Genomic DNA, 81,104 nt, shown 5'->3' with positions numbered 1-81,104 from the left:
AGATGTGTATAAGAGACAGTCTCTGGCCCGCGCAGACGTTCTTTCCCCGTACGTGACTTCTCGACTGGCTTTCGCATGTCGCGGGAGCAAAGCCGTCCGGGTTACCGGATAAACTAAGACTGATGGGTAAAGGACTATCCCCATGGCCACCAAGGGCACCGTAAAATTCTTCAACCAGGACAAGGGTTTTGGTTTCATCACTCCTGACGGCGGCGCGAAGGACGTTTTCGTCCACATCTCCGCTCTTCAGGCTTCTGGCATCCAGTCGCTGCGCGAAGGCCAGCAGGTCACCTTCGACACCGAGCCGGATCGTATGGGCAAGGGCCCGAAGGCTGTCAACATCCAGGCTAACTAAGCCTTTTGTGATTGCCTGATCAAGGTTTTCGACGGCGCGGTGCAAACCGCGCCGTTTTTCGTTTACCGAAACCAGGCCTGCAGCTTCGGGGCCACCCTCGCCCTTCGAGGCTCCGGCTTCCAGCCTCCGCACCTCAGGGTGAGGTTGGAGTCAACCTTGCCCCGCTGTTAAAGGTCACTTTCTGGTCAAACCCGGTCGAGATCAATCAGTCCTCATGGTGAGGAGGCCTAAAAGGCCGTCTCGAACCACGAGGGCGGGTTGGGATCACTCCCCTCACGCACTCACGCGTTCGCCCTCGCCGGCAAAATCCACCGCAGCGAATGCAGCCGCGATCACCTCCGGCCCGGCCCCCGGCTTGTTGGCGTCGGTGGACAGGATCTGTCGGTAGCGGCGCGCGCCAGCCAGGCCGGTGAACAGGCCGACCATGTGGCGGGCGACATGATGCAGGCGGCCGCCATTGGCAATATGACGCTCCGCATAAGCCATCATACGGTCGCGCAAATCGTTCCAGTCGGCCACCGTGGCGGGATCGCCGTAGAAGCGGTGGTCGACGTCGGCAAGGATCGCAGCATTCTGATAGGCGGCGCGGCCGAGCATGACACCATCGACATGGGCAAGATGGGCCTCGGCCTGGTCCAGCGTCTGAATGCCGCCATTGATGCCGATGAAGACATCAGGCCAACGCTGCTTCATGCGGTAGACGATATCATAGTCGAGCGGCGGGATTTCGCGGTTTTCCTTCGGCGACAGGCCTTTCAGCCAGGCCTTGCGCGCATGGATCCAGATCGCGTCCGCGCCGGCAGCGAGCACGCGTGTGATCAGTTCCGGCAGCGCCTCTTCCGGCTCCTGCTCATCGACGCCGATGCGGCATTTCACCGTGACCGGCGCCTTCGATACCGCCTTCATGGCCGCAATGCAGGATGCTACCGTCTCCGGCGTCAGCATCAGGCAGGCGCCAAACGTACCCGATTGTACGCGATCCGACGGGCAACCGACATTGAGGTTGATCTCGTCATAATGATAGGCTTCGGCGATCCGCAGCGCCTCGGAAAGCTTCGCCGGGTCGGAACCGCCAAGCTGCAGCGCGACGGGAGGCTCGCTCACATCATGCCCCAGCAGCCTGTCGCGAGGACCATGGATGATCGCATCGGCCACAACCATCTCAGTATAGAGCAGCGCATGCCGGCTGATCTGCCGATGCAGATATCTGCAATGGCGATCAGTCCAATCGATCATCGGGGCTACCGCAAAGATCTTGCGGCCGTTTTTCAGCGCGTCACTATACATGGGATACCTTTCTGCCCCGCGCTCTACACCAAAAGCTTTCGAAAGGCCAGTTTTCCCGGCAGCGACAATGATGCTAGGTTCGCTAACGGAGTCGGGAGGCAACACGCCTTTCCGAGATAGATTGAGAGTTTCGAAAAGCCGCCATGAACGCCCCGCTCACCACAGTCATTCCAGTACCTGCCCCTGTCCTGCTGCCGATCGAGGGTGAAGCCAGCCTCTTTCCGGTCCGCCGTGTCTATTGCGTCGGCCGCAACTATGCCGACCACGCCATCGAAATGGGGCATGATCCGAGCCGCGAACCGCCCTTTTTCTTCCAGAAGAACCCGGACAATCTCGATACATCGGGCGACTTCCCCTACCCCTCGCTCTCTTCGGACGTGCATCACGAAGTGGAGCTTGTGGTCGCGCTGCGCAGCGGCGGCGCGGATATCCCGGTCGAGCAGGCGCTCGACTGCGTCTATGGCTACGGCGTCGGCATCGATTTCACCCGCCGCGACCTGCAGGGCGAAGCCAAGAAGCTCGGCCGCCCCTGGGAGATCGGCAAGGCTTTCGAACATTCCGCGCCGGTTTCCGCACTAGTACCGGCCACCCGCGTCGGCCATCCCGACAAGGGCGGCATCTGGCTGATGCGCAATGGCGAAGCGGCCCAGAGAGGCGATCTCTCCCAGATGATCTGGAAGGTGCCGGAAATCATCGCCGAACTGTCCAAGCTGTTCACGCTGGCGCCGGGCGATATCATCATGACGGGAACACCCGCCGGCGTCGGCCCCGTTGCGCGCGGCGACAAGATCAGCTGCGCCGTCGATGGCGTCGCGACGCTGGTACTGAACGTCGTCTGATCGAGGAGGATCGACCATGCCGCTCTACGCTCTTGCAGGCCATGCGCCGAAAACACCCGGTCCGGGCCGATACTGGATCGCGCCGGATGCAAGCGTGATCGGCAAGGTCGAGATCGGCGAGGATGTCGGCATCTGGTTCGGCGCGGTGCTGCGCGGCGACAATGAGCCGATCGTCGTCGGCAGGGAGACGAATATCCAGGAAGGCACGATGGTGCACACCGACCCTGCCTTCCCCACCACCATTGGCGAAGGCTGCACCATCGGCCACCACGCCATCATCCATGGCTGCACCATCGGCAACAATTCGCTTGTTGGGATGGGTGCGACGATCCTGAACGGCGCGAAGATCGGCAATAATTGCCTCGTCGGCGCCAATGCACTTGTCACCGAAGGCAAGGAATTTCCGGACGGATCATTGATCGTCGGCGCGCCGGCGAGAGCGATCCGCACGCTGGACGAGGCGGCGATCGAGGGCCTGCGCCGTTCCGCCCGCAACTACGTCACCAACTGGCAGCGCTTTGCGCGGGATCTTAAGAGGTTAGATTAGAAATATCTTATAAATAACTGACGAAACGCCATTGTTGCGAGTTCAAGCAGTGCAATTCGCGCAATGTCCGCGAATTTCGATGGTTGACTTCTCTGCCTTGAATTTCTGCGACTTCAGCCAATCCATCAGGCGGTGATCCACCTCATGGTCATGGAATTCCATCACCTGGCCGCAGCTCTCGCAGATGGCGAAGGCGACGAGGCCATGGCTATGGCAATCTTCATGCGGATGCGCGCATGCGACGAAGGAATTGATACTCTCAAGACGGTGCACAACGCCATATTCCAGCAGCTTGTCCAGCGCGCGATAGACCTGCAGCGGCGCGCGAAAACCCTGGTCGCGCAGCTTGTCGAGAATGGTGTAGGCGCTGAGCGGCGCTTCCGCCCTGGTCAGAATATCGAAGACGAGCGACTGGTTCTTGGTAAGCATCGGAGTGGTCATGATGACTGTCCTCTCTGTTGTGCCGCCGGCGCAACGCCCCTGCGAACCAGGGGCAGTAGACTGAAGATAAACAGAATGAGTGCCGCAACCACGATCGACGGACCGGACGGCGTGTCGTAGCGCAGCGAACCGAACAGCCCGCCGACGACGGCGACCGCACCGAGCAGCGAAGCAAAGATCGCCATCGTCTCAGGCGTCGCGGCGAACCGGCGCGCGGTGGCAGCGGGGATGATCAGCAGCGCGGTGATCAGCAGGATGCCGACGATCTTCATGGCGATGGCGATGACGACGGCCATCAGCAGCATGAAGATCAGCTTTGCGCGCTCGGGCCGCAATCCCTCGGCCTCGGCCAGCTCCGGATTGACGGTCGAGGCCAGCAGCGGCCGCCACAGCCAGGCGATTGCCGCCAGCACGAAGATGCCGCCGCCCCAGATCACCAGAATATCGGACTGGCTGACAGCGAGGATGTCGCCGAACAGGAAGGCGATAAGATCAATCCTCACCCAGCTCATGAAGGCGACGATGACGAGGCCGATTGCCAGGGTCGCATGCGAGAGGATGCCGAGCAGCGCATCGGCCGACAATGCTTGGCGCCGCTGCAGGAACAGCAGCAGGATCGAAACGAGCGCCGCGACCGCAAAGACGGAGAGCGTGAGGTTAAGCTGGAAAAGCAACGACAGCGCCACGCCGAGCAGCGCCGAATGCGAGATCGTATCACCGAAATAGGCCATGCGCCGCCAGATGATGAAGCAGCCGAGTGGTCCGGTGGTCAAAGCCAGCCCGACGCCGGCGAAAATGGCACGCAGGAAGAAATCGTCAAACATGGCGCTCTCCCTCGGCATGATCATGATGATGATCACCGTGGTCATGGTGATGGTCACCGTGATCATCGTGATGATGGCCGTCGCCTGCATGGCAATGATCGGTAATGGAGCCATCGGCGTGCTGCACGCGGCCATCGGGCAAATGCGTGTGGTCGTGATGGTGGCTGTAGATCGCCAGCGATTGAGCTGCCCTTGTGCCGAACAGCTTGACATATTCCGGGCTCTGGCTGACCGCCTGCGGCGTGCCGCGGCAGCAAACATGGCCATTCAGGCAGACGACGGTGTCTGTCTCAGCCATGACGACATGCAGATCATGCGAAATCAGCAGGATGCCGCACCCTTCAGAATTACGGATCGACTTGATAAGATCGTACAGCGCGATCTCACCATTGAAATCGACCCCTTGCACGGGTTCGTCGAGGACGAGCAGATCGGGTTTGCGGGCGATGGCGCGTGCCAAGAGAGCCCGCTGGAATTCACCGCCGGACAGATGCTGCACCTCGGCCTTGGCCAGATGCGCAATGCCGACTGCCTCCAGTGCCGCGCGCAATTCGCTGTCGGGCAATGGTCCCGTCAACGTCATCAGGCGCTGCACGCTGAGCGGCAAGGTCCAGTCGATCGCAAGCTTCTGCGGGACATAGCCGACCTTCAAGCCCGCGATCCGATCGACCCGGCCCTCATTCGGCTTCAGTACGCCGATCGCCGCCTTGGCACTGGTGGATTTGCCGGAGCCGTTCGGCCCGATGAGGGTGACGATTTCACCGCGGCTGACGGAAAAATCGACGCCGCGCACCAGCCAGCGGCCAGCGCGACGGACGCCGACATCATGGAGCGACACCAGGGGCCGGCTCTTGCTATCGATGGAAGAGAGCATGAAATTTCCAACTGCGCTATTGCGCCCTGCTATCGCACACGTTATAGCATAACGCAATTGATGTAATAACATAACAGACCCATTCAAGGGCATTTCTCGCATGAACGCAGCAAAAGCTTTCCTCCCTCTGGCTGTCTCCGCATTGTTTTCCGGCCTGCTTGCCTGCACCGCCGCGACCGCAGCAGATGCGCCAAAGGTTGTCGTCTCCATCAAGCCGATCCACTCGCTTGTCGCCGCCATCATGCAAGGCGTTGGCACACCGGATCTGATTGTCGACGGTGCCGCCTCGCCGCATACCTATGCGCTAAAGCCTTCCAATGCCCGCAGCCTCCAGCAGGCGCAGGTGATCTTCTGGGTCGGCCCCGGCATGGAAGCCTTTCTTGAGAAGCCGCTCACCTCTCTTGGCTCCAATGCCACCGTCGTCGAACTCGACAAGGCGCCCGGTATCACCAAGCTGAAGTTCCGCGAAGGCGGCGCCTTCGAGCCGCATGATGACGGCGACGAGCCAGCCGCCGGCGAAAATCACGCGCACGCCCATGGTGATCACGACCACGATCACGGCGAATTCGACACCCATCTCTGGCTCGATCCGCACAATGCCAAGGCGATGGTGACCGAGATCACCACCTCGCTTGTTGCCGCCGATCCCGCCAACGCCCTGACCTATGAAGCGAACCAGAAGACGCTGAATGACAAGCTGGATGCGCTCGACGCCGAAATCGCCTCGACGGTAGCGCCGGTGAAGGACAAGCCCTTTATCGTCTTCCACGATGCCTATCAGTATTTTGAGAATCGCTACGGCGTGCGTGTTTCGGGCTCCATCACGGTAAGCCCGGAAAGCATTCCCGGCGCGCAGCGCGTCTCCGAAATTCACAGCAAGGTTGCCGATCTTGGCGCCACCTGCGTTTTCGCCGAGCCGCAATTCGAGCCGAAGCTCATCAATGTGGTGCTGGAAGGCACATCCGCGAAATCGGGCGTTCTCGATCCCGAAGCAGCAACACTGCCGCAAGGGCCGGATCTCTATTTCGATTTGATGCGTGGCATCGCAAGTTCTCTGAAGTCCTGCCTCTCTGCGCAGGGCTGACTATCGCCGGAAGAAGCGAGCCAGATGCTCGCTTTTTTTCAAAACACTATATGTAATGATATTACATTACAAAGAGGTTGCCATGAACAAGAAGCTCCCGGTCACCGTCCTCTCCGGTTTCCTCGGCGCCGGCAAGACGACGCTGCTCAATCACATTCTCAACAATCGCCAGGGCCTGCGCGTTGCCGTCATCGTCAACGACATGAGCGAGGTGAATATTGACGCCGCACTGGTGCGCGATGGCGGCGCCAATCTCTCGCGCACGGAAGAACAGCTCGTTGAAATGACCAATGGCTGCATCTGTTGCACGCTGCGTGACGACCTGTTGAAAGAGGTTCGTCAACTCGCCGAGCAGGATCGCTTCGACTATCTGCTGATCGAATCGACTGGCATCGCCGAGCCCCTGCCCGTCGCCACAACCTTCGAATTCCGTGACGAGGATGGAAGCAGCCTCTCCGACATTGCCCGGCTCGACACCATGGTCACGGTGGTTGACGCCGCCAACCTGCTGGCGGACTATGGCTCGACAGATTTCCTCGCCGATCGTGGTGAAACCGCGGGCGACGGCGACAACAGGACCATCGTCGACCTTCTGGTCGAGCAGATCGAATTCGCCGATGTCGTCATCCTCAACAAGGTCGGCTCCGCCACCGCCGAACAGCGAGATGCCGCCCGCAAGATCATCGTCGGTCTCAATCCCGATGCACGTCTGATCGAAGCCGATTTCGGTGCGGTGAAGCCGGTCGAGCTTCTCGGAACGGGCCGTTTCGATATCGATCGCGCCGAAACGCATCCGCTCTGGTACAAGGAATTGCACGGCTTCAAGGATCACGTTCCCGAAACCGAGGAATATGGCATACGCTCCTTCGTCTATCGCGCGAAGAAACCGTTCGATCCTACGAAATTTCAAGCCTTTCTCAATCGCCCCTGGCCGGGTGTCGTTCGCGCCAAGGGTTTCTTCTGGCTTGCTACGCGCCCTTATTATGTCGGTGAAATGAGTCAGGCGGGAGCACTTGTCCGCACGAGCAAGATGGGCCTGTGGTGGGCTGCCGTGCCGCAAGACCAGTGGCCGCGCGATCCCTCATTCAAGCGTGCCCTCGCGCCGTATCTCGATACGATCTGGGGCGATCGCCGTCAGGAGCTGGTGTTTATCGGTGCCGATCCCATGAGCGAAGAGCAGATCGTCGCGGAACTCGACGCCTGCCTCGTCAAGGCGGACCGCTTTACGCCCGAACGCTGGCGAAACCTGCCCGATCCTTTCGTGAGCTGGAACGGCCCAACGGCATGAAAACGCCGAGAGTGATCAGATTTCGCTGCTATTGCATCGAATGCAGCGACGACGGCTCGGCAATGGAGCGTGTTCCGCAAGCTACCGTTGCGGAGCCCGATCGAGATCAAGTCGACAAGGAACAATCGAATCCGCACTCAACGGCGGATTCGATTGAAAAAATTCTGTTTGGGGCCTGAACGCGAGTTCAGGCCACCAGCATATTGGCTGGAACGACACTTACCTCGTGCACGACAAGCAACGCGCCGATGATTTCCGCCTTGGCGCGTAGCGGCGTCATGCTGCAATGGAAGACCTTGTCGGCCTCGACCGGACGATGGGACGGATAGAGGCATTCTACCTTTTCGCCCGCAAAGCAGGCATCAAGCTTCTTCTTCACACTGTCTTCGAATTGTTCGGAACCCACGAATTCCGATATATGTCGTCCGACCAGCTCTATCGGCTTCGACTTCAGAAACTCCGAATTCGCCGCATTGCTGTAGAGATACCGATAATCGCGCGTAACCACGGCGACCCGATCCGGCAGGCTGTTGAGAATGACGTCGTTCAGGACGCTGCCCTCATCAAAGCCGAACAGATCGTCACGGTCTTCTCTATTGGCCGAAAATGCCACCAGAACATCGGTCGCCGACTCACTTGCGCCGCCGAAATAGCGATCGATCAACACCGACAGCGATGCTGAATTGCGCATGACGCGCGAACGGTCATCCGATTCTTCCCGGATGAGATTGTTCAGAAATTGTAGCTGCATGTAAATTTCAAGCAGACTCATGGCTTTATAAGCCAAAATAGCCGCGATAAGTGGCTCTAATTCGCTATCGAGTGAAGCTACAAGCTCGTCGTCGCCAAGTTTTATCGCACGCTGAATCTGATTACATTTCATGGAGAAGGCATGAAAGAGTGCCAGCAAATTGCCCTCCTGTCCCTGACCATAGTCAAACACCGAGGCCTCGATTCCCGGCGTTACCATGCCCAAGGATATTCAGTCTGGTGTCCGCATTCTCACCAGACTTTCTGTCATGTGAATTAACATGACTTATAACCCGTTTCAATCGGGTTGAGTGGAAGTTCGCCGGAAAGGAGAACTTTCTGAAATGAAAGGCTTACCGGGAACAATGACTGCATGGAGACTGGATCGAGACGGCGCTTATGTCCTCAGGCTGCGGATCGCAAGCAAGACCTAGAAAACGGTCTTCTTGATATTCCACCGATCATGATACCAGAGCCACTGCTCCGGATGCTCCCTGACCCAGCTTTCAACCTTGTCGTTCAACATTTGCGCCGTTGCGGTCAAATCGAGACCGCCCAGCTCGTTGCGGGGCATTTCCAGCCTCGGTTCGATCTCGAGCCTGTAGCGATTGCCAGGCAAGCGGATGCAGCGAGCCGGATAGACCTCGCAGTTGAACTGGCGCACGAGCTTCGGCAGAAGCGGATTGGTCTTCACGTCCCGGCCGAAGAACAGGGTTTTCAATCCCTTGCGGAATTTCTGGTCGACCAGCACCCCGACACCACGCCCTGCCTCGAGCTCCCTGGCCAGCGCGAAAGACGACCCCGCATGCGATGGCACGAGATTGCCCATGCGCTTTGCGCGGAAGTCGAAGACCTTCTTGGCGACATAGGGATTGTTCGGCGGTCGAAAGAGCACCGTCACCGTCAGACCGAAGGCCGCGCCCGCCACAGGCAGCAGCTCGAAATTGCCGGTATGGCCGGTAAAGACAATGAATGGCCGCGGGTTGTCTCTCAGATCGAGAAAGATCGGTATGCCCGAAACCTCGACGCGGCCGGGCTTGCCACTATTCGGATCGAAGTCGAAAAGCCGATCGAGAAAGACATATTCCGCCGCCAGCCGCCCCATGTTTCCCCAGCTTGCGAGCGCAATCTCCTCGATCTCGGCCTCGCTCTTCTCGGGGAAGGCATTGCGCAGATTGGTCAGCATCAGCTGGTGCCGCCGCATGCGTGGGCCGATCTTGCGGGTCAGCCAATCGGCAAAATTGATCCCGCCGTCAGCGGGAAACAGTTTCAGAAAATTGAGAAAGCCGAAGATGACCTGCGCCACCAGCCACTGCCGGAAATTCCTAAGCCCAAGAACGATCCGGGTGATGAAAAGCTTCACGCGGCTCAATCCATCTTCAGGATGATCTTGCCGAAGATCTGGCGCGATTCCATGCGCTCCAATGCCCGGTCGATGTCACTGAAGCTCACCTCGGTGTCGATCACGGGATGAACGAGGCCACGTGCCATCTTCTGCATGGCGTTCGCCATGTTCTCCATGCGGCAGCCGAAGGAGCCGAACAGCTTCAACTGCTGCTGAAACAGCATCATCAGGTTCATTTCGGCCGAGACGCCCGATGTCGAACCACAGGTGACCAGACGGCCGCCGCGCTTCATGCACAGCATCGAACCGGCCCAGGTATCCTTGCCGACATGTTCGAAGACGACATCGACGCCCTTTTTCTTCGTCAGCTTGCGCACAACGCCTTCAAAGCGGTCGGTGCGATAATTGATGACGTGATCGGCGCCGAGAGCCTTGGCTTTCTCGATCTTGTCGTCCGAGCCGACCGTGGTGATGACCGTGCAGCCGATTTTCTTGGCGAGCTGGATGGCCGCCGTGCCGATGCCCGAGCCGCCGGCATGAACGAGGATCGTTTCGCCGGGCTCAAGCTTGGCATTGTCGAACAGCATGTGCTCGACGGTACCGAAGGTGACAGGCGCAAGCGCTGCGCCGATCGCATCGACGCCGGGAGGTGCCGGAACGAGCAAGCGAGCCGGCAGATTGACTTTCTCCTGCGCAAAGCCATCGAGGTGGAAGCCATGCACACCGCTGACATGTTCGCAGAGATTGTCGCGACCCTCGCGGCAATGGCGGCAAAGGCCGCAGGTCTGCGCGCCATAGATCGACACGAGCTGCCCCGGCAGGACGTTGGCGACACCCGGTCCGATCGCCTCGACCACGCCAGAGGCCTCCGCGCCGATCACCAGCGGCATCTTGCGCTTGGCAAAGGCCATGCCGCGCCAGCCCCAGACATCGATATGGTTGAGCGCGACGGCCTTGACGCGCAGCGTCACCTCGCCCGCGCCAGGCGCTTCAGGCTCCGGCAGATCGGTGATCTCAAGTTTGCGGTCGTCGATCAGTTGCAAAGCACGCATGGCAAAGTCCTTCGCCCCTCGGGCGCATTATTATTTATTCTTCGAACGTCCGATTAAGCCGGTTCAAGCGCCATGACAAGGCTGGCGTTCTGACCGCCGAACCCGAAGGAGTTCGAAAGGACGGCATTCACCTGCTTTTCACGCTTCTTGTTCGGCACCACGTCCAGAACGATCGACGGATCGGGGTTGTTGTAGTTGATCGTCGGCGGCAGCGTACCGGTCAGCATCGTCTGCAGCGAGAACACAGCCTCGACCGCGCCTGCCGCCGTCAGCGTATGGCCGATCATCGACTTGTTGGACGAGACGGGGATGGTCGGAAGCCGCTCGCCAAAGACGGCGGACATGGCGCCATATTCCATCTTGTCGTTTTCCGGCGTCGACGTGCCGTGAGCATTGATGTAGCCGATATCACTTTCGTCCATACCGGCATCCGCCAGTGCTGCACGAATGGTGGCGATCGCCGGGCCGCCATCGGGCGAAGAACGGGTGCGATGGAAGGAATCAGCCTTGTCGCCGGCGCCCTTCATGATGCCGAGAATCTTGGCGCCGCGAGCAATCGCTGATTCAAGCGATTCCAGCACCAGCGTCGCCGCACCTTCGGCGATGACGAAACCGTCGCGATCCTTGCTGAACGGCTTGGAAGCCTTGGTCGGCGGGTCGTTCTGGGTCGAGAGAGCCGACAGCAGCGAGAAGCGGATCAGCGCCTCGGCGCTGAGCGAACCATCGGTCGCCACCACCAGCGCCCGCGCCGTACGGCCCTGACGGATCGCCTCGATGCCGAGCTGGATGGCTGTCACGCCGGATGCACAGGCGGTCGACAATGTTACCGGCAGGCCGCGCGTGCCGAAACGATCGGCAAGACGCTCGGAAATGGCCCCGAACAGCGCCGCCTCGTGGAAAACCGGGTCCGGACGCTGGCGCATGGCGGCCAGGAAACGCTCATAGGCATCGCCCTCGTGATCCGCCGGCGGCGAACGATCGGCAAGCTCGAAGCGGGCATTCCACTCCGGCTCGATGGGCGGCGCAGCGAGAAACAGCGGCGCATCGAAATCACCCGATATGCCGGCCTGAGCCAGGGCCTCTATGGTCGTCTCGCGCGCAAAGGCGAAGGAGCGTTCGACGGCATTCGGCGAGGGAATATCGATGAAATCCACCGTGCCGGCGATGCGTGTGGAAAGCCCATCAGTCGGAAAGCGCGTGATATTGTGGATGCCGGACGTGCCGGATGAAAGCGCGTTCCAATTGTCCTGCAGGCCCTGGCCGAGCGAGGTGATGATACCCATCCCGGTAACGGCAACGATCGGACGTCCGAGATGATCCTTATAGGCGGATGCGGTCATGATCCTGTTCCCTACTACGCTTCAGCGGAAAGTACGGCGATGCCTTCGCCGCGTACATGGCCGACGGTCGTTACGACGGCATTACGCGCGCCTGCGGCCATCGGCTTTTCATAGGAGGCATCGAAGGGGGGCACCTTGGCCCCATTGGCCAGGGCAAGTGCTGCAAAAGCGATCCCGAGCGGAAACTGGCTTTCCAGCCCGTGGCCGGAAATGCCGGAATAGGCGCGAATAGCCGAGGCCGGAAGCTGGGCTTCCAGGACAGCCTTTTCACGCTCTGCAAGATCGTGGATCGCCGTCGTACCGGAAAAGACGACAGTCGTTGCATCCGGAACCTGCTTGGCGGGCGCAAGCATGCGCTCCAGCCGCGCTTTGAATTTACCATCGTCGCGCCGGCCGCGATCACCTTCGACCGAGTCGATGGTTGCATAGATTCGTGCTCCGCGGCCTTCCGCATGGGCGCGCGATTCAAGCACGATGAAAGCGCTCAGCGAGCCCATGATCATGCCGCCGCCGTCTTCCGGCTTGCGCGACCAGAGCGGATGCCAGTCGCCGATGGCATGCGCATTGATCGACTCGATCAACAGGATCATGTCCAGACGTTCGGCCGAAAACGCACCGCCGACCAGTGCATGGCTCGATTCACCCGACTTGATGCGATGGAAGGCGGTCTCGATGGCGGAAACGCCCGCGGCCTCCTCACCCATGAAGGTGCGCGAGGAGCCCGTGACCTTGTGGACGATCGAGATATTGCCGGCCAAAAGGTTCGAAAGCTGCGCCAGGAACAGCGTCGGCCGCAGCTCGGTCGTCAGCTTCTCGTTCAGCAGCAGTTCGCGATCGTTGCGCTTCAGCCCTTCATTGACGATCAACGTGTCGACATTCGTATCACGCTCACCACCACCGGCCGCGACGATCATGTCCATGCTGCCGCAGGCTTCCAGATCATCCTTGAAACCGGCATCGTCGAGCGCCAGACCGGCGGTGAAGACGCCGATGCGCTGCCAGTTTTCCATCTGGCGCTGGTCGCCACGCTTGGGGATCTGCTGCGACCAGTCGATCTCGGGCAGCGGATGGACCGGATATGGCTTGAACTTTTCGGTCTCGACGATGGTCGGCGGCGCCTTGTCCGCGGTCAGCAGTGCGACATGCGCATCCTTGCCGACACCCTGACAGGTGACGATGCCGACACCCGTGATCACCACATCATTCTGAGCCTTGCTCATTCATCAATCCTCTTCGAATGCGGCACCCGCAAGCCGGCGGCGTCAACCGTTGGCGGCGATGGCGTCGAGAAGCCCGACCTCGCCTGCCCGCTTACGCACGATATCGGCGAGCGGCACCTCATTAAACGGCATGGTGCGCAGCTTCAACTGCGCATCGCAGATCTTCTTTCCGGCAATGGTGATGCGTGCCTTGGTCACCGCGAAACCGGAACCATCGTGCTCCAGCTCGGCTTCGATATCCAGCTCCGCCTCCGGCTCGACGAAGGTGCGCATCTTCGCGCCATCGACCGACATCAGGAACGGCATATAGGTAAACTTCGTGGCGGCAAGCACCAGCATGCCCGAGGCCTGCGCCATGGTTTCGATGAGGAGAACACCGGGAACCAGTGGCATGCCGGGAAAATGGCCTTCGAAAACCGGGCTTTTCGCCGGAACGACGGAATGCGCCTTCAACAGACCCTTGGACAGATCAACCGACTCGACCTTGTCGATCATCTGGAAATATTCCAGCAGCATCAACGCCTCCGCTCCGACCCGACAGCGCACGATGCTACGGGCGGGATACGCTATTTAAGAATGAAACCGCCCGGCCGCCATATTCAGGGGCGGCTGGGCGGCAAAAAAATGCAAGGATGTTGCTCAGCCCTTGGCGGCGCGCAATTCATCGATCTTAGCGCAGAGATTCTTCAGCACGAAGTACTCTTCGGTCGAAACCTTGCCTTCGTTGACTTCCTGCGTCCACTGCTCGAGCGGGATCTTGATGCCGAATTCCTTGTCGATGGCGAACACGATGTCCAGGAAGTCGAGGCTGTCGATGCCGAGATCGTCGATCGTGTGGCTTTCCGGAGTGATCGTAGCCCGGTCGATTTCGCTGGTCTCAGCGATGATGTCGGCAACTTTGTCAAATGTAGCAGTCACTGCCCATACCTCTTGAAATAATAATTCAATCCCCCTCATAGGGAAATCCATTCCAAAAGCCAATGGTTTCCACCAGAAACCCCGGCAATTTGGCAGGTGACTGTTGCGCAAACAGCAAAACCGCGCTCACACCACAAGTAAGGAGATCGTAGCCGACATGCGTGCAAGCTGCGGCGGCATTGTGGCATGCCGGCATTTGCTGCGAAACTTGTGCGAGCGAGACCGTTACTCGCTGATGATGATGCGCGTGTTGTGAAGCCCTACATCCGACGCCATCGAGAAGAAGGTTGCGGCATTGCGCGTCTCCAGCCGCACGCAGCCATGCGACGCCGGCCTGCCAAGCTGCCTTACCTCGTAAGTGCCGTGGATCGCGTAGCCGCCATTGAAGAACACCGCATAGGGCATGGGCGCATCGTCATATTTCTTCGAACGATGATCCCTGGAAAGCCATTTCGCCGTATAGGCGCCGACCGGCGTCACATAACCTCTGCGCGCTGTCGATACTTTCCAACGATACTTGAAAACACCGTCTTCCGAGACCGTCATTGTTTGCGAACGAAGATCGACTGTGGCAAGAACGGTTCCTGCATTAGCCGATCCAGCGTGCAATTGCGTAGACAGACATGCAATGGCAGCCATCATTACATATTTCATCTTATCCCCTCCGACCGTTTGCTTCTTCCTGAAGCAATTCAGACGATGGGAGATCTTAGCACAATGTGAATTATACCACATTAATACATATAGTGATAAATCTGTTAATGATGCGGGCCGCTCAAAGCAGCAGCAGGAAGCCCAAAAACGCGAGAAACGTCAGCATCGAGCATGCCGAATAGAAGATCGAAATCCCCGCCTCTATATCGCTGACGGTGGCGGTGTCGCGACCGGCGCCATTGATCATCGGTTCGCGCACAAGCTCGCCGCCATAGATCCGCGGCCCTGCGAGTTGGATATCCAGGGCTCCCGCCATCGCCGCTTCCGGCCTGCCGGAATTCGGGGACCGATGCAGCCCGCCATCCCTCACCGCGACGCGGATGGCATTTCCAAGCGCCGAAATCCCGCGCTTGGCGAGCGCACCGACGGCGATCAGCAGGATCGACAGCCGCGCGGCCGGCCAGTTTGCGATATCGTCCAGCCGGGCGGCAGCGCGCCCGAAGTCGATATAGGTTTCGGATTTATGGCCGATCATCGAATCAGCCGTATTGAGCATCTTGTAGAAAAACAGGCCCGGAAGGCCGAAAATGCCGTACCAGAGCGCCGGCGCCACGACGCCATCGGAAAAGTTTTCGGCAAGGCTTTCGATCGCCGCGCGGCAGACGCCGGGTTCATCCAGCGTTTCGGGATCGCGACCGACGATGCGCGACACGGCAAGGCGACCGCCTTCAAGGCCATTGGTCCGCAGTGCCTGCGACACCTCGCCGACGTGATCTGCCAGGCTCTTCTGCGCCAGGAACACCGCGACAAGCGCCGCTTCGACCAGGATGCCGAGCCAGCCGAAGAAGGCGAGCAGCCCATGCACCGCCCAGCCGGCAATAGCAGCTCCCATCAGCAAGGCGACGATAGACATGATGCCGTTGCGACGGCGAAGCACGCCGGACAACTCCTTTGAATTGAACCGCCGATCGAAGGAAGAAATCGCCTTGCCGAACAGCACCACGGGATGCGGGAAGCGCTGCCACAGCCAGTCGGGATCGCCAACGATGCGATCCAGCAGCAGTGCAAGGACAAGAATAAGTAAATGTTCGTCGGCGCTCATGTCGAATAATCCTCAAGAGCATGATGCCGAAAAGTGTGAGCAGTTTTCGGACGACATCATGCTCTACTTATTTGTTTCTGGAGCGGATTCAGATTTTAGGTCGAACAGACCTAAAATCATCCGACTCCAGTGCCCCGGCGAGTCTGCGATCCGCCTCTTCATCCGGAGCAAGGCCGAAGCGCAGCCAATGAGGCGCATAATCGAACTTGCGGACCAGAATATGGTGGCGGCAGAGATGCGTATATATGCCCTCGGCACGCTCGTCCGCAACAAGCGCGAATAATGCCGTGCCTCCTGAAACAGGCAAATGTGATTGACGGAGAACCGTCTCCAGCCCGCGATGTCGTTGCAAAATGCGGGCACGGATGCCGCTGGTGTCGCGCTCCATCAGCGATGACGCGATCGACAGCGCCGGGCCTGACACCGCCCAGGGGCCGAGCCAATCCTCGAAACGAGCCATGATAGAGGGTCCGGCAATCACAAAGCCGAGCCGCAGGCCGGCCAGACCGAAGAACTTGCCGAAGGAGCGGAAGACGATGAGGCCAGGCATGGAGCCGGCATAAGGTGCGATGCTCGCCGCCGGCTCGACATCGCCGAAGGCCTCATCAACAAGCAGAATGCCGCCTTGCCTGTGTTGCCTGTCATGCAGATCCCGCAATTGATCGAGCGACAACATCCGCCCGTCCGGATTGTTGGGATTGACGACGACCACAAGCCCACCATCCGCAGTCAGATCGGCAACTCCGGAAACCTGACGCACCTTCAGGCCTGCGAGCGTGAAAGCCCGGGCATATTCGCCATAGGTCGGCGAGAAAATGGCGACGCTGCCGCCCGGCACCAGCCTGGGAAGCAACTGGATGACGGATTGCGTACCGGGAACCGGCAAGGGCGAAATATCGCCGCTGCGGTAATATCCCCTCGCCGCCTCGCGCGCCCGCTCCTGCAAATGCTGGTCCGGTAACCGATGCCAGGCCGAGACAGGCACTTCCGGCAAGGAAACCGGATTGGGATTGATGCCGGTCGACAAATCGAGCCAATCTTCCGGCCGTCCACCATATTGACGCGCCGCCGCAGTGATGCCGCCGCCATGGACGATCCTGTTGGTCATTCAGGCTCCCCGGCGAGATCGATCAGATGCATATAAGAACCCGCGACATTGGCGCGCTGCAGGCCTGCCGTGCCGAGATCCGCGCCGAGTGCATCCTTGACCGCAAACAGGCGGTCCGCCTCGCCTTCCGAAACGATCGTCGAATAGTGAAATTCATGGGCCGTCATCGGCTTGTCGAAAAAGGAGCCGGCAAGAGGCGTCAAGCGCCGGTAGCCCAGATGGCGCTGCCGCTTCTCGTAGCTCGTCACAACTGGCAGGAGGTCGAGCATCGCGTGGCGTGCGCCTGCGGCATCCACCAAGCCTTCGCCAAGCACCATATAGCCGCCGCACTCACCATAGATGCGCGCCCCGCGCGCTGCCGCGTCTCTCACTCCCGCAAGAAAATTATGGGCGCTCGCAAGTTTGCCTGCATGCAGCTCGGGATAGCCGCCAGGCAGATAGACGGCGTCCGCATCTGCTGCCGGCGCCTCGTCTGCCAAAGGGGAAAAGAAGGAAATCTCCGCGCCGCGCCGCCGCCAGCCGAGCAGCATATGCTCGTAGCAAAACGCAAACGCGATATCGCGCGCCACCGCGATACGCTGCCCGAGTGGCATCAGCCGCGCGATATTGGCGGCCGACGGGTGCACGACATTCTGCTGGGCCGCCCGCAGCAACAGCTCGAAATTGCATGCCTTCGACACGATGCCGGCCGCGGACTCGATAAATTGCTCCAGCGCGGCGTGCTCTCCGGCCTGCACAAGCCCGAGATGCCTTTCAGGCAATGTAAGGCTCTTGTCACTGCCCATGACGGCGAGAATGGGCATCCGCACGGCGTCGAGCGCTCGGCGCAGCATCGCCTCATGTCGCTCGCTCGCAACCCGATTCAGCACAACGCCGGCGATACGAATATCCGCGCGGAAATTGGCAAAACCGCTGACAACAGCCGCCACCGAATGTGACATGCGCGAGACATCGATAACCAGCACGACGGGAAGGCTCAGCAAGGCCGCAAGATCGGCCGGCGTGCCGGAACCGTCAGCAGCGCCATCGAACAGGCCCATCATGCCCTCTATGACGAGCATCCGGCCACCGGCGCGATGAAGCGCCGAGTTGGCGGATATAAGCTCCGGGCGCATCGCCCAGGGATCGAAATTGAGACAGGGCGAGCCAGCCGCTGCCGCGTGAAAGGCGGGATCGATGTAATCGGGACCGGCCTTGCCGGATGCAACGGCTATGCCTCTCTGTCGCAACGCCCTCAAGAGGCCAAGCGTAAACGTTGTCTTGCCGGAGCCCGATGCCGGTGCGGCAATCAAGAGGCCACTCATGCCGACTCCTTGCGCCCGGCTGCAGCCCGCCCCTCTGTTGCCGGCAGAAGCTTGCGCCCGGAAAGAGCGCCGAGCCAATCGAGCGACGGGCGCAGCTTTACGACGTCACCGACGACAACGATCGCAGGCGGCTCCAGGCCGGAGGTCTCGATATCAGCCGTCGCGCGCCCAAGCGTCGTTTCCAGCACCTGCTGCGAAGAGGTGGCGGCGTTGCAGACGAAAGCGACAGGCTCATCCGCAGAACGGCCAGCAGCAATGAGATTCGCGGTAATCTGGCCGATATGCTTCATCGCCATATACATGACGATGACGGGCGATCCCTTGCCGATCGCCTCCCAGTCGATGGCATCAGGCACAACGCCGGACGAATCATGGCCGGTCAGGAACGTAACAGCATGATTGACGTCGCGATGGGTGACCGGAATGCCGGCATAGGCAAGCCCGCCGATGCCGGCCGTGATGCCGGGTACGATTCGGAAGGGAATACCGTGCTCCACGAGCATCAGCGCTTCCTCGCCGCCCCGCCCGAAAACAAATGGGTCCCCGCCCTTCAGGCGCAGAACACGCTTGCCGGCGCGCGCCAGTTCCACCAGCCGCAGCGAAATATCCCGCTGCTTGGCTGAAGGCTTGCCGCCGCGCTTGCCGGCATATTCCAGCACGGCTCCCGGCCGCGCGAGCTTGAGGCAATCCTCGTTCACCAATGCGTCGTGTACGATGATATCCGCCTCGGCCAGTCCCTTAGCGGCCAGCAGAGTCAACAGGCCTGCATCTCCTGGCCCGGCGCCGACCAGCCAGACGGAGCCCGGCTCAAGCACCGGCAGATTGGAAAATGCAGTGTCATTCATCTCATTTGTCCTATGCCCGCATGGCCGAAATTGCAACGTTGAGAACGGGATAAGACGACGCGAACCTGGCATCCGTTCCCTCGCCAACACTACGCAATAGAAGCCTTCGGCATGAGCGATAGCACGCTATGGGCTTTTCCAACGGCGACAGGACATGGAAACCTATGCCAATCAAGCGAGCGGCTTTGCGGACTCAATATGTCCGAAAACTCAAATAACCATATGATAACTCGCCGGAATGGCTGTGCAATGGAGCCAGCGAAGGGGACGCGATCGCCCCCTCCTTATCTGCGTTAGTGCTTTACCTTGCCCAGGATCACATCACGGATAAGGTCGATGACCTGCTCCGAGCGAATGCCCGTGCAGGCGATCTGGCTCGGCAGATTGTCCCAATCACCCGGCGGAAAGTGGCGGCCGTCCTGCTTGATGATCGTCTGACCATCGGCGATGCCGCCGCAGACAACGCGGATTGAGCCGTTGATCGTGTCGAACAGCTCCGGCGCCACGACATAGACGCAGGCGCAGCTGTCGTGAACCATCATGCCGTCTTCGACCGCATGCTTGTAGAAATCGATGTAGGATTGCGACAGATCCGACAGCAGCTGCACGGACGGGCCGCCGGCCTTTGCCATATCGGCCAGATAGCTACGGCTCATGGTCGTGATCGACGTGACGTCGAGACCGACAACGACCACCTTCCACGGTGCCGTCATGACGAAATCGGCAGCTTCCGGATCGCCATGAATATTCGCCTCGGCCACGGGACTGACATTGCCCGGCACGTAGAAGTTGCCGCCCATGATCACGACATCTTTTACAAGCGAGGCGATTTCGGGATCGTGCTTCAGGGCCAAGGCAAGATTGGTCATGCGACCGACGGCGACCAGCGTCACCTCGCCCGGATTGGCGCGGACAGTATCGATAATGAACTGATAGGCAGGTCGCGGATCGGCCGGCAAGTCGATGGTGTCGGGCACTTCGATATCACCGAGGCCATTATGGCCATGAACCATCGTCGGCCATGCACGTTCCTGTCGCGAAGGATCGAACGTGACGCTGGCGCCGCGGGCGACCGGGCACGGAATATTCCACTCGCGCTTGAGGAATAGTGCGTTGCGGGTCGTCGTATCCACCGAGGCGTTGCCGAAAACCGTCGTTACGCCGAGAAGGTCGATATCCGGGTGACGGTGCAGAAAGAGAAGCGCCATGGCGTCGTCAACGCCCGGATCCGTATCGTAAATGACCTTATGCATGATTTTTCCTTACCAATATACTGATTAAGCTTGATCTTCCGGAAATCTCCTCCCGTCGCGGATCAGGCTTGAACTACCGGAATACACGAGAACCACGGCCGGCGAAATGCTGCCACTATGTCGCATAGGACAATTGTGCGGCGGGAACCGCGATTTCAGTCTTCACCCGATCCTGGCGATCGCAGCCGTGGCGAAATCCGACTTGATTTTGGGAAGAACAAGCTCCGCATCGGCACCGGCGGCCGCCAATGCAGCGGCCTCGGCGACGCCATGGCAGCCGACAAGGGAAAAGACGATCTCGGATGGATTCTTCAAGCGCGGCGTCTCCCGCTCCAGCGCGGCAGCCTTGAAAAAACGCACCGGCAAGCGAAAATGCGTGGCGACCTCAAGGATGGCAGGCTCATCCATCCGCGTATCAATGGATACGACAGCAAGCAGCTTGTTGCTCCCGATTCCCACCTCCTGCATGGCTCGCTCCGCCAGCAAGCGCACATCGTTCCAGTCCGTGCCGCTTTCACAGCCAAGGCCAAGAATATAGCGGCGGGTGGAATTGGCATATGTCGTCATATTCGCTCCCAGCTGCGATAACCGATATCGCAGATGTAGCCCACCCTTTCCCGAGCCGTCAATTTCGTCTGGTGTGTCCCGCAGGCAATTGCCTTAAAGCCATCGAAGTGCAAGAAGGCGCGCTAATCTCCCGCCTCAGAGTTCCCGCCTTGCAAGACATTACACTCCAGATCCTGCTTCTGCTCTTTGCTGCCGCCTTCTTTGCCGGTTTTGTCGATTCCATCGCAGGCGGCGGCGGGCTGGTCACGGTACCTGCCATGCTTTTGGCCGGTATTCCGCCGCTGCAGACGCTCGGCACCAACAAGGTGCAGTCGATCTGCGGCGCCGCCTCGGCGACTATCGCCTATGCCCGGCAGGGGCATGTGCAGCTTCGCGAACAGCTGCCGATGGCGCTGATGGCCGTGATCGGCGGCATGCTTGGAGCGATGCTGGCAACGATCATGCCAAGCTACGTTCTGCGTGTCATCCTCCCTTTCCTGCTGATCGCCATCGCGCTCTACTTCGCCATCAAGCCCAACCTCGGCGATGTTGAAAAACATCGGCGCATGAGCGCGGGGCTTTTCGGCGTAACGCTCGTGCCGCTGATCGGCTTTTACGACGGCGCATTCGGACCCGCAACCGGCTCGTTCCTGATGCTGGCCTTCGTCACGCTCGCCGGCTTCGGCCTGCTGAAGGCGACAGCGCATACGAAGCTGCTCAATTTCGGCTCGAATCTGGGCAGCCTTATCGTCTTCATCTTCTCCGGTGCCATTCTTTGGAAAGTCGGGCTGACGATGGGGCTCGGCCAGTTCCTCGGCGCCCAGGTCGGCTCGCGGCTCGCCATGCGCATCGGCGCGAAGCTGATTAAGCCGCTGCTGGTCGTCGTCTGCATCGCCTTTGCGGTGAAGCTGCTGGCCGATCCCACTCATCCCGTAAGAATCTGGCTCGGACTGTAAGATCAGAGCCTTTGATTACCTTCGACGTAATTGATAGTGCTTCGGTACGCGCCGATGATCGCCCTGCCTGAACGGTTCAGGCGATCCAAAGGAGTTGACCGATGACCGATGCTACCACCATTGCCGACCGCTATATCGCCATCTGGAACGAGGCGGACACGGACCGCCGGCGTGCCCTCATCGCTCAGGCATGGACCGAGAACTGCAGCTATGTCGATCCGATGATGCGGGCCGACGACCGCGAGCAAATCCATGCGCTGGTCACGGCGGCACATGAGCGCTTCCCCGGCTTCCGCTTCACCTTGATCACCGATGGCGACCGCCATGGCGACAATCTGCGCTTCTCCTGGGGCTTTGGCCCTGTTGATGCCGAGCCGCTGATCAAGGGTACGGATTTCGCCATACTCGAGGGTGACCGCCTGAAATCCGTTCACGGTTTCATCGACCAGCCGCCGGTGGCCGCATGATAGCGACAGCCCGCTCTCTCGGCGACCATCTGCGCGAATGGCGGCAACGCCGCCGTTTGAGCCAGCTGGAATTCGCCCTTGAAGCCGATATATCGCAACGACATCTCAGCTTCATCGAGAGCGGGCGCTCGCTTCCCAGTCGCGAGATGCTGATGCATCTCGCCGAACGGCTCGGCGTTCCCTTGCGCGAGCGCAATCCCATGCTTCTGGCGGCGGGATTTGCACCGGTCTTTCCCGAACGCAAGCTGGACGATCCTGCCCTTGCGCCGGCCAGACGTGCCATCGACATGATACTGAAAGGCCATGAGCCGTTCCCGGCTCTGGCGATCGACCGGCACTGGACGCTTATCGCTGCCAATGCCGCAGTCGCACCCCTGCTTGCCGGCATCGCCGATGTCTCGCTGACCACCGCGCCGATAAATGTCCTGCGGCTCAGCCTGCATCCGGATGGGCTTGCGCCTCAGATCGTCAATCTGCCGGAATGGCGCAACCATCTGCTGGAGCGCCTGCGCCAGCAGATATCAGCGACAGGCGACCCCGTCCTTGCAAGGTTGCTGCAAGAGCTTTCGGCCTATCCCGCGCCACCCATGCAGAAAGCGGGCTCCCTCGACCGGGATTTCGCCGGCATCGCGGTGCCGCTGGAACTCCTCACCGAAGCGGGCCGCCTCTCCTTCATCTCTACAACCACCATCTTCGGGACACCGGTCGATGTGACACTATCGGAGCTGGCGATCGAGTCCTTCTACCCTGCGGACACTGAGACCGCCGAACTGCTGAAGACGATGATCCCTGGCAGCTAGGGCAGCCTCGCAGTCAATCAGAATTCGACGCCCGGCTGCCCCTTGATGCCGGAGCGGAACGGATGCTTGATCAGCTCCATCTCGGTGACGAGATCGGCGATGTCGAACAGCTCTTCCTTGGCATTACGGCCCGTCAATACCACATGCGTCATGTAAGGCTTTTCGGCCTTCAGGAATTCGATCACCTCGTTGAGGTCGAGATAATCGTAGCGAAGCGCGATGTTGATCTCGTCGAGCAGCACCATGGAGTTGCGCTCGTCCCGGATCAGCTCCTTGGCCTTTTCCCAGGCGGCTCCTGCCGCCGCCACGTCGCGGGCGCGATCCTGCGTCTCCCAGGTAAAGCCCTCGCCCATCGTATGGAACTGGCAGACATCGGAGAAATGCTTTTCGATCAGGTCGCGCTCACCGGTCCACATGGCACCCTTGATGAACTGTACCACTGCGCAGGGTTTGCCATGGGCGATATGGCGGAAGATCATGCCGAAGGCGGCGGAGGATTTTCCCTTGCCCTTGCCTGTATGAACGATGATCAGGCCCTTTTCGTCCGTTTTCGACGCCATGATCTTGTCGCGCGCGGCCTTCTTCTTGGCCATCTTGTCGGCATGGCGAGCGTCGTCGTTCTTGGGTGCGTCAATGCCGGTTTCGGCCATTTCGTCGCTCATTGCGTTCTCCCTGATATAATGGATTTCTGTGCGAGCGGCCCGCCTCGCCAGAGGTAGAGCGCCACCAGCGGTGTCGCTTCCGTCTGCATGGCATGGGGGATGTTCGAAGGATGATGGATCACCTCGCCCGACCATCGCGGCAGGAAAGGCTGCCCATCCTTGCTCCACTGCGAACCATCCGTCAGCGGAATATAGATTTCCTCGGCCTGATGATGGTGGTCCGGATAATGCACATCAGGCCCAAGCAGCAGGAACCCGCCGGCCATGTCATCGCTCGCGAAATGCCCGCGCGTGCCGAAGAGCTCGACCCAGCCATATTTCTGCAGGAAGTCGCCACCGAAATCGGTGATGCTGTAGGTCTGGGCCCAGTGCAATCGGCCGGCGGCGTTGCGAAGCGCGTCGAACAAACTTGCTTCCGGCTCATTGCCCGGCTGATGATACTCACGAAGATAGCTGACGACAGGCAGATCGCGCGCCGCAAGCGGCCGCACCTCCATCGACCATTGAAAGCCTTCGATGAAATGCCCGAGCATCGGATCGCTGCGCGACAGGAGATAGTCGCGGAATACAGTCAAAAGGTCGTCGACCGCGCTCAAGCCGCAACCTCCTTGCCCGGTTTCAGGCTCTCCAGATCAAAATGCGCCGAGTTGCTTCTCGGCGTCCAGAGATTGCGATCGATCGCCTCCAGCAGACGTTCCTTCAAGTCGCGCAGCGCCGCCGGATTTTTCTCCGCCATGAAATCGCGCACCCGCTGATCGACGACGAAGGCCTGATAGACGGCCTCGAAATGATGATTGCGGACCGCACCCGTAGTCGCCGCGAAAGCAAAGAGATAGTCGACGGTCGCGGCAATCTCGAACGCGCCCTTGTAGCCATGGCGCATGACGCCATCGATCCATTTGGGATTGACGACGCGCCCGCGCACTACCCGGCCGATCTCCTCCTCGAGCGAACGAATGACAGGCTTTTCCGGGCGCGAATGGTCATTGTGATAGATCGACGGTCGCGTGCCTGCCAGCTGTTCGACAGCGGCGGCCATGCCGCCCTCGAATTGATAATAGTCGTCGCTGTCGAGCAGGTCGTGCTCGCGATTGTCCTGGTTCTGCACGACCGCCTGGATCGAGCGCAATCGCTCCTCGAACACCCCGCGCTCCGCCCTTCCTTCCTCGCCGGCGCCATAGGCATAGCTGCCCCAGACCAGATAGGCTTCGGCCAGATCCGCGCGCCGCTCCCAGCCCTTCTCGTCGATAAGCGCCTGCAGGCCAGCGCCGTAAGCGCCGGGCTTGGACCCGAAGATGCGGTAACCGGCGCGACGACTGGCGGAGGCCACATCCAGACCCGCCGCTTCCAGCCTCGCGATCTCGCCGCGCATACGCGCTGCGATCGGATTATCAGTCGCATCCTCCTCGAGCGCCCCGACCGCCCGGATCGCCTTGTCGAACAAAGCTATCTGCTCGGGAAATGCATCACGGAAGAAGCCGGAGATGCGCAGCGTGACGTCGACGCGCGGCCGCCTGAGCATCGCCGGCGTAATGATCTCGTAGCCGGTGACGCGCCGCGAGCTCATGTCCCAGATCGGCTTGACGCCGATCAGCGCCAGCGCCTGCGCGATATCGTCGCCACCGGTGCGCATGTTCGATGTGCCCCAGGCGGTGAGGCCAAACGAAACGGGCCACTCGCCATGGTCCTGAACATAGCGGCGTATCAGCAGTTCGGCGGATTTCTTGCCAAGCTCGTAGGCCGCCGGCGTCGGCACGGCGCGACTATCCACCGAATAGAAATTCCGCCCGGTCGGCAACACATCCGGCCTGCCTCGCGTCGGTGCGCCTGACGGGCCGGGGGGGACGAAACGGCCATCGAGACCCTTCATCAACGCGGCGATCTCCGCCTCGCCGCAGGCAAGGATGGATGGCTTCAGGCGGGTTTCGATTTCGGCGAGAACGACGCTTGCGTGGGGCCAGTTCTCCGGGCAGGCGATTTCGCCTGACACGAATTGAGCAGCCAGAAGTTCGACGCGCTCGACGGTATCGCCCTGGGTACGCCAGGGGGCGTCGGAAATATTGGCGAGGATATCTGGACGCTGGCCAGTCCAGTCCGCCGCCATATCGCAATCCAATGGATCGAATGGTGTTCGTGGAGGGATACCCCGCTCTGTCAGCTTTGCTGACATCTCCCCCACAAGGGGGGAGATCAGAGGGAGTATGCCGCTCCGCTCTCCTGATCTATCACCAATAGTATCAGCAGCCTCGACCTCAGTTTGGTCCGAGGAAGCACCGCGAGCTAACGATCTCCCCCCTTGGGGAGATGTCGCGAGAGCGACAGAGGGGGACGTCGCACTATCCTCAAACTCAGCTCCCACGAAAGCATCCCGCGCAATCGCCCGTTGCAGGCTCTGATCTCCACCCTCGCCCAAGCCACGCGGCACGCGCGCCAAAGCCACCGTCAAATCCGTCAACAACCGTCCGGAAGGCGAAACGCCGAAGATATGCAAACCATCGCGGATCTGCATTTCCTTTAGGTCGCAGAGATAGGCGTCGAGTTTCTTTAACGCCTCATCCTCGCCTTCGTCCTTGGCAATGCCGGCATCCTGATCGAGGCCGATATCGGCGACGAGGTGCAGGATCTGTTTGCGAAGCAGACGAATGCGGCGCGGATCGCCACCCGACGCCTCGTAATATTCGTCGACCAGTGCTTCCAGATCCTTCAGCGGGCCATAGCTTTCGGCCCGCGTCAGCGGCGGCGTCAAATGGTCGATGATCACAGCGCTGGTGCGGCGCTTGGCCTGCGTGCCCTCGCCGGGATCGTTGACGATGAACGGGTAAAGATTGGGCAGCGGCCCGAGGATAGCCTCGGGATAGCAGGTTTCGGAGAGCGCCAGCGCCTTGCCCGGCAGCCATTCGAGATTGCCATGCTTGCCCATGTGGATAACGGCATGGGCATCGAAGGACCGGCGCAGAAAAGCATAGAAGGCGAGATAGCCGTGCGGCGGCACAAGATCGGGAGAATGGTAGCTCTCCTTCGGATCGATATTGTAGCCGCGCGCCGGCTGAATGCCGACAAGCACATTGCCGAAGCGGGTGAACGGCAGGGCAAAGCAACCGTCCAGGGCATAAGGGTCTGCCTCGAGATCTCCCCAACGATCCGTGATTTCCTCTTGAATCAGCTTCGGAAGCGATGAGAAGAAATCTTTGTATTCACTGAAGGAAAGCTTTTCGCGAACAACGCGGCCGTCATGCCCTGAATTTGTAGGGCCATCCGCCAGATGCCGCATCAGCGCGTCACCATCTTCCGGCACGTCGGCTACACGATAACCTGCCGCCTGCATCGCTTTCAGAACTTCGATCGTGCCGGCAGGAGTGTCGAGCCCGACGCCATTGCCAAGGCGACCATCCCGGTTCGGATAATTCGCCAGAACAAGCGCGACACACCGGTCGGACGGCTGCGCATTGCGCAATCGAGCCCAGTTTGCGGCCAGCCGCGCCGTATAGCGCATGCGATCATCAAGCGGTTCGCTGGCAACAATGTTTGCCTCGACCCGCTCGTCGTAACGCGCTGCCGCCTTGAACGATACGGCACGGGCAAGCACGCGTCCGTCGACCTCTGGCAGCGCGACATTCATGCCGAGATCGCGCGCGGAAAGCCCCTGCGACGATGCCTCCCAGGCCTCTTTTGACGAAGCGGAGAAGATTGCCTGCAGGACGATCGCCTCGCTCGATTCCAGAACTGTCGGTTGGCGATCCGTTCCCGGTGCGGACACCGCAAAGCCTGTCGTATTGACGACAACATCCGGCTTCAACTCGGCAAAAACGCTCTCCAGAATGCCGACTGAAATCGCATCCTTCAGGCTATAGGCGAAGACCGGCAGCGGTCGCATGCCTTCGGCAATAAGCACTTCTATCATCGCGTCGACGGGCTTCGTCTCACCGCTCTGGACAAGCGCACGATAGAAGGAAATCGCGACGGTCGGTGGTTCGAGGTCCTCCGGGCCTGCCATTTCCGCCTTGGAGATGCTCCTCCACTCTTCGATCCCGATCGCACCCCTGCCCGGCCACCAGATGCCGGCCTTCATCAAGGGCGCAGCGGGCATCGGCTTCTCGTCACCCGAAATCATCGCCTCGGCATAGGCCAGAAACGCCCGGGAGTTCTCTTCTCCGCCCTCGATCAGATAGGACCAGAGCGCATTGAGATCATCGAGCGCGACATTGGAAAATGGCGTCAGCCCCGGATCTGGCTTTGAATCCCCCGGAAGCACGGCAATCGCCGCACCATAGCGCGCCGCACAAGCATGCAGTGCCTCCAGCGCATAATGGAAATAGCTTGCACCTCCCAGTGCCCGGACGATGATCAGCTTCGCATGCCGCGCGGTACGGTCGATATAGGTATCGACCGACATCGGATGCTTGAGGCTCATCAGGCTCGCAAGCCTCAGGGAACGGCCACCCTGCCCGTGCGCCGCAGCAATCGCCGCGAGCTCGGTATCGGCCGCCGACAGGAAAAGGATGTCGCCCGGCGACTGGCCGAGATCGATCGCCTCCTCACCGTCGCTGATCGTTCCCTTCTGGGCTAGCAGGAGATGCATGGCTTTGCCTTAGACCAGGGCCTCGATCGCCTTGCGCACGATCCCTTCGTCCATCTCATGCAGGCCGATGACGACCAGGCGCGTGGCGCGAGCCTCGCCGGGCGCCCAGGCACGATCGAAATAGGTATCGATGCGGCTGCCGACGGCCTGTAACTGCAGTCGCATCGGCTTGCCGGGCACGTCAACGAAGCCCTTTAGACGCAGTACGTCATGTTCCGAGATCACGCCCTTCAGCGCTTCGGTGAAAGCGGCCGGATCAGCAATGGGACCGAGCTCGACGACGAAGCTGTCGAACTCGTCGTGATCGTGCGGCGTTCCGTCTTCATGCTCCAGCTCATGGTGCGATTTGCGGTTGGCAATATCGCCTTCGGTGCCGATGCCAAGGCCGAGCAGGATTGCGGCTGGCACATCGCCATTCCTCGCCTCGATGATCGTCGGCTTGCGCACCGTGCGTGACGCGACTTCGGCGCGAACGCGGCCGAGGCCGGCGACATCGATCAGGTCGGTCTTGTTGAGCACGATGAGATCGGCGCAGGTCAGCTGATCCTCGAACAGTTCCTCGATCGGGCTTTCGTGATCGAGCGAATCGTCCTCGACGCGGCGGGCTTCGACAGCGTCGTGATCATCGGCAAAGCGGCCGGCTGCAACGGCGGCGCTATCGACCACGGTGATGACGCCATCGACGGTGACGTGGGTGCGGATATCAGGCCAGTTGAAGGCGGCGACCAGCGGCTGCGGCAGTGCCAGACCCGACGTCTCGATAACGATATGGTCTGGGCGGGATTCGCGCTCGAGCAGCTTCGTCATGGTCGGGATGAAATCGTCGGCGACGGTGCAGCAGATGCAGCCGTTGGTCAGCTCGATAATATCGTCTTCCGTGCAATTCTCCGCGCCGCAGCCCTTGAGCACATCGCCATCGACGCCGAGATCGCCGAACTCGTTGATGATGAGGGCGATCTTCTTGCCGCCGGCATTCTGCAGGAGATTGCGGATCATCGTCGTCTTGCCGGCTCCCAGAAAGCCTGTGATGACGGTTGCGGGAATCTTTTCCTGGTTCATATGGATCAACCCTTCATTTTCAGCGGCAATCCCGCTGCGATAAAATAAACCTCGGCACTCGCCGCCGCGACCATTTGGTGCAGTCGGCCGGCATGATCGCGAAATTCGCGCGCCATGCGGTTTTCGGGCACAATTCCGAGCCCGACCTCGTTGGAGACAAGAACGAGCCGCGATCGTGCCTTGGGTAAAAATTCGGTAAGAGCGGTAAACTCGGTTGCCATATCCCGCTCGGCCATCATCAGATTGGTGACCCAGAGCGTCAGGCAATCCACAAGCACGGCGCGCCCCGCGGTGTCGATCTCAGCCAGCTTCGCGACAAGCTCCGTCGGCTCCTCATGCGTCTGCCAGAGATCGCCGCGATCGGCCCGGTGTTGCGCGATCCGATCGCGCATCTCGTCATCCCAAGCCTGCCCGGTTGCCACGTAGTGGCGCTCCAGCCCGGTGTCCAAAACCCGCGTTTCAGCGAATCGCGATTTGCCGGAGCGCGCGCCGCCGAGGACGAATATGGCTTGGGAATTCAAAGCGGACATGCGTTATTCTCGCTCGCAGCAGCGGGCAAAGGCGGAATCCGGCCAAATCCGAAAAAGGGGCGACTGCACGCCCAAAACTCGTTTCTCGCCATGACAACCTCCGTGCTGGCAGCGGAACCAATGTCCCTGGAAAGGCTCTGCGCCCGGCACGTATGGCAGGTCTCCTGGCTCGCGGATAGTGGCGCGACGGGGGCAGACCGAAACCGGTCGGCCCCGATCGTACACCAGCGGATCTTTCTCGCCTTCCCGGCAAGACATCATGAAAAGGCGGACGATTCGTAGACAATAGAGGCGTCCAACCCCGGTAAATCATGATGCCACACCAGTGGCTTTTCCGGCTTGACGTTGCTCCGCCTGTTCGCACCATGCGAACCATCGGCGGAATGGCCATCAAACCGGACGAAAGACCCTGACCGCTCTACAGTCGCGGGGTCGGCTGTGATGAGAACGCCCGGCTTGGGTCCGTCCCGTCACATTCCCTTTTCATCCCATGCGGCAGATCGCCGCTCAGGAACCATTCGTTATGCCGGCAATGATTAGGCTTTCACTTAGTTCAAGTCAATCAACGACATGGATGCGACATTGCATGTTCCAGCCGCGAACTTGCCGCATAATCACTGAAAACGCCGGTCTTTTTGCCGCATTTCTTTGATGTTAGGAGTTTATAGAGGTTAAGCCCTCATCTTCTAGAAGAAACGTGTCGTCCGCTCCCAATGTTGCAGAAATTCCAACCCCGTCGCCTCGGCGTGTTCTCGGCCCTATTCGATCTTGGTCGATTTAGAGCATTACTGCGTCGTGGTGAGTTAGGACTCGTTTTCGCCGGCGCGCTCGTAGGCGTCGTATCCGGCTGCGCCGTGACGGCCATGAGCTTCGTCTCTCGCAAGCTGCATAGCCTCATCTACGGGATTACGGATTATGAGCGCCTAAGCTCGGCGGCAGTGGCCATTCCCGACAAGTCGGTGTTGCTGATAGCACCGGTGGCAGGCGGCATCATTCTCGGCATATTGCTCTACATTCTGTCCCGCACCCGCAAAAAACCGATGGTCGACCCGATCGAAGCCAATGCGCTGCATGGCGGGCGCATGTCGCTCACCGATAGCATCATCGTCGCCGTGCAGAACCTGATCTCGAATGGCTTCGGCGCCTCCGTCGGGCTTGAGGCCGGCTATACGCAGCTTGCCGCCGGCATCGCCTCGAAGTTCGGCTACAAGATGCAGATGCGCCGCGCGGACCTGCGCATGCTTGTCGGCTGCGGTGCGGCCGGCGCCATCGCCGCTGCCTTCAACGCCCCCTTGACCGGCGCCTTCTATGCCTTCGAACTGATCATCGGCACCTATTCCATCCTGACCCTGACGCCTGTCGTTGTCTCCGCCCTGATATCGACGATGATCGCAAGGCTGCTCGCCGGCGACGATTTTGCCATCGATATCGGCCATTTCGGCGCAATCGTGCCGGCGGATTACCTGCCTGCTGTCTTACTCGGCGCCTTCTGCGCCGGCATCGGCATCCTGATCATGCAGGGCGTTGCCTGGGTCGAGGAACTGGCGCGCAAGAGTTCCATCGCGCCGCCCTTCCGCCCGGCGCTTGGCGGCCTGTTCGTCGGCTTGCTCGCCCTGATATCGCCTCAGGTTCTGTCAGCCGGCCATGGCGCCTTGCATCTCAATCTCTCCAGCGACGTCACCCTCTGGGCGCTGGTCAGCCTTTTCGTCTTGAAGTCCCTCGCCTCGGCAGTGTCGATCGGTTCCGGCTTCAGAGGCGGCCTGTTCTTCGCGTCGCTGTTCATGGGCGCGCTGCTGGGCAAGATCTTTGCCTATTGCGCCCCCTATTTCGATCACGCCACGCTGACGCCGGTCGTCTATGCCGTGGTCGGCATGAGTGCGCTTGCCGTCTCGATCATCGGCGGTCCCTTGACGATGACCTTCCTGGCGCTGGAAATAACCGGCGACTTCCCGATCACCGCGCTGGTGCTGGCTGCCGTCATCACCTCTTCTCTCGTGGTGCGCACGACCTTCGGCTACTCTTTCGCCACATGGCGCTTCCATCTGCGCGGCGAAAGCATCCGCAGCGCCCACGACGTCGGCTGGATCCGCAACCTCACCGTGGCCCGCATGATGCGCCCCGATGTGCATACGGCTGACGTCGGAATGAGTATCGAGGAGTTCCGGAAAACCTTCCCGATCGGCTCGGCGCAACGCGTTATCCTGATCGACGAGAAGGAGAAATACTCCGGCATGGTGTTGGTGCCGGACGTGTATGCGAGCCCGGTCGAGAAGGATGACGAGGAACATGGCCTTTCCGATTTCATCCGCCTGCGCGCCGAATTCCTGCAGCCGCAGATGAACGCCAAGCAGGCCGCCGCCATGTTTGAGCAAACCAAGAGCGAAGCGCTCGTGGTCGTCAACGATCTGATTGAACGCAAGGTCGTGGGATTGCTGACAGAAAGCTATACGTTGCGCCGCTACAGCGAAGAACTCGACCGTCGGCGCCGTGAAGTCTCCGGCGAGCTCTAATTGACGAGACTATCGAGCCAGGCGGGATCAAGCACGCCTTCCAATTCCGCTGCGATCTCGTCGAGTGCTGCGTCGACGCCGGCGCGATAGTCGGTCCGCTCGCCGCTGAGACCGAAGCTTTCGAGCAACTTTGCACGATACGCATCGCTGCCGAAGAGCCCGTGCAGGTAAGTCCCCATGATGCGCCCATCTGGTGACAGCGCACCATCCGGCCGCCCATCGATGACGGTCGAGGGCCGCTCGCAGTCCGCGCCACTGGTCACGCCCAGATGGATCTCATAACCGGATAGAGGCACCTCGTATTCCCTGGAGAGGGCTAGGCTGTTGCGGACAGTTTTCTCCGGCGCCATTTCCGTCTCGATATCGAGCAGGCCTAGACCGGGCGTTTCGGTCACAGAACCCTCGATACCATGCGGATCGTAGACCATGCGGCCAAGCATCTGATAGCCGCCGCAGATGCCGATGACGCGGCCGCCGCGACGCGCATGCGCGGCAATGTCGCGATCCCATCCCTGCTCGCGCAGATCAAGAAGGTCACCGATGGTTGACTTCGATCCCGGCAGAACCACAAGCCCCGCATCGCCAGGCAGACGTTCACCGGGACGAACGAAGACTAGATCGACATCGGGCTCGGCCCGCAGCGGATCGAGATCGTCGAAATTGGCGATACGCGAGAGCATCGGCACGGCGATCTTCAAGGCGCCGGACGAACCGCGCGCCAGCCGTTCCAGCACGACAGAATCCTCGGCTGGAAGCCGGGCGGCCGCCTTCAGCCATGGCACGACGCCATGGCACTGCCAGCCGGTGAAGCCGCCGATCACGTCTATGCCCTCTGCAAACAGCGAGACGTCGCCGCGAAACTTGTTGATGATGTAGCCGCGGATCATCCGCCGGTCTTCTTCCGGCAGGATATGATAGGTGCCCACCAGCGACGCGATCACACCGCCGCGGTCGATATCACCGACCAGCACGACCGGAACGTTGGCGCGTGTCGCAAAGCCCATATTGGCAATGTCGCCTCGTCGCAGGTTGATCTCGGCCGGTGAACCCGCCCCCTCGACGATGACGAGGTCGGTGCCTGCGCGGATGGCGGCAAAGCTTTCCAATACCGCTCCGAGCAATTGCGGCTTGAGCGCCTGATAATCCCTGCCCTTCGCGTGGCCCCACACCTTGCCCTGCACGATGATCTGGCTGCCGACGTCCGACTGCGGCTTCAGCAGCACCGGGTTCATGTGCACGGACGAAGGGACGCGTGCCGCCAGTGACTGCAGCCATTGGGCCCGGCCGATCTCACCACCGTCCTCGGCAACGGCGGCATTGTTGGACATGTTCTGAGGCTTGAACGGACGGACCCTGACGCCCCTGTTGGCGAACAGGCGGCACAGTCCGGCGACCAAGACCGTTTTTCCGACATCGGAGCCGGTCCCCTGCAGCATGATGGCCCTTGTCATTCCTCGTCGCTCCAAGATGGTGTAGCCCCTGAAAATCCGGCATTTCGCCTTGATTTTGCCGCGATCTTTAACAGCTGGATGCCGCCGGTACGATACAAAAATGCATCATTCTCAATCATGCTCTGTTTGCGACATCGGATGACGATTTCATCCATTGTTAGTTATGAGGAAGAGGATTATCTCCACCGCGAAAACACACAACGGAACCGGCCGATCCGGCTTAGAGGATACCCCAATGCTCTTCATCTTCAACAGACAGAATTCCATCCAGATCGCCTGGAATGGCAAGCTGCCGGTCCGTCGCCCCGAAAGCCGCCTGCAGCAGCTCGACACGCGTTTTGGCACGGTCGGCTTCATCCGCACCTACAGCGTCGGCTGATATCCAGTCAAGCCGCAAGCCCTGCGCGACAAACCACGCACGACAAGCCGCCATGCGACCGCATCGGCGGCTTTACTTTTGCTCTCCAGGACGGATACACATCGGCTCTCGGACAGGTCGGCCTGGATCCATGGGATGCGGGCACCATAAACGCGAAAACCGCGCGATCCGGAGATCAACGCGGTTTGCCAAAAACGCCGGCTACCCTGCACATACGCCGCAAGGTTCGCTTTCCCCGGTACGCATTACCTGATCCGGAGAAGCAGCGGTGTCCCCCGCCACGTATCGATTGATAACCCGACATCGTTACTGGAGGGTTATTAAGTGCTTAACTAAGAATGAATTCGAAAACTTTTTTGAAAATTTTCACATTCGCGCTGCGAAATCGCAAACGACGCAAATGGAATATAAAACGTCTTTCAGGGGCGCGATATTTTAGTCATACTTATCTCCACCGGCATCCGAATGCCTTGCCGGACCCTCTCAATGCCCATTTTGCAGCCGTGAATAGTAGAAAATAGGCTAATTCAGACGCTTATATCGTCTTCTCCAAGAGGCGCGATAACTCCATTTGGCCGGCAGGCTGTTGATTTCTTCCTTCAAATCCTTAGGCTGCCCGTCGTCGATGCAAAGAATGGCCGACCGCGACAATGCTCCGCGGTCGCAAAAAGACCAGATGCACGACGGCAGCAAAGGGGACCGTGCGGGCGTCGTCAGCGGCGTATGAACGGTTGTGGTTGAACCACGCTGACAGGGGATCGACAGACATCGTACGTGCGTGAAGTCGATTTCCGCAACGCAACGAAAAATTGGGAGACATCATCACATGAAGAAGCTTCTCGCTTCCGCTATTTTTGCATTCGGCGCCTATGCTTTGGCTGGCTCGGCGCATGCTGCGGAATGTGGCGACGTATCGATCGCCGAAATGAACTGGGCCTCCGCCGGCGTTGCCGCTCAGGTCGACAAGATCATCTTGCAGAACGGCTATGGCTGTAACGTGACGCTGGTAACCGGCGACACGCAGCCGACCTTCACCTCCATGGACGAAAAAGGCCAGCCGGACGTAGCGCCGGAGCTTTGGGTCAATGCCGTGCGCACCGCGCTCGACAAGGCCGTGTCGGAAGGCCGCCTGATCGAAGCAGCACCGCTGCTGAGCGATGGCGGTGTCGAGGGATGGTGGATTCCGAAGTTCCTTGCCGATGCGCATCCGGACATCAAGACCGTTCAGGACGCACTGAAGCATCCGGAACTCTTCCCTGCCCCGGAAGATCCGTCCAAGGGTGCAGTTTATGACTGCCCGGCAGGCTGGAACTGCCAGATCTCGACCACCAATCTCTACAAGGCACTCGGCGCGGACAAGCTTGGATTTACGCTTGTCGACACCGGTTCGGCAGCCGGCCTCGACGGCTCGATTGCCAACGCCTTCGAAAAGAAGAGCGGCTGGCTCGGCTACTACTGGGCTCCGACCGCCATCCTCGGCAAGTACGACATGGTGCGCCTGAGCTTCAACGTCCCGCACGACAAGAAGGAATGGGACGCTTGCACGGCGATCCAGGATTGCGCCAACCCGAAGGTAAACTCCTATCCGGTTTCCGACGTCTATACCGTCGTGACCAAGGGTTTTGCCGCGAAGGCCGGCGTAGCCATGGATTACGTCAAGACCCGCAAGTGGGATAACGCCACCGTCGGCAAGGTTCTGGCCTGGATGACCGACAATCAGGGTACCAATGAGGACGGCGCCAAGTACTTCCTCAAGACCTATCCCGACATGTGGACGAAGTGGGTTTCGGCCGACGTCGCCACCAAGATCAAGGCTTCGCTCTGATCCGCATGAAGGAATCGGCGGCCGGCATATGCCTGCCGCCGTTCTCATATTCGCCGGACAAGTCCCGCACTCATATCGACACAGCGACATGGCTGCAGGTCGCAACGAGTGCAGATTGGCATCGGCAAATGTAGTAAGAATTGAAAAGCAGCCTGAAGAACCGGTCGCAGCGCTGCAATACCTTTCGCACATGAAGGCCACATGCGCGGACAGGGATAGAACCGGATCAAGAAGGGGAAATACATGGCTATCCAGTGTACGATCCTGCCGGACGTGCTTTGCAATTTTCCGGCAATAGACGAGTCGATCATACGCGCCGCGCGCAAGAATATCGACGATGGCTTCAGGGCATCCGTGCGAGCCTACGGCAACCTCATCGATTCCATCGTCCAGCCGCTGCAATGGTTCCTGAACTATCTGGAATGGCTGTTCACCAACACGCCGTGGTTCATAGTGCTCATCGTCATGATGCTTGTTGTCTATGCCGCCAGCCGCAATCTGAAGATCGTCGTCGGTACGGCGATATCCATGACCCTCATCGGCGTCTGCGGCCTTTGGGGCGACACCATGATCACGCTTGCGATGGTGACGGTCTGTACGCTCATCGCCATCGTCATCGGCCTGCCGATCGGCATATTGATGGCCCGCTCCGACCGGCTGCAGTCGATCGTCAATCCGATCCTCGACGTGATGCAGACGATGCCGAGCTTCGTCTATCTCATTCCCGTCGTCGTCATCTTCGGCATCGGCAAGGTGCCCGGCCTCATCGCCGTCGTCATCTACGCCGTCCCGCCGATGATCCGACTGACCAATCTCGGCATCCGTCTCGTCGACAGAGAGGTACTCGAGGCTGCCGATGCCTTCGGCTCATCGAACCGGCAGAAGCTGTTCAACGTGCAGATCCCGCTGGCGCTGCCCACCATCATGGCCGGTATCAACCAGACCATCATGATGTCGCTTGCCATGGTCGTGGTCGCTTCCATGGTCGGTGTCGGCGGCCTCGGCAAGAACACGCTGCAGGCAATCAACAACCAGTTCTTCACCGTCGGCTTCCTCAACGGCTTTGCGCTGGTGGCGATCGCCATCATTTTCGACCGTACGAGCCAAGCCTATGGCAGACGGCTCCAGAAGCACTCGGAGGTCATTCATGGCTAGTCACGCGATCCAGATCAAAAACCTATACAAGATTTTCGGCCGTCGCGGACATGACTACGTGGATCGGGTGAAGAACGGCATGGGCAAGGCGGAGCTCAACGAGGCACATGGCCACGTGCTCGGCTTGCAGGACATCAGCATCGACATGCCGGCCGGCGCGATCACCGTCGTGATGGGCCTTTCCGGCTCCGGCAAATCGACGCTGATCCGCCACATCAACAGGCTGATCGAGCCGACCGTCGGCGAAGTGCTCTATGACGGTGTCGACGTCTGCAAGATGAATGAAAATGCCCTTCGCGAATTCCGCCGCCACAAGACGGCGATGGTGTTCCAGAAATTCGCCTTGCTGCCGCACCGCACGGTGCTGGAGAACACCATTTATGGCCTGGACATTCAGGGTGTGCCGCGCTCAGAAGGCGAGAAGAAAGGTCAGTACTGGATCGAACGCGTCGGCCTCAAAGGCTTTGAAAGGCACTTTCCCAACCAGCTCTCCGGCGGCATGCAGCAGCGCGTGGGCCTTGCCCGCGCTCTGACCAATGACGCCGACATCCTGCTGATGGATGAGGCCTATTCGGCACTCGATCCGCTGATCCGCGTCGACATGCAGAGCGTGCTGCTCGATCTGCAGAAGGAATTGAAGAAGACCGTCGTCTTCATCACCCACGATCTGGATGAGGCACTCCGCCTTGGTGACAAAATCGCTATCCTGCGCGACGGCAAGGTCGTGCAGCAGGGAACAGGCCAGGAGATCGTGCTGCGGCCCGCAGACGACTACATTACCGCTTTCGTCAAGGAAGTGAACCGTGGTCGTATCATCCAGGCACAGACCATTATGAAGCCACTTTCCGGAGAACCCGGCGGTACGCGCGTGCCCGCCGAAATGACGCTGGAAATTGCCGCAAAGCAGATAACCGAAGCAGGCCAGACGGGCGCCACCGTCACCGATGCCGGCGGCAAGCCCGTCGGTGCCATCGACCTGCAAAGCATCATCGCGGCGATGGTCACGCCAACAAGCCACGAAACGGCGCAAATGGCGGCGGCTTAGCAACATCGCCATTGGATTCATGAAGGAGCGCCCTGCAAGGGGCGCTTTTTTCTTCCGCAGACGCCCGATCAATATATGGTAGGCGACAAGGCCGTTGTGCGCACATAAAGAAATGTTTATATCTACATATAATAGCGAATATTCAAGGAGACGCCATGACAGTCGCATCCAATCCCCTGACCGATCTTCTTGCTGAAAAGGGCGTCCTGCTCGCCGATGGCGCAACAGGCACCAATCTCTTCGCCATGGGCCTGGAGGCCGGTGAAGCGCCGGAGCTCTGGAACGAACAGCATCCCGAACGGATCACAAAGCTGCACCAGGATTTCGTCGATGCCGGTGCCGACATCATCCTGACCAACACGTTCGGCGGCACGCGCCATCGCCTGAAGCTGCACCATGCGCAGGATCGCGTGCATAGCCTGAACAAGGTAGCAGCCGAGATTGCTCGCAAAGTGGCAGACAATACCGACCGCAAGGTGATCGTCGCCGGCTCGGTTGGCCCGACGGGAGAGCTGTTGGTGCCGCTCGGCGCAATGACCTACGAAGATGCCGTTTCCGCATTCGTCGAGCAGATCGAAGGCCTGCAGGCCGGCGGCGCCGATGTCGCGTGGATCGAAACCATGTCGTCGCCCGAAGAGATCCGTGCCGCCGCCGAAGCCGCCGTCAAGGTCGGCATGCCCTACACTTATACGGGCTCGTTCGATACGGCGGGCAAGACCATGATGGGCCTGCATCCGAAAAACATTCACGGCGTTGCCGTCGATATCGGTGAAGGACCGCTTGCCGTCGGCGCAAATTGCGGCGTCGGCGCATCGGATATCCTCTCGAGCCTTCTCGACATGACGGAGGCAGATCCTGACGCCATCGTCGTCGTCAAGGGCAATTGCGGCATTCCCGAATATCGCGGCGCCGAGATCCATTATTCCGGCACGCCGCCACTCATGGCCGATTATGCGCGCCTTGCACGCGATGCCGGCGCCAAGATCATCGGCGGCTGCTGCGGCACGTCCTGCGATCACCTGGCTGCCATGCGGCAGGCGCTGGACAGCTACGTGCCCGGCCCTCGCCCGACACTGGAGGTGATCATCGAGCGGATCGGGCCATTGCGCAACAAGACCGCCAATGAAGGCGGCACGGCGCCGACCCGCGAACGCCGCCGCCGCGGCTGATATCAGCAAAATTAAAGCCGGCGGCAAGAACATTGCCGCCGGCTTTCGTTTAGCTCTCTATTCCAGCGCCAAATCGCGCCGCTACTGCCTGAGCGGCGTCTGATTGACCCCATCCAGGAAAGACAGATCCTCGGCGCCATTCTTGCCGAATACAAAGAAATCCGCTTCCGAGATCAATGGATGCTTGTAGGGATTGTCGACGTGCTTGAGCAACGTCCATTCCGGTAGCCAACGCGCCACGTCATCGGTGAAGCGTCGATTTCTCACATGCACGGCGCCATGACGATCAGGGCCGTCATGGTTCGAGGCATAGACGATCACATAGCGCTTCGACATGGCAAACAGCCGCTCCATGTAGGTGCGATAGACGTCTTCCTCGATCAGGTGGAAGATGACGTCGAGCGACAAGGTCAGCTCGAATGCACCGTCATATTGGCTCATGTCCAGTTGCGGCTCGCCAAGCCAGACGAAGTCGCTGCCGGGGCGGTCTCTGTGCATGTCGCGGCAAAGATGGATCGCCGTCTGCGAAACATCGAAGCCGGTATAGTGCTCGAAGCCCAGATAACGAAGCTGGTTGCCGTCGCCGCTGCCAAGTTCGCCCACATGCTTCAGCTGCTTCTCGGCTGCGAAGGCGTTGAGAATGAGGCCTTTGTACTCGGCTGATTTATTGTATGAACCGGCGCCGGAATTGCCGCCGGACATATAGCGTTGCTCCCAGTATTTCGACGAATCGAAGCCCGGCCGTTCGTCCGCGAAGGATCTTGTCGGCACGGGTGCGACCGGCAGGGCATTGGCGAGTGGCGCAATCGGCTCGAACCATTTTTTCCAGTCATCGCCACCAACCAGCTTCAGCTCGTTGCCGTTGCGAAGGGTCCACGCCCTGACACGTCCCGCATATGTCGAGAGCAGGTCCTTATAGCCGGAAGCATGCCCGCCGCTGCGCGCGACAAGGTGAACTTCGCAGAGGAAATCGGGATGCAGCACCGTATCGCGCATTTCCTGGGTTTCATGATCGCAAGTGACGAAGACGATCGGATCGCGCTCCCGCGCGGCCACCGCCAGGATGAACTCCACCAGTCCGTCGGCGCGGTCTGCATCGACCAGGTAAATGATCGACGATGCATCTGCGGCGTCCGATCGCAACAACGAGATCGGGTACATGGATGACAGGATTTCGTCTTGCTTCTTCGAACTATCATAGGCCGTTCCGGTACCGGCAGACGACTGTTCGTAGATCGTCGGACGCTGCACCTCTATCGGCAGCAGCCAGCCTTCCTTGCGAGGCACGATGTAGGATGGAATGCCCTCGCGATGAAGATATTGCGCAAGCCAGGTATCGGCCATGTTGCGATGGCGGAAATCGGCAAGCGTCATCTTAACCGTGTTCGAATGGAAGGCACAGGCATTGGTCGCCACGACATGGACGCGACGGCGGCGCATGAAAGCGCGTTCGAAATGAAGAACCGCCCGTCCGCGATCCTTATAGTAGCCGAGGCTCGGCTGCAGGATGATCGCCCCATGCACGCCCACGACAGCCTGCCCACCCAACTGCGCGAGTTCGCCGACCGTGCGTGCGACAAAATCGTCGGGATAGATGATGTCGTCGTCGCAGGTGATGTAGATCGAGTCCTCGACCTGCTCCAGCCCCCAGAACTTGCCGGCATCGCCGTAGCGGCTGCCGTCGGTGTCGATGAAGTGCCGGATCTTCGGATGCTCGGCTATGAAGCGCGGCGCCTGCGTAAATCCGTTGAGATAGACAAAGAGGCAATCGATCTGCGGCAGCAGAGACATGACAGTTGCGCGAAGCGCAATCTCGTTTCCTGCAACCGTCGCCATCCCCGCAACGATCTGCCGGGTTGGCGGCAGCATGGCGAGATGACGCGGATCGACCAGGTCTATCGCCCTTGTCGGCGCGGCAGCCTCGGAATATGCCGGTTCGAAGAGATAGGTCGGGGTGTCATTGTAGAACTGTATCTTGCGGTAACCCAGCGGCCGGAGAATGGCCTCGACCTCGGTCAGGACTTCGCGGCTCCTGGCGCTGACCAGAAGCTTCGGCCGTGAGCGGGCAATGGTTTCATGCGCGCCCCGGAGCACGTCGGCTTCCGCACCGCTCACATCGATCTTGATGAGATGCACCCGCCGCTCGCCGATGACATCATCGAGCCTCGCCATCTGGATGCTGCCCTCGCCGGTCGGCTGGAATTGCGCATCGCCGAGATTGGCGGCATCCACGTTGCCAATCTCGCCCGTTGCCGGACCGGCGCCAAGCGCCAGCGGATGAAGCTCGACCAGCCCGTTGATGCCGTTGAGTTCGACATTGGCCTGCAAAGCGACGAAGGCGAGCGGATTGGGTTCGAAGGCGATCGTCCTGACCCCGAGGACGGAGCTGAAGAAGAGCGTGTGATTGCCGATATAGGCGCCGACATCGACCGCGAGCGCATCTTCCGGCAGGGACGAACCGACATCTTCCAGCATCGCCCGCTCATAGAAGGCGTTGTTCTGCAGAATGATCCTCTGGATGTGGTCGTTCGGATTGGGAAGGTGGAACCGGACCGAAGTCCGGTAGCTATTCACTTCGCAGGCGATCGTGGCTTGAAGCGTCATCGCAGTTCTTTCCAACAGGCAAAGGTTTGTGGGGCAAAGGCTATCGGCAGTATGTCGGCGCGGCCGAAAGCATCGTCAGCGGCCGCCGACGACCATCAATCCGCTGCCGCCTATGGCATCTAGGCTGAATTTCAAACCGGCGCTCACGCTGGCCCAGCGCTTGGCGGCCAGCACTTCGGTCGCTCGGTCCTTGGCGAAAAGGCAAAGGTTGAAACCGGAAGGCGATAGATTGTTTGCCAGTGCTGGAAGAGCAACCAAGGCACTCTCCGCGGGATAGGACGTATTCTGCAGATCGACGACAACCAGATCGAATTTGACGTCCTCGGCAATGCGCCGCGTATCGGGGAAATAGGCCGAAATATCCTCGAAGCCGATTGTCGCAGCTTCAGCCTCGATGATGGACACACCTTCCGTCAGGCCGCTTGCGATGAAACGCGCTTCGAGATCTCCAGCCTGCTCCGGCGTCACGCACAGGCAGTTCAGCCCGGCATTGCTGCCCGCCAAAAGCGAGGCCAGCACCAGGGCGGAGCGTGGCGCACCGATATGCAGGATATTCGGCGCATCGCTTCTTCCAAGCGCCGCGCGCCGAAGCGCCCAGATCTGGATCGGCGTCAGCGAATTGCGGCCGGCGGCGGATTGGGCATCGAGCAACGTCGGATAACCCGCAACCAGGATTTCGCTCGCCGTCGTTTGCCAGGCATCCGAGGCGGCAACGGGTGCCACGCTGGTGGCAGCAGGAAGATCAGACAGATAGCTTGCCACAACGGCCGGTGCGGCAGCTTTTGGAGCAACGGTCTTTGCCGGCCTGGTCAACGGCAGGGGCGGCTTGTTGAAGGCATCCTGCGCGGAACGCTGCTGCGCGGTGGAGTTCAAGCCGTTCGAATTGGGGTCGAGATTGTGATGCGAATATGGATTGGTCGCCGTATAGCGATGGGCATTGACCGGCATGAATTCATAGCGCCGTGTCTGATCGAGGATCGGCAGCGCAAGCGCGATGTCGCAGGCAGCCATGAACCAATGGCCGGCATTGTCCTGGAAGTAGCCCTCCGGAATATTGTCCAGCAAGGATGCGCGGAAACTGAAGAGATGGCTGGTCTTCCAACCCTGCTGGCGCGGAGAAAGATTGGGATCAAGCGCACCATTGCCGCCAACACCGCCACCATCGGTGACGAAGTTGGTCCAGACAACGTCCTGCCCGCTTGCATAGCTTCCGGACATCCGCTCAAGGATGGTGGGGATGATCAGCTGGTCGTCACCATCAAGAATGGCGATGAACTCCGCCATGCCGGTGCGCGGCCGCAAATGCTCCCAGACGTTGCGCGACTTTCCGAGTTGCACCTCGTTGCGGATGAAGGTGTGCCGGCCGGGAAAGAGATCACTCAGAAGCGCCGAGGCGATGATGCCTGTGTCATCCTTAGAGCAGTCGTCCACAAAAAGAACGTGCAGATCGTCAAGCGTCTGCCGCGAAAGGCTTGCCAGCGATTGCCGGACATACATTTCGCAATCGCGCGCCGTCATGAAGATCAGCGCCTTTGCCCCATTTGCAATCTCTGTCATCGATGTCTCGAAGCCTCAATCCGACAATGTCCGTGCAGAGGACGTGAAATCCCCTGCTACGTCGATTAGCGAATGTGGCTGGCTCCAACCTTGCGCATCGCGGCGCCTAGCCCGGCAGCAGCTCGGTTACGGCAATGATCGGACCGAGCGGAAACAGGCCGTCGCGTCTTTGCCATTCCGGAATGTCGAGGCTGGAAATACTGCCATCCAGAAACAGCGCGTTCGCGCAGTCAAGGTCGTCACGGAAAAGCGTCGCGAAGTCATGAAAACGCACCGGGCCGTCCGAGACCGCAAACACGACCTTGCCATCACCGGTGACGCCGACACCGTTTCGGGACTTCAAGCTGGTGCTGTCGGCCAGAAATGACGGATGGAGCGCGCCGTCAATGACGAGCATGGGACCGGATTGGGTCGCATAGAACGGCTTGATACCGGAGGCAACGAAAGCCCTGCTTTCCATCACGCCGGCCCGGCCTGGCAGAAGATAGAACACGCCATTCGGCAACAAATGAAAATTGCCCCAGCCCTTGTTGGTATTGATCGCCTTCAGCTCGCGACCGTTCTGGACGAACAGGCCGACCGGAGACTGATCGTCCAGATACATGCCGCCGTTCATGGCAAAGCGCACATAGGTGCGATCTAAGCGCAGATCGTTCTCCAGTGCTCGGAACGAACCATAGGGCTTGCCGCTGCGATCATTCTGGTAAAGCTGGATATCGTCGGCGGTCGGGTCGAAGATGCAGACCGTATAGCCGTCACCGAGATGCTGGACCTTGCGGCAGGCTTCGCCCGCCGACGCCGTCGCGGCAAAAGCAAGAACAGTGAGGATGATCATCAATCGAATCAACGCATGGCTCCAAATGCCTCTCCTTCACAACTGAAGCGCCGCCATGTGAAAGGCAAGCTGCGCGGCAGGATAACGATAACTCGCCCCCACGGGACAGGCATTGCGCGCAAGACAGCCGGCAACCATGCAGCCTGCCTGCCCTTCCTTCGTCCGCAGATGCGATCGACAGCGCGGAACGTCGAAGCCGGCGGGCGCCACGGCGCCGGCGGGACAGGCATTGAGGCAAGGCTTGGCCGCACAATGATCGCAGGGATGCTCGCCCTTCGTTGGCGCGGCATCGTCGAGCAGACTCTCGGCAAAACCGAGGGCTCCGCGATAGCCATGCCAGAGGCCGTATTCCGGATGAATCAAGATACCGAGCGGCGAAGCCTTCAAACCCTCCGCCCGCATGGCCCACTGCTGAAACGGCTGCCATGGAGGATCAGACGGGAAATAGGCCGTCGCACCCAGCTCGTCCGCAATCGGCCGGATGATCGCCTTCGACCAGTCGTCCAGCGGATCTCGGCGCAGACTATTTTCCGGCAACTGCCGCCAATGCGAAAACGGCTCCCAGATCGAGCCGCCGACATTGCCGAGGAGAACGACACTGCGAGCAGCCTTGCCGTCGGCCAACATCGGCCCCTCGCCTCGATCGAAGGACAGGCTACCGCGAACGAAAACTCCGTGGACGCTGAGCGCCGCACGGAGCTGTTCGAAAATGGCAGGGCCGCCGTTCACCGTGGCCCCTTATACTGATAGTGCGGCCGCCAGACCTCCTTCTGGATGAGATCGGCAACGCGTATCGCTCCGCCTTGCTCCCTGGCGGCTTCGGGCTCTCTTCAAGTGAAAGCGTCAGGCATCGAGTCCTTGCGCCTCTTGATATAGGCCAGCAGAGCCTCATCGATCGCCGGATCAAGCGGCGGTGCTTCATAATGGTCGAGCCACGACCGGCAAAGCGCGTTGGCGCGATCCTCGATACGCTTCTGGCCTTCGATCTCCCACTGTTCGAAGGAGTTGTTGTCGGCGAGCGCGGAGCGATAAAAGGCGGACTGGAAGTTGGCCTGCGTATGGGCGCAGCCGAGATAGTGGCTGCCGGGGCCGACTTCGCGGATGGCGTCCAGCGCCTGTCCGTTTTCAGAGAGATCGACGCCCTCGGCCATCTTCTGCATCATGCCGAGCTGATCCTGGTCGATCATGAATTTCTCGTAGGAAGAAACGAGACCGCCTTCCAGCCAGCCGGCCGCATGCAGCACGAAGTTGGTGCCGGCCAGCAGCGTCATGTTCAAGGTGCTAGCCGATTCATGCGCTGCCTGCGCATCCGGAACCTTCGATGCGCAAAGCGAACCGCCGGTACGGAACGGCAGTCCGAGACGACGCGCGAGCTGCGCGGAACCGTAAGAGACCAGCGACGGCTCCGGCGTGCCGAAAGTCGGAGCACCGGATTGCATGGAGATCGAGGCAGCGAAAGTGCCATAGAGCACCGGCGAGCCCTTGCGGATCAACTGCGTGAACGAAGCGCCAGCCAGCACTTCCGCCAGGATCTGCGTCAGCGTACCCGCCACCGTCACCGGGCTCATGGCGCCCGACAGGATGAACGGAGAAACGACCGAAGCCTGGTTATGCCGTGCATAGACCTTCAATGCGCCGAGCATGGTCTCGTCGAAGACCATCGGCGAGTTGGCATTGATGAGGTTCAGCGTGACGCAATTGTTCTCGACGAAATCATCACCGAAAACGATCTTCGCCATGGCGATCGTGTCTTCGGCACGCTCAGGCGCCGTCACCGAACCCATGAACGGCTTGTCGGAATATTTGATATGGCTGTAGACCATATCGAGATGGCGCTTGTTGACCGGGATGTCCACCGGCTCGCAGACCGTACCGCCCGAGGAATGCATCGACGGCGCCATATAGGCGAGCTTCACGAAATTACGGAAATCCTCGATCGTCGCATAACGGCGGTTGCCTTCGAGATCGCGCACGAAGGGCGGGCCATAGACCGGCGCGAAGATCGTTGCCTTGCCGCCGACATGGGCGTTACGCTCGCTGTTGCGCGCGTGCCACGTGAATTCCTTGGGTGCAGTCTTCAGAAGTTCGCGGCAAAGCCCCTTTGGGAAATGCACGCGCTGCCCGCGCACATCGGCGCCGGCTTCCTTCCAGAGTGCCAGAGCTTCGGCATCGTCGCGAAATTCGATGCCGATTTCCTCGAGAACCGTATCGGCATTGCGCTCGATGAGCTGCAGGCCTTCTTCGTCAAGCACTTCGTAAACGCCGATCTTTCGGACGATATAGGGAAGCGACGGGCCCGGACCGCCGCCACTGCGCGAGGCTCGCCTTGCCGCCGCGCCTCTTCCCTCACCGCGCGAACGCCGCCCACCGCCATCGCTACCCGCAACCGGCTGCTCGATCATATCGTCCATGATGCTTCCTCACTCCTGCGCATAATGCGTCTATCTGAACCTATGCTACCTGATTCCGCCAACCGGACGTTTCTTAATGCGCCAGCGACTAGCATAGGACAGACATGGCGACTGCGATATCGCCTGATCTATATCCGTCGCGAATTATCCGTGCGACGTCGCTTTCGAAAAGAGTTTTGTCATCGTTGAGGTTTATCGCTTATACAGGCAGTATTTTATACGAGCCCTTGATGCATTGCACGAAACGGGATGGAGCGCATGGCTGACGACGAAATCATTCTCTCGGAACTTTCGGACGAAGAACTCGTGCAGCAGATGCATGACGACCTCTATGACGGCTTGAAGGAGGAAATCGAGGAAGCGACCAATATCCTCCTCGAACGCGGCTGGACGCCGTATGACGTGCTGACGCAGGCGCTCGTCGAAGGCATGCGCATCGTCGGCATCGACTTCCGCGACGGCATCCTCTTCGTCCCCGAAGTTCTGCTTTCGGCCAATGCGATGAAGGCCGGCATGGCCATCTTGCGGCCGTTGCTGGCGCAGACCGGCGCGCCGAAGCTCGGCAAGCTGGTGATCGGCACCGTCAAGGGCGACATTCACGACATCGGCAAGAACCTCGTCGGCATGATGATGGAAGGCGCGGGCTTCGACGTCGTTGACCTCGGCATCAACAATCCCGTCGAGAACTATCTCGACGCGATCGAGCGCGAACAGCCCGACATTCTCGGTATGTCGGCTCTGCTGACGACCACCATGCCCTACATGAAGGTGGTCATCGACACCCTGAAGGAAAAAGGCATGCGCGACGATTACGTCGTCCTCGTCGGCGGTGCACCTCTGAACGAGGAATTCGGCAAGGCCGTCGGCGCGGACGCCTATTGCCGCGACGCTGCTGTCGCGGTCGAGACCGCCAAGGATTTCATGAAGCGCAAGCACAATAGCCTGGCGGCGAGAGCCTGATCACAGAGAACACGGAGCCGGCGACAACCTCTGGGATTGCCGCCGGCCTATCGATACCCCAAATTAATTGTTGGCAGCTCTCTTGACGGTATGACCAGCGTCTTCAGTGGCGTTAACGGCATTGGCCGTATCCCTGCCAACGCCACGAATTGTATTGGCGCATGAAGCGAGTACCATAAAGACTGCGCATGCGGCGGCAATTTTGGTGAGTGACGGTGCGGTCATGATTGGGAACCCCCTCTGAGTGGATATCGATCAAAAACAAGCGGAGACAAATTCTCCGCAGAATGAACGCATGAACACGCAAAAGGTTCATGTGATCGCGTGCGGGGCAATCGCGCGCGAGATATTGGCGGTGACCCGAATAAACGGGCTCGACCATATCGACCTGCACTGTCTTCCGGCGATCTATCATTCGTACCCGCAAAAAATCGCGCCGGCGCTGGAAGAGGCGATTGTCGATGCGCGATCGCGCGGCTTCGAGAAGATCTTCATCGGCTATGCCGATTGCGGCACCGGCGGTCTGATCGACCGTATCTGCGAGCGCGAGGGCATCGAACGCCTCTCCGGTCCCCACTGTTATTCCTTTTTCACCGGCAACGAAGCTTTCGCCGCACGTGACGATGACATCACCTCGTTTTTCCTTACCGATTTTCTGGCCCGCCAGTTCGAGGCCTTCGTCATCGTCCCGCTTGGGCTGGATCGCCATCCGCAACTGCGCGACATATATTTCGGCAACTACCGCAAGGTGGTCCATCTCTCGCAGGAGGAAGACCCGGTGCTGCAGGCAAAGGCCAGGGAAGCAGCCGCCTATCTCGGACTCGACTACGAATATCGCTTTACCGGCTATGGCGATCTTGGCCGCGAACTGCTGGCTGTCTGATTGCGACATATTCGTCGCTTCCTGCTTGCGTGGCTTTGCCAGTACCGACATATCTGCGAGAGCGTAGATATTGAAAAACATTTTAAACTCGGCAATTTGAGAGGACAAACGCGCTTTTCCGCCGCTTGCTGATACGCTTTCCTCACCGCGTCGTTTTTTGACATATATCGCGTCGTGGCGAGCGCAGTCCCAAGGTCGGTCGCCGTGCATTCTTGAGTGAAGAGGAGATTTTTACGCATGGCCGATCGCATTGTCGTCTACTGGCGCGATATTCCAGCCCAGGTCATCATCAAAAAGGGCAGACTGACGGCAAAACGGGAGCTTTCGCTGCGTTTTACCGAGGCGATCGACATGTGCGCCATGCGCACCGGCGCCGCCGAAACAGACGACTATCTCGCCGAATGGCGCAAGGCTGATCCCACGCCAGTGTCTGATGACCTCGAGGCGGAAGCGGATAAAGCGGCCGGCGAGCTGGAAGCCGCCTATGATCGCGAACGGCTGGTGGCGCTGGTGAAGGCCGGAGGTCGCGACAATGGCTGATGCCATCCAGAAGCCTGGCAACGCCGCACCCGCGGCAAAGGCCGCCAGCGGCGCCTATACGCCGGCCGGCGTCTCGCCCAATCGCCGCGCCCGGCGCAAATATACCGTGCGGCTCTGGGCGGTCCGTCATTCCCGCTTCTTGGAATGGTTTTACCATCGCTTCGCCGACGTCTTTCTCCTGCTGCATCCGCTCTGGAAATCGATCGGCTACGAGCGCGTGGAGCGGCCGATCACCTTCATCGAGCGCAATGTAAAGGGTTTTCTGTTCGACTGCCGCATGTGCGGTCAGTGCGCGCTGTCATCGACCGGCATGTCCTGTTCGATGAACTGTCCGAAGCAGCTGCGCAATGGCCCTTGTGGCGGCGTGCGCGCCAACGGCAATTGCGAGGTCGAACCCGATATGCCCTGCGTCTGGGTGCAGGCGTGGAACGGGTCGCGAAACATGACCCATGGCGATTTGATCCTGAATGTGCAGAAGCCGGTGAACCAATCGTTGCGTGAAACCTCTTCCTGGCTGCGGGTCACGGCGGAAGCCGCCGCTGCCCGCGAAGCCGCAAAAAGGGAAGCGTGATAGATGGCACATATCGACGAAAACCCGCTCGGTGTGCATCTGCCGCTGGACCCGCTGCCGGGCCATTCGTCGCTCGGGCGCCTTGAGCGCGTCCTCCGCCGCGGTGAATTTGCCGTGACAGCTGAATTGAACCCACCTGACAGCGCCAATCCCGAAGATGTCTATGAGCGCGCCGCGATTTTCTCCGGCTGGGTGGATGGCATCAACGCCGTCGACGCCTCCGGCGCCAATTGCCACATGTCGTCGGTCGGCATCTGCGCGCTGCTGACTCGCATGGGCTATGCGCCGATCATGCAGATTGCCTGCCGCGACAAGAACCGCATCGCCATCCAGGGCGATGTGCTGGGTGCCGCCGCCATGGGTGTCTGCAACATCATGTGCCTGACCGGCGACGGCGTACAGGCAGGCGACCAGCCGGGCGCTAAGCCGGTTTTCGACCTCGATTGCATGTCGCTGCTCGAAACCGTGCGCATCATGCGCGACAACGCCAAATTCCTCTCCGGGCGCAAGCTGACGTCGCCGCCAAAGGTCTTTCTCGGCGCCGCCATCAATCCCTTCGCGCCACCGCATGACTTCCGGCCCTATCGGCTGGCAAAGAAGATCGAGGCCGGCGCGCAGTTCGTCCAGAGCCAGTATTGCTACGACGTGCCAATGTTCCGAGACTATATGAACAAGGTGCGCGATCTCGGCCTGGACGAGAAGTGCTTCATTCTCGTCGGTGTCGGGCCCCTCGCCTCTGCGAAAACCGCCCGCTGGATGCGCTCCAACGTGCCGGGCGTTCATATTCCGGATGCCATCATCAAGCGCCTCGAAGGCGCGCAGGATCAGAAGAAGGAAGGCAAGCAGCTCTGCATCGACATCATCAACGAGGTGAAGGAGATAGCGGGCGTTTCCGGCGTCCATGTCATGGCCTATCGCCAGGAAGAATATGTCGCGGAAATGGTGCATGAATCCGGCGTACTGAAGGGTCGCCAGCCTTGGAAGCATGAGGCCAACCGCACCGACGCGCTCGTCGCCGAACGGCTGGAGCACATCCGGGGCGGCAAAGAGGAAAATCAGCAGGAAATGGCCGAAGCCGCCGCTCATCATCCTTCACACAAGACGCATTGAGATCGAGTGGCGGGCAGAGGAGCCCGGCCCCGCTTGTAACCCCCATCCCGGCACGATAGACCAGCTCTATCGGGCAGACCGACCAGAGGATCAAACATGACGCGCACCATCGTTGCATCCGCCACTCGCGAAATCATCATCGGTTTCGACCAGCCCTTTTGCGTGATCGGCGAACGCATCAACCCGACGGGGCGCAAGAAGCTGGCCGCCGAGATGATCGAGGGCAATTTCGATACCGTCATCAAGGATGCGCTGGAACAGGTGGCCGCCGGCGCGACAATGCTCGACGTCAATGCCGGCGTCACTTCGGTCAACCCGAACGAGACGGAACCGGGCCTGCTGGTTCAGACACTGGAAATCGTGCAGGGGCTCGTCGACGTACCGCTCTCGATCGACAGCTCGGTGACAGCCGCTATCGAAGCGGCGCTGAAGGTCGCCAAGGGCCGGCCGCTGGTCAATTCCGTAACCGGCGAGGAGGAAAAGCTCGAAGCCATCCTGCCGCTCATCAAGAAATATGACGTACCCGTCGTCGCGATTTCCAACGACGAAACAGGCATTTCGATGGATCCGGACGTGCGTTTCGCCGTCGCCAAGAAGATCGTCGAACGCGCGATGGATCATGGCATCAAGCCGCATGACATCGTCGTCGACCCGCTCGTCATGCCGATCGGCGCGCTTGGCGATGCCGGCCGCCAGGTCTTCGCGCTGCTGCACCGCCTGCGCAACGAGCTGAAGGTCAACACCACCTGCGGCCTTTCGAACATTTCCTTCGGCCTGCCGCACCGCCACGGCATCAATGCCGGCTTCATCCCGATGGTCATCGGCGCCGGCATGACCTCGGCGATCATGAATCCCTGCCGCCCGCAGGAAATGGAAGCCGTGCGCGCCGCCAACGTGCTGAACGGCACCGATGCCAATTGCACCAACTGGATCATGACCTATCGCGATTACAAGCCGGCGGAAGGCGGAGCGAACGCTCCGGCTTCTGCGGCTCCATCAGCTGGCGGCGGCCGGCGTGGTGGACGCGCGGCGCGAACCGGCGCGGGAGCTGCGAGGGAATAACGATGAGCTATCCCAGCCGCAAGCTTTCCGACGACCTCGCCACCTTGTGGATCCAGGCCCCGATGGTGATCGGGATGCGCCTCTCGCAAATGTGGATGACGGCCATGATGGGCGGTCGCGTCGATACGGTCGAATTCAGCCGGATGATCAACGAAAAGATGGCTGCGGCCGGAGAAAGCGTCATCGCCGCCAATACGGCGATGGCTGAACAGAATATCGCGGCAATGACAGCAATCGCGATGGGGCGCAACGCCTCGTCGCACAAGGCGGCAGATGCGATCGCTCAGGCAGCGATCAAGCCCTATACCAAGCGCGTTCGCTCGAACGTGCGCCGCCTTAGCAAACAGAAAGACTAAATCCGTGGCCCAAGCCGGCGACAGCGCGAATCCCCTCGTCCTTTTCATGCCTTCCGGCAAGCGTGGCCACTTTGCGGTGGGCACACCGGTGCTCGAAGCCGCACGACAGCTCGGCGTCTATGTCGAAAGCGTCTGCGGTGGCCGTGCGACTTGCGGCCGTTGCCAGGTTTCAGTGCAGGAAGGCAACTTCGCCAAGCACAAGATAGTCTCTGCCAACGACCATCTTTCGCCGATCGGCCCGAAGGAAAGACGTTATGCAGAAGTCCGCGATCTGCCTGAGGGCCGCCGCCTCTCCTGTTCTGCGCTGATCCAGGGAGATCTGGTCATCGACGTGCCGCAGGACACCGTGATCAACGCACAGGTCGTTCGAAAGGCAGCCGACGAGCGGGTGATCATCCGCGATACGGCCGTGCACATGTGCTATGTCGAGGTCGAAGAGCCGGACATGCACAAGCCCTCAGGCGATCTCGACCGGTTGAAGGCGGCACTCGCGGCCGATTGGAAATACGACAATCTCGAAGTCGATTTCCACATCATCCCGCAGGTGCAGTCGATCCTGCGCAAGGGAGAGTGGAAGGTCACCGCCGCGATCCATAGAGATCACGAAAGCGATCCCCCTCGCCTGATCGCCCTTTATCCTGGCCTCAAGAACGAAGCTTACGGCATCGCCTGCGATATCGGCTCCACCACGATCGCCATGCACCTCTCCTCGCTGCTATCAGGCCGCACGGTTGCCTCCGCGGGCACATCCAACCCGCAGATCCGCTTCGGCGAGGATCTGATGAGCCGCGTCTCCTATGTGATGATGAATCCGGATGGCCGCGAGGCGATGACCAATGCCGTCCGCGAAGCATTGAATGGGCTGATCGACAAGGTCTGCGCCGATGGCGGCGTGTCGCGCCAGGACATTCTCGATGCCGTCTTCGTCGGCAACCCGATCATGCATCACCTCTTCCTCGGCATTGACCCGACAGAACTTGGTGGCGCGCCCTTCGCGCTTGCCGTGTCCGGTGCCGTGCATCTGAAATCGGCCGAGATCGGCTTGCCCATGAATGCGGGCACGCGCGTCTACATGCTGCCTTGCATTGCCGGCCATGTCGGCGCCGATGCCGCAGCCGCCACGCTGGCGGAGGGGCCGCATCGCCAGGATGAGATGATGCTGCTTGTCGATATCGGCACCAACGCTGAAATCGTGCTCGGCAACCGCCACCGAGTCGTCGCAGCCTCCTCGCCGACAGGCCCTGCCTTCGAAGGTGCCGAAATCTCCAGCGGCCAGCGCGCGGCGCCGGGCGCGATCGAACGTGTCCGCATCGACCCTGTCACGCTGGAGCCGCGCTATCGCGTCATCGGCATCGAACCCTGGTCCGACGAGCCCGGTTTTGACGAAGGCGCCGCAGCTGTCGGTGTGACGGGTATCTGCGGATCGGCCATCATCGAGGTGGTCGCCGAGATGTTCCTGAGCGGCATCATCTCGGAGGACGGCGTGGTCGACGGCGGCATGATGGCGCGCTCGCCGCGCATTTTGCAGAACGGCCGCACCTATTCCTACCTGCTGCGCGATGGCGAACAACGGATCACAGTCACGCAAAACGACATCCGCGCCATCCAGCTCGCCAAGGCGGCACTCTATGCCGGCGTCAAACTGTTGATGGACAAGCAGGGCATTGCTCACGTCGATCGCATCGGTCTGGCAGGCGCCTTCGGCACCTTCATCGACCCGAAATATGCGATGGTGCTTGGGCTGATACCGGATTGCACGCTCGACAAGGTGAAGGCAGTCGGTAATGCCGCCGGTACCGGTGCACGCATGTCGCTGCTCAATCGTGGTTACCGCCGCGAGATCGAGGAAACTGTCAGCAAGATCGAGAAGATAGAGACGGCGCTTGAATCAAAGTTTCAAGAGCATTTTGTCTACGCCATGGCCCTACCGAACAAGGTCGATGCCTTTCCGGAACTGTCCAAGGTCGTGACCCTGCCAGAGCGCAAGCAGATTTCCGACGATGGCGGAGATGGCGGCGGCCGCAGACGTCGCCGCAGCCGCGAGTAAGGCGCATTCGGCCGTGGTTTAAGCCGCCATTTTCCGGCCGATCTCGACAAATGCCTGGCGGATGCTATCCGCCACGGCCTTCATCGGCCCGGTCATCTGCGATGCGGTCAGCAGGCGAATGTCGAAGGAGGTGAGTTCCGGCAGCCCCTCATTCGGTCCCAGGATCTCCATATCCTCACCAATGTAGGATCGTGGAAACGGCGCGATCGCCAGATCGGAGACGATGGCGGCGCGCTGCGCCATTGTATGAGCGCTAAGATAGGAGACGCGGTAGGGCCGCTTCTGCCGCTCGAGCTGCGCCAATGCTTCCGACCGCCAGATGCAACCATCCTCCCATATCGAGATCGGCAATGGGTCGCGTCGATAGGCCGTACCGCATTTTGCACCGGCCCAAACGAGGCGTTCCGTATAGATGACCTCGCCTTCGGTCGGGAAGGGCCGTGTCGCGCAATTGATCAGCGCCAGATCCAGCCGCTGCTCCTCGATGCGCTTCTTCAATTGAATGCTCATATCCACGGTCACGTCGACCATGATGCCGGGATAGCTTTCGGAGAAGCTTTTCAGGATGCTCGGCAGCAGGCGCTCGCCGATATCATCCGGCGCGCCGAGCCGCACCACGCCACTGAGCTCGGGCATGATGAAGCGCGAGACCGCCTCGTTGGAAAGCGCCAGAATGTTCCGCGCATAGGAAAGCAGCATCTCTCCATGCTGCGTCAGGCTCACCGAGCGCGCATCGCGCAGGAACAGCGTGACACCGAGCTGCTCTTCCAGCTTTTTGATCTGCATCGACACCGCAGACGGCGTGCGGAAGACCGCATCGGCAGCAGTGGAGAAATTCCCGGTTTCGGAGATGGCGACAAAGGTGCGCAGAACTTCATTATCAAGCAACGGTATAGGCCGGCGAAACGGTACGGTCATATCGGTGACTTTCAATTTTTCTGATCCTTACCACCATATCATTTCATTTGTCTGATTGTCAATGAAGCACCATATTAGACGTAATGGAAATTAACGCAGGCAGCCGCGAAGGAGCAAACACCATGGCTGGCACGGCATTCGGCGACACCTCTCGCCTTCTCACACTCTTTAACGTCCGGAAAATTCAGCGGACGGCGCAACATACCCTCGATGAGATCGCGGCACGCTTTCCCGCCCACTTGATAGACGACGTCAATGCACGCGGGCTGCCGCCGGATCGGACCCTGTCCGCTCTCGAACGAAAGCCCGGCAGACTGCATTCATTCAAGAATACTGATGGCAGCTATAAAATCTATTCGTTTGATTGATGAGTACGCTGCATCCATATTACCATTCAACAGTCGGGTGACTGTTTTAGGCTGAAAGGAGCCTGGAAATGACCACGATAACTTACAGACAGGCCGGCGGTTCGCGGAACTCGTTTCCGTCTGGCGGCTACACGCCCTTCCTCTCTCGTATCGCCAATCGCTGGCAGCAATGGCGTTCGCTACGCGAGCTCGAGTCCCTGTCCGACGACGTACGCAAGGACATGGGTTGGCCGGCAGCGATTGAAACCAAAAATCCGAAGGCCATGCGATGATCGGACTGAATCGTAGAAACTAAAGGCGACGCTCAACTTTAGAGAGTGTCGCCTTTTGAACATTTGTGCCTCTGAATACGCATGCCCGATTAAACCTGAGAATTACCCGCATATATATTTAGCTATTCAGGCAGATTGCCTGCCTTCCCTCTACCTCCCCTTCGCAACACAGCATTTTTAACGGCAAACGCAAATATCCCTTTGCGGCCGCGATTATCCATGCCAATGTCGCTATTAGACCATCGAGCCGACGTATTTGACGCAAGGAATACGTAATGGTCCTGGAGCATGGATTTTCACGATATGAGCAAGACTCCGATTAAGACGCGTTCCCTGGTTTTCTTCCTCGTTCCGCACTTCACCATGTTGCCGTTTTCCGCCGCAGTGGAGACGTTGCGTATCGCCAATCGCATGCTGGGCTACCCCGCCTATACCTGGCGGCTCGCCTCCACCGACGGCCAGAAGGTCTATTCCTCCAGCGGCATCGGCCTCGAGGTCAATTCGGCGCTGGCCGACGAGCGCCGTTATCTGGGTGGCGAAAACCGGCCGAACATGGTGCTGGTCTGTTCCGGCATCTATGTCGAAGAGTTCAACAACAAGTCTGTCAATGCCTGGCTGCGCGAGACCTATAATCGCGGCGTTGCCGTCGGCAGCCTCTGTACGGGCGCGCATGTGCTTGCCCAGGCGGGTCTGCTGAATGGCAAGCGCTGTGCGATCCACTGGGAAAATCTTCCCGGTTTCTCTGAGACCTTCCCGCAGGCGGAAGTCTATGCCGATCTCTACGAGGTCGACAGTAACCTTTACACCTGTGCCGGCGGCACCGCTTCGCTCGACATGATGCTGAACCTGATCGGCCAGGATTTCGGCGAAAACCTCGTCAATCGCGTTTGCGAACAGCAGCTGACCGATCGCGTCCGCAGCCCGCACGACCGCCAGCGCCTGCCGCTGCGCGCACGCCTCGGCGTGCAGAATGCCAAGGTGCTGTCGATCATCGAATTGATGGAAAGCAACCTCGCAGAGCCCTTGTCGCTGCTGGAAATCGCCGATGACGCAGGTCTGTCGCGCCGTCAGATCGAACGCCTGTTCCGTCAGGAAATGGGCCGCTCTCCGGCTCGCTACTATCTGGAAATCCGCCTGGATCGCGCCCGGCATCTACTTGTGCAGTCCTCCATGCCCGTTGTGGAAGTGGCCGTTGCCTGCGGCTTCGTCTCCGCCTCGCACTTTTCCAAGTGTTATCGCGAACTCTACAACCGCTCGCCACAGCAGGAGCGCGCCGAGCGCAAGCTGACCATGTCGACGAACCGCACCGGCATCGTCGTCTGATAGGCTCTAAGCCAAATTAGCGGAACAATATGGGCGGCCTACTCGGCCGCCTCTTCCGTCATCTTGGAGTCGGAGTAGACCTGATTGCGGCCATTGTGCTTGGCCATATAGAGAAACTGATCGGCGGCGTTGAGATAGTTTTCGAAGGACTCGTAGCCGACGATCTCTGCCACGCCGATGGAAACCGTCACCGACAGTTCCTCGTCATCGGCATGGACCTTCAGGCTCGCAAGACTGAGCCGAACCTCGTCACACAATGCGGTCGCCGCCCGCGAATTCATCTCCGTGAAGAGGATTGCGAATTCTTCGCCACCGAGCCGTGACAGCAGATTGTTACTGCCTTCAAAGAGGGAGTGAAGCCGCTCGGCGACAGCCTTCAGCACCTGGTCGCCAATCTCGTGACCATAGGTGTCGTTCAATTTCTTGAAATGATCGATATCGAGGATCGCAACCGAGCTCGGCCGCTGCCGGCGCAGGCACTCGTTCACAAGTCTCGGCCCGTGATCATAGAAATAGCGTCGGTTATAGAGGCCCGTCAGATAATCGCTCGCCGCCGCCGCGCGCAGCTTCTTCAGCTGCGTCAGCGTCTCGACATTGCGTGCAATGCGGCATTGCAGCTCCTCCGGCACGAAGGGGCGATAAATGAAATCACTGGCGCCGGCCTTCAGAAAGGTCGCTGACAACAGCCGGTCGGTCGAAGACGAGATGCCGATGATCCGCATCCAGTCCGATCCATAGCGATGGCGTATGCGGCGGGTCAGTTCATGGCCGTTCATATCAGGCATATTGTAGTCGGTGACGACGATTTCGATATCCTCGAACTCCTCAAGCGCGGCCAGCGCCTCGATGCCGGTACCGGCTTCGGTGACCTTGAACTGCTGAGCCTCCAGGAGATCCGTCAGCATCTTGCGTGCCGACGGCACATCATCCACGACCAGCACCCGCGTCGAACGATTGGCTATGGCGCGCCGCACCGCCGAGACGAGGTTATCGAGCGCAAACTCGCTGTCTTTCAGGACATAATCGACGACATTGCGTTCCATGATGCGATTGCGCGTCGCCATGTCGAAGGACGCCGTGAAAACGATCGTCGGGATACGATGCGTGACGGCAACATCAAGAGCCTCCCCATGCGCGGCATCCGGCAGATTGAGATCGATAACCGCCATGGTGAAGCCATGGCTCGCATTCGCCAATGCCTCGTTCAGCGCCTTCAGCGAAGAGCAATGCGTAACGGAAAAGCCGAGTTCGGTCTCAAATCGGTGCGACAGCACGGCGGAAAACATACGTGAATCCTCTACCAGAAGTATCTTCTGGCTGCCATTGCGATAGCTGCCGCTATCGCTGGAGGATCCCACATGCAGTACCATTTCCCTTCAATTCCCCCCATGCCTTCCGGCATATGAATATTCAGTCAATTGCAGCTCTGCCAAACCGTCTTTGGTATATCCTGAACAGGATTCGTGAAAAATTGGAACCGCAGATTGCAGGCATTTACTTAAAAAATGACTGTTCCTCACATTTTGCGGCAACCGCCCTCACCAGCGACTGCCGTTCTACGCGTTTTCGGTGACCCGACGCGCCGATTGGATCTGCAGCAACGTGTCGAGGTTTTGATTCACGCGGCAGTAGAATTCTTCATCGATAAACGGCCGCAGGATGAAATCATTGCCGCCGGCCTTGAGAAAACGCGCCGAAAGAAGCCGGTTGGTGGATGACGAGACGCCGATGATGCGCAGCTCATGCGAGCCCGTCGTCGCGCGGATACGCCGCGTCAGGTCGAAACCATCCATGTCGGGCATGTTATAGTCGGTGACCATGAGGCCGATATCCGGATTGGCCTTCAAGAGCTCGAGCGCCTTGGCACCGCTTTCCGCGACACTGACACGGAAATTGTAACGCTTCAGCCGGCTGGAGAGCAAAGCGCGTGCCGTTGGGCTGTCATCGACGATGAGGACGTGATGGCGGTGGTTGGTGAGAAAGCGGCAAATCGATTCCGCCAGCATGTCCACCGCGAATATATTGTCCTTGAGAATGTAATCGACGACATCCTTGGCGATCAGCTCGTCGCGCATGCCTTCCAGAAAGGTGCCGGTGAAGGCGATCGTCGGAATGCTGAGATCGACCAGATATGTCAGTGCCTCGCCTTTTTCGGCGCCTGGCAGGTTCATGTTCGAAATTGCCAGCTTGATCGGCTCGGACGACTTGTCGTAGGCGAGCTGCAGCTCCTCGAAATTGCGGCAGGTTTCGACATCGATATCCAGAAGTTCCTTGAGCTTGGAACGGATCATCGAGGTAAAGAGATTGGAATCCTCCACCAGAAGAATGCGCGAGCCGGCAAGCGACGCGCCGGAATACTGCATTCCAGAAACACCTAGAAATGGCATAATAAAAACCTGTTTTGAAATTACCCCTCTATAGTTTTTCTAGAACAAAGCCTTTGAGTATTTGTTAAATCGACTGGTTTCCGGAAAATAAAGAAAATAGCCGGCTACGGCGCGCTTGTTGGCAAGCACGCCCGGCTGCAGCTGCTTCGGTATGGTCGGCTTATTCGGCTGCCGTTCTTCCGCGGCGGCGACCTGCGCTCTTTGTCTCCGGCGCATTGTCCTCGGCCGGTGACGCGATGCTTTCAGCCATGATGTCCTCCGTCTCGGGACCATCGGCGGAATCCGTCAGCTTGCTGCCCGCGGCATCCATACGCTGGCCGCGCCTGCCGTCGCGAACGATATGCAGTTCCTGATGCGGATAGGGAATGGATATTCCCTCCTCGCGGAAGCGCTTGAGGATCTGGATGCGCAGATTGTTGCGGATTTCCATGCCGTCCGAGAGATCCGAGAGGTAGAAACGCATCTCGAAATCGAGCGATGACGGGCCGAAGCGCAGGAACTCGACATGCGGCTCCGGATTTCTCAACACCTTCGGGACGCCGCGCACCAGCTCCAGCAGGATCTCCATGACCTTCTGCGGATCGGATTCGAAGCTGACGGATACCGGGATCTCCGAACGCGCCAACCTGTTGCGATGCGTCCAGTTGCCGACCGAGGCATTTATGAGCTCGGAATTCGGCACGATAATCGATTGCTTGCGGAAGGTCTCGATCTCGGTGGCGCGCACCGAGATGCGCTTGACGATGCCTTCCGATGTGCCCGAGACGATCCAGTCGCCGACCTTGAACGGCCTCTCGACCAGAAGGATCAGGCCGGACACGAAGTTCGACACGATGTTCTGCAGGCCGAAACCGATACCGACGGAAAGAGCGCTGGCAACAAGCGCCAGGCTGGAGAGGTCTATGCCCGCGGCCGAAATGGAAATGATCGCCGCGACTGCGATGCCGAGATAGCCGATACCGGTCTTTACCGAATTGCGGACACCCAGATCCACCTGGCCACGCGCCATGACGTTGCTGTCAAGCCAGCGCTGGAACCAGCGCGTCACCAGATAGCCACCGGCGAACAACAGGATGCCGGCGCAGATGCCGAGCAGCGAGATCGATATGTTGCCGATGCGGATCTCTGTGAACAGCCGGTAGGCGATGAGTTCGAGGTCCTGGATATGGAAGCCCCAGGACAGCAGGATCAGGGGAATGCCGGTGAGCAGCGCCACGGCATAGGTCGCAAGCCCGGCAATGAGCCCGCCCTGGTCAAGCGCGACGTCACCGAGCTTGAGACGGTTTTCCAGAAAGCGCCCGATGATCGTCTCGGCAAAGACACCCTGCTTCGAGACCGCCTTGCCGAGCTGAAAGCCGAGATACATGGTCGCGATGACGGCACTCGTCACGATCATCTGCGTTGCCATGAAACGGGCAAGGCCGACATAGCCTATGAAGGCGATAAAGATGACCAATGCGCCGAGAGTACGAAGGATGAGCGCCATGCCATGCGGCCAGCGGCGGCCCGGCGCATCGGGATCGCCGTTCTTGGCCAGCATCGGCGAACCGAACGAGGCTGCAATCAGGATCAGGCCGATCAGCAGGGCGGCAAGGAAGCTCTTGGCAACCGTGACGACGACAGGCGATCCCATGGACTCGCTGATACGATCGAATACGTAGTCCAGCCCGTTGACCACGGCCATGGCCTGCAGGCACCAGGTCAGCGAATGCGCGCCCTTGTTCGACAATTTGACCAGACGCCAATGCGGCCGGAACGGCGCGAAGACGGCATTGCTGAGACGGCCGACGAAATAGACGAGACCGATGAAACCGAAGAGTGCCGCCAGGATCGGAGCAATATCCGGCCTGAGCACATTGAAATTCGACAGGAAGAAAAAGGACGTGACCAGAAATGCCGCCAGTGACAGCGTGCGGATCAAGGTCGACCAGAACGCGACCGAAAGCCGGCTGATATAGGGCGGGTTCTCGACCGCTTCGTCCTGAACATAGTAGCGGTGGAACAACCGGTAGCCGCCGGAAAAGATGATCAGGGCAGCCGCGATCGACAGGAAGACGGCGGCAAGCAGCGAGCCGAGCTTGGCTTTCAGGACGAAGCCGATCCAGCTGGTGACGGCATCCTTGAACGATATGCTCTCCTCGACCAGCGCCGATCCGGCATCCTCGAATGTCCCCGAGGAAATTTCCGTACGCTTCAGCAATGTCTCGGTGAAGAGCTTGCGGCGCTTCTCGGTGAGCTGGATCGAAAGTCGATTGGCTTCCGCGGTCAGATTGTCGGCATCGAGTATCAGGGCGCTGATTTGCGAACGCTCGGCGTTCAGGCGATCGCGCTCCTGTGTGACTATCACCGCTTCCGGCGGCTGCCCTTCCTTGGGGGCAGCCCCGAGCTGGGTCAGGCGCGCATCGATCTCCGTGTTGCGGGGCTTCAGCCGTGTCGAAATTGCCGCAACGGACCGATTAAGGTCGTCGGCTCGGCCCGAAAGCGCGACGAGCGTTTCGTCATCGCCACCCGGCTGCTTCGCGCTATCCTGGAGGGATGCATATTCCTTCTTCGCCTTGTTGAGTTCGGTGACCGCGGCTTCCAGCAATCCATTGGCAAGCGGCTGGGGCTGTTGCTCTGTCTGCTGCGGCTGCGCCGCCTGCTGGTCTTGCGCAAAGGCATCCCCGCCCGCCAGCGGAACGGCGGCCATGATGGCGCTCAGTCCCAACAGAAATACGGGCAAGAGAAGGAGGCGGAAATTCAACAGGCGCAAGCAAAGCTCCTCGTCGCACATAAAATCATGAGCAATGGATGACCAGAACCGCCACGCAAAATGAAGAACCGAGTCGTCCTGATTGTGATTGCGAACTTCATAGTCTTTACGCGTACGCCTTGTAAGACAAAGAAAGGCGACACAAAGGCATTTCCCGCCTTATCAGGCTCTATCGCCCCGTCCAAGGCCGTACACCGTCCATTTTCACCTCGCCAACGCCGTATTGCACCGTGCATTGCCTGCCGGAAATAGGCCGACAATGGGTCTTGGCAATGGCCTCCCTCAGCTCTGACCCTTTCGCAGGATCAGGATGAAGGCCATGCCGCCGACCAACCCGGTGACAATGCCGATCGGCATGTCTTCCGGCGCCATGACCAAGCGCGCGACGATATCCGCCCAGATCAGGATCAACGCGCCGAAGATTGCACTCAGCGGCACGACACGAACATTGTCGCCGCCGGCGATCAGACGCACGAAATGCGGCACCATCAACCCGATGAAGCCGATGGCGCCGGAAAACGCAACCATTACGCCCGTCAACAAGGCCGTGGTCACGAACAGCAGCAGCCGGAAGCGCGTGACCGCTATGCCTAGCGTCGTTGCCGTCTCATCGCCCATGGCGAGCGCATTTAGCTCCCTCGCCCTTGGAATGAGCAACACGAGGCAGAAGAACAATATGCCGGCCGGATAGATGAGGTGCTGCCATTGCGCCAGCCCCAATCCGCCGAGCATCCAGAAGACCACGGTATTGGTCGCCCGGGGGTCGCCGAGAAAAATCAGCAGATTGCCGAGCGCGGTAAAGACGAACGCGACGGCCACTCCTGAAAGGACCAGCCTGTCTGCCGACTGGGAGCGCGTCAGATGGGTGGTCAGGCCGACGGCCCCCGTCGCGAGCAGCGCGCCCGCGAAAGAAAACAACGGCACCGTCAACAGGCCAAGGATCAGCCCCGTATGCAGCAATGCCAGAATGGCACCGAATGCGGCTCCAGAGGAAACGCCGAGAAGATGCGGGTCCGCCAGCGGATTGCGCGTCAACGCCTGAAGCACGGCGCCGGTGACGGCAAGCCCCGCCCCGACCAGCGCCGCTAGTAGGACGCGCGGGAAGCGCACATCCCAGACGATGCTCTCCTGGCCCTTCGACCATCCGACAATAAACATGCCTGCATGCAGTTTATTGCCGACGATCGACCACACGGTCGAAAACGGAATGGGCGCGGCCCCGAGCGAGACCCCGGCGGTGATCGACAGGACAAGGCCGATGACGAGCAACGGAATAAGAATGGAGAGGCTGAGGCGCATATTCAAATCTGTAAAAAGAGATCCGCCCAGTAATCGACTAGACGGAGCTGTATTGGCGACAATCACATCGCGTTCGGATGAAACGCCTTTGCCAGGGTCGCAATGGCCTCGATATTGCGCGGCCCCGGCGTAGCCTCGACATAGGGCAGCACGACGAAGCGATCGTTCTTCACCGCATCGATATTCTTGAAGGCCGGATTGCCCTTGAGGAAGGCGATCTTCTGCGCCGCAGTCACCTGACCATAATCGACGATGACGATGGCTTCTGGGTTCTTCTCGATGACGGGTTCCCAGGAAACCTCCGTCCAGCTCTTCTCGACGTCCTCCATGACATTGATCCCGCCTGCGGCTTCGATCAGCGCAGTCGGAATTCCGTAGCGACCCGAGGTGAACGGCTTTTCCTCGCCGGAATCATAGACGAAAACGCGGGTCGGCTTGTCGACATGGCCGATCTTCGTCTGGATCTCGGCGAGCTGCTTGCGATAGCCAGCCACCAGTGCTTCCGCTCTGTCCTCAACGCGGAAGATCTTGCCGAGATTGAGCAGGTCCACGAACATGTCGTCCATGGTCGGCTTGTTCTTCTGCATGACGAAGATGCAGGATTCCGTCAGCTCGTAGACCTTGATGCCGAAGGGCACCAACGTTTCCGGCGTCACTTCGCCACCGACCTTCATGCCGTAGTTCCAGCCGGCGAAATAGAAGTCCGCATTGGCGCCGAGCAGCACTTCCTTGCTCGGATATTTCGGCGACAGTTCCGGCAGTTCCTTGATGCCTTCGCGCAGCTTCTCATCCAGGGTCTTCCAGCCGGAAATGCCGGTATAGCCGACCATACGGTCCTGAAGCTTCAGGGCCAGCATCATTTCCGTCAGGTTGACGTCATTCGAAACCGCCCGCTCCGGGGCCTTGTCGAAGGTGACATCGCGATTGCAGCTGCGCACGGTGACCGGCTCGGCCATTGCCGCGCCTGCTAGAAACGTGCCCACCAAAAAGGCCGCGGCGGATAGGGAAAAACGAGAAAGCATCAATGACTCCAATGATCGAACTATCTGAGGGAAAAGGAGAAGCGTCTGATGTCGCCGCGATCAGCCTGATGCAGGCTGGCACCGACACGAAACGCGGAAGAAATATGTTCCACGGTGAGGACATCGTCAGGCTGGCCATGCCCCGTAAGCCGCCCGCAGTCGAGCACGGCGACATGCGTGGCGAAATCAGCGGCCAGATTGATATCGTGAAGCGTGGTGATGATCGTCCGGCCAAGGCCCTTCAGCAGCTCCAATATCTCCAGCTGGTGACGGATATCGAGATGGTTGGTCGGCTCGTCGAGAATGATCAGCTCCGGCTCCTGCGCCAAAGCACGGGCGATCAGCGCCCGCTGCTTCTCGCCGCCGGAAAGCGAAATGAACTGCCGTGACGCCAGGCTATCCAGCTCCAGGCGCGCAAGCGCATTCACTGTTACCTCATGATCGCGCTCGCTCCAGCGCGCCATGCCCTTGCGGTGCGGAATGCGGCCCATCAGTACCACGTCCCGCACGCTGAAGGGAAAATCGCTCGGCGTCTCCTGCGGCACGACGGCGATGCGCTGTGCCGCCTGCCGTGGACCGAGGGACCAGAGGTCGACGCCATCAAGGCGCACGCTGCCGCGATGCGGTTTGAGACCGCGATAGAGGCAACGCAGCAGCGTCGACTTGCCGGCGCCGTTTGGGCCGATAATGGCCAGTCGACCACCGGCTTCGACGGATAGAGTGATGCCGCTGATGATGGGCATGCCTTTTTGGACACCCCAGGTGACGCCCTCAGCGTCGAGTCTTGCGCTTCCTTCCGGCATGGTCACCTCCTACTGCAGCGATACCGACTGACGCTCAGCCGAGACGATGGCGGCGGGAATGCGCGCCAAGGTCTTGCCTCCAAGCGTCCTCGGACGTTCGCTCTCACGCGTCAGCCCGTCGGGCCGGTCGCGATAGAGCTGCGCGAAGGAGACGAGTGCACCGATATCGGCGCCGTCTTCGATGTCACCGAAAAGGTATGTTGCCTTCGCCGTTGCCTGAAAGGACACCGTGCAGGGCCGTTCGCAGCCTGCCATGCAGATGCTGCCCTCGAGACTGAAATCATCGGAAAGCGCCGTGCCCGCCTGGGCCATGGCCGCCTGCAGGTGCTTCAAAAGATCGAGACCCGGCCGGCACGGCTTGCCGACATGACGGCAGCTGGTGCACACGGTGATCCGGTGCGTCGTTTCTCTTGTATTGTCCATGGAGTGCCTCCCGGAGATCTCGCCGGAGGCAAAGTCAATATAGGGCCAGCGGACGCAACGGCGTCCCCGCCCAACCACTGAATTTCCATCGGAACACCCCGTCCGTTGCGGTTGATATCGTCGATGGCAGGTCTCCTGGCTCGCGGGTCATAGCTCGTTCGCGCCTTCCCGGCTTGACGCCAGTGGCATGCTGCGAACGCGCTCTCCGCTTACAGTTGCGGGGGCAGCCACGGTTTTGGCCCCTGATGGGTAATCCGCACCGTGTTCCCTTTTCAGCCACCCGCCGGATTGCTCCGGCGGCAGCACCATCTGCGGCATTCATCTCATAGAAAGCGGAAGCGGGCAACGGCGATGTCATATGTGTCTTCGTTTGTCCTGGGCGACAGTAATAGCATTCCTGTTACGTTATTACATAACTTATCACAAGTCGCTTTCTTCCGAAACGTCATCTCTTTTGGAAATGACGAGACCTCATCTGGACATTCAGGAAACAGCTACACCGCCTTGCATTGCGGATGAAAACGCTCCGCCATGCTTTCGGCGGCCGCATAGGCCTGCGTCACGATCTCCGGCACCAGGTCGATATCCGGAAGACTGCCAAGCCCGAGCGGACCGATGGCGAAAAGCCCTTCCGTCGTGCGGCCGTCCACCTCAAGCGCACCCGTCGCCTCGACGGCAAGACCGAGCCCGAGTTCGTCCGGCACGGCAAGACCGGCCTCGATCAGATTCCGCAATAGCGGAACACTCAGATCGGCTGACTGGCAGCGACAGTCGATCACATCATCGGCATAGAGCTGCTCGGTGTCCTGTCGTCCGGCGGGCCTCATCACCAAGCCGGTCGGCGTGCGGCGGATCAGGTGGCCACGCCTGAGCAAGGTGTTGCCCTCGGCCAACTCCTGCTGCAGGCGAACATGCAGCGCCTCGGGCAGCCTGTTGCGATGGCTGTCGTAAAGCGCGCGAAGATGGCGGTTGAACTGCTGCTTCTGGCCTGCGGGCAGCGAGCGCCAGAGCGAGCGCGCATGCTTGCGCAGACCATTCATGATCGATTGCCAGCTCTGGCCGTTAGCCTCCGCCCCTTCGCAAGCCTTGCGAATGAAACGGACGATCTCGCTCAGCTGATTGGGCATCTCGTCGGCGGGAAACACCGGATCGGCATTGTTGCGCGTATGGCTCTGCGGCAGGAAACCGCGTCGTGAAACGATGGAGATCTGGCCGGTATAGCCATTATCGCGCATCTGCAGAAGCCGGTCGACGACGCGCAGGCCGCTGCCGAGCAGGATCGTGTGCGGCCGCGACACCAGGCGGCGTGCCCGCACTGTCGTCGGAATGTTCGCCAGGTCGCTGGCCGGCGATTGCTGGTCGGTCATGCCGTAGCCGGTGGCGAGTACCACCATGTCGAACGGCGCATTCGCCGCCCCGTCGCTGTCCACCACGAAACGATTGCCGCGAATACGGCGAACCCCGAAGACCATCTCGCTGCTGACCTGCACCGTGACATCCCGTCGCGATGAAAACGCCTCCGAAAAGCGCTGATAGACATAGTCGCTGAAAATGCTCTTCGGAACGAAGATCTGCAGAAAGCCCGGGATCGCTGCCGGAACGGCGCTGCGGAAGGGCGCATTAGCGCTAAGCCATTGATTGAAGTCGTCGGGATCGCCGGCTGAGACGGAAAGATCGCGCACGCGGCTGTTCAGGATTTCGCTACTATGGCCGGACGCCAGCGCCTGACCGCCGCTAACGCTGGAATTGGGATCGAACAGTTGCAGATGAAAGGGAAAGCGCACCGTCTTCATCAGCGCGATCGCCATCATCATGCCGGAGAAACCACGCCCGACAACGGCAATGCGGGGCATCGCATAGCCCCTGCCCGCCATATCCGCCTTGGCGGAAAATAATCCCTGAACCGTCATATCAACTCCTGGAGCGAGAGGTGGTCGATCATGCCTTTCTTGGGCTTTTTCACTGCACTGCCTGCGAAACCCTGAACTCCGATGTTCAGCACCTGACAGCCACCAAGCTGCGGTTCATGAAACGCACGGAAGCCACAGCGGTTCTCAAAATTCGGCGCATCCCCTTCAATCGGGTTTCTATTCCGCTGCTGAAGGATGCTAACGCGGGTCCAACTCCGGTCCGAAACCAGATGCCCGCAATCGGCTGCCCACATGACGCCTGTAAAAAAGGGCAACAGGATTATTGCTATAGTCTACTTATTTAGTCGTATATGAAAGCGCGAAAACGCGCCGCTAGCAAGTGCTTTCTTTTCAGCCGGACGATAGCAGCCGCTCAGATGGCCATGCCATGATGCCAAACACCCAGTGGCCATGGATCTCTTGCCGACCACTCGCGATATCCCGCCGAGTGCTCACAATTTGTTCGTTCGATGCCTGTTGTGGCCAACGGCGCGGTGCGCGTAAGCGCAGAAAATCCGTTGTACACGACACCCATGGAAATTAAGATGGCACCGATTTGCCTTGCCAGAAGCATCGGCCGATGGAGTGACGAATGGGGACTGTTTCGCAGTTGCACGAACGCGTCAGGCCGCCCGCGCATCGCATTCAAAGCGAAGAGGAAGCGCTGGATATCGCGCGATCTCTGGCCGCGAACTTCGCCCAGCAGGCGAGCGACCGCGACGTCAACCGTGTCCTGCCCTATGACGAAATCGAGGCTCTATCCCAATCCGGCCTGCTCGGAATATCCGTGCCCTCGGAACACGGGGGCATCGACATTTCCAATTCGGTGCTGACTGAAGTCGTCGCCATTCTCGCCGAGGCAGACCCTTCCATCGCGCAGATTCCGCAAACGCATTTTCATGTGCTGGAAGCGCTGCGCATCGGCGGCAGCGAGGAACAGAAGGCCTCGCTCTTCGCCAGAGCCATCATTGGCGACCGCTTTGGCGGCGTATTTCCGGAAAGCGGTGCGGACGCAACAGGTCAGGACGATCTGCATCTCACATCGGACGGACCGGGCTATCGGCTCAATGGCCGGAGCCTGCGTTCCGCCAGCGTGTTGTTTTCCGACTGGATTGCCGTTTTCATAACGGAAGACAGTGGTGAGGTCAGTGTTGCCATCATTGCGCGAAACACCGAGGGCACTCAGATCATCGATGACTGGGATGGCTTTGGCCAACGCACCTCCGGAAACGGCACGACTATCCTCCATAACGTCTATCTTGGTGCCGATTCCGTTCTGTCACAGCGCGAGAAGCCCGGGCATCCCACAGTCACCGAGTCGGTGAGCCAACTCACCCATGCAGGCATCAATCTCGGCATAGCCCGATCCGCGCTGGCGGCGACCATAGGCTTTGTCCGCACGCATCCGCACCCATGGGCCGACGGCGAGAGCAGGCGCGCAGCAGACGATCCGCTCATCATCACCAGGATAGGAGAAATTGCCATCCGCATCGAAGCGGCGACAGCGATCGTGGAGCGCGCCGGCAGCAAGATCGATGCCGCCCAGATCAATCTTACCGAGGATCATGTGATCGACGCCGTGCTTTGCGTCGCGGCGGCCCAGACGATGACGGCGGAGATCGCCATGGAAACAGCCAACACGCTGTTTGATCTGGCCGGCACATCGGCGGCCCGCATCGGCCTCAATCTCGACCGCCATTGGCGCAACGCCAGAATTCACACGCTGCACGACCCAGCGCGCCGGAAATACAGCGTCGTCGGCAATTATCATCTCAACGGCATAAAGCCATCGAAGAGTTCATCGCCCTGAACGATAGTCGGGGTAGGTCAGCCGATGTTTGAGGCGCGGTAGTCTTCCCGCTCCTCGATCTCGATCCCCGAACCGCCGCCGGCGACAAACTGCTCCAGCGTCATGTTATCGAGAATCTCGGCAATGGCATCGCGGACCTCCGTCATGGAGCGCCGCACCTGACAGCGCTCCGGATCCGAACAGTCGTCGCAGGCTTCATAGGCCGTGCGGCTGGCGCAGCGGATCGGCGCCAGCGGACCGTCCAGCGTGCGGATGACATGACCGATGCGGATGTCCGACGAAGGGCGGGACAGCGAATAGCCACCGCCTGGCCCCTTCTTGGAGCGAAGCACGCCGGCATTGCGCAACTCGAGCAGGATGGTATCGAGGAATTTCTTCGGAATGTTATTGCGCTGGGCAATATCGTTGATGAACGCGGTTTCGCCCGGCGCGAGGCGAGCCAGATCCACCAGCGCCTTCAATCCGTATTTTCCTTTTTTCGTAAGCATCGCTATCCGCTTTACTGCAAAGTCGATTGTTGGAAACCCGGCCTGGGTTCAAGTGAGACTCACCCAGCCGATCTTGTCATCATGGATTGCCGAAGTAACCCTGCCATCCCCGACGAACAAGACAATAACTCACAAATTGTATAGTTTATATGAGTAAATTTAGGCAAATGTATCGCCCAAGCAACGATTTTGCGGCTTTTCTTGGATTTAAGCGGCGCTACTGTCCAAATATGCCTTGTCTCGCTTATCCGCATGTTCGTCAATTGCGCCCGCCAGCTGTTCGGCGACGAGAACTGCATGTTCGATCACCTCCGGCAGCCCCATCAGCTCGCCAAAGGTTCCACGCGCCAGTGGGCCAGAGATGAACAAGGACGACACGATCTCGCCGTCCGCATCGAGCGCCCGCGATTGCATGTCGCAGGCAAGTCCCAAACCGGCTTGGTCCATCGCAAGACAGCCGCTTTCCGCCAACTCGCCGATCCAGCCCTGCGATTGCAGAATTCCGCGATGACCGGGACCGGTTGTGACGACAACGGCATCGAATTGCCTCTCGACAGTCCGGTCGGAGCGACTGAGGCGAAGCTTGCAATCGATGATGCCATCGGTGGCCTCAACGGAGGCGACCGATGCGGCCAGCACCTCGAGTCGACCGGTATCAATCGCCTTCTCGCTGGCAGCCTCCACCTGCGGCGCGACGCGGAAACGATGCACATCCCAGAAGGGCCGCAGGTGTCTCACGACGCGGCGGCGCTCCTCGATCGGCAAGGCATTCCACAAATGCCGCCCCTGCCCGCGCACTTGATCGATAACCCCGTGCCAGCTGCGCCCCTCGCCTTCCGCTTCCCGGATGGCAGCACGCACGCGTTTTAGAAGCGAGACTGCAGTTCGCGAGGGATGGCTGGCGAAGTCGCCAAACAACTCCTGCTTCACCGGCGCATGCCCGCGCGAACGCAGGCCCCTGCGGGATATGGCCGTGATGGGACCCTTGTGGCCCCGCAATTCAAGAGAGGCGATAACATCGGCGGAGGTCAGTCCATTGCCGACCACCAATACGCGATCATCGGCGCGGATGGCCGCAAGCACATCCGGCTTCGTTGGGTCCGCGACGAAACGCGGATGATCGGCAAGTGCATCCTGCAGCAAGCGCGGTGGCAGGGGCGACGGGTGGCTGGTGGCAATGACGAGAACATCCACGTTCACCTCGTGCCCCGCATCGTCGGTAATCACCCAGCCGCGACCCGACCGGCGGATGCGCTCGACACCCTGCTGGACATGGGTCACGCACCCATCCTCGACGAAGGGGCGTATCATGCTATTGATATAATTGCCGAAAAGAGCGCGACGCGGAAACAGGCCGCCATTGGCTGCAACCGCCACCTCGTCACCAGCCAATGCGTCCCGCTCCAAGAGCCAGCGCTGAAAATGCTCGAGGTCATCAGGCAGGAGGCTCATCTTGGCTGCTGGCACATTGATGCGATGGGCGGGATCTTGCGTGTCGTAGGCAAGCCCGGTCCCCAGACGCTCCCGCGGCTCGAATATGAACAACTGGCCAGGCTGTAAAGACCGGCGCTGCAGCAGATGGAAAGCGACTGCCGCACCGGATACGCCACCGCCGACGATGGCGATTACAGGCAGTTCCCGGGCCTCATGGTCAGAGCCAATCGTCAATCGCCAATTCCTTCCCAATTGATCGGCATCATCAGCTCATCGCCCGCCGAACAAAGCAATTTCCATAGCCGCAAGAAATATACTCTATAAATTTTATTGACAACCAGATCCAGGGGCGAACAAGCGCTCGCGCTGCAACCCGATCCGACCAAGCGGCGGCGATAAGGCTTTGCAAACAAGTATTTAATTGTGCCCCGCACAACATTGTTTTTGCACCGCAGGATGTAAAAAACTTGGCATACAACGAACAAAAGAACATACTAATAATTGTTCTGATCCGTTTTCTCTCGGGAGGAGAAACATCATGGAACTGCTTCGTCTGCTTACCGCCTTCGACTATACGCTGATGCTGCTTTTGGTGGTTATCTTTGTATTCAGTCTGATGGAAGGTGGGCACAAAAAGCATTGAACTTGCGCCACTGAAGGCAAGCCTTGCCGGCGGTCGACGGCGTGATGGATATCTGCGGCCGATCGGGTTGGCGATATAGGCAGCTTACTGTTGGCATGCAGAACGCGGAATGGCGCCATCACGGTAAGCAGTTGACTGCTAGATTGCCTGCTGGCGGCTCATCCAGTTCCCCCGTATTTTTCAACCATCTTCGCGTGCGCCGCAGCTGATCCTGCAGCATGTCATGTATTTGCGTGACGATCATGAGCACCGGGTACGCGCGCAACCACTCCCCTGCAACCCATGTCACGCCGCGTGTCACGCGACAATTAGCTTGCTCTACTCTACATGGCTCCCAGCCACTCTGAAGGCACGTCTTTTGGGAGCGATTTTATGAAAACTTCGGTCTTGACTGTTTTGACAGCATGCAGCGGCGCGATTGCGCTCACCCTTATCGTCGTAGGGTTCTTTCACTGACATCAGCACGGATGGACAATGCCGTGCCGTTCCAAATTACTTCCCATTAAATAACGCGTTCCGACCTGAGGCACGCCTCGCCGTTCATGCATGGGACGACGCGGGGGCGATCATCCCCAAGCACTACCTAGCCGGGCAAGAAGCGGCTGACCTCGTCAGCTTCCAAGAAGGAAATATGAAATTCAAAAGCCGCCATTCTTTTGAAATGACGGCTTACAAATCAGCGCTAAGTATTTGAATTTGGTGGGTGATGTAGGGCTCGAACCTACGACCCGCTGATTAAGAGTCAGCTGCTCTACCAACTGAGCTAATCACCCGTACCGCTTGCTGGCGGCGTGATCGGGCATATAAATAGGATCGCTTTGATTGTCCAGCGGCCAAGCGAATTTTCTTTGATTATTTCTCAAAAAAATTTCACAGAACGCCGAAAACCCTGCAAAATCAAAGCTCAAGAATTCCCGAGGCTATACGCACCGCTTGTCCACCGATTCTGGCATTTGCGATCTGGCCGCCATCGACATCGAGGTGAAGGTGAATCATCGAGGGCCGTCCCATCTCTATGCCCTGCTCGATGATCATGGGATGATGCCCATCGGGCAATCCGTCGAACTGATTGATCGCGCCGGATAGCGCCGCCACCGCCGCCCCCGTCGCCGGGTCCTCGACGATGCCCATTCCCACGGGGAACATGCGCGCATGGAACTTGGCGGCGTGATTGACCCCACCACGACAATAGACGAAGGCCGAGGCGAGCGCGCCATCGACAAACGGAACCGTTTTCTCCCAGAGCTGGAGATCGAATTCCAGCCGTTCGGCGGCCCCGACATCATGCACGGGCACCAGGAGGAAGGGCACGCCGGCAGTCCAGATCGACGGCACGTGATTCTCAAAGCCGATCTCGGTGATCTTCAGGCTGAGCGCATTGGCAATACCTGCCCTGTCGAGCGGCAAGAGGATCTGCTGCGATTTCTTCGGCAGATCGAATTCGGCGAAGCTCGCCCTGTTCTGGCGCAGTCTGATCGCACAGCGCACCGGTCCGACGCGTTCATCCAGCACGGAAACAAGATCGAGATCGCCGCCATGGCTGGCGTGGGTCTTCTCCGCAAGCGCGATCGCCGTTCCGACAGTCGGATGGCCGGCGAAAGGCAGCTCGCGGCCGGGCGTGAATATTCTAAGATTGGCGGTATGTGCCGGGTTCTGCGGCGGCAGCACGAACACTGTCTCGGAAAGGTTCATTTCCCTCGCGATCGCCTGCATCGCCTCGTCGCTCAAACCCTCGGCATCGAAGATGATTGCGAGCGGGTTGCCCGCCAGTTTGCTGTCGGTGAACACATCATAGACACTATAACTGCGCGCCAATCCGGCCTCCATCCATGCTTCCAGACCTAATTATTCATAACGGCAAGCGACTCCAGCGCAAGCCCAAGCTATTTTCCCGTGCCGAAGAACCAGGCGAGAATGGGCAGCATCGCCACGCTATAGTGATGCGCTGTCGGATCGGCCGATCGAATGGCGACGACGCCATCGACCTCGTCCTCTTCCGAAACCAGCATATGCGCCTCGATCCGGCGCAGCATATCCTCAGCCGTCCAGGGAAAGCGGAAAACGCGGAAAACGGTGACCGAACGGTTCATATGCGTGCCATAATAGGCGGGGTCCGCGACCGCATCGTTGAGATCGAGTCCGGTTTCCTCCAGCACCTCGCGCCGCATATTGCCCTCGACATCGCAGTGCCCATCGACAATATCGTGCTCATCCATCGACCCGGCAGCGCAATAGATCTGGCCAGGATTGGCCGTATGCGGCGCCATGCGGATCGCGATGATCGCGCCGTCGGAGGAAACCGCGACGGCAAAGGCAAACAGGTGAAAGCCGCCCGGCTCTCTCTGCTTGCGCCACCAGAGAAAGGTGGAAAACGGCGTCACATAGGCTTCGCCCTTCACCACGCCATCGGCAATCGAAAGCCGGTGCTGGAAGATCATGCGGCCATCGAAGAGTGCCGGGTTGGCGGCGATCTCCCTCGCCCAGTTCTCCCGCGCGGCTTCCAGTTCACTGAGATGAAACGGGTGCTCGCCGGGCAGCACGGCAAGATCGATATGAGATACGGGAAATACGCTATTTTCCGGCGGCCAGCCGGCCATATCATTCTGCAATTCTGAAATGCTCATTTCAAATCCAATGTCATGACAACGGGGCAATGGTCGGAGGCTTTCGGCCTGTCCCAGCCGACGCGTGGATAGCGTTCCACCTCCTGCCCCGGCGGAAATATGGTTCGGAAAGGTTGGCCGGAGCGGACGATATCGGGAATGCGTGTCGCGTTAGCGCGGGCCAGAGCCGGCGACAGCCAGATATAGTCGAGCTGGCAGAGCCGCTGCTCCTGCGGCCCGCGCGCATGGTAAAGCGTCCAGCGGTCGAGCTCGTCCCGACGATGCATGATGTTTTCGGCAAAGCCGTCCTGGCTGAAGACATCGAGCGCACTCTCATTTTCCTCCGCCCGCGGCTCGAAACGATAGCCGGTGTGGCGCGTGCCGATGACATCGATCCACTCCTGATAGTCGTTCATATCGCCGCAGATGGCGAAGTTCTTCGTTGCCGTATGGCCGGCGCCGAAGCGATCTTCGATGATGCGGCGAACGGCCATCGTCTCGGCGCGGCGCACCGGCATGGTCGCCCTGCGTCCATCCAGGCCTTCGCGCGCCGGTCCCATCGATTTCAGGTGCGTGACATAAAGCGAGAACGGCACACCACCGATGTGGAGATGCAGTTCCAGGCAATCGCGCTTAAAGATCTTGTCTTCCGCGTGATGGCCGAGCGCTGCCAGCTCGTCGTTGAAAAGACCGAAATCGCCATAGGTCACCATGGCGTGACTCTTGATATCATCAAGGACGATCGGCTGCCCGTCACGAGTTTCCTCGCGCATCATCACAGCGACATCGATGCCGCGACTGTCATTGCCCTCGATCAGGAATTTCTGCCGATAGCCGTTGCCGACCATGCGGTAGAGATAGCCGTATTCGAACGCCTGCAGCGCCGCCATGTTGTCCACCTCCTGCAGGCAGATGATATCCGCATCGGCATCGGCGATGGCGAGCGCCGTCATCTGCCTTGTGTCGTCGGCCGCAGCCACCACGCGGGCCGCTTCCAGCTGCTGATAGACATTCTCGTTGCGGACATCGAAAAGCTGCAACACGCGATCCTGGCGCAGTTGGTTGCGAAAACCGGTGTAATCGAAGCGAGTCAGCAGGTTTTCGACATTGAAGGTCGCAAGGCGCAGGGACATGAAGCATTCCAATTTACAAAATAAGATGCGAGCCGGATTATCCCGCTCGCATTATCCGGCCTTGGCGGTGACCGTCGATTTGAACTTACCCATCAGATAGGGACCGGACAGAACAGGCGCATATTTTGGCTCCTCTCCCGGCTCTAAACAGGAAGGCAGGCAGGCGATTTCGGCAAACCAGTTCGGCTGATGGAAGAAGGCGAGCGACTGCCGCCGCTGCATGCCGCCTTCTTCCGGTGGCGGATTGACGACGCGATGCACGGTGGAAACCCAGCGATCATTGGTCCAGAGCGCCATCAGATCGCCGATATTGATGACGAAGGCGCCCTCAACCGGCGGCACCGGCGTCCAGTTGCCATCAGGCGCGATGATCTCAAGCCCTTTCGAGCCCGGCTGTGGCAGCAGGATCGTCAGGCTGCCGTAATCAGTATGGGCACCGGCGCGAAGCTGGCCCGGCTGCGGCGGCACATGCTGTTCGGGGTAATTCAGGGCTCGCAAGGCACTGATCGGCGCGCCCACATAGGAATCGAAGAAATGCTCGTCGAGACCGAGCGCCGTCGCAAATACGCGCATGATCCGCGCCGCCAGATCCTCCATCGCCCCATAATAGGCCTTCCATGCCTCCACGAAGCCCTCAGGCCCCTCCGGCCAGATCGTGGCCGCATAACAGAAGCCGAGCGCGTCGGGATCGCTCATATCGGCAGGCACGGCAAGCGGGCCGCCATTGAAGCTTTCCTTGAGATCGGGCGGTGTATCGACATTGCGGGATTTCGCCAGCGCTTCCGTGCCGGGTCCAAGGTAGCCGTAGGGATAGCCGGGATAGAGCGTCTTGGCGCGCTGCTTCACCTCGGCAGGCAGATCGAAGAATGCCCGCGTATTTTTCCAGACGTCGCTAATGGCTCCGTCAGCAACGCCGTGATTGGCAATCGCCAGAAAGCCGGTCGAGCGGCATATCCGATCCACCTCCGCGCCAAGCCGCTTCTTCTCGGCAGGATCGGCAGCCTCGAAGGCTCCGAGATCGAAAATCGGGAAGCTTTGATCGGACATACGCGACTCCCATTCGTGACGTCGAGCAAATCAAGCATAGGAGGCGGCTGCGAACAACCGTCTATCCCTCGATCAATCAAAGTCGCCAGGCCGAGCGGATGGCGACGGGATAGAGATCGCCCGCCTTTACAGCCTCGCGGCTATAGGCTCTGAGCATCTGTCCGTCCGGCAGCGACAGGCGTATCGCATAACGCTCGCCCTCATAGAGAACGGAATCGACCCGGCAGGAAATGCCCTCGGCGTCGGCGATCACGTTCTCTGGTCGCACGAGGATATCCGCATGCGGCGAGCCTTCAGTCGGTTCGCACCACAGTTTCTTGAACAAGGACCAATCAAGGAGGCGCGGCCGGCCATCGGGAACGGCAAGCGACAGGATGGCACCCTGCCCCACCAGGCCGCCGACCATCCGCCCCTCGGGTCGCGCATAGATTTCGGCCGGCGGCGCCACCTGCAACAGCCGCCCCTCGGACATGACAGCGACATCGGTCGCGAGCGCCATGGCCTCGCTCTGGTCGTGCGTCACGTAGATCATGGTGGCGCCCGAGCGCTGATGGAATTCGCGGAAAGTCTCCTCCATCTCCTTCTTGAGATGGCGGTCGAGATTGGCAAGCGGCTCGTCGAGCAGCACGACATCAGGCGATGTCACTAGGCAGCGCGCAAGCGCCACCCGCTGGCGCTGGCCGCCGGAGAGATCGGCGGGCCGCCGCTCGGCGTAATCAGCCAAACGTACCGTTGCCAGCGCCTCGCGCACTTTCTCGCGATAGCGCTCGCCGGAGATGCCGCGCACCTTCAGCGGATAGCCGACATTGTCTGCGACGTTCATGTGCGGCCAGAGCGCATAGGACTGGAACACCATCGCCATGTTGCGCCGCTCCGGCGGCAGCATGTTCGCGGCATCGGCCAGTAACCGCTCGCCGAGATGGATGGACCCATCCGTCGGCTGTTCGAAGCCGGCTATCATCCTGAGAACCGTCGTCTTGCCGCAACCGGAGGGGCCGAGCAGCGCCAGGAAGCCGCCCTCGCGCACATCGAGCGACAGCGCATTGACCGCAGCGCGGCCGCCCGTGCCGAAATCCTTGCAGAGGTGATTGAGGATCAGCTTCGCCATGGCACCACTCCCTTCGGCAGGCGCTTGGCCATGATTTCCAGCAGCAGCATCATGGTGACGACCATGGCGATGACGATGACAGACATGGCGGAAGCAAGATCGGCGCTGCCGCCATCGTCGAGATTGTAGATGACGACGCCGAGCGTCTGCGTGCCGGCCGACCAAAGCAGCGCCGAAACCGTCAGTTCGTTGCAGGCAATGAGGAAGACCAGGATCACCGATGCTCCTGCCGCCGGCGCAATCAGCGGCACGATGATATCGGCAAGCCGGCGGAAGAAGCCTGCACCGGAAAGACGTGCCGCCTCCTCCAGCGCCGGATCGAGCTGCAGGAAGGCGCTCATGACCGGCTTGAGGCTGACGGCGAAATAGGCGGAGAAATAGGCCAGCAGAATGATCCAGATCGTCCCGTAAAGCGTGACATTGAGGATTGGCAGGGGTGCAGCGAACACCAGGATGAAGCAGACCGCGATGATAATGCCGGGGAGCGCATAGGGTATCTCGATCAGGCCGCCGACGATGCGGCTCAACATATCTTTCCGCCGCGTCAGCGCATAGGCAGTGAGAACCGTCACAAGCAGGAGACCAAGCGCTGTCATGCCGGCCAGAAACAGCGAATTGGAAAAGGCGGTGCGCGTCACCGTCTGCCGAAACAGGATCTCCGTAAATGCGTTCAGCGATGCGGTCTTGAAGGTGAGCGGCACGCCATAAGTCGGCACCAGCGCGCCCGCAACCAACGCCAGGAAAGGTGCGACGAGCATGAAGAACAGGATCAGGCACAGCCCCGGCACGGCAAGATAACGCCATCGACCGAGCGAAAAGGCGGCTGACGCGCCGGAAAGACCGATGACGCGATAGTCCCGCCCTTTGAGAGCTCTCGCCTGCACCGCAAGGCCGGCAACGGCGATGACGGCGATCATCGTTGAAAGCACGGCGATATCACCGAAGGTTCGTGGGCCGAAATTGGAGAATTTCGTGAAGATCAGGGTCGAGAGCGTATAGATCGAAGCGGGGATGCCGAGGATTGCCGGAATACCGAAATTGCCGATCGAGGAAACGAAGGCGATGGCCGCACCGGCAATGACGCCGGGCAGCGACAAAGGCAGGATGATGTCTCGGAAGACGCGCAGGCCCGAGGCACCCGACAGCCTTGCCGCCTCGACGCCATCGCGCGGCAAGGCCATCAATCCGGCCCGAAGCGCCAGATAGACCAGCGGCGCATGCTGCACGCCATAAAGAAGCGCGATGCCGCCGATGGAATAGAGCGGCTGCGGCGAGCCGAGCGGCGGCGCGATGTGCAGCGCCTTCAAAAGCGGGCTCGACGGGCCTGACATCTGCACCCAGGCAAGTGCGGTCACCTGCGGCGGAATCATCATCGGCAGCATGAAGAGAAAGCCGAGCGGCCCCCTGCCCGGCATGTCCGTCAAGGTCAGCAGAAACGCGAAGAGGCAACCGAGAGCCACGGAAATGATCGTGCCCAGCACGGCCGTTTCGATCGTGTACCAGGTCGAGCGCCAAAGGGCGGGATCGGTGATGAGTTCATAGGTGCCGCCTCGCAGCAGCGCCTCGATACCAACCACCGCCAGCCGCGCCAGCGGCAGGACGCTGAGCAGCAGCACGACGGCAACAACAAAAGGAAACAGCCAGGCCGGCTGGCTGTTTCCCTTACGCACATATCCGTACATTTAAATTCCGGGCCGGATCACTTCGACTTGAAGTAGGTGGAGAAGGTCTTCAGGTCTTGATCCGTATTCTTGAGAGCAGCGGCGGCATTCAACGGCAAAAGCTTGATGCTGTCACGTGCCGGAAAACCTTCCGGCAGCGGCGTACCGTTGCGGGCCGGGATGTAGCCGAGCTTCAGGAAGCCTTCCTGACCCTTTTCGGACAGGACGTAATCGACGAACTTCTTGGCGGCATCGGCATGCTGCGTGCTGGCGAGGATACCGACCGGCTCGGTCACGGCCGAAACACCTTCCGTCGGGAAGACGAATTCCAGCGGCGCACCCTTGGCCTTTTCGCGGATCGGCATGTAGTCGACAATCATGCCATAGGCCTTCTCGCCGGAGGCGACGGCCTTGAGCACAGCGCCGTTGCCGCCAGAGGCGATAGCGCCGTTGTCGGCGAGGTTCTTGTAGTAGTCCCAGCCGAGGCTGCTGACACCGGCAAGCGTCTGCGCATGAATGAGAGCAGCGCCCGAAGCCAGCGGGCTCGGCATGGCGACGAGACCCTTGGCTTCCGGCTTGACCAGATCCTGCCAGCTCGCCGGCTTCAGCGACGCGGCAGTGTTGTAGACGATGCCGGTCGTGATCAGCTTGGTGGAATAGTAATAGCCATCGGCATCATAGAGCGAGGCGTCGTAGTTGGCGGCTTCCGGCGACTTGTAGGCCAAGAGCTTGCCGGCTTCCTTCAGGCGCTCCAGCGTCACCGTGTCAGCGATCAAGAGAACGTCGGCAGCAGGTGCGCCGGCCTGCATTTCCGCCTGCAACTTGGCGATGATCTGCGGCGTGCCATCGCGAACCCAATCGACCTTGATGCCGGGATTGGCGGCCATGAAACCATCGACGGTGGCCTGCGCATCGGCATTCGGCTGGCTGGTGTAGAGGACGAGATCGGCGGCGTTGGCAGCACCGGAGAAAAGCGCAACGGCCAGAAGGCCGGTAAAGGCGGAAACAAAGGTCTTCATGAAATGTCCTCGGCTGGGTTGTAGGAGGGTTGTCTAGACGCGCGGCTTAACATGATTGTGACAGTTGAATTTGAAGAAGATACCGTTGGTATGATGATTAGACCTTGACCGTCTCTCCCCAGCGCTATTTCCTGACACCCGAATTTCAAGATGGGATCCAGGAGGAGAAATCAATGGAATAT

Annotated in this window: 75 protein-coding genes, 1 tRNA gene and 2 riboswitches (1 of these 78 running past the window's edge); of the genes, 27 read left to right on the top strand and 49 right to left on the bottom strand. The window is 59.8% G+C overall.

Annotation, left to right across the window (positions count from 1 at the left end):
* The first annotated feature begins 142 nt into the window (after nt 1–142).
* The gene (locus A6U86_RS29240; protein ID WP_004109325.1) at nt 143–355 is read left to right on the top strand and encodes a cold-shock protein; all 213 of its coding nucleotides are present in this window, start codon (nt 143–145) and stop codon (nt 353–355) included.
* Between the two features lie 273 nt (nt 356–628).
* Here the strand turns inward: A6U86_RS29240 and dusA are convergent, their stop codons facing one another.
* On the bottom strand, nt 629–1,642 hold the full coding sequence (dusA, locus tag A6U86_RS29235; RefSeq protein ID WP_068398872.1) for a tRNA dihydrouridine(20/20a) synthase DusA: 1,014 nt from the start codon (nt 1,640–1,642) through the stop codon (nt 629–631).
* A gap of 143 nt (nt 1,643–1,785) precedes the next feature.
* On the opposite strand from dusA, the gene A6U86_RS29230 reads away from it, so the two are divergent.
* Together A6U86_RS29230 and A6U86_RS29225 are read left to right on the top strand one after the other, a co-directional pair.
* Complete coding sequence (locus A6U86_RS29230) at nt 1,786–2,481, top strand: fumarylacetoacetate hydrolase family protein (protein ID WP_068398871.1); 696 nt, start codon at nt 1,786–1,788, stop codon at nt 2,479–2,481.
* Between the two features lie 16 nt (nt 2,482–2,497).
* On the top strand, nt 2,498–3,028 hold the full coding sequence (locus tag A6U86_RS29225; RefSeq protein WP_068398866.1) for a gamma carbonic anhydrase family protein: 531 nt from the start codon (nt 2,498–2,500) through the stop codon (nt 3,026–3,028).
* Nucleotides 3,029–3,070: 42 nt separating this feature from the next.
* Here A6U86_RS29225 and A6U86_RS29220 read toward each other — a convergent pair whose 3' ends face one another.
* Genes A6U86_RS29220 through A6U86_RS29210 form a run of 3 tightly spaced genes read right to left on the bottom strand, consistent with a single transcriptional unit; the run spans nt 3,071 to nt 5,167 of the window.
* Nucleotides 3,071–3,469, bottom strand: coding sequence for a Fur family transcriptional regulator (locus tag A6U86_RS29220; protein ID WP_068398865.1), 399 nt, complete (start codon nt 3,467–3,469; stop codon nt 3,071–3,073).
* Nucleotides 3,466–4,293 (bottom strand): zinc ABC transporter permease subunit ZnuB, encoded by an 828-nt coding sequence (gene znuB, locus A6U86_RS29215; RefSeq protein ID WP_068398972.1) that lies wholly within the window; start codon nt 4,291–4,293, stop codon nt 3,466–3,468. Before znuB ends, A6U86_RS29220 begins: the two co-directional genes overlap by 4 nt.
* Entirely contained in the window at nt 4,286–5,167 is an 882-nt protein-coding gene (locus A6U86_RS29210) for a metal ABC transporter ATP-binding protein (RefSeq protein WP_068398864.1), read from the bottom strand. Before A6U86_RS29210 ends, znuB begins: the two co-directional genes overlap by 8 nt.
* Before the next feature lie 100 nt (nt 5,168–5,267).
* Here A6U86_RS29210 and znuA point away from each other — a divergent pair, with 100 nt between their 5' ends.
* Nucleotides 5,268–6,251 (top strand): zinc ABC transporter substrate-binding protein ZnuA, encoded by a 984-nt coding sequence (gene znuA / locus A6U86_RS29205; RefSeq protein ID WP_068398859.1) that lies wholly within the window; start codon nt 5,268–5,270, stop codon nt 6,249–6,251.
* Between the two features lie 82 nt (nt 6,252–6,333).
* Nucleotides 6,334–7,539 (top strand): GTP-binding protein, encoded by a 1,206-nt coding sequence (locus A6U86_RS29200; RefSeq protein ID WP_068398856.1) that lies wholly within the window; start codon nt 6,334–6,336, stop codon nt 7,537–7,539.
* A 187-nt stretch (nt 7,540–7,726) separates the two neighbouring features.
* Here A6U86_RS29200 and A6U86_RS29190 read toward each other — a convergent pair whose 3' ends face one another.
* The 14 genes from A6U86_RS29190 to A6U86_RS29125 form a co-directional block, all read right to left on the bottom strand.
* Complete coding sequence (locus A6U86_RS29190) at nt 7,727–8,449, bottom strand: PAS domain-containing protein (RefSeq protein ID WP_068398969.1); 723 nt, start codon at nt 8,447–8,449, stop codon at nt 7,727–7,729.
* A gap of 270 nt (nt 8,450–8,719) precedes the next feature.
* Nucleotides 8,720–9,652, bottom strand: a complete 933-nt coding sequence (locus A6U86_RS29185) for a lipid A biosynthesis lauroyl acyltransferase (protein ID WP_068398966.1) — start codon at nt 9,650–9,652, stop codon at nt 8,720–8,722.
* Nucleotides 9,653–9,657: 5 nt separating this feature from the next.
* Nucleotides 9,658–10,686, bottom strand: coding sequence for a zinc-binding dehydrogenase (locus A6U86_RS29180; RefSeq protein WP_068398853.1), 1,029 nt, complete (start codon nt 10,684–10,686; stop codon nt 9,658–9,660).
* Between the two features lie 53 nt (nt 10,687–10,739).
* Nucleotides 10,740–12,026, bottom strand: a complete 1,287-nt coding sequence (locus A6U86_RS29175) for a beta-ketoacyl-ACP synthase (RefSeq protein WP_068398850.1) — start codon at nt 12,024–12,026, stop codon at nt 10,740–10,742.
* A gap of 14 nt (nt 12,027–12,040) precedes the next feature.
* The gene (locus A6U86_RS29170) at nt 12,041–13,246 is read right to left on the bottom strand and encodes a beta-ketoacyl-ACP synthase (protein ID WP_068398847.1); all 1,206 of its coding nucleotides are present in this window, start codon (nt 13,244–13,246) and stop codon (nt 12,041–12,043) included.
* Between the two features lie 42 nt (nt 13,247–13,288).
* A complete protein-coding gene (locus A6U86_RS29165; protein ID WP_068398844.1) occupies nt 13,289–13,762 on the bottom strand; it encodes a 3-hydroxyacyl-ACP dehydratase FabZ family protein in 474 nt (157 codons plus the stop codon).
* A 123-nt stretch (nt 13,763–13,885) separates the two neighbouring features.
* Nucleotides 13,886–14,164, bottom strand: coding sequence for an acyl carrier protein (locus tag A6U86_RS29160; protein ID WP_034477251.1), 279 nt, complete (start codon nt 14,162–14,164; stop codon nt 13,886–13,888).
* A 225-nt stretch (nt 14,165–14,389) separates the two neighbouring features.
* Nucleotides 14,390–14,818: a L,D-transpeptidase gene (locus A6U86_RS29155; RefSeq protein ID WP_068398841.1), complete on the bottom strand. Its 429-nt coding sequence runs from the start codon at nt 14,816–14,818 to the stop codon at nt 14,390–14,392.
* A 121-nt stretch (nt 14,819–14,939) separates the two neighbouring features.
* Nucleotides 14,940–15,920, bottom strand: coding sequence for an adenosylcobinamide-phosphate synthase CbiB (gene cbiB / locus A6U86_RS29150; protein ID WP_068398834.1), 981 nt, complete (start codon nt 15,918–15,920; stop codon nt 14,940–14,942).
* Between the two features lie 88 nt (nt 15,921–16,008).
* Nucleotides 16,009–17,028: a threonine-phosphate decarboxylase CobD gene (gene cobD, locus A6U86_RS29145; protein WP_068398831.1), complete on the bottom strand. Its 1,020-nt coding sequence runs from the start codon at nt 17,026–17,028 to the stop codon at nt 16,009–16,011.
* Entirely contained in the window at nt 17,025–18,332 is a 1,308-nt protein-coding gene (locus tag A6U86_RS29140) for a cobyrinate a,c-diamide synthase (RefSeq protein ID WP_068398828.1), read from the bottom strand. The genes cobD and A6U86_RS29140 overlap by 4 nt, the downstream gene beginning before the upstream one ends.
* Nucleotides 18,329–19,177 (bottom strand): uroporphyrinogen-III C-methyltransferase, encoded by an 849-nt coding sequence (gene cobA / locus A6U86_RS29135; protein ID WP_068398824.1) that lies wholly within the window; start codon nt 19,175–19,177, stop codon nt 18,329–18,331. Before cobA ends, A6U86_RS29140 begins: the two co-directional genes overlap by 4 nt.
* Before the next feature lie 293 nt (nt 19,178–19,470).
* Nucleotides 19,471–20,430: a nucleoside hydrolase gene (locus A6U86_RS29130; RefSeq protein WP_068398821.1), complete on the bottom strand. Its 960-nt coding sequence runs from the start codon at nt 20,428–20,430 to the stop codon at nt 19,471–19,473.
* Between the two features lie 162 nt (nt 20,431–20,592).
* Nucleotides 20,593–20,997 (bottom strand): cobalamin biosynthesis protein, encoded by a 405-nt coding sequence (locus tag A6U86_RS29125; RefSeq protein WP_068398818.1) that lies wholly within the window; start codon nt 20,995–20,997, stop codon nt 20,593–20,595.
* Between the two features lie 149 nt (nt 20,998–21,146).
* Here A6U86_RS29125 and A6U86_RS29120 point away from each other — a divergent pair, with 149 nt between their 5' ends.
* The 3 genes from A6U86_RS29120 to A6U86_RS29110 all read left to right on the top strand — a co-directional run bounded on the left by A6U86_RS29120 (nt 21,147) and on the right by A6U86_RS29110 (nt 23,199).
* Nucleotides 21,147–21,932 (top strand): TSUP family transporter, encoded by a 786-nt coding sequence (locus A6U86_RS29120; RefSeq protein ID WP_068398814.1) that lies wholly within the window; start codon nt 21,147–21,149, stop codon nt 21,930–21,932.
* 101 nt (nt 21,933–22,033) lie between these two features.
* Nucleotides 22,034–22,399, top strand: coding sequence for a nuclear transport factor 2 family protein (locus A6U86_RS29115; RefSeq protein WP_068398811.1), 366 nt, complete (start codon nt 22,034–22,036; stop codon nt 22,397–22,399).
* The gene (locus A6U86_RS29110; RefSeq protein WP_068398807.1) at nt 22,396–23,199 is read left to right on the top strand and encodes a helix-turn-helix domain-containing protein; all 804 of its coding nucleotides are present in this window, start codon (nt 22,396–22,398) and stop codon (nt 23,197–23,199) included. Before A6U86_RS29115 ends, A6U86_RS29110 begins: the two co-directional genes overlap by 4 nt.
* Nucleotides 23,200–23,216: 17 nt before the next feature.
* Here A6U86_RS29110 and cobO read toward each other — a convergent pair whose 3' ends face one another.
* The 5 genes from cobO to cobU are packed head-to-tail and all read right to left on the bottom strand — an operon-like array spanning nt 23,217 to nt 30,029.
* A complete protein-coding gene (gene cobO / locus A6U86_RS29105; RefSeq protein ID WP_068398802.1) occupies nt 23,217–23,861 on the bottom strand; it encodes a cob(I)yrinic acid a,c-diamide adenosyltransferase in 645 nt (214 codons plus the stop codon).
* Nucleotides 23,858–24,457, bottom strand: a complete 600-nt coding sequence (locus tag A6U86_RS29100) for a dimethylsulfonioproprionate lyase family protein (protein WP_068398798.1) — start codon at nt 24,455–24,457, stop codon at nt 23,858–23,860. The genes cobO and A6U86_RS29100 overlap by 4 nt, the downstream gene beginning before the upstream one ends.
* On the bottom strand, nt 24,454–28,440 hold the full coding sequence (gene cobN, locus A6U86_RS29095) for a cobaltochelatase subunit CobN (RefSeq protein ID WP_068398796.1): 3,987 nt from the start codon (nt 28,438–28,440) through the stop codon (nt 24,454–24,456). The genes A6U86_RS29100 and cobN overlap by 4 nt, the downstream gene beginning before the upstream one ends.
* 9 nt (nt 28,441–28,449) lie before the next feature.
* Nucleotides 28,450–29,499, bottom strand: a complete 1,050-nt coding sequence (gene cobW, locus A6U86_RS29090) for a cobalamin biosynthesis protein CobW (RefSeq protein ID WP_068398794.1) — start codon at nt 29,497–29,499, stop codon at nt 28,450–28,452.
* Between the two features lie 5 nt (nt 29,500–29,504).
* Entirely contained in the window at nt 29,505–30,029 is a 525-nt protein-coding gene (cobU, locus tag A6U86_RS29085) for a bifunctional adenosylcobinamide kinase/adenosylcobinamide-phosphate guanylyltransferase (protein ID WP_068398792.1), read from the bottom strand.
* 136 nt (nt 30,030–30,165) lie between these two features.
* Nucleotides 30,166–30,563: riboswitch (cobalamin riboswitch) on the bottom strand.
* 179 nt (nt 30,564–30,742) lie between these two features.
* Between cobU and A6U86_RS29080 the strand changes: the two genes are divergently transcribed.
* Nucleotides 30,743–32,539: a chloride channel protein gene (locus A6U86_RS29080; protein WP_068398786.1), complete on the top strand. Its 1,797-nt coding sequence runs from the start codon at nt 30,743–30,745 to the stop codon at nt 32,537–32,539.
* Here A6U86_RS29080 and A6U86_RS29075 read toward each other — a convergent pair.
* Entirely contained in the window at nt 32,536–33,990 is a 1,455-nt protein-coding gene (locus A6U86_RS29075) for a cobyric acid synthase (protein ID WP_068398784.1), read from the bottom strand. The two genes, A6U86_RS29080 and A6U86_RS29075, sit on opposite strands and share 4 nt — an antisense overlap.
* 235 nt (nt 33,991–34,225) lie before the next feature.
* Here A6U86_RS29075 and A6U86_RS35740 point away from each other — a divergent pair, with 235 nt between their 5' ends.
* The 5 genes from A6U86_RS35740 (at nt 34,226) to bmt (ending at nt 39,563) form a co-directional block, all read left to right on the top strand.
* Nucleotides 34,226–34,369 (top strand): hypothetical protein, encoded by a 144-nt coding sequence (locus A6U86_RS35740; protein WP_168806842.1) that lies wholly within the window; start codon nt 34,226–34,228, stop codon nt 34,367–34,369.
* An 826-nt stretch (nt 34,370–35,195) separates the two neighbouring features.
* Nucleotides 35,196–36,194 (top strand): ABC transporter substrate-binding protein, encoded by a 999-nt coding sequence (locus A6U86_RS29070; RefSeq protein ID WP_068398780.1) that lies wholly within the window; start codon nt 35,196–35,198, stop codon nt 36,192–36,194.
* 243 nt (nt 36,195–36,437) lie between these two features.
* Nucleotides 36,438–37,349: a proline/glycine betaine ABC transporter permease gene (locus tag A6U86_RS29065; RefSeq protein WP_068398777.1), complete on the top strand. Its 912-nt coding sequence runs from the start codon at nt 36,438–36,440 to the stop codon at nt 37,347–37,349.
* Nucleotides 37,342–38,394: a glycine betaine/L-proline ABC transporter ATP-binding protein gene (locus A6U86_RS29060; protein ID WP_068398774.1), complete on the top strand. Its 1,053-nt coding sequence runs from the start codon at nt 37,342–37,344 to the stop codon at nt 38,392–38,394. The genes A6U86_RS29065 and A6U86_RS29060 overlap by 8 nt, the downstream gene beginning before the upstream one ends.
* A gap of 155 nt (nt 38,395–38,549) precedes the next feature.
* Entirely contained in the window at nt 38,550–39,563 is a 1,014-nt protein-coding gene (gene bmt, locus A6U86_RS29055; RefSeq protein WP_068398771.1) for a betaine--homocysteine S-methyltransferase, read from the top strand.
* Nucleotides 39,564–39,644: 81 nt separating this feature from the next.
* On the opposite strand, the gene A6U86_RS29050 is transcribed toward bmt, so the two are convergent.
* From A6U86_RS29050 to A6U86_RS29030, 5 genes are all read right to left on the bottom strand, one after another.
* The gene (locus A6U86_RS29050) at nt 39,645–42,167 is read right to left on the bottom strand and encodes a class I SAM-dependent methyltransferase (RefSeq protein WP_068398767.1); all 2,523 of its coding nucleotides are present in this window, start codon (nt 42,165–42,167) and stop codon (nt 39,645–39,647) included.
* A 75-nt stretch (nt 42,168–42,242) separates the two neighbouring features.
* Nucleotides 42,243–43,724, bottom strand: coding sequence for a glycosyltransferase family A protein (locus tag A6U86_RS29045; RefSeq protein ID WP_068398764.1), 1,482 nt, complete (start codon nt 43,722–43,724; stop codon nt 42,243–42,245).
* A 106-nt stretch (nt 43,725–43,830) separates the two neighbouring features.
* Nucleotides 43,831–44,559 carry a phosphodiester glycosidase family protein gene (locus A6U86_RS29040; protein ID WP_198929109.1) on the bottom strand — a complete coding sequence of 243 codons (729 nt, stop codon included), beginning with the start codon at nt 44,557–44,559 and terminating at the stop codon, nt 43,831–43,833.
* Nucleotides 44,560–44,595: 36 nt separating this feature from the next.
* Nucleotides 44,596–45,288 (bottom strand): 4Fe-4S dicluster domain-containing protein, encoded by a 693-nt coding sequence (locus A6U86_RS29035; RefSeq protein WP_068398759.1) that lies wholly within the window; start codon nt 45,286–45,288, stop codon nt 44,596–44,598.
* Nucleotides 45,289–45,389: 101 nt separating this feature from the next.
* Nucleotides 45,390–46,970, bottom strand: coding sequence for a trimethylamine methyltransferase family protein (locus A6U86_RS29030; RefSeq protein ID WP_068398756.1), 1,581 nt, complete (start codon nt 46,968–46,970; stop codon nt 45,390–45,392).
* Between the two features lie 258 nt (nt 46,971–47,228).
* Here A6U86_RS29030 and A6U86_RS29025 point away from each other — a divergent pair, with 258 nt between their 5' ends.
* Entirely contained in the window at nt 47,229–47,930 is a 702-nt protein-coding gene (locus A6U86_RS29025; protein ID WP_068398962.1) for a B12-binding domain-containing protein, read from the top strand.
* Between the two features lie 63 nt (nt 47,931–47,993).
* Here the strand turns inward: A6U86_RS29025 and A6U86_RS35975 are convergent, their stop codons facing one another.
* Nucleotides 47,994–48,155, bottom strand: coding sequence for an entericidin A/B family lipoprotein (locus A6U86_RS35975; protein ID WP_083197015.1), 162 nt, complete (start codon nt 48,153–48,155; stop codon nt 47,994–47,996).
* A gap of 70 nt (nt 48,156–48,225) precedes the next feature.
* On the opposite strand from A6U86_RS35975, the gene A6U86_RS29020 reads away from it, so the two are divergent.
* The 7 genes from A6U86_RS29020 to A6U86_RS28990 all read left to right on the top strand — a co-directional run bounded on the left by A6U86_RS29020 (nt 48,226) and on the right by A6U86_RS28990 (nt 54,499).
* Nucleotides 48,226–48,813, top strand: coding sequence for a DUF1638 domain-containing protein (locus tag A6U86_RS29020; RefSeq protein ID WP_068398753.1), 588 nt, complete (start codon nt 48,226–48,228; stop codon nt 48,811–48,813).
* Between the two features lie 237 nt (nt 48,814–49,050).
* Nucleotides 49,051–49,353 carry a virulence factor gene (locus A6U86_RS29015; RefSeq protein ID WP_068398750.1) on the top strand — a complete coding sequence of 101 codons (303 nt, stop codon included), beginning with the start codon at nt 49,051–49,053 and terminating at the stop codon, nt 49,351–49,353.
* The gene (locus A6U86_RS29010) at nt 49,346–49,924 is read left to right on the top strand and encodes a methylenetetrahydrofolate reductase C-terminal domain-containing protein (RefSeq protein WP_068398747.1); all 579 of its coding nucleotides are present in this window, start codon (nt 49,346–49,348) and stop codon (nt 49,922–49,924) included. The genes A6U86_RS29015 and A6U86_RS29010 overlap by 8 nt, the downstream gene beginning before the upstream one ends.
* 3 nt (nt 49,925–49,927) lie before the next feature.
* Nucleotides 49,928–51,034 (top strand): methylenetetrahydrofolate reductase, encoded by a 1,107-nt coding sequence (locus A6U86_RS29005; RefSeq protein WP_068398744.1) that lies wholly within the window; start codon nt 49,928–49,930, stop codon nt 51,032–51,034.
* Nucleotides 51,035–51,130: 96 nt separating this feature from the next.
* Nucleotides 51,131–52,096, top strand: a complete 966-nt coding sequence (locus A6U86_RS29000; protein WP_068398741.1) for a methyltetrahydrofolate cobalamin methyltransferase — start codon at nt 51,131–51,133, stop codon at nt 52,094–52,096.
* Nucleotides 52,097–52,098: 2 nt separating this feature from the next.
* Nucleotides 52,099–52,452 carry a hypothetical protein gene (locus A6U86_RS28995; RefSeq protein WP_068398738.1) on the top strand — a complete coding sequence of 118 codons (354 nt, stop codon included), beginning with the start codon at nt 52,099–52,101 and terminating at the stop codon, nt 52,450–52,452.
* Nucleotides 52,453–52,498: 46 nt separating this feature from the next.
* Nucleotides 52,499–54,499 carry an ASKHA domain-containing protein gene (locus A6U86_RS28990; protein WP_068398959.1) on the top strand — a complete coding sequence of 667 codons (2,001 nt, stop codon included), beginning with the start codon at nt 52,499–52,501 and terminating at the stop codon, nt 54,497–54,499.
* Between the two features lie 18 nt (nt 54,500–54,517).
* On the opposite strand, the gene A6U86_RS28985 is transcribed toward A6U86_RS28990, so the two are convergent.
* Nucleotides 54,518–55,417 (bottom strand): LysR family transcriptional regulator, encoded by a 900-nt coding sequence (locus A6U86_RS28985; RefSeq protein ID WP_068398735.1) that lies wholly within the window; start codon nt 55,415–55,417, stop codon nt 54,518–54,520.
* 122 nt (nt 55,418–55,539) lie between these two features.
* Between A6U86_RS28985 and A6U86_RS28980 the strand changes: the two genes are divergently transcribed.
* From A6U86_RS28980 to A6U86_RS28970, 3 genes are all read left to right on the top strand, one after another.
* Entirely contained in the window at nt 55,540–55,785 is a 246-nt protein-coding gene (locus A6U86_RS28980; RefSeq protein ID WP_068398732.1) for a hypothetical protein, read from the top strand.
* Between the two features lie 68 nt (nt 55,786–55,853).
* Nucleotides 55,854–56,057 carry a hypothetical protein gene (locus A6U86_RS28975; protein ID WP_068398730.1) on the top strand — a complete coding sequence of 68 codons (204 nt, stop codon included), beginning with the start codon at nt 55,854–55,856 and terminating at the stop codon, nt 56,055–56,057.
* Nucleotides 56,058–56,360: 303 nt separating this feature from the next.
* The gene (locus A6U86_RS28970) at nt 56,361–57,380 is read left to right on the top strand and encodes a GlxA family transcriptional regulator (protein WP_348641761.1); all 1,020 of its coding nucleotides are present in this window, start codon (nt 56,361–56,363) and stop codon (nt 57,378–57,380) included.
* Nucleotides 57,381–57,418: 38 nt separating this feature from the next.
* On the opposite strand, the gene A6U86_RS28965 is transcribed toward A6U86_RS28970, so the two are convergent.
* From A6U86_RS28965 to A6U86_RS28930, 8 genes are all read right to left on the bottom strand, one after another.
* Nucleotides 57,419–58,750 (bottom strand): diguanylate cyclase, encoded by a 1,332-nt coding sequence (locus A6U86_RS28965; RefSeq protein WP_068398727.1) that lies wholly within the window; start codon nt 58,748–58,750, stop codon nt 57,419–57,421.
* 186 nt (nt 58,751–58,936) lie between these two features.
* Entirely contained in the window at nt 58,937–59,767 is an 831-nt protein-coding gene (locus tag A6U86_RS28960) for a response regulator (RefSeq protein ID WP_068398724.1), read from the bottom strand.
* A 160-nt stretch (nt 59,768–59,927) separates the two neighbouring features.
* Nucleotides 59,928–62,510, bottom strand: a complete 2,583-nt coding sequence (locus A6U86_RS28955; protein ID WP_198929110.1) for a mechanosensitive ion channel family protein — start codon at nt 62,508–62,510, stop codon at nt 59,928–59,930.
* Nucleotides 62,511–62,801: 291 nt separating this feature from the next.
* On the bottom strand, nt 62,802–63,818 hold the full coding sequence (locus A6U86_RS28950; RefSeq protein ID WP_068398721.1) for an iron ABC transporter permease: 1,017 nt from the start codon (nt 63,816–63,818) through the stop codon (nt 62,802–62,804).
* A 62-nt stretch (nt 63,819–63,880) separates the two neighbouring features.
* Nucleotides 63,881–64,840 carry an ABC transporter substrate-binding protein gene (locus A6U86_RS28945; RefSeq protein WP_068398718.1) on the bottom strand — a complete coding sequence of 320 codons (960 nt, stop codon included), beginning with the start codon at nt 64,838–64,840 and terminating at the stop codon, nt 63,881–63,883.
* 20 nt (nt 64,841–64,860) lie between these two features.
* On the bottom strand, nt 64,861–65,643 hold the full coding sequence (locus A6U86_RS28940; RefSeq protein ID WP_068398715.1) for an ABC transporter ATP-binding protein: 783 nt from the start codon (nt 65,641–65,643) through the stop codon (nt 64,861–64,863).
* A gap of 9 nt (nt 65,644–65,652) precedes the next feature.
* Nucleotides 65,653–66,066 carry a DUF1636 domain-containing protein gene (locus tag A6U86_RS28935; protein WP_068398713.1) on the bottom strand — a complete coding sequence of 138 codons (414 nt, stop codon included), beginning with the start codon at nt 66,064–66,066 and terminating at the stop codon, nt 65,653–65,655.
* A 107-nt stretch (nt 66,067–66,173) separates the two neighbouring features.
* Nucleotides 66,174–66,391, bottom strand: a riboswitch (cobalamin riboswitch).
* A 169-nt stretch (nt 66,392–66,560) separates the two neighbouring features.
* The gene (locus A6U86_RS28930) at nt 66,561–67,976 is read right to left on the bottom strand and encodes an FAD/NAD(P)-binding protein (protein ID WP_068398710.1); all 1,416 of its coding nucleotides are present in this window, start codon (nt 67,974–67,976) and stop codon (nt 66,561–66,563) included.
* 592 nt (nt 67,977–68,568) lie between these two features.
* Here A6U86_RS28930 and A6U86_RS28920 point away from each other — a divergent pair.
* Nucleotides 68,569–69,786 (top strand): SfnB family sulfur acquisition oxidoreductase, encoded by a 1,218-nt coding sequence (locus A6U86_RS28920; RefSeq protein WP_068398705.1) that lies wholly within the window; start codon nt 68,569–68,571, stop codon nt 69,784–69,786.
* Nucleotides 69,787–69,803: 17 nt separating this feature from the next.
* On the opposite strand, the gene A6U86_RS28915 is transcribed toward A6U86_RS28920, so the two are convergent.
* The 10 genes from A6U86_RS28915 to A6U86_RS28870 form a co-directional block, all read right to left on the bottom strand.
* Nucleotides 69,804–70,274, bottom strand: coding sequence for an Rrf2 family transcriptional regulator (locus A6U86_RS28915; protein ID WP_068398702.1), 471 nt, complete (start codon nt 70,272–70,274; stop codon nt 69,804–69,806).
* A 207-nt stretch (nt 70,275–70,481) separates the two neighbouring features.
* On the bottom strand, nt 70,482–71,942 hold the full coding sequence (locus A6U86_RS28910) for an FAD/NAD(P)-binding protein (protein WP_068398700.1): 1,461 nt from the start codon (nt 71,940–71,942) through the stop codon (nt 70,482–70,484).
* A 1,106-nt stretch (nt 71,943–73,048) separates the two neighbouring features.
* Nucleotides 73,049–73,124, bottom strand: a tRNA-Lys gene (locus tag A6U86_RS28905).
* A 124-nt stretch (nt 73,125–73,248) separates the two neighbouring features.
* Nucleotides 73,249–74,166, bottom strand: a complete 918-nt coding sequence (locus A6U86_RS28900) for a PhzF family phenazine biosynthesis protein (RefSeq protein WP_068398949.1) — start codon at nt 74,164–74,166, stop codon at nt 73,249–73,251.
* A gap of 68 nt (nt 74,167–74,234) precedes the next feature.
* On the bottom strand, nt 74,235–74,975 hold the full coding sequence (locus A6U86_RS28895; protein WP_068398697.1) for an NUDIX hydrolase: 741 nt from the start codon (nt 74,973–74,975) through the stop codon (nt 74,235–74,237).
* The gene (locus A6U86_RS28890; protein ID WP_068398695.1) at nt 74,972–76,087 is read right to left on the bottom strand and encodes an endonuclease/exonuclease/phosphatase family protein; all 1,116 of its coding nucleotides are present in this window, start codon (nt 76,085–76,087) and stop codon (nt 74,972–74,974) included. The genes A6U86_RS28895 and A6U86_RS28890 overlap by 4 nt, the downstream gene beginning before the upstream one ends.
* Before the next feature lie 51 nt (nt 76,088–76,138).
* Nucleotides 76,139–77,134 (bottom strand): isopenicillin N synthase family oxygenase, encoded by a 996-nt coding sequence (locus A6U86_RS28885; protein WP_068398692.1) that lies wholly within the window; start codon nt 77,132–77,134, stop codon nt 76,139–76,141.
* Nucleotides 77,135–77,210: 76 nt separating this feature from the next.
* Nucleotides 77,211–78,242, bottom strand: a complete 1,032-nt coding sequence (locus tag A6U86_RS28880; RefSeq protein ID WP_068398689.1) for an ABC transporter ATP-binding protein — start codon at nt 78,240–78,242, stop codon at nt 77,211–77,213.
* On the bottom strand, nt 78,230–79,924 hold the full coding sequence (locus A6U86_RS28875) for an iron ABC transporter permease (RefSeq protein WP_068398686.1): 1,695 nt from the start codon (nt 79,922–79,924) through the stop codon (nt 78,230–78,232). Before A6U86_RS28875 ends, A6U86_RS28880 begins: the two co-directional genes overlap by 13 nt.
* Before the next feature lie 17 nt (nt 79,925–79,941).
* Nucleotides 79,942–80,922, bottom strand: a complete 981-nt coding sequence (locus A6U86_RS28870; RefSeq protein ID WP_068398683.1) for an ABC transporter substrate-binding protein — start codon at nt 80,920–80,922, stop codon at nt 79,942–79,944.
* 173 nt (nt 80,923–81,095) lie between these two features.
* Between A6U86_RS28870 and A6U86_RS28865 the strand changes: the two genes are divergently transcribed.
* On the top strand, nt 81,096–81,104 hold the 5' portion of the coding sequence (locus A6U86_RS28865; protein ID WP_068398680.1) for an aldo/keto reductase. It continues 1,050 nt past the right edge of the window; the window shows 9 of its 1,059 coding nt (coding positions 1–9); it begins with the start codon at nt 81,096–81,098; its stop codon lies beyond the right edge, outside the window.

The sequence above is a fragment of the Rhizobium sp. AC27/96 genome (assembly GCF_001692325.1).
GTDB lineage: Bacteria > Pseudomonadota > Alphaproteobacteria > Rhizobiales > Rhizobiaceae > Rhizobium.
This window is presented reverse-complemented; position numbering and strand designations above follow the sequence as displayed.

What these genes read in the sequence shown, in the direction of transcription:
- A6U86_RS28975 (WP_068398730.1), top strand. Translation starts at nt 55,854, where the DNA reads ATGACCACGATAACTTACAGACAGGCCGGCGGTTCGCGGAACTCGTTT.
- A6U86_RS28895 (WP_068398697.1), bottom strand. Translation starts at nt 74,975, where the DNA reads ATGAGCATTTCAGAATTGCAGAATGATATGGCCGGCTGGCCGCCGGAA.
- A6U86_RS28960 (WP_068398724.1), bottom strand. Translation starts at nt 59,767, where the DNA reads ATGCCATTTCTAGGTGTTTCTGGAATGCAGTATTCCGGCGCGTCGCTT.
- znuA (WP_068398859.1), top strand. Translation starts at nt 5,268, where the DNA reads ATGAACGCAGCAAAAGCTTTCCTCCCTCTGGCTGTCTCCGCATTGTTT.
- A6U86_RS29140 (WP_068398828.1), bottom strand. Translation starts at nt 18,332, where the DNA reads ATGAGTGGCCTCTTGATTGCCGCACCGGCATCGGGCTCCGGCAAGACA.
- A6U86_RS28920 (WP_068398705.1), top strand. Translation starts at nt 68,569, where the DNA reads ATGGGGACTGTTTCGCAGTTGCACGAACGCGTCAGGCCGCCCGCGCAT.
- dusA (WP_068398872.1), bottom strand. Translation starts at nt 1,642, where the DNA reads ATGTATAGTGACGCGCTGAAAAACGGCCGCAAGATCTTTGCGGTAGCC.
- A6U86_RS29000 (WP_068398741.1), top strand. Translation starts at nt 51,131, where the DNA reads ATGACGCGCACCATCGTTGCATCCGCCACTCGCGAAATCATCATCGGT.
- A6U86_RS28940 (WP_068398715.1), bottom strand. Translation starts at nt 65,643, where the DNA reads ATGCCGGAAGGAAGCGCAAGACTCGACGCTGAGGGCGTCACCTGGGGT.
- A6U86_RS28875 (WP_068398686.1), bottom strand. Translation starts at nt 79,924, where the DNA reads ATGTACGGATATGTGCGTAAGGGAAACAGCCAGCCGGCCTGGCTGTTT.
- A6U86_RS29155 (WP_068398841.1), bottom strand. Translation starts at nt 14,818, where the DNA reads ATGAAATATGTAATGATGGCTGCCATTGCATGTCTGTCTACGCAATTG.
- bmt (WP_068398771.1), top strand. Translation starts at nt 38,550, where the DNA reads ATGACAGTCGCATCCAATCCCCTGACCGATCTTCTTGCTGAAAAGGGC.
- A6U86_RS28970 (WP_348641761.1), top strand. Translation starts at nt 56,361, where the DNA reads ATGAGCAAGACTCCGATTAAGACGCGTTCCCTGGTTTTCTTCCTCGTT.
- A6U86_RS29200 (WP_068398856.1), top strand. Translation starts at nt 6,334, where the DNA reads ATGAACAAGAAGCTCCCGGTCACCGTCCTCTCCGGTTTCCTCGGCGCC.
- cobO (WP_068398802.1), bottom strand. Translation starts at nt 23,861, where the DNA reads ATGAGCGACGAAATGGCCGAAACCGGCATTGACGCACCCAAGAACGAC.
- A6U86_RS29210 (WP_068398864.1), bottom strand. Translation starts at nt 5,167, where the DNA reads ATGCTCTCTTCCATCGATAGCAAGAGCCGGCCCCTGGTGTCGCTCCAT.
- A6U86_RS29045 (WP_068398764.1), bottom strand. Translation starts at nt 43,724, where the DNA reads ATGACAGAGATTGCAAATGGGGCAAAGGCGCTGATCTTCATGACGGCG.
- A6U86_RS28890 (WP_068398695.1), bottom strand. Translation starts at nt 76,087, where the DNA reads ATGTCCCTGCGCCTTGCGACCTTCAATGTCGAAAACCTGCTGACTCGC.
- A6U86_RS28990 (WP_068398959.1), top strand. Translation starts at nt 52,499, where the DNA reads ATGCCTTCCGGCAAGCGTGGCCACTTTGCGGTGGGCACACCGGTGCTC.
- cobW (WP_068398794.1), bottom strand. Translation starts at nt 29,499, where the DNA reads ATGAACCAGGAAAAGATTCCCGCAACCGTCATCACAGGCTTTCTGGGA.
- A6U86_RS29175 (WP_068398850.1), bottom strand. Translation starts at nt 12,026, where the DNA reads ATGACCGCATCCGCCTATAAGGATCATCTCGGACGTCCGATCGTTGCC.
- A6U86_RS29015 (WP_068398750.1), top strand. Translation starts at nt 49,051, where the DNA reads ATGGCCGATCGCATTGTCGTCTACTGGCGCGATATTCCAGCCCAGGTC.
- A6U86_RS29225 (WP_068398866.1), top strand. Translation starts at nt 2,498, where the DNA reads ATGCCGCTCTACGCTCTTGCAGGCCATGCGCCGAAAACACCCGGTCCG.
- A6U86_RS28915 (WP_068398702.1), bottom strand. Translation starts at nt 70,274, where the DNA reads ATGCTTACGAAAAAAGGAAAATACGGATTGAAGGCGCTGGTGGATCTG.
- A6U86_RS28995 (WP_068398738.1), top strand. Translation starts at nt 52,099, where the DNA reads ATGAGCTATCCCAGCCGCAAGCTTTCCGACGACCTCGCCACCTTGTGG.
- A6U86_RS28950 (WP_068398721.1), bottom strand. Translation starts at nt 63,818, where the DNA reads ATGCGCCTCAGCCTCTCCATTCTTATTCCGTTGCTCGTCATCGGCCTT.
- A6U86_RS28965 (WP_068398727.1), bottom strand. Translation starts at nt 58,750, where the DNA reads ATGGTACTGCATGTGGGATCCTCCAGCGATAGCGGCAGCTATCGCAAT.
- A6U86_RS29020 (WP_068398753.1), top strand. Translation starts at nt 48,226, where the DNA reads ATGAACACGCAAAAGGTTCATGTGATCGCGTGCGGGGCAATCGCGCGC.
- A6U86_RS29070 (WP_068398780.1), top strand. Translation starts at nt 35,196, where the DNA reads ATGAAGAAGCTTCTCGCTTCCGCTATTTTTGCATTCGGCGCCTATGCT.
- A6U86_RS29125 (WP_068398818.1), bottom strand. Translation starts at nt 20,997, where the DNA reads ATGACGACATATGCCAATTCCACCCGCCGCTATATTCTTGGCCTTGGC.
- A6U86_RS29220 (WP_068398865.1), bottom strand. Translation starts at nt 3,469, where the DNA reads ATGACCACTCCGATGCTTACCAAGAACCAGTCGCTCGTCTTCGATATT.
- A6U86_RS28885 (WP_068398692.1), bottom strand. Translation starts at nt 77,134, where the DNA reads ATGTCCGATCAAAGCTTCCCGATTTTCGATCTCGGAGCCTTCGAGGCT.
- A6U86_RS29180 (WP_068398853.1), bottom strand. Translation starts at nt 10,686, where the DNA reads ATGCGTGCTTTGCAACTGATCGACGACCGCAAACTTGAGATCACCGAT.
- cobD (WP_068398831.1), bottom strand. Translation starts at nt 17,028, where the DNA reads ATGACCAACAGGATCGTCCATGGCGGCGGCATCACTGCGGCGGCGCGT.
- A6U86_RS29050 (WP_068398767.1), bottom strand. Translation starts at nt 42,167, where the DNA reads ATGACGCTTCAAGCCACGATCGCCTGCGAAGTGAATAGCTACCGGACT.
- A6U86_RS28935 (WP_068398713.1), bottom strand. Translation starts at nt 66,066, where the DNA reads ATGGACAATACAAGAGAAACGACGCACCGGATCACCGTGTGCACCAGC.
- A6U86_RS29060 (WP_068398774.1), top strand. Translation starts at nt 37,342, where the DNA reads ATGGCTAGTCACGCGATCCAGATCAAAAACCTATACAAGATTTTCGGC.
- cobA (WP_068398824.1), bottom strand. Translation starts at nt 19,177, where the DNA reads ATGAATGACACTGCATTTTCCAATCTGCCGGTGCTTGAGCCGGGCTCC.
- A6U86_RS29010 (WP_068398747.1), top strand. Translation starts at nt 49,346, where the DNA reads ATGGCTGATGCCATCCAGAAGCCTGGCAACGCCGCACCCGCGGCAAAG.
- A6U86_RS28880 (WP_068398689.1), bottom strand. Translation starts at nt 78,242, where the DNA reads ATGGCGAAGCTGATCCTCAATCACCTCTGCAAGGATTTCGGCACGGGC.
- A6U86_RS29030 (WP_068398756.1), bottom strand. Translation starts at nt 46,970, where the DNA reads ATGGACGATATGATCGAGCAGCCGGTTGCGGGTAGCGATGGCGGTGGG.
- A6U86_RS29130 (WP_068398821.1), bottom strand. Translation starts at nt 20,430, where the DNA reads ATGCATAAGGTCATTTACGATACGGATCCGGGCGTTGACGACGCCATG.
- cobN (WP_068398796.1), bottom strand. Translation starts at nt 28,440, where the DNA reads ATGCATCTCCTGCTAGCCCAGAAGGGAACGATCAGCGACGGTGAGGAG.
- A6U86_RS29165 (WP_068398844.1), bottom strand. Translation starts at nt 13,762, where the DNA reads ATGCTGCTGGAATATTTCCAGATGATCGACAAGGTCGAGTCGGTTGAT.
- A6U86_RS29040 (WP_198929109.1), bottom strand. Translation starts at nt 44,559, where the DNA reads ATGATCATCCTCACTGTTCTTGCTTTTGCCGCGACGGCGTCGGCGGGC.
- A6U86_RS29080 (WP_068398786.1), top strand. Translation starts at nt 30,743, where the DNA reads ATGTTGCAGAAATTCCAACCCCGTCGCCTCGGCGTGTTCTCGGCCCTA.
- A6U86_RS29005 (WP_068398744.1), top strand. Translation starts at nt 49,928, where the DNA reads ATGGCACATATCGACGAAAACCCGCTCGGTGTGCATCTGCCGCTGGAC.
- A6U86_RS35975 (WP_083197015.1), bottom strand. Translation starts at nt 48,155, where the DNA reads ATGACCGCACCGTCACTCACCAAAATTGCCGCCGCATGCGCAGTCTTT.
- A6U86_RS28980 (WP_068398732.1), top strand. Translation starts at nt 55,540, where the DNA reads ATGGCTGGCACGGCATTCGGCGACACCTCTCGCCTTCTCACACTCTTT.
- A6U86_RS28985 (WP_068398735.1), bottom strand. Translation starts at nt 55,417, where the DNA reads ATGACCGTACCGTTTCGCCGGCCTATACCGTTGCTTGATAATGAAGTT.
- A6U86_RS29240 (WP_004109325.1), top strand. Translation starts at nt 143, where the DNA reads ATGGCCACCAAGGGCACCGTAAAATTCTTCAACCAGGACAAGGGTTTT.
- A6U86_RS29230 (WP_068398871.1), top strand. Translation starts at nt 1,786, where the DNA reads ATGAACGCCCCGCTCACCACAGTCATTCCAGTACCTGCCCCTGTCCTG.
- A6U86_RS28930 (WP_068398710.1), bottom strand. Translation starts at nt 67,976, where the DNA reads ATGACGGTTCAGGGATTATTTTCCGCCAAGGCGGATATGGCGGGCAGG.
- A6U86_RS28945 (WP_068398718.1), bottom strand. Translation starts at nt 64,840, where the DNA reads ATGCTTTCTCGTTTTTCCCTATCCGCCGCGGCCTTTTTGGTGGGCACG.
- A6U86_RS29170 (WP_068398847.1), bottom strand. Translation starts at nt 13,246, where the DNA reads ATGAGCAAGGCTCAGAATGATGTGGTGATCACGGGTGTCGGCATCGTC.
- A6U86_RS28870 (WP_068398683.1), bottom strand. Translation starts at nt 80,922, where the DNA reads ATGAAGACCTTTGTTTCCGCCTTTACCGGCCTTCTGGCCGTTGCGCTT.
- A6U86_RS29075 (WP_068398784.1), bottom strand. Translation starts at nt 33,990, where the DNA reads ATGACAAGGGCCATCATGCTGCAGGGGACCGGCTCCGATGTCGGAAAA.
- znuB (WP_068398972.1), bottom strand. Translation starts at nt 4,293, where the DNA reads ATGTTTGACGATTTCTTCCTGCGTGCCATTTTCGCCGGCGTCGGGCTG.
- A6U86_RS29025 (WP_068398962.1), top strand. Translation starts at nt 47,229, where the DNA reads ATGGCTGACGACGAAATCATTCTCTCGGAACTTTCGGACGAAGAACTC.
- A6U86_RS29115 (WP_068398811.1), top strand. Translation starts at nt 22,034, where the DNA reads ATGACCGATGCTACCACCATTGCCGACCGCTATATCGCCATCTGGAAC.
- A6U86_RS29110 (WP_068398807.1), top strand. Translation starts at nt 22,396, where the DNA reads ATGATAGCGACAGCCCGCTCTCTCGGCGACCATCTGCGCGAATGGCGG.
- A6U86_RS35740 (WP_168806842.1), top strand. Translation starts at nt 34,226, where the DNA reads ATGCTCTTCATCTTCAACAGACAGAATTCCATCCAGATCGCCTGGAAT.
- cobU (WP_068398792.1), bottom strand. Translation starts at nt 30,029, where the DNA reads ATGTCCGCTTTGAATTCCCAAGCCATATTCGTCCTCGGCGGCGCGCGC.
- cbiB (WP_068398834.1), bottom strand. Translation starts at nt 15,920, where the DNA reads ATGAGCGCCGACGAACATTTACTTATTCTTGTCCTTGCACTGCTGCTG.
- A6U86_RS29065 (WP_068398777.1), top strand. Translation starts at nt 36,438, where the DNA reads ATGGCTATCCAGTGTACGATCCTGCCGGACGTGCTTTGCAATTTTCCG.